The sequence below is a fragment of the Clostridioides mangenotii TR genome (assembly GCF_000498755.1).
GTDB lineage: Bacteria > Bacillota > Clostridia > Peptostreptococcales > Peptostreptococcaceae > Metaclostridioides > Metaclostridioides mangenotii_A.
This window is the reverse complement of sequence record NZ_AXUS01000002.1, coordinates 1-115,343: the sequence shown is the minus strand read 5'-3', so window position 1 is coordinate 115,343 and position 115,343 is coordinate 1. Positions and strand designations below refer to the sequence as shown.

General features: G+C 30.9%; 119 protein-coding genes, 3 pseudogenes and 1 riboswitch (1 of these 123 running past the window's edge). Of the genes and pseudogenes, 99 read left to right on the top strand and 23 right to left on the bottom strand.

Features of this window, described 5'->3' with window-relative positions; translation table 11 throughout:
* From T473_RS15920 to T473_RS0101460, 7 genes are all read left to right on the top strand, one after another.
* Nucleotides 1-67: the end of an AzlC family ABC transporter permease gene (locus T473_RS15920; protein ID WP_242825828.1), read on the top strand. 569 nt of this gene lie to the left of the window's left edge; the window shows 67 of its 636 coding nt (coding positions 570-636); its start codon lies beyond the left edge, outside the window; its stop codon occupies nt 65-67.
* 60 nt (nt 68-127) lie between these two features.
* A complete protein-coding gene (locus tag T473_RS0101490; protein ID WP_024620313.1) occupies nt 128-466 on the top strand; it encodes a branched-chain amino acid transporter permease in 339 nt (112 codons plus the stop codon).
* A gap of 171 nt (nt 467-637) precedes the next feature.
* Nucleotides 638-1,669, top strand: a complete 1,032-nt coding sequence (locus tag T473_RS0101485; RefSeq protein WP_024620312.1) for an XdhC family protein — start codon at nt 638-640, stop codon at nt 1,667-1,669.
* Nucleotides 1,670-1,969: 300 nt separating this feature from the next.
* The gene (locus T473_RS0101480; protein ID WP_024620311.1) at nt 1,970-2,278 is read left to right on the top strand and encodes a PadR family transcriptional regulator; all 309 of its coding nucleotides are present in this window, start codon (nt 1,970-1,972) and stop codon (nt 2,276-2,278) included.
* Between the two features lie 126 nt (nt 2,279-2,404).
* Nucleotides 2,405-2,845, top strand: coding sequence for a DUF2812 domain-containing protein (locus T473_RS15915; protein ID WP_200865868.1), 441 nt, complete (start codon nt 2,405-2,407; stop codon nt 2,843-2,845).
* Between the two features lie 585 nt (nt 2,846-3,430).
* The gene (gene ygiD, locus T473_RS0101465; protein WP_024620310.1) at nt 3,431-4,198 is read left to right on the top strand and encodes a 4,5-DOPA-extradiol-dioxygenase; all 768 of its coding nucleotides are present in this window, start codon (nt 3,431-3,433) and stop codon (nt 4,196-4,198) included.
* 115 nt (nt 4,199-4,313) lie between these two features.
* On the top strand, nt 4,314-5,174 hold the full coding sequence (locus T473_RS0101460; RefSeq protein WP_024620309.1) for an alpha/beta fold hydrolase: 861 nt from the start codon (nt 4,314-4,316) through the stop codon (nt 5,172-5,174).
* Between the two features lie 7 nt (nt 5,175-5,181).
* Here T473_RS0101460 and T473_RS19940 read toward each other — a convergent pair.
* Together T473_RS19940 and T473_RS0101455 are read right to left on the bottom strand one after the other, a co-directional pair.
* A pseudogene (locus tag T473_RS19940) lies at nt 5,182-5,307 on the bottom strand (Lrp/AsnC family transcriptional regulator); the annotation flags it as partial.
* A gap of 259 nt (nt 5,308-5,566) precedes the next feature.
* Nucleotides 5,567-5,785: a (2Fe-2S)-binding protein gene (locus T473_RS0101455; protein WP_024620308.1), complete on the bottom strand. Its 219-nt coding sequence runs from the start codon at nt 5,783-5,785 to the stop codon at nt 5,567-5,569.
* A 303-nt stretch (nt 5,786-6,088) separates the two neighbouring features.
* On the opposite strand from T473_RS0101455, the gene T473_RS0101450 reads away from it, so the two are divergent.
* The 6 genes from T473_RS0101450 (at nt 6,089) to T473_RS0101425 (ending at nt 13,403) form a co-directional block, all read left to right on the top strand.
* Nucleotides 6,089-8,329, top strand: coding sequence for an ATP-binding cassette domain-containing protein (locus T473_RS0101450; RefSeq protein ID WP_024620307.1), 2,241 nt, complete (start codon nt 6,089-6,091; stop codon nt 8,327-8,329).
* A gap of 162 nt (nt 8,330-8,491) precedes the next feature.
* On the top strand, nt 8,492-9,268 hold the full coding sequence (locus tag T473_RS0101445; RefSeq protein WP_024620306.1) for an SDR family NAD(P)-dependent oxidoreductase: 777 nt from the start codon (nt 8,492-8,494) through the stop codon (nt 9,266-9,268).
* 512 nt (nt 9,269-9,780) lie between these two features.
* A complete protein-coding gene (locus T473_RS0101440) occupies nt 9,781-10,683 on the top strand; it encodes a DUF2935 domain-containing protein (protein WP_024620305.1) in 903 nt (300 codons plus the stop codon).
* A 94-nt stretch (nt 10,684-10,777) separates the two neighbouring features.
* Nucleotides 10,778-11,143: a hypothetical protein gene (locus T473_RS0101435; protein ID WP_024620304.1), complete on the top strand. Its 366-nt coding sequence runs from the start codon at nt 10,778-10,780 to the stop codon at nt 11,141-11,143.
* Between the two features lie 177 nt (nt 11,144-11,320).
* A complete protein-coding gene (locus tag T473_RS0101430; protein ID WP_024620303.1) occupies nt 11,321-11,995 on the top strand; it encodes a response regulator transcription factor in 675 nt (224 codons plus the stop codon).
* Entirely contained in the window at nt 11,985-13,403 is a 1,419-nt protein-coding gene (locus T473_RS0101425) for a sensor histidine kinase (RefSeq protein ID WP_024620302.1), read from the top strand. The genes T473_RS0101430 and T473_RS0101425 overlap by 11 nt, the downstream gene beginning before the upstream one ends.
* Before the next feature lie 158 nt (nt 13,404-13,561).
* Here T473_RS0101425 and T473_RS0101420 read toward each other — a convergent pair whose 3' ends face one another.
* A complete protein-coding gene (locus T473_RS0101420) occupies nt 13,562-14,395 on the bottom strand; it encodes a DUF1129 family protein (protein WP_024620301.1) in 834 nt (277 codons plus the stop codon).
* Nucleotides 14,385-14,735 (bottom strand): PadR family transcriptional regulator, encoded by a 351-nt coding sequence (locus T473_RS0101415; RefSeq protein WP_242825827.1) that lies wholly within the window; start codon nt 14,733-14,735, stop codon nt 14,385-14,387. The genes T473_RS0101420 and T473_RS0101415 overlap by 11 nt, the downstream gene beginning before the upstream one ends.
* A gap of 563 nt (nt 14,736-15,298) precedes the next feature.
* Here T473_RS0101415 and T473_RS0101410 point away from each other — a divergent pair.
* From T473_RS0101410 to T473_RS0101370, 9 genes are all read left to right on the top strand, one after another.
* The gene (locus T473_RS0101410) at nt 15,299-15,745 is read left to right on the top strand and encodes a hypothetical protein (RefSeq protein ID WP_024620299.1); all 447 of its coding nucleotides are present in this window, start codon (nt 15,299-15,301) and stop codon (nt 15,743-15,745) included.
* A gap of 11 nt (nt 15,746-15,756) precedes the next feature.
* Nucleotides 15,757-16,758 (top strand): ABC transporter substrate-binding protein, encoded by a 1,002-nt coding sequence (locus T473_RS0101405; RefSeq protein WP_024620298.1) that lies wholly within the window; start codon nt 15,757-15,759, stop codon nt 16,756-16,758.
* A complete protein-coding gene (locus tag T473_RS0101400) occupies nt 16,733-17,488 on the top strand; it encodes an ABC transporter permease (protein WP_024620297.1) in 756 nt (251 codons plus the stop codon). The genes T473_RS0101405 and T473_RS0101400 overlap by 26 nt, the downstream gene beginning before the upstream one ends.
* Nucleotides 17,489-18,175 carry an ABC transporter ATP-binding protein gene (locus T473_RS0101395; RefSeq protein WP_024620296.1) on the top strand — a complete coding sequence of 229 codons (687 nt, stop codon included), beginning with the start codon at nt 17,489-17,491 and terminating at the stop codon, nt 18,173-18,175.
* Nucleotides 18,176-18,466: 291 nt separating this feature from the next.
* Entirely contained in the window at nt 18,467-18,904 is a 438-nt protein-coding gene (locus tag T473_RS0101390; RefSeq protein WP_024620295.1) for a LytTR family DNA-binding domain-containing protein, read from the top strand.
* A 25-nt stretch (nt 18,905-18,929) separates the two neighbouring features.
* Nucleotides 18,930-19,385 (top strand): hypothetical protein, encoded by a 456-nt coding sequence (locus T473_RS0101385; protein WP_024620294.1) that lies wholly within the window; start codon nt 18,930-18,932, stop codon nt 19,383-19,385.
* Nucleotides 19,386-19,431: 46 nt separating this feature from the next.
* On the top strand, nt 19,432-20,322 hold the full coding sequence (locus T473_RS0101380; protein WP_024620293.1) for an ABC transporter ATP-binding protein: 891 nt from the start codon (nt 19,432-19,434) through the stop codon (nt 20,320-20,322).
* Nucleotides 20,315-21,118 (top strand): ABC transporter permease, encoded by an 804-nt coding sequence (locus T473_RS0101375; RefSeq protein ID WP_024620292.1) that lies wholly within the window; start codon nt 20,315-20,317, stop codon nt 21,116-21,118. Before T473_RS0101380 ends, T473_RS0101375 begins: the two co-directional genes overlap by 8 nt.
* A 240-nt stretch (nt 21,119-21,358) precedes the next feature.
* The gene (locus T473_RS0101370) at nt 21,359-22,024 is read left to right on the top strand and encodes a Crp/Fnr family transcriptional regulator (RefSeq protein ID WP_024620291.1); all 666 of its coding nucleotides are present in this window, start codon (nt 21,359-21,361) and stop codon (nt 22,022-22,024) included.
* A gap of 99 nt (nt 22,025-22,123) precedes the next feature.
* Here the strand turns inward: T473_RS0101370 and T473_RS0101365 are convergent, their stop codons facing one another.
* The gene (locus T473_RS0101365) at nt 22,124-22,906 is read right to left on the bottom strand and encodes an SDR family NAD(P)-dependent oxidoreductase (RefSeq protein WP_024620290.1); all 783 of its coding nucleotides are present in this window, start codon (nt 22,904-22,906) and stop codon (nt 22,124-22,126) included.
* 266 nt (nt 22,907-23,172) lie between these two features.
* Here T473_RS0101365 and hcp point away from each other — a divergent pair, with 266 nt between their 5' ends.
* The 9 genes and pseudogenes from hcp (at nt 23,173) to T473_RS0101325 (ending at nt 32,364) form a co-directional block, all read left to right on the top strand.
* The gene (gene hcp / locus T473_RS0101360) at nt 23,173-25,038 is read left to right on the top strand and encodes a hydroxylamine reductase (protein ID WP_024620289.1); all 1,866 of its coding nucleotides are present in this window, start codon (nt 23,173-23,175) and stop codon (nt 25,036-25,038) included.
* Nucleotides 25,039-25,151: 113 nt separating this feature from the next.
* The gene (locus T473_RS0101355) at nt 25,152-25,772 is read left to right on the top strand and encodes a hypothetical protein (RefSeq protein ID WP_024620288.1); all 621 of its coding nucleotides are present in this window, start codon (nt 25,152-25,154) and stop codon (nt 25,770-25,772) included.
* A gap of 1 nt (nt 25,773) precedes the next feature.
* Nucleotides 25,774-26,325 carry a hemerythrin domain-containing protein gene (locus T473_RS0101350; protein ID WP_024620287.1) on the top strand — a complete coding sequence of 184 codons (552 nt, stop codon included), beginning with the start codon at nt 25,774-25,776 and terminating at the stop codon, nt 26,323-26,325.
* 290 nt (nt 26,326-26,615) lie between these two features.
* Nucleotides 26,616-28,504, top strand: a pseudogene (locus tag T473_RS15910) (glycyl radical protein); the annotation flags it as partial.
* A 30-nt stretch (nt 28,505-28,534) separates the two neighbouring features.
* Entirely contained in the window at nt 28,535-28,984 is a 450-nt protein-coding gene (locus T473_RS19510) for a glycine radical domain-containing protein (protein ID WP_416386988.1), read from the top strand.
* Nucleotides 28,985-29,014: 30 nt separating this feature from the next.
* Nucleotides 29,015-29,920, top strand: coding sequence for a glycyl-radical enzyme activating protein (locus T473_RS0101340; RefSeq protein ID WP_024620286.1), 906 nt, complete (start codon nt 29,015-29,017; stop codon nt 29,918-29,920).
* 256 nt (nt 29,921-30,176) lie between these two features.
* Nucleotides 30,177-30,539 (top strand): DUF134 domain-containing protein, encoded by a 363-nt coding sequence (locus T473_RS0101335; protein WP_024620285.1) that lies wholly within the window; start codon nt 30,177-30,179, stop codon nt 30,537-30,539.
* Nucleotides 30,540-30,589: 50 nt separating this feature from the next.
* Nucleotides 30,590-31,057 (top strand): NifB/NifX family molybdenum-iron cluster-binding protein, encoded by a 468-nt coding sequence (locus tag T473_RS0101330; protein WP_024620284.1) that lies wholly within the window; start codon nt 30,590-30,592, stop codon nt 31,055-31,057.
* Nucleotides 31,058-31,320: 263 nt separating this feature from the next.
* Nucleotides 31,321-32,364, top strand: coding sequence for a helix-turn-helix domain-containing protein (locus T473_RS0101325; RefSeq protein ID WP_024620283.1), 1,044 nt, complete (start codon nt 31,321-31,323; stop codon nt 32,362-32,364).
* A 28-nt stretch (nt 32,365-32,392) separates the two neighbouring features.
* On the opposite strand, the gene T473_RS0101320 is transcribed toward T473_RS0101325, so the two are convergent.
* Entirely contained in the window at nt 32,393-33,355 is a 963-nt protein-coding gene (locus T473_RS0101320) for a helix-turn-helix domain-containing protein (RefSeq protein ID WP_024620282.1), read from the bottom strand.
* A gap of 338 nt (nt 33,356-33,693) precedes the next feature.
* Here T473_RS0101320 and T473_RS0101315 point away from each other — a divergent pair, with 338 nt between their 5' ends.
* From T473_RS0101315 to T473_RS0101240, 17 genes are all read left to right on the top strand, one after another.
* Nucleotides 33,694-34,623, top strand: a complete 930-nt coding sequence (locus T473_RS0101315) for an ABC transporter substrate-binding protein (RefSeq protein WP_024620281.1) — start codon at nt 33,694-33,696, stop codon at nt 34,621-34,623.
* A 75-nt stretch (nt 34,624-34,698) separates the two neighbouring features.
* The gene (locus T473_RS0101310) at nt 34,699-35,619 is read left to right on the top strand and encodes an ABC transporter substrate-binding protein (protein WP_038300145.1); all 921 of its coding nucleotides are present in this window, start codon (nt 34,699-34,701) and stop codon (nt 35,617-35,619) included.
* A gap of 64 nt (nt 35,620-35,683) precedes the next feature.
* Complete coding sequence (locus T473_RS0101305; protein WP_242825826.1) at nt 35,684-36,616, top strand: ABC transporter substrate-binding protein; 933 nt, start codon at nt 35,684-35,686, stop codon at nt 36,614-36,616.
* A gap of 51 nt (nt 36,617-36,667) precedes the next feature.
* Nucleotides 36,668-37,696, top strand: coding sequence for a FecCD family ABC transporter permease (locus T473_RS0101300; RefSeq protein ID WP_024620278.1), 1,029 nt, complete (start codon nt 36,668-36,670; stop codon nt 37,694-37,696).
* Entirely contained in the window at nt 37,693-38,700 is a 1,008-nt protein-coding gene (locus tag T473_RS0101295) for a FecCD family ABC transporter permease (RefSeq protein ID WP_024620277.1), read from the top strand. The genes T473_RS0101300 and T473_RS0101295 overlap by 4 nt, the downstream gene beginning before the upstream one ends.
* 37 nt (nt 38,701-38,737) lie before the next feature.
* Nucleotides 38,738-39,559: an ABC transporter ATP-binding protein gene (locus T473_RS0101290; protein ID WP_024620276.1), complete on the top strand. Its 822-nt coding sequence runs from the start codon at nt 38,738-38,740 to the stop codon at nt 39,557-39,559.
* Nucleotides 39,556-41,283, top strand: coding sequence for an ABC transporter ATP-binding protein (locus T473_RS0101285; protein ID WP_200865867.1), 1,728 nt, complete (start codon nt 39,556-39,558; stop codon nt 41,281-41,283). Before T473_RS0101290 ends, T473_RS0101285 begins: the two co-directional genes overlap by 4 nt.
* A gap of 234 nt (nt 41,284-41,517) precedes the next feature.
* Nucleotides 41,518-42,555 carry an ABC transporter substrate-binding protein gene (locus T473_RS0101280; protein ID WP_024620274.1) on the top strand — a complete coding sequence of 346 codons (1,038 nt, stop codon included), beginning with the start codon at nt 41,518-41,520 and terminating at the stop codon, nt 42,553-42,555.
* A gap of 2 nt (nt 42,556-42,557) precedes the next feature.
* A complete protein-coding gene (locus T473_RS0101275; protein ID WP_024620273.1) occupies nt 42,558-43,670 on the top strand; it encodes a FecCD family ABC transporter permease in 1,113 nt (370 codons plus the stop codon).
* Nucleotide 43,671: 1 nt separating this feature from the next.
* Entirely contained in the window at nt 43,672-44,457 is a 786-nt protein-coding gene (locus T473_RS0101270) for an ABC transporter ATP-binding protein (RefSeq protein ID WP_024620272.1), read from the top strand.
* Between the two features lie 17 nt (nt 44,458-44,474).
* The gene (locus T473_RS0101265; RefSeq protein WP_024620271.1) at nt 44,475-45,803 is read left to right on the top strand and encodes an MATE family efflux transporter; all 1,329 of its coding nucleotides are present in this window, start codon (nt 44,475-44,477) and stop codon (nt 45,801-45,803) included.
* 121 nt (nt 45,804-45,924) lie between these two features.
* Nucleotides 45,925-46,857, top strand: a complete 933-nt coding sequence (locus T473_RS0101260; protein ID WP_024620270.1) for a helix-turn-helix domain-containing protein — start codon at nt 45,925-45,927, stop codon at nt 46,855-46,857.
* Between the two features lie 271 nt (nt 46,858-47,128).
* Nucleotides 47,129-48,187 carry an ABC transporter ATP-binding protein gene (locus T473_RS19505; protein ID WP_330369319.1) on the top strand — a complete coding sequence of 353 codons (1,059 nt, stop codon included), beginning with the start codon at nt 47,129-47,131 and terminating at the stop codon, nt 48,185-48,187.
* Entirely contained in the window at nt 48,181-48,885 is a 705-nt protein-coding gene (locus tag T473_RS19500) for an ABC transporter ATP-binding protein (RefSeq protein WP_330369326.1), read from the top strand. Before T473_RS19505 ends, T473_RS19500 begins: the two co-directional genes overlap by 7 nt.
* Before the next feature lies 1 nt (nt 48,886).
* Nucleotides 48,887-50,593 (top strand): ABC transporter ATP-binding protein, encoded by a 1,707-nt coding sequence (locus tag T473_RS0101250; protein WP_024620269.1) that lies wholly within the window; start codon nt 48,887-48,889, stop codon nt 50,591-50,593.
* Between the two features lie 372 nt (nt 50,594-50,965).
* Nucleotides 50,966-51,448, top strand: a complete 483-nt coding sequence (locus T473_RS0101245) for an amidase domain-containing protein (protein WP_029791423.1) — start codon at nt 50,966-50,968, stop codon at nt 51,446-51,448.
* A 117-nt stretch (nt 51,449-51,565) separates the two neighbouring features.
* Nucleotides 51,566-52,075, top strand: coding sequence for a GNAT family N-acetyltransferase (locus tag T473_RS0101240; protein WP_024620268.1), 510 nt, complete (start codon nt 51,566-51,568; stop codon nt 52,073-52,075).
* Between the two features lie 324 nt (nt 52,076-52,399).
* Here the strand turns inward: T473_RS0101240 and T473_RS0101235 are convergent, their stop codons facing one another.
* Nucleotides 52,400-52,732, bottom strand: a complete 333-nt coding sequence (locus tag T473_RS0101235) for a winged helix-turn-helix transcriptional regulator (RefSeq protein WP_024620267.1) — start codon at nt 52,730-52,732, stop codon at nt 52,400-52,402.
* A 448-nt stretch (nt 52,733-53,180) separates the two neighbouring features.
* On the opposite strand from T473_RS0101235, the gene T473_RS17110 reads away from it, so the two are divergent.
* The 17 genes from T473_RS17110 to T473_RS0101150 all read left to right on the top strand — a co-directional run bounded on the left by T473_RS17110 (nt 53,181) and on the right by T473_RS0101150 (nt 68,987).
* Nucleotides 53,181-53,450 (top strand): oxidoreductase, encoded by a 270-nt coding sequence (locus T473_RS17110; protein WP_278246339.1) that lies wholly within the window; start codon nt 53,181-53,183, stop codon nt 53,448-53,450.
* Nucleotides 53,425-54,189 carry an NAD-dependent epimerase/dehydratase family protein gene (locus T473_RS0101225; protein WP_024620265.1) on the top strand — a complete coding sequence of 255 codons (765 nt, stop codon included), beginning with the start codon at nt 53,425-53,427 and terminating at the stop codon, nt 54,187-54,189. Before T473_RS17110 ends, T473_RS0101225 begins: the two co-directional genes overlap by 26 nt.
* A gap of 1,052 nt (nt 54,190-55,241) precedes the next feature.
* A complete protein-coding gene (locus tag T473_RS0101215) occupies nt 55,242-55,766 on the top strand; it encodes a hypothetical protein (RefSeq protein ID WP_024620264.1) in 525 nt (174 codons plus the stop codon).
* A 102-nt stretch (nt 55,767-55,868) separates the two neighbouring features.
* Nucleotides 55,869-57,095, top strand: a complete 1,227-nt coding sequence (locus tag T473_RS0101210; protein WP_077065753.1) for an efflux RND transporter periplasmic adaptor subunit — start codon at nt 55,869-55,871, stop codon at nt 57,093-57,095.
* Nucleotides 57,088-57,768 (top strand): ABC transporter ATP-binding protein, encoded by a 681-nt coding sequence (locus tag T473_RS0101205; RefSeq protein ID WP_024620262.1) that lies wholly within the window; start codon nt 57,088-57,090, stop codon nt 57,766-57,768. The genes T473_RS0101210 and T473_RS0101205 overlap by 8 nt, the downstream gene beginning before the upstream one ends.
* A complete protein-coding gene (locus T473_RS0101200; protein ID WP_024620261.1) occupies nt 57,765-58,964 on the top strand; it encodes an ABC transporter permease in 1,200 nt (399 codons plus the stop codon). Before T473_RS0101205 ends, T473_RS0101200 begins: the two co-directional genes overlap by 4 nt.
* Before the next feature lie 369 nt (nt 58,965-59,333).
* Nucleotides 59,334-59,519: a hypothetical protein gene (locus T473_RS0101195; protein WP_024620260.1), complete on the top strand. Its 186-nt coding sequence runs from the start codon at nt 59,334-59,336 to the stop codon at nt 59,517-59,519.
* Between the two features lie 529 nt (nt 59,520-60,048).
* The gene (locus T473_RS0101190; protein ID WP_024620259.1) at nt 60,049-62,709 is read left to right on the top strand and encodes a cation-translocating P-type ATPase; all 2,661 of its coding nucleotides are present in this window, start codon (nt 60,049-60,051) and stop codon (nt 62,707-62,709) included.
* Nucleotides 62,710-63,060: 351 nt separating this feature from the next.
* Complete coding sequence (locus T473_RS0101185) at nt 63,061-64,044, top strand: SPFH domain-containing protein (protein WP_024620258.1); 984 nt, start codon at nt 63,061-63,063, stop codon at nt 64,042-64,044.
* 28 nt (nt 64,045-64,072) lie between these two features.
* Entirely contained in the window at nt 64,073-64,246 is a 174-nt protein-coding gene (locus T473_RS18220; protein WP_152522252.1) for a type II toxin-antitoxin system antitoxin, read from the top strand.
* Nucleotides 64,247-64,353: 107 nt separating this feature from the next.
* Entirely contained in the window at nt 64,354-64,635 is a 282-nt protein-coding gene (locus tag T473_RS0101175) for a hypothetical protein (RefSeq protein ID WP_024620257.1), read from the top strand.
* A 36-nt stretch (nt 64,636-64,671) separates the two neighbouring features.
* Nucleotides 64,672-64,890, top strand: a complete 219-nt coding sequence (locus T473_RS0101170) for a hypothetical protein (protein ID WP_024620256.1) — start codon at nt 64,672-64,674, stop codon at nt 64,888-64,890.
* Nucleotides 64,891-64,899: 9 nt separating this feature from the next.
* Entirely contained in the window at nt 64,900-65,049 is a 150-nt protein-coding gene (locus tag T473_RS20030; protein ID WP_152522251.1) for an aminoglycoside 6-adenylyltransferase, read from the top strand.
* Between the two features lie 139 nt (nt 65,050-65,188).
* Nucleotides 65,189-65,962, top strand: a complete 774-nt coding sequence (locus T473_RS0101165; RefSeq protein ID WP_029791420.1) for a TraX family protein — start codon at nt 65,189-65,191, stop codon at nt 65,960-65,962.
* Between the two features lie 291 nt (nt 65,963-66,253).
* On the top strand, nt 66,254-67,396 hold the full coding sequence (locus T473_RS0101160) for an aldo/keto reductase (protein WP_024620254.1): 1,143 nt from the start codon (nt 66,254-66,256) through the stop codon (nt 67,394-67,396).
* 337 nt (nt 67,397-67,733) lie between these two features.
* Nucleotides 67,734-68,360 (top strand): hypothetical protein, encoded by a 627-nt coding sequence (locus T473_RS0101155; protein ID WP_024620253.1) that lies wholly within the window; start codon nt 67,734-67,736, stop codon nt 68,358-68,360.
* A 129-nt stretch (nt 68,361-68,489) separates the two neighbouring features.
* Nucleotides 68,490-68,987 (top strand): flavodoxin family protein, encoded by a 498-nt coding sequence (locus T473_RS0101150; protein ID WP_024620252.1) that lies wholly within the window; start codon nt 68,490-68,492, stop codon nt 68,985-68,987.
* Between the two features lie 158 nt (nt 68,988-69,145).
* Here the strand turns inward: T473_RS0101150 and T473_RS0101145 are convergent, their stop codons facing one another.
* The 4 genes from T473_RS0101145 to T473_RS0101130 all read right to left on the bottom strand — a co-directional run bounded on the left by T473_RS0101145 (nt 69,146) and on the right by T473_RS0101130 (nt 72,908).
* Nucleotides 69,146-70,102, bottom strand: coding sequence for a siderophore ABC transporter substrate-binding protein (locus T473_RS0101145; protein WP_024620251.1), 957 nt, complete (start codon nt 70,100-70,102; stop codon nt 69,146-69,148).
* 93 nt (nt 70,103-70,195) lie between these two features.
* On the bottom strand, nt 70,196-70,954 hold the full coding sequence (locus tag T473_RS0101140; RefSeq protein WP_024620250.1) for an iron ABC transporter ATP-binding protein: 759 nt from the start codon (nt 70,952-70,954) through the stop codon (nt 70,196-70,198).
* Nucleotides 70,951-71,931: an iron chelate uptake ABC transporter family permease subunit gene (locus tag T473_RS0101135; RefSeq protein ID WP_029791419.1), complete on the bottom strand. Its 981-nt coding sequence runs from the start codon at nt 71,929-71,931 to the stop codon at nt 70,951-70,953. The genes T473_RS0101140 and T473_RS0101135 overlap by 4 nt, the downstream gene beginning before the upstream one ends.
* Entirely contained in the window at nt 71,931-72,908 is a 978-nt protein-coding gene (locus tag T473_RS0101130) for an ABC transporter permease (RefSeq protein WP_024620248.1), read from the bottom strand. The genes T473_RS0101135 and T473_RS0101130 overlap by 1 nt, the downstream gene beginning before the upstream one ends.
* A gap of 461 nt (nt 72,909-73,369) precedes the next feature.
* Between T473_RS0101130 and zupT the strand changes: the two genes are divergently transcribed.
* The 5 genes from zupT (at nt 73,370) to T473_RS0101105 (ending at nt 78,325) form a co-directional block, all read left to right on the top strand.
* Complete coding sequence (zupT, locus tag T473_RS0101125; protein ID WP_024620247.1) at nt 73,370-74,290, top strand: zinc transporter ZupT; 921 nt, start codon at nt 73,370-73,372, stop codon at nt 74,288-74,290.
* 513 nt (nt 74,291-74,803) lie between these two features.
* Complete coding sequence (locus tag T473_RS0101120) at nt 74,804-76,729, top strand: OPT family oligopeptide transporter (protein ID WP_024620246.1); 1,926 nt, start codon at nt 74,804-74,806, stop codon at nt 76,727-76,729.
* The gene (locus T473_RS0101115; RefSeq protein ID WP_024620245.1) at nt 76,719-77,120 is read left to right on the top strand and encodes a PqqD family protein; all 402 of its coding nucleotides are present in this window, start codon (nt 76,719-76,721) and stop codon (nt 77,118-77,120) included. The genes T473_RS0101120 and T473_RS0101115 overlap by 11 nt, the downstream gene beginning before the upstream one ends.
* 181 nt (nt 77,121-77,301) lie before the next feature.
* The gene (locus T473_RS0101110) at nt 77,302-77,769 is read left to right on the top strand and encodes a MarR family transcriptional regulator (RefSeq protein ID WP_029791416.1); all 468 of its coding nucleotides are present in this window, start codon (nt 77,302-77,304) and stop codon (nt 77,767-77,769) included.
* Nucleotides 77,759-78,325, top strand: coding sequence for a cyclase family protein (locus tag T473_RS0101105; RefSeq protein WP_024620243.1), 567 nt, complete (start codon nt 77,759-77,761; stop codon nt 78,323-78,325). Before T473_RS0101110 ends, T473_RS0101105 begins: the two co-directional genes overlap by 11 nt.
* A 76-nt stretch (nt 78,326-78,401) precedes the next feature.
* Here T473_RS0101105 and T473_RS0101100 read toward each other — a convergent pair whose 3' ends face one another.
* The 3 genes from T473_RS0101100 to T473_RS0101090 all read right to left on the bottom strand — a co-directional run bounded on the left by T473_RS0101100 (nt 78,402) and on the right by T473_RS0101090 (nt 80,434).
* Complete coding sequence (locus tag T473_RS0101100; protein WP_024620242.1) at nt 78,402-78,851, bottom strand: GNAT family N-acetyltransferase; 450 nt, start codon at nt 78,849-78,851, stop codon at nt 78,402-78,404.
* Nucleotides 78,852-78,926: 75 nt separating this feature from the next.
* The gene (locus T473_RS0101095) at nt 78,927-79,160 is read right to left on the bottom strand and encodes a hypothetical protein (protein ID WP_024620241.1); all 234 of its coding nucleotides are present in this window, start codon (nt 79,158-79,160) and stop codon (nt 78,927-78,929) included.
* Between the two features lie 38 nt (nt 79,161-79,198).
* The gene (locus T473_RS0101090) at nt 79,199-80,434 is read right to left on the bottom strand and encodes a DNA polymerase Y family protein (RefSeq protein WP_024620240.1); all 1,236 of its coding nucleotides are present in this window, start codon (nt 80,432-80,434) and stop codon (nt 79,199-79,201) included.
* Between the two features lie 247 nt (nt 80,435-80,681).
* Between T473_RS0101090 and T473_RS0101085 the strand changes: the two genes are divergently transcribed.
* Nucleotides 80,682-81,146: a methylated-DNA--[protein]-cysteine S-methyltransferase gene (locus T473_RS0101085; protein ID WP_024620239.1), complete on the top strand. Its 465-nt coding sequence runs from the start codon at nt 80,682-80,684 to the stop codon at nt 81,144-81,146.
* A 158-nt stretch (nt 81,147-81,304) separates the two neighbouring features.
* Here the strand turns inward: T473_RS0101085 and T473_RS0101080 are convergent, their stop codons facing one another.
* Nucleotides 81,305-82,147 (bottom strand): MBL fold metallo-hydrolase, encoded by an 843-nt coding sequence (locus T473_RS0101080; protein WP_024620238.1) that lies wholly within the window; start codon nt 82,145-82,147, stop codon nt 81,305-81,307.
* Nucleotides 82,148-82,642: 495 nt separating this feature from the next.
* Nucleotides 82,643-82,802, top strand: a riboswitch (M-box (ykoK) riboswitch).
* Nucleotides 82,803-82,938: 136 nt separating this feature from the next.
* Between T473_RS0101080 and T473_RS19350 the strand changes: the two genes are divergently transcribed.
* Together T473_RS19350 and mgtA are read left to right on the top strand one after the other, a co-directional pair.
* Complete coding sequence (locus T473_RS19350; RefSeq protein WP_278246337.1) at nt 82,939-83,061, top strand: hypothetical protein; 123 nt, start codon at nt 82,939-82,941, stop codon at nt 83,059-83,061.
* 80 nt (nt 83,062-83,141) lie between these two features.
* Nucleotides 83,142-85,814, top strand: a complete 2,673-nt coding sequence (mgtA, locus tag T473_RS0101065) for a magnesium-translocating P-type ATPase (RefSeq protein ID WP_024620237.1) — start codon at nt 83,142-83,144, stop codon at nt 85,812-85,814.
* Between the two features lie 140 nt (nt 85,815-85,954).
* Here the strand turns inward: mgtA and T473_RS0101060 are convergent, their stop codons facing one another.
* Nucleotides 85,955-86,428: a GNAT family N-acetyltransferase gene (locus T473_RS0101060; protein ID WP_024620236.1), complete on the bottom strand. Its 474-nt coding sequence runs from the start codon at nt 86,426-86,428 to the stop codon at nt 85,955-85,957.
* Nucleotides 86,429-86,549: 121 nt separating this feature from the next.
* The gene (locus T473_RS0101055) at nt 86,550-87,533 is read right to left on the bottom strand and encodes a D-alanyl-D-alanine carboxypeptidase family protein (RefSeq protein WP_024620235.1); all 984 of its coding nucleotides are present in this window, start codon (nt 87,531-87,533) and stop codon (nt 86,550-86,552) included.
* Nucleotides 87,534-87,702: 169 nt separating this feature from the next.
* Between T473_RS0101055 and T473_RS18400 the strand changes: the two genes are divergently transcribed.
* Complete coding sequence (locus T473_RS18400; protein WP_161627522.1) at nt 87,703-87,852, top strand: hypothetical protein; 150 nt, start codon at nt 87,703-87,705, stop codon at nt 87,850-87,852.
* A 125-nt stretch (nt 87,853-87,977) separates the two neighbouring features.
* Here the strand turns inward: T473_RS18400 and T473_RS0101050 are convergent, their stop codons facing one another.
* Both T473_RS0101050 and vanR read right to left on the bottom strand, forming a co-directional pair.
* Complete coding sequence (locus tag T473_RS0101050) at nt 87,978-89,090, bottom strand: sensor histidine kinase (RefSeq protein ID WP_024620234.1); 1,113 nt, start codon at nt 89,088-89,090, stop codon at nt 87,978-87,980.
* On the bottom strand, nt 89,080-89,775 hold the full coding sequence (vanR, locus tag T473_RS0101045) for a VanR-ABDEGLN family response regulator transcription factor (protein WP_024620233.1): 696 nt from the start codon (nt 89,773-89,775) through the stop codon (nt 89,080-89,082). The genes T473_RS0101050 and vanR overlap by 11 nt, the downstream gene beginning before the upstream one ends.
* Before the next feature lie 313 nt (nt 89,776-90,088).
* On the opposite strand from vanR, the gene T473_RS0101040 reads away from it, so the two are divergent.
* On the top strand, nt 90,089-90,442 hold the full coding sequence (locus T473_RS0101040) for a hypothetical protein (protein WP_024620232.1): 354 nt from the start codon (nt 90,089-90,091) through the stop codon (nt 90,440-90,442).
* A gap of 18 nt (nt 90,443-90,460) precedes the next feature.
* The gene (locus tag T473_RS0101035) at nt 90,461-90,733 is read left to right on the top strand and encodes a DUF1905 domain-containing protein (protein WP_024620231.1); all 273 of its coding nucleotides are present in this window, start codon (nt 90,461-90,463) and stop codon (nt 90,731-90,733) included.
* A gap of 167 nt (nt 90,734-90,900) precedes the next feature.
* On the opposite strand, the gene T473_RS0101030 is transcribed toward T473_RS0101035, so the two are convergent.
* Entirely contained in the window at nt 90,901-91,806 is a 906-nt protein-coding gene (locus T473_RS0101030) for a helix-turn-helix transcriptional regulator (protein WP_024620230.1), read from the bottom strand.
* Nucleotides 91,807-91,931: 125 nt separating this feature from the next.
* Here T473_RS0101030 and T473_RS0101025 point away from each other — a divergent pair, with 125 nt between their 5' ends.
* The 5 genes from T473_RS0101025 (at nt 91,932) to T473_RS0101005 (ending at nt 96,137) form a co-directional block, all read left to right on the top strand.
* The gene (locus tag T473_RS0101025) at nt 91,932-92,723 is read left to right on the top strand and encodes an NAD(P)-dependent oxidoreductase (RefSeq protein ID WP_024620229.1); all 792 of its coding nucleotides are present in this window, start codon (nt 91,932-91,934) and stop codon (nt 92,721-92,723) included.
* The gene (locus T473_RS0101020) at nt 92,702-93,292 is read left to right on the top strand and encodes a dipicolinate synthase subunit B (RefSeq protein WP_024620228.1); all 591 of its coding nucleotides are present in this window, start codon (nt 92,702-92,704) and stop codon (nt 93,290-93,292) included. The genes T473_RS0101025 and T473_RS0101020 overlap by 22 nt, the downstream gene beginning before the upstream one ends.
* A 185-nt stretch (nt 93,293-93,477) precedes the next feature.
* Nucleotides 93,478-94,689 (top strand): deoxyguanosinetriphosphate triphosphohydrolase family protein, encoded by a 1,212-nt coding sequence (locus tag T473_RS0101015; RefSeq protein ID WP_024620227.1) that lies wholly within the window; start codon nt 93,478-93,480, stop codon nt 94,687-94,689.
* A 35-nt stretch (nt 94,690-94,724) separates the two neighbouring features.
* The gene (gene manA, locus T473_RS0101010) at nt 94,725-95,687 is read left to right on the top strand and encodes a mannose-6-phosphate isomerase, class I (RefSeq protein ID WP_024620226.1); all 963 of its coding nucleotides are present in this window, start codon (nt 94,725-94,727) and stop codon (nt 95,685-95,687) included.
* Nucleotides 95,688-95,774: 87 nt separating this feature from the next.
* Nucleotides 95,775-96,137, top strand: coding sequence for a phage holin family protein (locus tag T473_RS0101005; RefSeq protein WP_024620225.1), 363 nt, complete (start codon nt 95,775-95,777; stop codon nt 96,135-96,137).
* Nucleotides 96,138-96,232: 95 nt separating this feature from the next.
* Here the strand turns inward: T473_RS0101005 and T473_RS15895 are convergent.
* Nucleotides 96,233-97,041: pseudogene (locus T473_RS15895) on the bottom strand (carbon-nitrogen hydrolase family protein).
* A 349-nt stretch (nt 97,042-97,390) separates the two neighbouring features.
* Between T473_RS15895 and T473_RS0100995 the strand changes: the two are divergent.
* Nucleotides 97,391-98,188 (top strand): DUF3298 and DUF4163 domain-containing protein, encoded by a 798-nt coding sequence (locus T473_RS0100995; RefSeq protein WP_077065752.1) that lies wholly within the window; start codon nt 97,391-97,393, stop codon nt 98,186-98,188.
* A gap of 43 nt (nt 98,189-98,231) precedes the next feature.
* Here the strand turns inward: T473_RS0100995 and sleC are convergent, their stop codons facing one another.
* Entirely contained in the window at nt 98,232-99,509 is a 1,278-nt protein-coding gene (gene sleC / locus T473_RS0100990) for a spore cortex-lytic germination protein SleC (protein ID WP_024620223.1), read from the bottom strand.
* A 162-nt stretch (nt 99,510-99,671) separates the two neighbouring features.
* Here sleC and T473_RS0100985 point away from each other — a divergent pair, with 162 nt between their 5' ends.
* The 8 genes from T473_RS0100985 (at nt 99,672) to T473_RS0100950 (ending at nt 107,404) form a co-directional block, all read left to right on the top strand.
* Complete coding sequence (locus T473_RS0100985) at nt 99,672-100,469, top strand: PrsW family intramembrane metalloprotease (protein WP_024620222.1); 798 nt, start codon at nt 99,672-99,674, stop codon at nt 100,467-100,469.
* A gap of 118 nt (nt 100,470-100,587) precedes the next feature.
* Nucleotides 100,588-101,127, top strand: a complete 540-nt coding sequence (gene lepB / locus T473_RS0100980) for a signal peptidase I (protein WP_024620221.1) — start codon at nt 100,588-100,590, stop codon at nt 101,125-101,127.
* A 70-nt stretch (nt 101,128-101,197) separates the two neighbouring features.
* Nucleotides 101,198-101,737: a signal peptidase I gene (gene lepB / locus T473_RS0100975; protein WP_024620220.1), complete on the top strand. Its 540-nt coding sequence runs from the start codon at nt 101,198-101,200 to the stop codon at nt 101,735-101,737.
* Between the two features lie 2 nt (nt 101,738-101,739).
* Nucleotides 101,740-102,486 (top strand): sugar phosphate isomerase/epimerase family protein, encoded by a 747-nt coding sequence (locus T473_RS0100970; protein ID WP_024620219.1) that lies wholly within the window; start codon nt 101,740-101,742, stop codon nt 102,484-102,486.
* A 67-nt stretch (nt 102,487-102,553) separates the two neighbouring features.
* Nucleotides 102,554-104,224, top strand: coding sequence for a nucleoside kinase (locus tag T473_RS0100965; RefSeq protein WP_024620218.1), 1,671 nt, complete (start codon nt 102,554-102,556; stop codon nt 104,222-104,224).
* A 215-nt stretch (nt 104,225-104,439) separates the two neighbouring features.
* Nucleotides 104,440-105,360 (top strand): glutaminase A, encoded by a 921-nt coding sequence (gene glsA, locus T473_RS0100960; RefSeq protein WP_024620217.1) that lies wholly within the window; start codon nt 104,440-104,442, stop codon nt 105,358-105,360.
* A gap of 96 nt (nt 105,361-105,456) precedes the next feature.
* On the top strand, nt 105,457-106,293 hold the full coding sequence (locus T473_RS0100955) for a deoxyribonuclease IV (RefSeq protein ID WP_024620216.1): 837 nt from the start codon (nt 105,457-105,459) through the stop codon (nt 106,291-106,293).
* Nucleotides 106,294-106,405: 112 nt separating this feature from the next.
* On the top strand, nt 106,406-107,404 hold the full coding sequence (locus T473_RS0100950; protein WP_024620215.1) for an aldo/keto reductase: 999 nt from the start codon (nt 106,406-106,408) through the stop codon (nt 107,402-107,404).
* A 30-nt stretch (nt 107,405-107,434) separates the two neighbouring features.
* Here the strand turns inward: T473_RS0100950 and T473_RS0100945 are convergent, their stop codons facing one another.
* Nucleotides 107,435-107,839, bottom strand: coding sequence for a RusA family crossover junction endodeoxyribonuclease (locus tag T473_RS0100945; RefSeq protein WP_024620214.1), 405 nt, complete (start codon nt 107,837-107,839; stop codon nt 107,435-107,437).
* A 75-nt stretch (nt 107,840-107,914) separates the two neighbouring features.
* Here T473_RS0100945 and queG point away from each other — a divergent pair, with 75 nt between their 5' ends.
* The 9 genes from queG (at nt 107,915) to T473_RS0100905 (ending at nt 115,282) form a co-directional block, all read left to right on the top strand.
* Nucleotides 107,915-108,811, top strand: coding sequence for a tRNA epoxyqueuosine(34) reductase QueG (gene queG, locus T473_RS0100940; protein WP_024620213.1), 897 nt, complete (start codon nt 107,915-107,917; stop codon nt 108,809-108,811).
* A gap of 90 nt (nt 108,812-108,901) precedes the next feature.
* A complete protein-coding gene (locus tag T473_RS15890; protein WP_242825825.1) occupies nt 108,902-110,593 on the top strand; it encodes an AAA family ATPase in 1,692 nt (563 codons plus the stop codon).
* Nucleotides 110,594-110,616: 23 nt separating this feature from the next.
* Nucleotides 110,617-111,153 carry a S16 family serine protease gene (locus T473_RS18960; RefSeq protein WP_242825824.1) on the top strand — a complete coding sequence of 179 codons (537 nt, stop codon included), beginning with the start codon at nt 110,617-110,619 and terminating at the stop codon, nt 111,151-111,153.
* Between the two features lie 149 nt (nt 111,154-111,302).
* Nucleotides 111,303-111,953 (top strand): endonuclease III, encoded by a 651-nt coding sequence (gene nth / locus T473_RS0100930; protein WP_024620212.1) that lies wholly within the window; start codon nt 111,303-111,305, stop codon nt 111,951-111,953.
* A 196-nt stretch (nt 111,954-112,149) separates the two neighbouring features.
* Nucleotides 112,150-112,620, top strand: a complete 471-nt coding sequence (gene trmL / locus T473_RS0100925) for a tRNA (uridine(34)/cytosine(34)/5-carboxymethylaminomethyluridine(34)-2'-O)-methyltransferase TrmL (protein WP_024620211.1) — start codon at nt 112,150-112,152, stop codon at nt 112,618-112,620.
* Between the two features lie 36 nt (nt 112,621-112,656).
* Nucleotides 112,657-113,505 carry a DegV family protein gene (locus T473_RS0100920; protein ID WP_024620210.1) on the top strand — a complete coding sequence of 283 codons (849 nt, stop codon included), beginning with the start codon at nt 112,657-112,659 and terminating at the stop codon, nt 113,503-113,505.
* Nucleotides 113,506-113,638: 133 nt separating this feature from the next.
* Nucleotides 113,639-114,394 carry a DUF6873 family GME fold protein gene (locus tag T473_RS0100915; RefSeq protein WP_024620209.1) on the top strand — a complete coding sequence of 252 codons (756 nt, stop codon included), beginning with the start codon at nt 113,639-113,641 and terminating at the stop codon, nt 114,392-114,394.
* Nucleotides 114,395-114,587: 193 nt separating this feature from the next.
* The gene (locus T473_RS0100910; protein WP_024620208.1) at nt 114,588-115,031 is read left to right on the top strand and encodes a DUF2975 domain-containing protein; all 444 of its coding nucleotides are present in this window, start codon (nt 114,588-114,590) and stop codon (nt 115,029-115,031) included.
* 11 nt (nt 115,032-115,042) lie between these two features.
* The gene (locus T473_RS0100905) at nt 115,043-115,282 is read left to right on the top strand and encodes a helix-turn-helix domain-containing protein (protein WP_024620207.1); all 240 of its coding nucleotides are present in this window, start codon (nt 115,043-115,045) and stop codon (nt 115,280-115,282) included.
* Nucleotides 115,283-115,343: the final 61 nt, after the last annotated feature.

Below are 115,343 nucleotides of genomic sequence, written 5' to 3'. Positions count from 1 at the left end.
TGCGATAGTATTTCTAATTTTATTTGGTCCAGATAACTTTATTCTACCAGCCTATCTGTTAGCTTGATAGTGTTAGTCGTTATGAAAGATAGAATAAGCATAATGATGAAGATGGGAGGAGTAGAACATGGAAATTAAATTCTTTTCTGCTGTGGCAACGCTTATTGTAGTTTCATTGGTAACTGGTCTTACTCGAGCTATGCCATATCTTATATTTGGTGGAAAAAAAGAAATACCGTCTACCGTTCGCTATCTTGGCACAGTACTGCCTGCATCGATTATGATTATTTTAGTAGTCTACTGTTTGAGAAATATTGATATAACCTCTTTTCCTTTTGGTCTCGCTGAACTAATTTCTGTAGCACTTGTGGTTGTATTACAAGTGACTAAAAAGAACACAATTCTAAGTATATTGTTTGGAACGGCGTGTTATATGATCCTGATTCGAACAGTATTTCCATTATAGTATGTTAAATTTTTTTTAATCAAAACTAAAATCACATTATTTTTAAAATAATGTGTTAAAATGATTGTCATATTTAAGCGATAGTGTTATCTTAAAAGTATTGTAATTGTACTTAATTGTATTAATCATAAGGAAAGATGACTAATATATAAGATAGGGGTGTCGAAAACAATGATAGAGTATTATAGACAGGTTAAAGAAATAGATAAAAATAAAGCTGTAATTAACGCTGTAATTTTAGACGGAGAATTTGAGGGAGAAAAGGCATTATGGAGCGACGAAGAATATAAGTATAAAAGTAAGGATTTAGAAATATGGGAAAAGTTAGAGTCTGATATAAAAGACTTAAAAAAAGCACAGAGTTTTGATATAGATGGTTGTAGAGTATTTTGTGAAGTTACAAATGGGCAAAATCATCTTATAATTTGCGGTGCAGGTCATATATCTATACCTCTTATAAAAATTGGTAAAATGATAGGATTCTACGTAACTGTAATAGATGATAGATCTAAATTTACAAATAATGTACTTAAGACTACAGACGCAGACAGAGTTATATGTGATAACTTTATGTCAGCACTTGACAGTGTTGAAGACAATATAAACAACTACTACGTAATAGTAACAAGAGGTCATAAGTACGACCAGGATTGCCTGACAAAAGTACTAAGAAGACCTAATTCATATATTGGGATGATAGGGAGTAAGTTGAGAGTTAAAAAGGTGAAAAGATTAGTTATCGAGCAGGGTTTTGAGCCTGGGGAACTAGATAATATATACTCTCCGATTGGTCTGAGAATAGGTGCAGAGACTCCAGAGGAGATTTCTATTTCTATAATGTCTGAAATAATACAGGTTAAAAGCAAGGGAAATAGCAACAGCGGTATAAATAAAGAGTTACTGAATGCAATTTTATCCGAAGATGATTTAAAAATGAAAATGGCAATGGTAACTATAATAAGTAGAAGAGGTTCGGCACCTAGAAATGTGGGATCGAAGATGCTTGTATTCGAAGATGGATCTTTCCTTGGCAGTATCGGTGGAGGTTGTGCGGAGTCAGAAGTATTCCATGATGCTCTAAACTGTATTAGAAAACAGCAGTGTTTAGTAAAAGAAGTTGACATGACAGGAAATTCTTATGAAGATGAAGGAATGGTTTGTGGTGGATTTATTAAAGTGTTTATCGATCCTATAAAGATGTAATATAGATAAATTATAGGTAGATTTATTCGATAAACCATGATTATATAAAGTTAGATCAGAAAAGTATTTAAATTTCTGATCTAACTTTTTTTATATGAAAAATAAATACTCATAAAAATATTAAAACTACTTTGACAAGAAAAAGTAAAAATAATAACAAAATATATTGACATATACAGTAAGACTTTATATAATCTAATTATAAAGTTAAACGATATAGTTTTACGATATAGCCAAACGATATAGTCTGGCTATACAATTTAACTAGGTTAAGATAACTTAATACAGGAGGTGGATATAATGAAAAGGGATAAAAATTTACCATTAACTGAAACGATATACTACATTCTTTTGGCACTGCTAGAGCCAGCACATGGATATTTAATTATGCAAAAGATAGAAGATCTTAGTGATGGAGATGTTAGGATGGCAGCAGGAACACTATATGGTGCAATTGAAAATTTACTAAAATTAAAATATATTGAACCTGTTCCAAGTGAAGACAAACGTAGAAAGGTTTATGTGATTACAGAAAAGGGTAAAGCAATTTTAAAACTTGATCTCAAGAGAATAAAACATATGGTTGATGTATCAGAGGAGTTAATATAATCTGAGATTTATATAGATAGAGATAAAAAATTAAAGAATCTGTGATAAATAAAATAGTTACTAAGAGGGGGTAGATATTAAAATGAAAAAGTTCAAATGTTTTTTTGACATAGATAACGAAGAAAATTGGCTAAAAGCGGATACTTATTTACTGGTAAAAAAATCGCATATTATTTTGAGAAATCTGAGCCTTCAAATACAAATATAAAAATTGACTGTAGAACTTTTAAGAAGAGAGGAGATTTTGAGAGCTATTGTACTATGTTTGAAGATTTTGGTTGGAAATTTATATCAGGTGGGAAATATTCCAATATACAATATTTCAAAAAGATAGATGGAGATATTGACGATGATATATTTTCAGATACTACATCAAAATCTTTAAGGTATAAGAGATTATCGGAGTTTTGGGGATTATTGGCTATATGCTATTCACCTTTATTTGTTTCATTAGTTTTGACTGGTGCTTTAGATTCTAGTATTTTTACAAATCCTAAGAGCTTATACCTTACCCCTGAATTGTGGGAAAGAGTAGGAGATGAATTTTGGAGTGCATTTTGGTTTTAGACACCGTGGGCAATTATGAGGGGAGTATTTGACTTATTTTATCCAGTCGCAATTATACTTTTCTTAGTATTACATATTAAAGCAAAAAGAGAATACAAAAAGACTAGTGACAGGTAATTATAAATTAGGAGGATTCAATAAAGATTAATTGGGATTAAAAAATTGCTGATGAGACGATTGTGTTGGGTGACTTATTAAATAAGAGTATATTAAATAAAGAGTACTTTTCAAAAGTTGAATCAGAAAAACCAAAAAATCGCTTAAATGAGATTTAATCTAGTGAGGCATCTAAGTTGGTTAAGGAAATGCTAGAAGATATTGAAGCAATCCTTGTTGTCGTTGATTCTAAGTCACTAATTAGCGGAATAGATAATAATTAAATTTACCCAAGTCAAGTTGTTTTGATACAACTAGATTGGGGTAATTTTAATTATAAGAACAATTAGGATTCCTAAGTCGTTTTTATGATGCAAATTATGATTAAATTAAAACAATAAAATATGAATGAAAAAGATAAAATAAAAAATGTATAATTGAACAACTAATAATAGAAATTAAAGGATTTTAAAAGAAGGGATGATATAAATGAGTCAAGATAGAATGCCAATGATATTTGTTGGACATGGATCACCAATGAACGCAATTGAAGACAACAAGTATACCAGAGGGTGGAGGGAAATTGCTAAAAAACTGCCGAAACCAAAGGCTATACTTGCTATTTCTGCGCATTGGTATACTAAGGGTACAAGAATTCAAGATGAGGAATACCCAAAGATGATATACGATATGTATGGGTTTCCAAAAGAATTATATGAAGTAGTTTACCCAGCTAGAGGTTGTGTAGATTGTGCGGAGAATACTATAAGACTGCTAAAAAATTCAGTAGAAGTAGATAACTCTTGGGGGCTCGATCATGGAACTTGGTCTGTACTTACTAGAATGTATCCTGGAGCAAATATCCCAGTATATCAAATGAGTGTAGATGGATATGCAAGTAGTAGGGAGCATTATGAAATAGGCAAAAACTTAAAAGATTTACGAAATCAAGGAGTACTTATATTTGCAAGTGGAGATGTAGTACATAATTTAAGTAAATTGAGTTATATTGATGAAGGTTTTACATGGGCAGAAGATTTTGATCTATATATAAAGGATTCAATTCTAAACCGAAATTTCGAAAATGTAGTTGAGTTTGAAAAACATGAATTGTCTAAGTTAGCAGTGCCTACACCTGAGCATTTTTATCCACTTCTTTACACTTTAGGAGCCTACGATGATAACGATGACATAGAAGTATTTAATGAAGGATGTTTGTCGGGAAGTTTGTCTATGACTAGCTATTTATTTAAATAATGATATCTTTGTCTTCAAATAAAAATATGTTTCATAAGCAATTTTATGAAGAAAAAAACGATACTTGGTAAAATGTTTAGTAAATTATATTTGATAATGTAGAGGAGGTATAAATATGAGCGTAAAACAAGAACTTGAAAAATTTAATATTAAATATCCATTACAAACACAAAAAGTTAATGGAGAAGATTTTACATTTCGTTATCATGAAAATGGAGATACAACACTTGTTTTGTTAACTGGAGGAATTGGAAAATCGGATTTGTTTTATAGTCATTTTGAAGCATTTTCAAAATATTATTCAGTAGTGACATTTGATTATCACAACGAATTTTCTACAAATAATGAACTTGCCGATGCAATTGTGATATTACTAAAACAAATAGGAGTAAGTAATGTATATTTAGTGGGACAATCTTATGGTGGGTTATTGGCACAAATAATTGTTAAAAGACACCCGAAAATGATTCAAGGCTTAGTATTATCCAATACAGGATCGCTATCTAAAAATATGAATCAAGAGGGAAGAGATTGCATGCTCAATATGGTAAATAGTATGAAAAAAACTGTAAATTTGCTGAAATTTCTTCCTATGGGATTATTAAAACCGGTCATGTGCAAAAATATAGCTAAGAAAGTTGCCGCTGGTAGTGAAAAAGAGAAAGAATACATGAACGGAATTACAGAGTGTATGCTTTCTCTGTTAACAAAAAAACATGAGGTATATATGTGTAATTTAATGTGCGACTTAACTGACAATTGGGATATGACTTCTGAGGATTTCCAATATTTAAAAGGAAGAGTGTTGCTAATATTGTCTGAAGATGATATTACTTTTAATGATGGGGTGAAGGAGTCGCTTATAGATATTATGCCAGATCCTACAGTACATACAGATATCAGTGGAGGGCATCTAGCGCTTTTTCTAAAGATAGAGGATTATGTAGAGATAGTAAAAGATTTTATGGGAAATTAATGGTGATTTAGCTGTCAATTTGTACAGTATATTTTTTTATAATCCCAGCTTGCTCAATCTTTTTTACTCTTTCAGATACAGCAGGAACAGATAGATTAACCTGTTTACTTAACTCAGACGCTGAGGGTCGGCTATTTCTTTTAAGGGTTTAGATTATTTTAAAATCAATCTCATCCATATATATACCTCCTTAAATGGTTTTAAGTTATTTTAACTAAAACATTAAAAAAAGTAAATGATTTTATAAAAAAACGTAAAATTTAATGTAATATATATGATAAACAATAAAATTTAATTTAAAACAGACTTGTTTGTATAGTAAGCTAAAGAATTTAAAGAAATATAGGAATGAAAAAATAATAATATAACAAGGATGTTAAAAGATAATTCTTTTAAACATCCCTTGTTAGTTCATTAAAAACCCTTACAATGTCTTTATAGCAGCAAGTCTTTTTTGGGTTGTTCACAGCACAGTTGCTGTTAAGCATAGCACCAGTCATTTTTATTACAGAATTTACTGAATCAGCTCCATTTTGAATGGCGTTGTATATATCTTCTCTAGTTACATTATTACAGTAACAAATTTTTTCATGTCTATTATTTATACCCAACTTATTCACTTCCCTATAATTTAAATTCTAGCTGTATTTATATTTACTTATGATTTAATAATAGAAATTATATATAAGTATGTCAATGCTCTTATCGATTTTTGTATGGTAATATATAGAAAGTTATGGAAAATAAATACAACAAAGTTTATTTAAAAGGATAAAAATCTAAGTAATTCGACTTTCTTTGCGATAATATCAATAATGTATTGATTTATTTTTCTGTTCTGATAAAATTTAATTCCTGGTACTGTTGTATATCTAATATCTAACGTAATAGCTAAAAAATAATTGGAGGTTTTTATGCAGGATGAATTTATAGTTTTAAAAGGATGTAGGGAGAATAATTTAAAGAATGTATCACTTAAAGTCCCAAAGAGAAAAATAACTATTTTTACAGGAGTTTCTGGTTCTGGAAAATCTTCAATCGTATTTGAAACAATAGGAAAAGAAGCTGGACGTCAATTAAATGAAACATTCAGTGCTTTTGTGCGAAAATTCTTGACCAATTATGGAGAGGTCAAAGCTGATTCAATAGAAAACTTATCGACACCGATTATTATCGATCAAAAAAGGCTCGGTGGAAATTCAAGATCTACACTAGGAACTATCTCAGATATAAATCCACTTTTAAGAACTTTGTTTTCTAGGGTTGGGGAGCCTCACATCAAACAACCTCATAGATTTTCATTCAATGATCTAAGCGGTATGTGCCCTGAGTGTGAAGGTTTGGGGAGAAAAAAGGAAGTAAAGTTGGAAGCTATACTTGATAAAAATAAATCTTTAAATGAAGGAGCAATTTTACTTCAAAATTTCAATGTTGGATCTTGGTATTGGAAGATATTTGCAGACTCTGGATTTTTTGATAGCGACAAGAAGATTAATGATTACTCAGAAGAAGAATTAGAAAAATTCCTTTATGGAGTACCAGAAAAACTTAAAAAAAGTAAGGATATGGGAGTTGCTTTCACTTATGAAGGATTGATCTTAAAGTTCAACAGACTGTACTTAAAAAGAGATGATGAACAGAGTGAAAAGGCGAAAAAAAAATTAAGCAGTTTAATGACAGAGAGTGAGTGCTCATTATGTCAGGGAGCTAGACTAAACCAAGTGTCTCTAAATTGTAAAATTCAAGGTAGAAATATAGCAGATATGACAGCTTTACAAATAGACGAACTTTTAGACGTCTTAGATAAGGTTAAAGATGAAGGTATTAAACCAATTTTAGATAGTCTTAAAGAGAAGTTAAGTAATATAGTTGATATAGGTCTAGGATATTTATCGCTGGATAGACAGAGTTCTACTTTATCTGGAGGAGAAGCTCAGAGAATAAAAATGGTTCGCCATTTAAATAGTAGTCTGACTGACCTTATGTATATATTTGATGAGCCTAGCATAGGCCTTCATCCAAGAGATGTGTACAGATTAAATAATTTACTTATCAAACTAAGAGATAAAGGAAACACAGTTATAATTGTAGAGCATGATCCAGATGTCATCAAAATAGCAGACCATGTTGTAGATGTAGGACCCCATGCCGGAAGAAATGGTGGAGAGATAATGTTTGAAGGAAGTTATAAAGAGCTTCTTAAATCAGACACACTAACAGGAAGAGCTTTAAATAAAGCACTTTCTATAAAAAAAGAAGTAAGAAAGCAAAATGGATGGTTGGTAGTCAAAAATGCAAATTTAAATAATCTTAAAAATGTATCTGTAAGTATCCCAAAAGGAGTTTTAACAGTAGTTACGGGAGTAGCTGGATCAGGAAAGAGCAGTTTGATAAAAGGGGAACTTATCAAACAGAACCCAGATATTGTACTGGTAGATCAAAGTGCAGTATTTGCTACATCGAGATCGAATTTAGCGACTTATAGTGGGATGATGGACGAAATAAGGAAAGTTTTTGCAAAAGAAAACAATGTTTCAGCATCGCTATTTAGCTACAATTCAGAAGGCGCTTGTGAAAGCTGTAAAGGAACTGGAGTTATTGAAACAGAGATTTCATTTATGGAGAACACAAAAGTTGTATGTGATGACTGTGAAGGAAAGAGATTTAAAGGTGAAGTTCTTGAATATAAATTAAATAGAAAATCCATTATAGAAGTCTTAGAGATGACGGTAAGTGAAGCTATTTCGTTCTTTAGAGAAAAGAAAATAGATAAAATATTAGCAGGTCTTGAAGAGATGGGAATAGGATATTTAACGCTTGGGCAGCCTCTAGATACATTATCTGGTGGTGAGTGCCAAAGATTGAAGCTTGCTAATGAACTCCATAAGAAGAGCAACGTATACGTTATGGACGAGCCTTCAACAGGACTTCATATGTCTGATATAGAAAATTTTGTTGGGATTGTGGAAAATATAATTGATAATGGAAATACAGTTATTATAATTGAGCACAATATAGATATTATAAAGCAGGCTGATTGGATTATTGATATAGGTCCAGAAGGTGGAAGTAAGGGTGGAGAAGTTCTTTTTGAAGGAGCTCCACAAGATTTAATTGAGAGTGAGAAATCTCTTACGTCAAAGTATATTAAATAATAATTTATAGCTTTTCTGGGAAGATGATTTAAACAAATATTTTTTTTAGATTATCTTCTAAGAAGGCTTTTTTATTGTTTATTATTATAAAAAATCTTTTGAAACTATAAAATAAGGGTATATATCAGAATAACAAATAATATTTTGAAGGGTGGTTTTCGAATGAGTTTATTCGATTTTAATAATAGAGTAGTAGTAATAGCAGGAGCATCAAGTGGATTAGGAGCAGACGCAGCAAGAGCATTTGCAGAGCATGGCGCGAGCGTGGCAATACTGGCTAGAAGAAAAGATAGATTAGATGAATTAGCAGAGGAAATAAACGCTAAAGACGGAGGAAGAGTATTTGCAGTTAAAGCTGACGTAACAGATGAAGAAAGCGTGAAAAAAGCCGTTGATACAATAGTTGAACACTATGGAAAGATCGACATATTGTTCAATAATGCTGGAGTAGCAGTTGGTGGTAGCGTTGAAACTCTTAGTGATGATGATTGGGATAAAGCGATAAACGTAAATCTTAAAGGAATTATACACATGAGTAAACATGTTCTACCAGTAATGAAAAATAATAAGTACGGAAGAATTATAAATACAGCATCAATAAATGCTATATTAGCGGATAAACCAGAAGCATTGTGGAGACATTCATACAATACTACTAAAGCGGGAGTAATTGGCCTAACAAAAGGTATGGCGGCATCGTATACACAATATGGAATTACAGTGAATGCTGTTTGCCCTGGACTATTTGAATCAGAAATGACAAAAGATACACTATTTAAGGCTCAAGATTTCTTGAATATGTACAATGCCTTAACACCTGCAGGTAGACCAGCAGCTAGAGGAGAATTAAATGGACCATTGTTATTCTTTGCTTCAGAAGGTGCTTCATATGTAAGTGGACAGTATCTACTAGTTGATGGTGGATTTTCAATAGTATAAAAGCTTATATTAAATATTAAATTAATAGAAAACCAGAAGCATTGTAAATGCCTTTGGTTTTTTTTATAGACTTATACACCATGATAAACGATTTATAAAAAAGTTAATGTTTATATATTATAAAGGAGCGATACTTAAGGCTATGCTGCACTACAGATGCGGTATAGCTTTATTGTATTTAATAGAGAATCTATCCTTTCTATAGTCATAGATCAATATATTTAATCATATATAATCTTATGAGAAAGAAAGGATATTTTTATGATCAGTGAAGAAAGGTACACTGCATTGTCCCTATGATTACATTTATTTTTTCCACTCTTATAAGATATTATCTGAAAAAGTAAGATTTAGAGACTTTGAAGAAGCTGGAGTAAAGGGAATCAATGAATGTAAAACACGTTCTATAATTCAATTCTACCTGCAGATCATGTATTGCGTGAAGCAAATCACTATATAAGATCATTAAAATAATTAATTAATATAAATTTAAAACAAAAAGGAGATTAACCATGATTAGTGATCAAAAATATGCAATTTTATCTTTAGAACTTCATTTATACTTTGGACGAATAATGAAAGAACACTCACTTTTTTTAGAAGCAGGATTTACACCCAAAAATGCTGAATACTCCAAAATAGCAGAGAATTATAAACAGCAATTTGAAGCGTTGTTACTACATGCTGTCCAGCTAAGCAATGGCATTGTAAGTAGAGAATCTCTTTCTTCAGGAGAGTTGTTTACAAACTATACACTTGGAAGTGAAGAAAAAACAGAAAATTTCACAGGAATACCAATAAATACAAATATTACTATTATGGAAGTAAAATTGCAAGGTGGAACTAATCCACAAGTAACACCACAGTTATTGCAAAATATAATGCAGCTCAATTTAAATGCAAGAATGTTGATAGATGGTTTAATTAATTTTAAAATTATGGTGTTAAATGATGTACTATCTTGCAATATCTTTACAGTAAACTATCCTTTGCTAATCGATCATATCTTACGTGAAGCTCAAATGTACAGTACTCTTTTAATGAAATTAGAAAATAGAGAAGATATAAACACAGATACAAAGGAGATGGAGCTTTTCTGGGATCAGATAATGATGGAGCATGCTTTGTTTATAAGAGGATTACTCGATCCAACAGAAAATGATTTAATCAATACTGCTAATGATTATGCAATGCAATTTAATGACTTAATAAATGAGGCGAGGGAGGCTAGTGATGCAACTTTACCTAGCATTACAGATGAGACGTTAGAAGAGACTATGAAGTATAGAGATTTTAAGGAAGCGGGCACAAAGGGTATAGCGGAGTGCAAAATAAGATCGATTATACTACCATTATTAGCCGATCACGTATTACGTGAAGCGAATCATTATATTAGACTATTAAATGAAAAATAATATTAAAAATTGATATTGCAATACACCATTCATAATTTATTCATAAATATTGTTTAGTATAGACACAAGAATAAATATAAAGGGAGTGTATTGGATGAAAAAGATGTTAATAGGTACATTGGGATTAGGTTTAGTATTAGGCGCTCTTGGGATGAATGTTTTTGCAAATGACATAGCACCATTAGATGATCAGATATACAGAAACAATACAAGTTCAGCAATTAATACATCAAATCGAGGGACTGTGCAAGACAGTGCTAAATTTGAAACTTTGTATCAAAATACAAGTCAAGTCGAAACTTTAGATAATAATAGTAACAATAATCTAGAAACAAATAGCCCAGATAGAAACTATCAAAATAACTACAACGACCAAGATAGTAATAACCAAGGCTACGATAACAATAATGGAAATAACAATAGGCAAAATTGTAACGGACCAGGAAGTTGCCGTCGTTAGTAAAAAGTTATTAATTTAAGGATATAAATTTCAAAAACATCTACACTAAATAATATTGTGTAGGTGTTTTTATTGATTTCAAATAGAACTTAACTTAAAAATTCATAAAGTATCTACAATTGTATGATATATTTGATTTAAGGATTCCTATATAGAAATAGTTGAGGGAGGATTAAAATGTTTAACATACTTATAGTAGATGATGAAGTTAAGATAACAGAGGTCGTAAAGGCCTATTTAGATAAAGAAGGATATAACTGTACAGTAGCAAATAACGGAACTCAGGCAATCGAGTATTTTTATGAAAATGAGTTTGATTTAGTTATTTTGGATAGAATGCTTCCAGATATAAGTGGAGAAGAAATTTGTGAGAAGATAAGGGAAACATCAAAGGTTCATATAATTATGTTGACCGCTAAAATAGAAGATGAAGATAAAATAGAAGGTTTTAACACTGGTTGTGACGATTATGTATGTAAGCCATTTAATGTAAAAGAGCTTGTGCTTAGAGCAAAGGCTGTTTTCAGAAAGTTGGATACTGAAGATAGAGATATACTAAAGTTTGGAGATGAATTAGAAATAAACACAGCTTCACATGAGGTAGCAGTCAGAGGTGAAATAGTCATTCTTACAAATACAGAGTATAAAATTTTATTGCTTTTAGCTAAAAACCCCAAAAGAATATTTAATCGAGAGCAATTACTAGAATTTACTATCGATGAACACTACGAAAAACTTGATAGAATCATAGATGCCCATATAAAAAACTTACGACAAAAAATAGAAAAGGATACAAAAAAGTCGAAAATTGTTCTAACTGTATATGGAGTAGGTTATAAATTTGGATTATAAAAAAAAGAAGCAAAGTTTAAATAAAAGGCTAATTTTAACTCTAGTCTCGGTAATATTATTAGTTGTAGTAACTATTGGGATATCTATAAATAAAGTTTTTGAAAAGAAGTTTAATGATTATATAAGTAAAAACTATGATAAAGAAGTTTCAGGGATATTAAATTCTATAGAATCAGACTATGAAGAAGATAAGTGGGATGTTCTTAGTATCAAAAAGCTTGGAAATAATGCTATTTCTAAAGGAATATTCGTAGAAGTATACGATCAAAATAAAAATTTAGTTTGGGGTGCAATGCAGAGCGATAGAAGCAGGTGTCATGAGGTTATGGGTAGTATAAGAAATAATATGAACAACATGCACAATGATTGGAATGGTGATTACACTGTTGAGTTGCATGAACTTTTTAATAAAAACAATCAGCCTATTGGAATTGCAAGTGTAGGATCGTATGGTTCACTTTATTATATGGATGACGATGTGGATTTTCTAAAGGAAATAAATAAAGTAATAATATTATTGGGACTCATTATGACATTTTTCACTGTTATGATAGCAATAGTTATGTCTAATAAAATTTCTAAACCGATAGAAGTTGTTTCAGATATGGCAAATAATATGGGTAAAGGCGGATATAAACAGAAGTTAGAGTATGAAAGCAATATAACGGAGATAGACAATTTAATCTCCTCAATAAATGGACTTGCGCATAAATTAGACGAGCAAGAAAATCTGAGGAAGAGACTAACTACAGATGTTGCACATGAACTAAGAACACCTCTTACAAACGTACAGACACATGTAGAAGCCATGATTGATGGAATATGGGAACCTAGTAAAGAGAGGTTAAATAGCGTAAATGAAGAAGTCATAAGGCTTACACATTTAGTAAATGAGCTTAAAAATTTAGCTAAGTTTGACAGTGAAAAAAGTAAACTAGAGCTTATTGAAGTAGATCTATCTGGTGTTATAACAAATGCAATTTACAACAATCAGGGTCGTGCGCTCGAGAAGAATATAAATATAACCTCTCATATAGAAGATATAAGCCTGTATTTAGATAAAGAAAAAATAACGCAGGTTGTAGTAAACTTACTATCAAACGCTATTAGATATACAAATAAAAATGGCAATATAAATATAAGAGCGTATAGAGAGAATAACAACATAAAAATCCACTTTAAGGATGATGGAATAGGAATACCTAAAGAGAAATTAAACGATATCTTTGAGAGATTTTACAGAGTAGATGAATCTAGAAGTAAGGGGACTGGTGGAATTGGTGTTGGCCTTACCATTGTAAAGTCGATTGTAGATTTACACGGAGGAAGTATTTATGTAGACAGTGTCGAAGGTAAGGGTAGTGAGTTTGTGGTAATTCTACCTACGATTAATGATAATATATCTTAAACTAATTTAATAATTAAAAGGATCTAGGGAGTATATTTGTATTCATTTAGCTATAGTGATAGGGGAGCTATATGCAATTTATTTTTTAGTACATATTTATGAAAAAACCTTTTAATGTCTCATATCAGATTAAAAGGTTTTTTATATTAATTTTACATTTACTTATTATTTTTAATTAGTTTATGTGTAAAGAAATAAAAAATAAATAAACTTATAAGCAAAGATGCAACTACAATTGTTTTTCCACTTCTAGACTGTAGATAAGTTGAGACTTCTGGAATTCTATAGCCAATTGATATCAATGTACTAGTGTATATAATAGATAAAAATGGTTTAAATAGCTCATTTCCTTTTTTTAAACAATACCAAGATGCCACAATAATTAACACTACAATAAATGCTATTCCAAATAAACCATCAATTGTAATAGGAAGGATATCTGGTAAAAGTGATTTTGATAGAATAAGTAAAAGTAAACCTATAAATGACACTATAAATAGCTTTGCCTTGCTAAAAAATTTCCCTTTGCTTTTATCTTCTACGTAAATAGATTGTTTCACACTATTTAAAATAAATATTACAAATACCGATGTTATTATAAAACCAATGAATATTTTTCCGATGTCAAGGCTTTTATCTGGAGAAACTAAACTTGGAAAAATCGTCATTAAAAAATAAATACCAAATACAACCACTATATATTTGAATTTTGATAATAATGAAGATGGAGTTATTTCCTTCATCATTGCGTCCGCTACTTCTTTTGGATTTTTACCGAAATAATCATATGCTGATATACCATCTTTTTGGGCTTCTATAATATCATCAAGTATTACTAAAAGTATATCTTCAATTTGATCGTTATCATAAAAAAGCCCACCTTTTAAACGCATGTATACTAACAAATCGTCATAGTACTCTTCATTTTCAATATTCAACTGTTCTCTTAGTTGATTGTTTTTTTCAATTTTATACTCAACTTTATTTTTCACTATTTTCATCTCCTTTTAATAGATTATTTACGCAGTTATCAAGTATCTGCCATTGTTGTGTAAAAATATCGCATTCAATTTCGCCGAGTTCTGTAAGTTTGTAGTATTTTCTCTTTGGTCCGTCCGGAGAAGGTTTTGACTCTCCTAGGATTAATTTTTTGTTTTGGAGCTTTAAAAGCAAAGGATATATAGTTCCTTCTGAAACCGCAGAAAATCCAAATTGCTGTAATTTTTCATTCATTTCATACCCATAAACGGAATCTCTTTTTATAATGACCAAAATACAGCCCTCAAGAATACCTTTAAGCATTTGAGATGATATTTTATAATCGCTTTCCAAGTCACTTACCTCCTTCGTGATGCACTATATTGTTTAACAAAGTAGCTAGATTAATTTTAATTATACATACTTGGCACTATCTTGTAAAGCAAAATAGTGAAAAAATAAAAAATGGCCTAACCAAAATTTAAGCTGTAATTGCATGGCAGGCTTATTAATAATCTTGGTTTTAGCCATTTTTATATTGTAAAGATTTTAATTTATATATAAGAATAGTTATTTGTAGTTACAATCATCTATGATCTTAGTAGATTAATTAATACAATTTTATATCTTAAAATCGTTGTTCAATGGTTTTATATAATCAAAATTTTTCAGCAAAGCTATATCTCGGTACAAACTTGCTCTACTAAGGGTACAGCCTATGAAAAAGTACAGAATTAATTGGAATAATATATGCATACTTAGTAAATATGAAGAAACTATATGAGTTAAAAAATAGAGGATATTAAAAGCAAGCATGGAATAGAACTTGAAATAACGTATTTTGGTTTGGTAAAGAAAAAAAGTTGTCAAAAAAATGAACAGAGATTTCGGCTGGTACAAGTGTAATACAAGGTATATTGTATAAATATGGAGAAACAAAGGTACACAGATTTATTGATAGTAGTATAATTAAAGAGATGCCAATACAAGCTTTTGATTCTATAAAAAAAAGGATATACGATGTAGGATTAGTACCTTCTGTATTTGCTAAAATTGGAAGGATAAATAAAGATTTAGATATAATTTGGCCAAAAGATGGTGCAATAAGTATTCAATTATACATAGCGATAAATAAATCTGTTAGTCTAGAAGTAGTGGAAATTCTCAGGGATGAGGTATTTAATAGCGGTTTTGGAGACTTTTTTGTAAATAGAGGATATATTGTCAGCTGTTTGCTTGAAAGTGAAGAAACTGTAGATTCTGTAGAAAATAAATTCAATTTTACATATCTAAATGATGAGTGGTTTGCTCAATTAGATTATAAGGAATTTATTGATAAATATAATAAAATTACAAGGGTGTAGGAGGAATAAGAATGAAAAAGTTATCAACGTTATTATTAAGTCTTGTATTAAGTGCAGGTGTACTAGCTGGATGCTCTAATAGTGACAATAATGAAAGCGCTAAAGATCAACCAAAGCCAGAAACAAAAACTGTAACAGTTGCGTCTCCAGATGGTCTACCTACGATGTCTATAGCTAAGCTTATAAAAGAGAAACCAGAAATAAAAGAAAACTATAAAGTCGATTACAGTATAAAAGCAACTCCAGACGAATTGTCTACCACAGTAATGAAAGGTGAAGCAGACATTGCCATAGTACCTTCAAACATGGCTGCAATAGCATATAACAAGACGAAGGACTATTCTATAGCCGGGACAACAGGCTTTGGATCTTTATATTTGGTGTCGACAGAGGACATAAATAGTTATGAAGATTTAAAAGGAAAAACTATCTTAAATATTGGTAAAGGTATGACTCCAGATATAACTACACAGACAATTTTAAAAGATAGAGATTTAGATGTAAATAGCGATGTTACCTTAGATTATGTAAATGCAGTTAGTGAATTGGTTCCTATGGTTATTTCAGGTAAAACAAACACAGCTGTTGTTCCAGAACCAGCACTTAGCGCTTTGATGACTAAAAAGGAAGATGTAAAAATATTTAAAAATTTAAATGATGAATACAAAGAGTTGAATGATTCAAAGTACGGGTTCCCTCAGGCTACAGTAATAGTAAAGACAAGCTTTTTAAAGGATAATAAAGAATTTGTAGAATCGTTTTTAACACAAGTAAATGACAGTGTAGAGTGGGCAAACTCAAATAAAAGTGAACTTGCAAGTTATTGTGCAGAGATAGGAGTTTCTACAGAAAAACCTATGATAGAAAAATCAATAGATAGAGCTAACTTAAAATATGTACCTGTTAAAGATACAAAAAAAGAGTACACTACTTATTACAACTACTTGTTTGAAAGCAATCCGAAATCATTAGGAGGAAGTGTACCAGATGAAGGAATCTTCATGGAAAAATAGATCTCAAGTATTTATAGCAACTATTTTGCTTATTGCAATTTGGGAGATCGCGGCAAAGATAATCAACAATAGCATTTATCTGCCAACTGTTGAGACAGTCGTATCCAACTTAGGAGTGATTGTAAGACAAGACGATTTTTTTCTAAATATTTATTATTCTATGTATAGAACAGTAGTTAGTTTTTTTATAGCTCTGATTTTAGCTTTGATAACAGGTGTTTTATCTTCATTTAATTCACTTATAAAAAATATGTTAAAACCAATAAACGCTTTGGCAACATCTATACCTACTATGATATTAGTGGTGCTATCCCTTATTTGGTTTGATAAAAATAATGCTCCATACATAGTTGGAATTTTTATCGTATTTCCACTTTTGTACGATGCAGTAACTAGCTCAATAGATGGAGTTGATAAGAATATAGTAGAGATGGCTAAAGTATATAAGGTAAACAAACTAGAGATAATAAGAAAAATATATTTTCCCGCAATTAAATTTCAGATTTTAGGCATGTTTATATCGTCTTTTTCATTAGCATTTAAAGTAGTTATAGCGGGAGAAGTGCATGGACAGCCCGAGTATGGTATAGGTACAGTTATTCAGTATGAAAAAATGAATTTTAATACAGAAGCTATATTTGCTTGGATTGTAATAATTGCTTTAATTTCATTTGCACTAGAAAGGCTACAGGCTTTTAGTAGAAAATCATTGTTTAGGTGGATGGCGTAGATGGATATCGTTATAAAAAATTTAAATAAAAGTTATGGTGAAAAAATAATATTTAAAAATTTCGAAATAACTTTTAAAGAAAATGAAGTAAACACAATAGTAGGTAAATCAGGTTGTGGAAAAACTACACTTCTTAGAATTATTTCAGGTATGGAGAATAAAAATGGCGGAGAGATTGAAGGAGCTGATTTGGGCTCTATAAGTTATATATTTCAAGAAGATAGGTTAATAGACTGGCTTACTGTGGAAGAAAATATAGAATTTGTATTAAAAAACGATTACGAAAAACAAGAAGTTAAAAAAATCTCTGATAAGTACCTAAAAATGGTTGGGATAGAGGAGTATAGAAATTTTTATCCTCAGAAACTGAGTGGAGGTCTGAGACAAAGAGTTAATATAGCAAGGGCTCTTTCAAAGCCTTCAAAACTAATAATTATGGATGAACCGTTTAAATCTATAGATATTATTAATAAAATGGATATAATGAGCTCTTTTAAAAACATAATATCTAGAGAAAAGAGAACTGTGCTATTTGTTACACATGATATTGAAGAGGCTGTATACTTTGATGGATTTATCTATGTTCTAGGGGAAAGCCCTGTTACAATTAAAAAGAATTACAAAAATTTTGAGGATAATCTAGATATAAGAGAAGAGATAAAGGAAGATATTATAAGAACTATATAGATTTGTAAAGATTTAAAACAATTTATAAAGATTAAGAAGAACCAATAGAACATACGAAATATTTTATGTTATTTTGGTTTTTTTTAATTATTAATTTTCTACTTAGAGCTATTTTAAAAACTGCATAAGTTTTGAACTGGCAACTTAGAATCAGTATATGGCACCTTACAGTACTGCTAGTTGTAATAAATAAATTTGAAATGTATACTCAATTTATCATATAAATACTTTTAATTATAAATTGCTCACAATACAGTTAAAATCTAAGAGATTATTATACGAGGAGGATCTATGAAAATTATAGTTGAACATACTTCTTGTGAAGAGAATAAAATCATATTACAATGTGCTCATTTAGATAATGAAATGCTCGAGATATTATCATTTTTAAAAGAGCGGACTACAAAGTTAGTAGCACATAGAGATGGTGAAGTTTTTATGTTAATGCCAGATGAAATTTTATATGCAGAAACTCTAGATGGAAAGACTATACTTTATACAGAATATGATATTTTTAATTCACAGGATTCACTAGCTAATTTAGAAAATAAGTATACAAATATGGGATATATACGAATTGGGAAATCACAGCTAGTCAACTTGAAATATATTAAAAAATTAAGAAGTATGTCTAATAGGCGGATAGAAGTAACTCTTAAAACAGATGAAAAATTAATTGTCTCTAGACACTACGTACAAGAATTTAAAAGTAAATTAGGAATCGTATAACATAAAGTAATAAGGAGGATTTTGAATGGAAGGTAAAAAAGCTTTTGATTTTATGCAAAGGTACTATCTATTTATTTATGAAGCAAAAACAACTTCGGGAGTTTTCTTTTTGGCATTTGTAGTCTTATATTTGTTTCTGGGTCTGGCAGCTCCAGAAAAAATAACTATAGATTTATTTACAGCTATACAAATGATGATTGCATGTTTCTTAATAGGTTTTAGCCAACATATTATTATTCCCTATGAGAAAGTCACAGTTAAACGTGCATTTATATGGATGGCATTTTCAATTATTGTTACATTTGGATTTTCTTTAGGATTTGCTTGGTTTTCAGCTTTACCTAAGTGGTGTGCAGTAGCGTTTTATTCATTTATGATATGGGGATTTGCAATGATGTGGCTTGCTGTTAAATGGTATTCAGAAAGAGAAAATAAAAAATTAAATGAAAATCTTAAAGCTTATCAGAAAAGATTACTGTAAAATAAATATATAAATAAAAATTATAATAATTTGAGGGGGAAATCATATGGATGTATTAGTAGTCGACAATATAACTGTTGATTATGGAGGAGGAAAAGGAGTTTTTGACTTATCGTTTTCTGTAGGAGAAGGAGAAGTTTTAGGATTTTTAGGACCAAATGGTGCAGGAAAGACTACTACGATTAGACAACTTATGGGATTTGCTCATCCAGACAGTGGAAGTTGTAGAATACTCGGTCTCGATTGTAAAACTAAGTCAGCTGAAATTCAAAATAGTGTAGGCTACCTTCCAGGTGAAATTGCTTTTATGGATGATATGACTGGAATGCAGTTTATAAAATTTATTGCCGAGATGAAGGGGATTAAGGATTTAAGACGTGCAGATGAACTAATTTCATACTTTGATTTGAATACGAGTGGTAAAATCAAAAAGATGTCCAAAGGGATGAAACAGAAGATAGGCATTGTATGTGCATTTATGAAAAATCCTAAGATTTTAATTTTAGATGAACCAACAAGTGGTTTAGACCCCCTGATGCAAAATAAATTTGTGGAACTTATAAGAACTGAAAAAGAAAGAGGAGCTACAATACTGATGTCTTCGCATATGTTTGAAGAGATTGAAAAAACTTGTGATAAAGCTGTAATAATAAAGTCAGGTAGACTTGTAGCTAATGAAGATATGAATACCCTTAAAGAAACTAAAAGAAAAGGATTTGTGGTTACTATCAATACTGTTGATATGGCAGAAAAATTTGCAAATGAGGTAACAGGAGTCGAATCTATAAAGGACAATAAAGTTACAGTCGGAATACAAGGAGATATAATGCCATTTATAAAGATTCTTGCAAAATATCAAGTTACAAATCTAGAACCAGTTACTCAAAACTTGGAGAATCTTTTTATGCACTATTATGGAGGTGGATATAATGATTAGTATACCTTTATTTAAAAAAGAACTGAAATCTATATGGAAGATATTTATTATATTTTTAGCAGTACTTACAATGTATACGACTATTATAATATCAATGTTTGACCCCGATCTTGGCAACCTTTTAGCTGATTTTGAAAAAGCTATGCCTGGAATTATGGCTGCTGTTGGTATGAAAGGTGCTGGCGCCACAAGTTTAGTTGGTTATACAGCATCGTATTTATTTGGTTTTATAATGATTATTTTTCCGATGATATTTTCTATAATTCTATCTAACAAGCTAGTGGCAAAGTATGTAGACAATGGTTCGATGGCTTACCTTCTTGCCACTCCAAATACTAGAGGTAAAATAGTTGTTACGCAAGCTGTATTCTCAATATTTTGTATGGCATTGCTTATAACATTTGTAACTATTATAGGAATTGTATTTAGTGAATCAAGTTTCTCAGGTGATTTAGATATAGAAAAATATGTACTTCTAAATGTCGGTGCATTTGCACTTCAGGTGGCGATAGGCGGATTTGGATTTTTGGTATCTTGTTTGAGCAATGAAACGAGAATATCTTACTCTATAAGTATAGGTGTTCCTATAGCCGCTTATATTATTCAGATGATCGCAAATCAAGGCGATAAATTTGAAAATCTTAAGTATGTGACATTCTTTACACTGTTTTCGCCAGATAAGATTGTTGCGGGTGATGAGAGTTCTCTTTGGATGGTAGGGGGCTTGCTTGTGGCAGGGCTTCTAATGTATATTGTTGGATGCATAAGCTTTAAAAAACGTAATTTACCGATTTAATTGGATTTAGATATAATCTAGCAAAGTGTTATTAGATTACTAATATTTTGCTAGATTTTTTTATTATAATAATGACAAATAATCTTATTGATCGCACTACTACATATATCTAAAAACTTGTTTATATTAAAGCTAATAATGTATACTATAAGTTACTGGATATAAGTCAATTATTTTTAAAAAGATAGTAATGCTGTAGAATATTAGAGTAGAAGTTTTATTATATAGGAGTGATAATAGATGAATTTAGAGAATTGTATACTTTTTAAAGATATAAATTCTGAGGATATCAATAGGACATTAGAATCTTCAGATTCCAAGTATTTTACATATAAAAAGGACTCATGTATATTCGAAAGGGACGATGTACCTAAATATATGTACGTGCTTACAAGTGGAGCTGTACAAATAGAAAAAGTGGACTTAAACGGAAAGAGAATAATAATGAATGTATTCAGAGAACCAGGGACTATATTTGGTGAAGTGTACTTGTATTTAAATCAACACTCTTATGATTATTCCTGTATAACTATAGAGGATTCTAAAGTATTAGCAATACCAAAATCATTTTTTGATGTAGATAATGGGGATAATGAAGTTCAGAGAAAGATAACTTACAATATGCTAGAAATACTTTCGGAAAAAGCATATCATTTAAATCAAAAGGTGTTGATACTTGGAAGTTTTTCGTTGCGTCAGAAGTTATCAAATTTTTTAATTCAAAAATCAAGAGATTCTGGTACAGTTCATTTAGAGTTCAATAGAGAAGAGCTAGCGGACTATATTGGAACAACTAGACCATCGCTTTCTAGGGAACTCGCAAATATGGAAAATGATGGCCTTATAAAGGTAAAAAAAGATGAGATAATTATAATAGATATGGATCGTTTATCAGAAATATCTTAGAGTTATTTCATAAGAAAATAAATTTTAAGCATAGATATAAATGAATTGGAGGACAGTGATATTAATAGTCAATGTTCTCCGATTTTTATTTATATATATTTATATTTTCTCCAATCCTTGCTGTTTTAACCATATTTTCATCATTAATTTTTGTGGCAATAATTTAGCAACAATATGAGAAAGTTTTGTATACCATCCATAAATAGAAATATCTTTTCTTTTTTTAGAGTCATAAATTGCCTTATCTGCCACCTTATCAGGTGTTACCATAAAGGGGAAATTATTAGTTGCTTTTTTTGCGCCAATTATTGCTCTATCAAATAAATTTGTATCCATCCATCCGGGGCATACTGTAGTTACAGAAATTCCTTGATCCTTAAGTTCTATATTTAAAGCTCTAGAATAATTTCGAACAAAGGCTTTTGTAGAGCTATATAAATTTTGATATGGAAGTGGTTGAAAAGATGCTTGTGATGAAATATTTAAAATTTGAGCGCCTTTTTCCATATATGGAATACTTATTAGTCCCATAGAAACGACCCCGCTAACATTAAGATCGATCATGTTGATTGAATCTTTAATATTCAAATCTTTATAGGAACAGAATTTTGCGAAGCCAGCATTATTTATAAGATATAAAATGTTAGGGTTATTACATTCTAGATTATACGAAAAATCTATAATCTCTTTATTGTTTGATAAATCTACAGAAAAAGTTTGAACCTTTGTACCACAATCTTTTTTTAAAAGATCTAATTTTTTTTGGTTTCTTGCAATTGCCCATATCTCATCAACACTCTTATTTTTTACGAGTATTTTAACAAATTCCTTTCCAAAACCGCTACTTGCACCAGTGATTATTGCTATATTTTTCCTTATCATAAATTTATCTCCTATAAAGTCTATATTTTTAAACTTAAATTTAAAAGTAGAGCGACGCTTATTAAGTTTTTGGCTCAAAACATTTCTTCTTATATATGTTCTGATATTTATATGCATTATATTCATAATGGACTTCAAAACCAATGATAATAAAAATTTTAATAAATATAAATTATATGTATTTGTAACATATGTTACAGAACTATCTGTTGAATTTCTTTATACTTGTAATTACAGAAAGCGAAAAAAATTAGGAGGTTTTTAATATGAGTAAAATGTTTTGTTATCAATGTCAAGAGACAGCAGGAAATAAAGGATGTACGATGGGTGGAGTTTGTGGAAAGAAACCAGAAGTTGCAAACGCACAGGACTTCTTAATATGGATTACAAAAGGTACATCAGAAATCACTACAAGACTTAGAAAAGAAGGAAAATCAGTTAGCAAACAGGTAAATCATTTAATAACTTTAAATCTTTTTACTACAATTACAAATGCTAACTTTGATATAGACTCAATAAATGCAAGAGTAGAAAAGACATTATTAGTTAAAGAAGAATTATTAAAAGAACTTTCAAATAAAGATAATTTATCAGAAGCAGCACTTTGGAGCGATAAAAACTCTAATGTTTGGGCTGAAAAATCTACATCAGTAGGAGTACTTTCTACAGAAAATGAAGATGTTAGAAGTTTAAGAGAATTAATAACTTACGGATTAAAAGGACTTTCAGCTTATTCTAAGCATGCGAATGTACTTTTAGAAGACGATAAAGAGTTAGATGCCTTTTTACAAAGAGCATTAGCTTCAACACTAGATGACAGTTTGTCGGCAGATGATCTAGTAGCATTAACATTAGAAACAGGAAAATTTGGTGTAGCAGGTATGAGTTTATTAGATAAAGCAAATACTACTACTTACGGAAACCCTGAAATGACCAAAGTAAATATAGGAGTTGGAAACAAACCAGGTATATTAATTTCTGGGCATGATTTAAGAGACATGGAAATGTTATTAAAACAAACAGAAGGAACAGGTGTAGATGTTTATACACACTCTGAGATGCTTCCTGCTCACTACTATCCAGCATTTAAAAAATACGATCACTTTGTTGGAAACTATGGAAATGCATGGTGGAAACAACAAGATGAGTTCGAATCATTCAATGGTCCGATACTAATGACTACAAATTGTATAGTTCCACCAAGAGATAGCTACAAAGATAGAATTTACACTACAGGTGCTTCTGGTTTCCCAGGATGTAAACACATTAATGGTGATATAGGTGAAGAAAAAGACTTCAGCGAAATAATTGAAAATGCTAAGAAATGCCAAGCGCCAAAAGAAATCGAAACTGGTGAGATAATAGGTGGATTTGCACACAATCAAGTATTTGCACTTGCAGATACAGTAGTTGAAGCAGTTAAGAGCGGTGCTATAGAAAAATTCGTAGTAATGGCAGGATGTGATGGTAGACAAAAAGGTAGAAATTACTACACTGAATTTGCAGAGACACTTCCAGAAAAAACTGTAATACTTACAGCAGGATGTGCTAAGTACAGATACAATAAATTAAATTTAGGTGATATAGGTGGAATACCAAGAGTACTTGACGCAGGTCAATGTAATGACTCGTATTCACTAGCTGTAATAGCACTTAAACTTAAAGAAATATTTGGGCTTAACGATATAAATGATCTTCCTATAATCTACAATATAGCTTGGTATGAGCAAAAAGCTGTTATAGTTCTGTTATCTTTACTATATTTAGGGGTAAAAGATATACATCTTGGACCAACTCTACCAGCATTCTTATCACCAAATGTTGCGAATGTATTGGTAAAAGAGTTCGGAATAGCAGGAATACAATCAGTAGAGGAAGATATGGATCTTTTCTTCCCAGAAAACAAGGAAGGTGAAGAAGTGGAAGGTAATAAGGGAACAATAACTGGAAATATGATAATGGGTGATGTACTTCGTAATTATCCAGAGTTAGCAGCTGTTTTCATGGATATGGGAATGCACTGTTTAGGATGCCCATCATCTCAAATGGAGAGTATATCAGACGCAAGTGCAGTACACGGATTAAAAGAACAAGAAGTATTAGAGAAATTAAACAGTTATTTAAATAAATAATTGGCAAATAAATAATTAGTAAATAATTGGTAGACAATTACTATATTAATGAGATCTGTACGGATGCAAAATGCATTGTATTTGTACAGATCTTATAATAAGAAGGTGAATATATGAGTGAATTTTTAGGACCAATTCATTTTTTAGTATACGGTAAAGTTCAAAAAGAAGAAGATATGGTTGAACAAATTCTAGATTTAGCAAAAAAAAATGGATGGAATTTGGGATTAAAGGAAGAAGTAAACAAGCAAGTAGGGGTTATAGAAAGAGCACCTCTTGATACAGTTATAGATACTGACAATATTCATGCTTGGCTTCAAGTACAAGTATCGCTTGTAGAAAGTCGTTTTGCATATGTAGTTAGTAAGTTGCTTTTAGATGATAAGGATAGAAAAGATCTGTTGTTAAAAGTTATGACAGAATTAGGGCGTGAAAATGCTAAAGAAATTGACAATATAGAATCTATCAATCCAGAAGATGTATACTTAACAATAAACAAGATATTTTTAGATGGAATGCCATGTGATAGAGCAAACGAGATAATCGAAAAAGAAGAAGAAAATATCGTTTGGAGACTTAGAATAGATGTTCACGAAGAGTACTGGAATCACGGAGTATCTGTTGAAATTTATCACGAACTAAGAAAAGCTTGGCTCGATGGATATGTTGAAAATTCACCTGTTGAATTAAAACAGCTAAATGCCAATACTTATCAATTGATGAGGAGAAGATAATATGTATGCTATAGAGATATTAGTTAAAGAACATGAAAATATAAAGAAGTTTACTGATCAGATGGAGAGAATCTGTATAAACATTATGGATGGAGCAGAACTTAATACACAATTATTTAGAAAAGCCATAGTTTTTATAAGAGAATACGCAGATGGTCATCACCATGGAAAAGAAGAAAAGATTTTGTTTCAGTATATGATAGATAACTTAGGTTCAGTTGCAAATACCCTTGTAAGAAATGGAATGCTTGTTGAACACGATTTAGCTAGACTTAATGTACTTGAAATGGAAAATGCAATAAATAGATATGAGGAATCTCACAGTACAAAAGATAAACTAGATATAATTTCAAATATGATGGGATATGTATATTTACTTAGACGTCATATAGATAAAGAAGACGGAGTAGTTTATCCTTATGCTGAAAATAATTTAAGTCAAGAGCTTCTAAATGAAGTTAATGCAAAATCTAAAGAGATTGAAGATGGTGTTCTTGAAAGAGATGATTATGCAGAGCATTTGAGATTTTTAGAAAGTTTAATTGAAATGTAATAACTCCCCTTAAAGTAGACTAAAAGATTAGTTAAACTACTTTAAGGGTTTTTTTGTTTTGAAAACTAAATCTGTATTGACATTTAATATGTGTGATGATATTCTTTATACAAAGTGCATTATATTATACATTTATATAATATAATGCACAAAAGAGTAATACAGTAATCGTAAAACGTGAAGTTTTTCAAAGAATATAGTTAAATACAGTAGATATTATAAATGCTATAAACGTACGATATATCGTACAAAATATAATAAAAATATATTACGTTTGAAAGGGGATAATTATGATCACAGAAAGAATTGAGTCAACAAGACAGAATTACATCAACTCTAAACCAGCTATTTCCTATGAGAGAGCTAGAATATGGACAGAATCTCATAAAAAGACAGAAGGCCAATCAATAGCAATAAGAAGAGCAAAGGCATTTAGAGATACTTGTGAGCAACTCAATATAAATATTTTTGATGGAGAGCTTATCGTAGGTGCTATTGGTGAATTTAGAAAGTGTGGAATCCTAACGCCTGAATTTTCTTGGACGTGGGTAGATAGAGAAATGGATAACTTTGATAAAAGAGTTCAAGATCCATATATAATGACTGATGAACAAAGAGCTTATGTAAGAAAAAATATATTCCCATACTGGGAAGGAAAATCTCTAGAAGAAGCATTTTTATCTCGTTTACCTGAGGATACTGCGAAGGTAGCAGTAGATACAGGTTTTGTAGATAACGACTCAAAGTGGAGACAAGCCGTTGGTGAAATTACTCCAGATTACCAAGACGTGCTTTTTAAAAAAGGTTTTGGAGGCATCATAAAAGAAGCTGAAGAGAATATAGATAATCTATCTATAACTTCAGCGGAAGATATGGAAAAGAAAGAGTTTTATGAGTCTATTATAATAACTTCTGAAGGGATTATAACATTTGCTAATAGGTATGCGGCTAAAGCAAGAGAGATGGCTGATGTAGAAACCGACAGTGCTAGAAGAAATGAATTGTTAATAATCGGTGAGATCTGTGATGTAGTGCCTAAAAATCCACCGGGGACTTTTTACGAAGCTATTCAATTCATGTGGTTTACACAGGTTGGTGGTATAATTTCAGAAAATCCACTTGCACTTAATCCAGGCAGATTTGACCAATATATGTATCCTTATTACAAAGCTGATCTAGAAAAAGGGTTTATAACTAAAGAGAAAGCACAAGAACTTGTGGACTCTCTTTGGTTAAAGTTGTCGGAGTGGGTTTGGACTATATCGGCAAACACTGCTGACTTCTTCGCTGGATACAACCAATTCCAAAACCTGACAGTTGGTGGGAAAACAAGAGAAGGAAAAGATGCAACTAATGATGTGACTTATTTTTGCTTAAATGCTACGGAAAGAGTAAAAGCTCATCAACCTGGTTTGAGTGTAAGAGTTCATCAGGATTGTCCTAGTGAATTTTTAGATTCAGTTACACATTTAGTTAGTAAAGGAACTGGATTCCCTGCTATTCATAGTGACAGTGCAGGATATCAAATGCTTATAAATGCAGGATACGATCCAGAAGATGCAAGGGATTGGAACAATTGCGGATGTGTAGTTCCCCATTTTAGAAAAACAGGTGAGTGGACATCAGCTGTAAATATAAACTTCACAGCAGCCCTGGAATTTGCGTTAAACAAAGGTAAAAGTAGGATCTCTGGTGATAAAATAGGCCTAGATGAAAAAAATCCAGAGAGTTTTGTATCTTATGAAGAAGTTGAAGAAGCTTTTTATAAGCAATTCGACAATTTAATAGAGCATTCAATAATAGCGACATTAGTAGCACAAAGACTTCATAAAGAGATGGTACCGAGACCGTTTTTATCATCATGTATAGAAGACTGCATGACAAAAGGAAAAGATCTAGTGGATGCAGGTGCAAAATACAACCTCGGGCCAGTTTTAACAGGTATAGGCCTTGCTGTTACTACAAATTCACTAGCTGTTATTAAAAAGCTCGTATTTGATGATGGAGTTACTACAATGGAGACTATTGTAAAAGCACTGGATGCCAACTGGGAAGGGTATGATGAGTTGAGACAACTTGCGTTAAACGTACCGAATACGGAAATGATATAGATTATGTAGATGATATTGCAATAAAAATGGCGAATCATTACTATAGAGAAGGTCACAAGTATACAGATATAAACGGTAATAATTTCAATACTGCATTTATGGGAATTTCAAATTATCTCCCAGCTGGTAAGGTTGTAGGAGCTACACCTTGTGGAAGAAGATCTAAAGAGCCCTTATCTGAAGGGGTATCCCCATTTGCAGGATCAGATACATCTACACCTCTAGCTGCGATGAGATCAGCTGCAAAACTTAATCAAGATGTTCACTCTGGAGGAACTCTACTGAACCTTAGATTAAATGAGGATTTGGTTAAGACGAAGAGGGGACAAAGTAATTTAGGGGCGATGATACAGTCGTTCTTTTCATTAGGAGCTTTCCACGTTCAGTTCAATACTATTTCTACTGAAGTACTTCGTAAAGCTCAAGAGAAGCCTGAAGATTATAAAGACTTACTAGTTAGAGTTGCTGGATACAGTACTCAATTTGTAAACTTATCAAAATCTATGCAGGACGCGATAATAGCGAGAACAGCTCATGAAAACTACTAAAATAAAAGTAAGTTTATAGGAGAAAGTAGTATGAAAAATATTAGTGGATATATTATGGAACCACAGAATCTTTCTGTTAATGATGGCGATGGAATAAGGACAAATATATTTTTCGCTGGTTGTCCTCTAAGATGCAGTTGGTGTTCAAATCCAGAGAGTCATACTTACTCTAACAAGATTGCATATTACGAAAAGACATGTGTAAACTGCGGTAGGTGTACTGACTCATGTGTATACGGCGTAGGAATAAATTTAAACGAGCAAATTAATAGAGATAAGTGCAAGGCATGTGGCAATTGTTCAGAGGTTTGCCCAACAAAGAGCAGAAAAAATTTAATTTATAAATACACTGTTAAAGATATAATTATAGCTATAGAAAAGCAAAAAATATTTTACAGCTATTCAAATGGCGGAGTAACTTTTTCAGGAGGAGAAGCCACATTACAAGAAGATTTACTCAGAGAGCTAGTAAATGAACTCTATGATAAAGCAATTCAAATGGCGATAGAGACATGTGGATACTTTGAATTTGAGAAAGTGAAAGATATACTGACAAAATTAGATTTGATATTTATAGATATTAAGCATATGGATGAAGTTAAGCACAGAAATTTCACAGGCGTAGGAAACAGTAAAATTTTAAAAAACATAGCAAAAATAAATGAGTTGGAAGTACCTATAGTAGTAAGAATTCCAGTGATTGACGGAGTAAATTCAGACTTTCAAAATATCAAAAAAACAGCTAAGTATGTCAAAGAAAACATTACAGGACCAAAAATAGAATTACTACCATACCATTCCTTTGGAGACGGAAAATATGAAGCGCTCGGATTAGATAAGCCAACAGAAGAATTTAAAAGGCCGTCTCAAGAATATCTTGAAGAGCTAATCAAGATTATTGAAGGAGAAGGAGTAGAAATAGTAAGCTATAAATAATTGAATAAAGAAATATCAACATTATAAAAAGGCCGCTAAACTAACCGATTAATAAGGCATGTACAATTATTAATAAAGTCTAGTGGTCTTTTTTATGAAATTATATTATTACAATATTATAGTGCTGTAATAATATAATTTACACAAATATATTTTAATATATTTAATAAAGTTATTGACATATGTCATCAATAGAGATAGAATTAATTATGACATATGTCAATAACTTATTTTTGTGATGAAAAGGGAGGATAGTATGCCTAGACCGAGAAAGTGGAGAAAAGTATGTTGTCTCCCAAATTACATAAAATTTGGACCATTAGACAAGACAATAAATGATGAACACTTTATTAAGATGACAGTAGATGAATACGAGACGATAAGACTTATTGATCTTGAGGGTTTAAACCAAGAAGAATCTTCTAAACAGATGGGCATTGCGAGAACTACTGTTCAGGGAATATATATTGAAGCCAGAAAAAAATTAGCAGATTCATTAGTAAATGGAAAAGTGCTTTGGATTGAAGGTGGAGAGTATACGCTCTGTGATACTGACGATGGGTGTGGAAAAGGTTGTTGCAGAAGAAGATGCAGGCATGACAAAGAGTGTGGCAAATAACAAATGAAGTTGATTTATTAAAATAATAAAAAAATATTGGAGGAATTAAAATGAAAAAGATAGCTATTGCAAGTAAAGAATCAGTGATTGATAATCACTTTGGTCATTGTGAAGAATTTATGGTATTTGATACAGATGCAAATGAAATAGTTAAGGAAGAGACTATAAAAAATCCTGGACATAAAAAAGGATTTATACCTGAATTTTTAGGAAATATGGGTGTAAATGTTGTTATAGCTTCTCATATAGGAGAAGGAGCTACAAGATTATTAAACGAAAAGGGAATCGAAATGATTGTTGGAGCAAGCGGGAGTGTTAAGACTGCTGTTAAAGAGTATCTAGCGGGAAATCTTAAATCACAAGAGAAATCTTGTTGCGGTCACGGTGATCATGATAAATGTGGAGGACACGGAGAAGGAAGTAAACACGAAAAGCACGGAAAGTGTGGGGGACATGGAGAACACGGAAAATGTGGTGGTAATAAAGATCATGGACAATGTGGCGGGCACCACGAATAGTATTAAGATCCGATAATTTAATTGCGCATATAAAACATTTTGTTTTGTATGCGCTTTTTAATTTTTACTATTATGTTAGTTTTAGATTCTTATTTATTTCCTTTAATTTTTTTCCCTACTTAAAAAGATTGAACTAACATAAAAGGATAAAAAGAGATTGATAATATAAATGAAAAGAAATATAATTAAGTAAATGACAATGAATTACATTATCAATAATTTCATCTAAATGATAAAAACAATATAGGAAAGGGGGTTTAGCAATGACACATAAATTTAAAATAAATACAAAAGATGAATGTTCATCAATGCTCATGCAATATTCATCAATGCGTTCACAATTTTCTACAATACGAGATTCTAAATTTATCGATAATGAAAAAGAAGTAATATATGATATAAAGCAGGAGTATGGAAAAGGATCAATCAAATTTTATAACTTGATGGACAATGTAATGCTTGTAATATACGATACAATATTCAATCACGATATGATTACTGAGTTTGACTTGTCTGATGAATATTTTGAAATAGAATACTGTGTTGATGGATGTCTAAAATTTAGTGAAGATAAAGTAGGAGATACATGTTTATATTCAAATGATATCTCTATCTCAACTTCACGTGAAACTTGTGGAAAGGTAATTAATTTTGCTGGTCAGAAATACCAAGGGATTTCTATAACTACTGACAAATCAGCTATTTCATCGTATTTTGGAAGTAGTGGAATAAAATTATGGGAAGATACCATAGAAAAATTGGAAAATGATCTAAGAAACAAATACTATCGAGGTATCAAAGTTTCACCAGAACTTTCTAATATATTTTTACAGATATTTAATTGTAAGTTACCTCATAGATCTAAAGTTTTATTTTTAGAGAGCAAAGTTATGGAATTATTGTCAAAAATAGCATCTTATGAAATTTTGGATACTTATGAAACAGACCAAGTGCAGTTGGATGAATTTGAAATTAGTCAGATAAAAAAGATTCCAGCGATTTTAATGGAAAATTTATATGAGCTACCAACGATAGATATAATTTCAAAGCAACTAGCAATTAATAAAAACAAGATTGTTAAAGGTTTTAAAGCTATATATGGTGAAACAATTTTTAGATATCATAGGAAAATGAGCTTACAACGCGCATCTATATTATTGTTGGATACAGATAAAACTATTAGCGAAATAGCTTTGGATATAGGTTATTCAAATCCTAGTAATTTCTGCTACGCTTTTAAAAAGGAATTTAATATAACACCTCTCCAATACAAAACGGATTCAATTAAGTTAACCAGAGATATTTAGAAAATACTTGTTGTGTTTATATAATTAATTATAAATCAAAGGATTTTCTAAATGAGCTAGGTGTAATACCATAAACTTTTTTAAATGCTGCAGAAAACTTGCTTGCACTTTCATATCCTAAAGTTGTCGAGATATTGTGTATACTCATATCGTCGTGAGATAAAAATCTAAGAGCTTGTTCCATTTTTTTATGTCTAATATACTCATGAATTGTTTTGTCATAAGTTGCTTTAAAGCATCTTCTTAGTTTTGACTCGCTCATTTCAGTAAGACTTTTCATTTCTTCTAATGTAGGTGGATTTAAAATATTTTTATCTATCTCATCTTTTAATAGCCATATAAACTGCATATTTTGATAGCTTAAGTGGTTGTGACGGGATATATTTAAGAAATTTTCATTTTTTAAATTTCGTGCAATTATTGAGAATATTTCATACATCTTACCTAAATAGTAAACAAATGGAAGATCAGATCTTCTAATGGCGTATTTTAACTGTTCAAAGATCATTAGCAATTCAGGTGTGTTGTAATGATTTGGATTTATAACTAAATTGTCGGATAAATAATGCGAAAAGTCGTTCATATTTTTCAACATAAAATCTTCTTTTAACAGGGAAAATGTATACCATACAGGTTTATCTGCACCGATAATTATTTTAAGCTCTTTACCTCTATTAATCAAAAGATGTATGCCTTGGTATAAATGTCTTGTTTTTTTTCCATTTTCAATAATAGTTATATTTCCGCTATATAAAGAGCACATCAATATATGATTTTCTGGGACATTGTAAATATAAGTAAATGGCTTAAGTAGTGTAAAATAAGCATCGCTAAATATTAACCCATCATATGGATTTACTTCTACAAACCAACTATCTCCATTTTCTTTAGGAAATCTATAGACACTTCCATTACCGTATTCAGATTTCTTGCAATTTAATTGTAATGCAAAGTCCTCGATCAATTCAGCTGTTTTTTTATCTATACTCATAAATTTAACCCTTTCATAAACTATTGTGTAAGAAATCATATAATTATATCCACATGTTAACATATTAATATTTTTTAAACAATATCTCTAATGATCCAAAACGGTATAATTATGTACCAATACTACACTATAATCAAAGTTGAAATACTCGTTAAGCATTGAAAATACTTGAATTCGATTGGGATTATCAGATTTATAACCTTATGAAATGCAAATGATAATTATTGACAGTTGAAAAAGTATATTGATATAATACTCATGAATAGATTATAGCTAGCTAATGTAATTCAAAGATTAATTATGAATTTATTTTATATTATATAAAAACGGAGGAAAAAATGAATATCAAAAAATTTAAAGTACTAATTGTTGCGTGTATGGTTTTTGTATTTTCAATAATGGCAATTGGTTGTTCGAAGAGTAGTAATATAGATGAAAAATCGGAGGATACTTCTAAAACCAGAATTGTAAAAACAGTTAAGGGAGATATAGAAGTACCTGCAAATCCTAAAAGAATAATTATAAATTATTTTCAAGGAGACCTACTTGCATTGGGCATAAAACCTATGGCAAGTTCCTTTATGGAGGGTGAAACAGCTTTTGAAGAAGAACTTAAAGATGTTACTAAAATTGAAAAATGGGAGCCAGAAGAATTAATGGCACTTGATCCAGATTTAATAATAGTAATTAGCGAAGAGGATTATGAAAAATTCCATAAAATAGCACCTACAATCTTTATTCCATTCACTGAGATTACTGCGGAAGAGAGATTGACTCTTATAGGTGAGGTAGTTGGAAAGCAGGATGAGGCTAAGAAAGTACTCAAAGATTTTGACAAGAAAATAGAAGATAGCAAAAAGAAGTTAGAAAAAGCAGATGTAATGGATAAAACTTTTACTTTGTTAGAGAACAATTCCGGAAAAGTATGGGTGTTCGGTAATAGATGGGGTAGAGGCGGAGAGATATTCTACGATTATCTGGATTTAAAAGCTCCAGATTTGATAGAAAAAAATATAATAGACGGAGATCAATATATAGAGCTATCATTAGAAGCTTTACCTGAATATTGTGGTGATTACATAATTAAGTCGGCTTGGGCTAAAGAAGATAATTTAAAAGATAATGGTCTTTGGAATAATATAAAAGCTGTAAAAGAAGGTAGAGTTATAACAACTAGCGCAGAATTATACTACTATATGGATATTTATTCTATGAGTGCACAGCTTGATATTTTTGTAAACGATATTTTAAAATTAACAAACAAATAAAATAAATTTGGATGAAATGAATAAAAAAATATATTTATACAAAACTTTATAAAAATGAGGAGTTAGAAAATGACTATGAAAAAATTAAAATTTATTCCTATAGCTTGTACTATTTTTATGATTACTATGTTGGCAATTGGGTGTTCTAATAGTAGTAACGACAAAGAGTCAGCAGGTGAAGCTAAAACTAGAACAGTGAAAACTATTAAAGGTGAGATTGAAGTTCCTGCTAATCCAAAAAGAATAGCCGTTAATTTCTACCAAGGTGATTTACTTGCATTAGGTGTAAAACCTATAGCAACAGAGAAAGCTGAAGGAGAAACAGCATTTAAAGATGAGTTAAAGGGTGTCAAAGAAATTGAAAAATGGGAACCGGAAGAAGTGATGGCGCTTGACCCAGACTTGTTAATAGTTACAACAGATGAAGACTATGAAAAATTAAATAAAATTGCGCCGACAGTACTTATTCCTTTTGGAGAATTTACTACAGAAGAGAGAGTAACTCTTTTAGGTGAAGTTGTTGGAAAGCAAGATGAGGCTAAGAAAGTACTAGAGAATTTCAAACAAAAAGTAGAGGATAGCAAAGACAAGTTAAATAAAGCGGGATTAATGGATAAGAAATTTACTTTGCTAGAAAGTCATTCTGGTAAGACATGGATATACGGTAATAAATACGGTAGAGGCGGAGAAATATTTTATGACTACCTAGATCTTAAAGCACCAGATGTAATAGAAAAAGAGATAATAGACGCTGACCAGTATAGAGAGATATCTTTAGAAGCTTTACCTGAGTACTGTGAGGATTATGTAATTAACTCAACATGGGGCGGAAAGGATACTTTAACAGAAAGCGAGATATGGAATAATATGTCAGCAGTAAAAGAAGGAAAAGTTATAAAAACTAGCGCAGAATTATACTTTTATGTAGATATATATTCTATGGATGTGCAACTCGATAAATTCGTAGATGATATTCTAGCTACTACTAATAAGTAGATCTAATCTTGAGAAAAAAATGTAGGTCATACATATAATACTCATAAAGGTGAGGAGATAAAAAGTGATTGGAGAAAAAATAAAACTAACTATTATAGTTTGTATGATTTTTATGATTTCGATGTTGGCAATTGGTTGCTCCAATAGTGGTAATATTAATAAAAAAACAGAGGTTGAGCCTAAGACAAGAAAAGTAACAACTGTTAAAGGTGATATTGAAGTTCCATCAAACCCAAAGAGAGTAGCTGTAAGTTGTTACCAAGGGGACTTACTAGCATTGGGAGTAAAACCTATAGCAACAGAAAAACCTAAGGAAGAATCGGCATTTAAAAATGAACTAGCAGGTGTGGCAACAATTGAAAAATGGGAGCCGGAAGAAGTAATGAAAGTTGATCCAGATTTATTGATAGTTGTAAAAGAGGAAGATTATGAAAAATTAAATAAAATAGCACCAACTATACTTATTCCTTTTGGAGAACTAACTACGGAAGAGAGAGTAACTCTTATAGGTGAGGCTGTTGGTAAGCAGAAAGAAGCTAAAGAGGTAATTGATAATTTTAAACAAAAAGTGATAGATAGCAAAGAAAAGTTAAATAAAGCAGGAGTAATGGATAAGACTTTTACATTAATAGAAAGTGATTCTGGTAAGACATTGATGTTATTCGGTAATAAATATGGTAGAGGAGGAGAGATATTTTATGACTACCTTGACCTTAAAGCGCCAGATATAATAGAAAAAGAAATTATAGATGCAGACCAATATAGAGAGCTATCACTAGAAGCCTTACCTGAATACTGTGGAGATTATGTAATTAACTCAACTTGGGGAGGTCCAAATTTCTTAACTGACAACGATATATGGAATAATATTAAAGCAGTAAAAGAAGGAAGAGTTATAAATACTAGCGGAGAATTATACTTCTATGCGGATATATATTCTATGAATGTACAACTTGATAAATTCGTTAATGCTATTCTAGACACTACTAATAGTTAGATCTTTTATAATTTAAAGTTTTATAAAATAATTATGTAAGAAGGAATTGAAATGCAAACACAAAATTTAGAATCAAAAAAAAGAGATAAAGTAGATTTTGTTTTATATATGATTATAGGATTAGTACTTCTAATTATCTTTTTAGCTGGATCTATTTCATTTGGTGCAGCAAATATGGATATAGCAACAGCTTGGGAAGCGATAATAAAATTTAATCCAAGTATAACAGAACATCAAATTATTAGAACACTTCGTGTGCCTCGTACTTTTGGAGATATTATTGTTGGAGCAAGTTTGGCGGTTGCAGGAGCAATAATGCAGGGAAGTACTAGAAACCCATTAGCCGACTCGGGGCTGATGGGAGTAAATTCAGGGGCAGCATTTGCAATAGCAATATGTTTAGCCTTTTTCCCAGGTGGTTCGTACTCTAATCTTAGCCTATTTTCATTTGCAGGAGCAGGGCTAGGGGTAGGGATAACTTACTTCATAGCATCATTAAGCAAGAGGGGAATGACGCCACAAAGGCTTGTACTATCAGGGATATCAATATCTATGCTTTTCAGTGCGATGAGTACTTTTATTGCAATTAAGTATAATATCGGTCAACAACTCAGCTACTGGTCGTCAGGAGGAGTAGCAAGTGTCTCTTTTGGAGAGCTTCTGGTAGTATTACCGTGGTTTGTAATTGGTATGATATTGTCGATCGTGCTTTCCCCATCAATCACTGTATTAAGTTTAGGTGAAGATGTAGCAAAGGGATTAGGCCAGAAAACTGTATTTGTAAAATCTGTTGCATCTATAGTAGTGCTTATACTAGCAGGAATATCTGTTTCTATAGCAGGTCCTATAGGATTTGTAGGTCTAATTATACCTCATATGATGCGCTACCTAGTAGGTGTTGATTATAGATATATAATACCTGCATCAGCTTTATATGGAGCGGCCTTTATGGTAGGTGCTGATTTATTTGGAAGATTAATCAATAAGCCTTATGAAACTCCATTAGGAATAATGTTTTCGATTATTGGAGTGCCTTTCTTTCTTTATATTTCAAGAAAGGAAAGGAGGTCATTTGAATGAGAATAAATCCAGTCACGAAAAAAAATATATTGATTTTTATACTGTTTTTAGCTTTACTTTTAGCAGTTATAGTTAGTATGAATGTTGGAAAGATGAACCTTAATCCTAGTGAAGTACTTAATGTAGTACTTGGTAATGGTACATCAAAACAAAACTTAATTGTTTACGAATTTCGTCTACCACGTATTGTTTTATCAATACTTGTAGGTATTGGTATGGCAACATCAGGTTGCATTTTACAAGCTTTGTTTAAAAATGATCTGGCAGATCCGGGAATATTAGGAATTAGTTCTGGTTCAGGATTATTCATGCTTGTTTATATATCAGTATTTGCAGTTAATGGGGTTTCATCAGCCATTGCCTTACCGGTGCTGTCATTTATTGGTGGAATGATAGCCGCAGTACTAATTTATGCGCTATCTTATAAACGAAATTCGGATATTTCCCCAACAAGGCTTGTTCTTACAGGTGTTGCGATGAATACTGGATTTGGAGCTCTGTCTCTATTTATTACACTAAAATTAAACCGTAATCAATTCGACTTTGCACAAAAGTGGTTAGTGGGAAGTCTTTGGGGAGATGATTGGAGATATATAGTTATTTTACTACCTTGGATATTTGTATTTTGTCTATATGCTTTTTATAAAGCGAGAACTTTAAATATTCTTAATTTAGGCAATCAATTAGCTACAGGAGTTGGAGTTCCAGTAAAAAAAGAATTTTTAGGATTATCTATAGCAGCAGTAGCTTTAGCTTCTGGAAGTGTAGCATTAGGTGGATCTATGTTCTTTGTAGGACTTATTTCACCGCATATAGCCAGAAAGATTGTAGGCCCCAATCACAAGGTACTTCTTCCAAGTTGTGCTCTAATAGGGGCATTGATTATGATCTTAGCTGATACAATAACGCGTACTGTAAGTTTTGGTGCAGATATACCTACTGGTATAATCATAACAATTCTTAGTACTCCTTATTTTATATATCTTCTAGCTCGTTCAGAATAATAATTATTCATATATATAGAAAGTAGGTAATAAAAAAATGATTAGTATAGAAACAAAAAATCTATCTATAGCTTATGATGAGAGTATAATAGTAGAAAATCTAAATGCAAGTATTCCTGAAGGTAAAATAACCACTATCATTGGTCCTAATGGCTGTGGTAAATCTACGATACTAAAGTCTTTAGGTCGTATTATGAAGCCAAACAACGGAATGATTTATATAAATGGCGATGACATTAGAAAGCTATCTACAAAAGAGATTGCAAAGAGAATGGCAGTTTTACCACAGTCTCCTCAATCCCCAAACGGACTTACTGTAGGTGAGCTAGTAGCTTATGGAAGATATCCACATCAAAAAGGATTGGGAAGTCTTACACCTGAAGATAAAAAAATTATCTCTTGGGCATTAGACGCTACAAAAATTTCGGAATTTGCTGACAGGTCTGTGGACACTCTTTCTGGAGGGCAGAGACAAAGAGTTTGGATAGCTATGGCTCTTGCACAACAGACAGGTATAATTTTATTAGATGAGCCTACTACATATTTAGACTTATCTCACCAATTAGAAGTATTGGAATTACTGTACGATTTAAACAAAAAGCAAGGCAGTACTATTGTTATGGTAATACATGATTTAAATCTCGCAGCTCGTTTTGCTGACTATATGATTGCAATCCGAGGTGGAGAAATTATTTCTAGCGGAACTCCTGATGAGGTTATGAATAGGTCGGTACTTAAGAAAACTTTTAATATAGATGCTGAAATAGTAAAAGACCCTCGAACTCTTCGCCCCGTTTGTATTACTTATGACTTAATAAAAAATGAATACACAGAAATAAGGAGAGTGAATTCTAATTGAATATTTTGAGGAAGTTTTTCTCCTATTACAAGCCATATAAAAAACTATTTATTGTAGACTTCTCATGTGCTACTTTGTCAGCTTTATTAGAACTTGTTTTCCCATTAGCAATAAGTATAGTGTTAGACGATCTATTGCCAAAAGGAAATTGGACATATATCCTTTATGGATGTATAATTTTGTTCGGCATATATTTTGTGAGCTCGATTTTACATTATATTGTTACCTATTGGGGGCACAAGCTAGGTATAAGTATTGAAGCAGATATGAGAAAAGGGCTTTTTGAGCATGTTCAGAGATTGTCTTTTAGATTTTTTGATAATAATAAAACTGGACATTTAGTTTCTAGGATGACAAACGATTTAATGGATATGGGGGAATTAGCCCACCATGGTCCAGAAGATATGTTTATTTCGGCGATGACTCTTATAGGGGCATTATCTATTATGCTTTCAATAAACTTAAAGTTGACGGTTATAACTTTTATTACTGTTCCATTTATGATATACCTTTCTTTATACTTTAGTAAGAAAATGGCGATTGCATTTGATCATATGTATGAAGAAATAGCTAATTACAATGCACGTGTAGAAAACAATGTAAGTGGAATGCGTGTTGTTCAAGCTTTTACTAACGAAGATTACGAAATTAAGAAATTTCAAAAAAATAACCATAGTTTCTTTTTAACAAAGTGTGTTACATATAAAATTATGGCGTGGAACTCATCTATAAGTTTTATACTTATGAAATTAGTATCTATATTTGTATTACTGTGTGGAACTTGGTTTGTACTAAAGGGAGAAATGAGTAATGGTGAATTTGTTTCTTTCGTAATGTTGTCAAATGTATTTTTATCTCCGATCGCAAAGATTGCATCTATTATTGAGACCTACCCAAAAGGCGTAGCAGGATTTAAAAGATTCCTTAATCTTTTAGAAACTAATCCAGATGTAAAAGATAAACCAGGTGCAAAGGATATCGATAAAGTTAAAGGCGATATTTTATATAAAGATGTTACATTTAACTATGAGAATACAGATAGCAATGTTTTAAGTAATATAGATTTAAAAATCAATGCCGGCGAAACTGTTGCATTAGTCGGACCATCTGGGTCGGGTAAATCATCTTTATGCAGTCTTCTACCTAGATTTTACGATTTGGAAGAAGGCAATATATATGTTGATGGAATTGATACTAAAGATATGACGGTTAATTCATTAAGAAATCATATAGGTATTGTACAACAGGATGTATTTCTATTCGACGGGACAATACGTGAAAATATAGCTTATGGTAAGTTAGATGCAACAGAAGATGAGATTTGGAAATCGATAAGGCAAGCCCAACTCGAAGAGGTTATACTAGCTATGCCTGATGGTTTGAATACTTTTATTGGCGAAAGAGGAGTTAAATTATCAGGAGGCCAAAAACAAAGACTATCAATAGCCAGAATGTTCCTAAAGAATCCTTCTATATTGATATTAGATGAGGCTACTTCTGCACTTGATTCGGAAACAGAAGCGGCTATACAATTGGCATTAGAAGTATTAGCAGAAGGACGTACTACATTAATTATAGCTCATAGATTGTCTACTGTTAAAAATGCGGATAAGATAGTAGTCTTAAATAATGGAGTGATTGATGAGGTGGGTACACATAAAGAACTTGTAAATAATAAAGGGATTTATTCAAGATTGTACGATAGACAAAGCGTTTTAGCTTAGTTTTTATTAATATAAATGTTTAAGAAGTCAGGAAGCAGATGTTTCCTGACTTCTTTGTTTTACACATTAAAAAATAAAATGAATATAATTCAAAATTCAATTTTAGTTCAAAAAGATTTTTTCTCAATATAAACGGTGACTGCATCAACATAGATCATACATGTTACTTTGATATTATAGTTCTTGAGAAGATAATGAAAATTATTATCAATTAAGGATTACAAGGAGGTAAAAATGTTTAAAAAGTACATGACACTATTTATAGGGGCTGTTTTCATTTTAATGTTGCCGGGTTGCTCCAAATCTACACAAAATGATAACAAAGAAAATCATAATATAAGTGTACATCAACAAGAAGACGATAGTAAGAAAAGTAAAAATAATTATCCTTTAAAGCTCAATGTTTATACAAATGAAGGAAAAGAGATAGTGCAAACTATAAATAAAGAGCCAAAGAAAGTTGTAGTAATCGGACAAGCAATGGCTGAATTGATGATTGAATTTGGGCTTCAAGATAGAGTTGTTGGTATAGGATATCTAGATCAATCTTTCTCGAAGTATAAAGATGAAATATCTAAAATGCCAGTTATGTCTAAATCATGGCCATCTGTAGAGTCTATTATCGCTTTACAGCCTGATATTATTTTTGCAATGTCTTCATCTTTTAAAGAAGATAGAGTAGGGGGTATTTCATTTTGGAATGAGAGGGGTATACCAACTCTTCCTGCGGTTAATTTTACTATCGGACGAAGTATTGATGAATACATTAAAGATATCGAGAACTTTGGAAAGACTTTTAATATTGAAAGCGAGATAAACAAGTACTTAGAAGAACAAAATGAAAGGATAGATAAAGTTAAAGAAGTTACAAAAAGGGCAAATAGTAAACCTAGTGTTTTACTTGTAGCAAGCGCTGGCCGTGAAAATTATGATTATTATCCGCGTTCAGGGTGTGTTATCGATGAAGTTATTGAGGATACAGGTGGAAAGTATGTAGAACTATCAAAGGATTCATATATGGAAATGTCCACTGAGTCAATTATTGCTGCAAATCCAGAAAAAATAATTATTACAGAATTTCAAGGTTCTAACAGCGAGGCAATAAAAAACAAGCTTATTTCTAATAAAAAACTTCAAAATGTTACTGCAATAAAAACAGGAAATGTGATGGTAGCAGATTATACAAATGCAATACGTGGAAGTCTTGAACTCTCTGATTTATATAAAGATGTTGCTGAGTTTATTCATCCAGAGATGTTTGGAGGAAATTAGATATGTCATCGACACAAAAAATAGGTACAGAGAAAGACAATACAATTAATTATGATAGTATCTTAAAAAAGCGTTCTACATTTACAATAGTCGTTATTGCATTAGTTATTACACTAGTACTTTCTATAATTATTTCAGTATCAATTGGTCAAGTATCTATTCCGATTGCAGAATCTTATCAAATATTAATTAAGAAATTTACTGACTTACTAACTGGCAATTCAACTCAGTTGGGAATGTTTGGAGATATTATCTGGCAAATCCGTTTACCTAGAGTTTTACTTGCAATGATTGCTGGAATCGGCCTTACATTATGTGGAGTAGTTATGCAGGCTTCAGTACAAAACCCATTAGCAGATCCTTATATACTGGGAATATCATCTGGAGCTTCACTAGGAGCAACATTTTCTATTATGATTGGTTTCGGGTCTGCAGGAATTTTTAGCCAATTTGGAGTTGCATTTTGGGCATTTATTGGTGCATTTATAGCTGCTATTTTAGTAATGGGGCTTGCAGGTATAGGCGGAAAGATGTCCTCTATAAAATTAGTTCTTACTGGAACTGTGATCAATGCGCTATGTAATGCAATCTCAAGTTTTATTGTTTATTTTGCCAACGATGCAGAAGGTATTCGTTCTGTGACATTTTGGACTATGGGAAGCTTAAGTTCTGCACAATGGGAAAAACTGCCTATAGTTGCAATTGTCGTAACATTGGCCGTAATTATACTTTTATTTCAATCAAGAATAATGAATACTATGATGATTGGAGAAGAAGCTGCGATAACTCTGGGTGTAAATTTAAATGCGTACAGAAGAGTTTATATGGTGATATCTGTCGCGGTGACAGGAGTAATAGTTGGTAGCTGTGGGATTATAGGATTTGTAGGATTAATAGTACCGCATATAATCAGAAGCATCGTAGGATCTGACAACAAAAGATTATTGCCCATAAGTATTCTATGTGGGGCTGTATTCTTGATTTGGGCAGATATATTTGCAAGGACTATAATTCCAAATGGGGAACTTCCAATCGGTATTATAACATCTCTGCTTGGAGCTCCTGTATTTATGTATATGTTGGTAAAGAAAAGTTATGGGTTTGGAGGGAAGTAATTTGAATTTGAAAGTAGAGAACCTATTTGTGACTTTATCAGGATCAAAAATTGTAAAAGATATTTCATTACATGTTGATGATGGAAAGTTTGTGGGGATTATTGGACCAAATGGATGTGGAAAGTCAACTTTGTTAAAAAGTATATATAAAGTAATTAAACCTGAAACGGGATCTGTATTTCTCGGAGAAAGGGATATTTTAAGATCGAAATCAAAGTCAGTTTCTAAGCAGTTAGGAGTTGTTGGGCAGTTTAACGATTTGAGCTTCGACTTTTCTGTTTACGATATGGTTATGATGGGAAGAACACCACATAAAGACATCATGGAGGCAGATAGCAAAGAAGATCATGAGATTGTGTGTGATGCCTTAGAAAAAGTGGATTTAGCCGCATATTCAGATAGAAGTTATTTAACACTTTCGGGTGGAGAAAAACAAAGGGTAATACTAGCTAGGGCTATAGCTCAGCAACCAAATTTTCTAATTTTAGATGAGCCAACAAATCATCTAGATATAAAATATCAACTACAGATATTTTCAACTGTTAAGTCATTAAACGTAGGAGTGCTAGCTGCCCTCCATGACTTATCAATGGCGGCAACATACTGCGATATTCTATATGTGGTAAAAAATGGTGAAATAGTAGCTCATGGAAAGCCAGATAAAATATTAACTAAAGAGCTTGTAAAGTCAGTATATGAAATTGATTGTGACATATATACAAATCCTATAACTGGAGAAATGGCTATTGCATATAAATTGCCAGAAGTGAAGGAGTGTATCTCTTAATAAGGGAGGTTTATATTATGGAGACAGATATGACAAAAGGAAAACCAATGGGAATAATTGTACGTTTCTTTATTCCTATGTTTATTGGAAATTTATTTCAACAAATATACAATGTTGTAGACTCTATAGTTGTAGGTCGATTCGTTGGAAAAGAGGCCTTTGCAGCAGTAGGTTCATGTTTCTTAATTATGAGCTTTGTGACATCTATTTTAATTGGATTAGCCATGGGAGCATCTGCATTTTTTTCTCAACTCTACGGAGCAAAAAAATATGATCAAATGAAAAAAGCTATATCTACTTCATTTATTTTTATACTATCTATAAGTATTGTATTGAGCATTGTAACAAACGTATTTATGTATAAAATAATCGACTTATTTCAGATGCCAATAGATACTATTACGTATTCTGTAGAGTATCTAAGATTTATACTATCTGGGCTTGTATTTACAGGAATCTATAATGTGTGTGCTTATTTGTTACGATCTATTGGGGATTCAAAATCACCATTGTATTTTTTAATTGTCTCTTGTATTTTAAATATTATATTAGATTTAGTTTTTGTTATAGTATTTCATATGGGAGTTGTAGGTGTTGGATTAGCCACATTTATTGCTCAGGGATTTGCAGCAATATGGTGTGCTATCTTCACAGCAAAACATATGAAATTTCTAAATTTCGAGAGAAAGGATATTGTATTTAGTAGAGATCTATTTAAAACAATTTTAAGTTACTCTGTTTTAACAGCAGTTCAACAATCTGTATCTAGCTTTGGTATGTTAATGATTCAGGGATTGATTAATACATTTGGAACTACTGTTATGGCAGCATTTGCGGCTTGTTCAAAAATTGATGAGTTTGCAAACAGACCTTTACAAGATCTAAGCAACGCGTTCTCAACCTATGTAGCACAAAATAAAGGTGCAGGGAATACAAAAAGAATTCGAGAAGGGTTCTATGTTATTTTAAAACTAATAGCAATAATTTCTTTTATAATATCTATAGTTGTATTTATATTTGCACCAGATTTGATTTCAATATTTGTAAAGAAAGAGTCAGTAGATATTATATCAGTTGGAGTAGGTTATCTTCGTATTGTTTGTATTTTTTATGTACTGCTCGGATGCATAGTAATGTTCTATGGATTTTTCCGAGGAATAGGGGCAGTAAATGTTTCGATTATATTAACTTTTGTATCACAAGGGATAAGAGTGTTATTAGCATTTGTATTAGCTAAAACATCAATGGGATTTACAGGGATAAGTTGGTCAATTGTAATCGGTTGGTTTTTATCAAATTTATTAGGGACATTTATGTATAGAAAAGTAATGATAGCGCAGGTATAGTTTGTTTATTTTTATAAACCAAAGAAATTAGATAACATAAGACTGTTTGTGATATAATACACATAAAAAAATTATGTTAGGCGGTGAATATCAAATAAGAAAATTTGACCAGGATATGAATATGTTTAGACATATTATCGATTCAAAACAACACATGGGAGATCATGTTGTATATAATATTTCGGATAAATTCGGAAGTGGAACTATAAAAAGTTATAGCGTAATGAGCGGTGTTGAGCTTACTTATAATGACTTTGAAATATATAAACCACTTAGCGAAAAGTTTAAGATAAGTGTAGATTCCTTAGAAATTAACTACTGCTTAGAGGGTTGTTTGGAAAGTGAACTCCCAAATAGCAAAATTGTGTATATGGGAGGTGGAGATATCTCCATTTTTGGATACAGTACAGGAGTTGTTCTAGCAGATTTTACAACTAAACATTATAAGGGATTAACAATAATGCTTTATTTGAATGAAGCAACAAAGAGTATCGGAAATATGCTTGGTGTTTCAGAAGAAGAGATTAAAAATATGATAAATTCTTTATTTAATTCTGATACTTGTATAGTAAACCACGGAAATCAAAGTCTAGAACATATTTTCAAAGAACTGTATGTGATTCCAGATAAGTTTAAGGATAAGTTTCTTAAAATAAAAGTAGTTGAATTATTACTTTATATTTTAAGCAATTCGGATTATAAAACTAAAGAAAAAACGTACTTTCCTAAATCATTTGTAGATAAGATAAAAGAAGCAAGGAGAATTTTAATAACAAATATGGATTCCCATATAACTATAAAAGAGCTATCTGATATGGTTGGCGTTAATGCTACAGATTTACAAAAAGGCTTTAAAGAGATATACCAAAACTCAATTTATGCTTATGTAAAAAGTTATAGAATGAAAAAATCAAAGGAATTGCTTGTTAAAGAGGATTTAAGTATTTCTGACGTCGCCAATTTAGTAGGCTATATAAATAACAGCAAATTTTCTAATGCTTTTAAATCTGAATTCGGTATGACTCCATCAGAATATAGAGTATCTAGTAGGTAGGAAAATTAAAATAGTAAAGTATTATAAGTGATTTAAGGAAAAGATGTAAAAGTATGGAAATATAAGTTAAGTATGAGAATATTATAAAAGTCACAAAAGTCGGGAAGCGAGTATTTCCTGACTTTTTTGTTTAAAGAATAATATTTAAAGCGTGATACAAATTATCAAATGAAATTGTATTTCAAAATGGAGCATTTGCGGTTTAACGGAGTAGATAATGAATTGTCCATAAAGTATCCTATATTTACGAAAGAATATTGGAGGGAGAATTATGGATAAGAAAAAGAAAAATCCTATTTTAGTTTTATTTAAATGGGCTGGAAAAGAAAGATACAAGTTATATTTTTCTATATTTTGTGGCCTTGTAAGCGGACTTATGGTAGTAATTCCTTATATCACTATATATAAAATCATTGAAATTGTGTTTTATAAACATGTTTCGATGAATATGGTATTTCAGTATAGTGTTGTACTAGCGATTTCTATTATCGTAAGATATGTATTTATGGCAGTAGGAATAGTGGCTTCACATAAAGGAGCGTATAATGCTCTTTACAAAGTGAGATGTATGATCATTAATCATATGGCTAAGATACCTTTGGGATATTTAAGTGATAGAGATTCTGGAGAAATTAAAAAAGTAATTAGCGAAGATATAGAGAAGTTGGAGTTATTTTTAGCACACCATCTTTCTGAAATTTTTATGTATTTAAGTGGACCGATAGCTATATTTATTTATCTGTGTACTGTAAATCCAAAACTAGCTCTAATCTCGTTGATACCAGTGCCTATTGGGATTTTAATCCAACTTAAAATGTTTAAGGGTGAAAATAAAAGAATGAGTGAACTCAATAGGGTTATCGGAAATTTAAATTCAGTAATGATTGAATATATAAATGGTATGAAGTTAATAAAAGCTTACAATATGGGTTCTGATTCTTTTAAAAAGTATAAAGGTGCAATAGACGAGCAGCAGAGTTTGTGGAAAAAAGTAGCACATAAAATGGGACCTTTATATGCGATTTTCGTTATAATTTTGCAGTGTGGTGTAGCAGTTATAATTCCAGCAGGAGGGATAATGTACAATCATGGACAAATAGGTGCGGGAGGATTGATGTTATTTGCCTTTGTAGGTAGCCTTTATCTTTCAGAGCTTCGTCCTTTGATGGAATTAGGTTCAAGTTTTTCAAAAGTGCTAAATGGAGTAAATAATGCAAGTAAGATTCTTGAAATACCCGCATATAAAAAGGGTAGTTCAGAATTTCCAAAGAATACAGAGATCAAATTTGAAGATGTAAGTTTTTCTTATGATAAAAAACAAATATATTAGATAGTGTAAATCTAACAATTAATGAGGGTGAGAAAATAGCACTAGTCGGAAAATCTGGAGCTGGTAAAAGTACAATAATACAACTTATTGCAAGATTTTTCGATATAGACAAAGGAAGAGTATTGATCGGCGATAAGGATATAAAAGATTTGGACTATGAAACTTTATTAGATAATATATCAATCGTATTTCAAAATACTTTTCTTACAAAAGAATCAATTTTCGATAATATTAAAATGGGTACAGGTGCATCTATTGAAGAAGTAATAGAAGCAGCTAAAAAGGCGCAGATCCATGATGTTATTGAAAGTTTACCAGAAGGCTATAGTACAAAAGTGGGAGCGTATGGTTCGCGTTTTAGTGGCGGCGAGAAACAAAGAATTGCAATTGCAAGAGCTATATTAAAAAATGCCCCTATACTTATATTAGATGAGGCTACTTCAGCGGCCGACCCAGAGAATCAACGAGACATAGACACAGCTATAGATAATTTATGTAAAGGTAAGACGGTAATTATAGTTGCGCACAGGTTAAACATAGTAAAGAAATGTGATAGGGTAGCGGTTGTTGAAAATAATACTGTCACAGATATAGGATCACATGATGAGCTTCTAAAAGTTAATGACTATTATCGCAGAATTTTTGAAATATACGATAAAACAAGGCTGATAGAGTACGCAGTAAAGGCAGGTGTGTAATATGGAGAAATCTGTATGGATAAAAAGAGATAAAAAGCTAACATTTTCGATCATACTAAATGTAATTGAAGGTCTACTTACCGGTTCGGTTCTTGGAATTGTATTTTTAACTATAGATTCACTGTTTAAAGATACTTTTGAAATAGGTAAACTGATAAATTTATGTATTCTATTAGTAGGTATATTTGTAGTACGTTTACTTTTATATTCAATAGGTTATACATTAGGACATACTGGTGGGTCATCAACTGCAAGGAATATAAGGATTTTTTTGGGAAATAAGATAAAAAATCTTCCACTAATAAATTTTTCTAAATATAAAACAGGTCAATTTATCAACATAATAACGAACGATGTGAATAACTATGAAGATATTTTAGGCCATAAGATCGGGGAAATCGCTAAAAATATAACTTTAGTAGTAGTTACACTGTTATTTTTATCAACTATAAATCCAGTTATCGGTTCGATAAATATAGTTTTAGCATTGCTTATAATTCCTTTTATGGTACTATCTGCAAAGCTTGTAACAAAATACGGAGGAATGAAGAAGGATATACTCGATGACAATGTAAGTGATCTAGTTGAATATATCAATGGGATACAAACATTTAGAAGTTATGGGCTAGGTGGCGTAAAAAATGATAAGATTAATAAATCATTAAAAGATATAAGTGATATAAGTTTTAAATTTGAATCTAAAGTTGTACCGATTGGGAATCTTTATAGAATTATAATGGATTTAAGTATGCCGCTAACGATTGTAATTGGAGGAGCTAAATGGCTAACAAATGATCTCGGTTCACCAGAGTATATAATTTGTGTAATATTATCATTTTTTATATCCCAACTAATGGGAACACTTTTTATAGACTTAACAACATATAAAAACCTTATGATATCAAAAAAATCTATGGATAGTTTGGCACAACAAGAAGAGGATAATTACTCTGAAAATAACTTTGAGCCTCAAAACTACGATATTGAATTTAAGAATATTTCGTTTAGCTATGTTGATAATAATCCAGTATTAAACAATGTTAGTTTTAAAGCTAAACACGGTGAATTAACTGCTATTGTAGGTGATTCTGGATCAGGAAAGTCTACTATACTCAATCTGATTTCAAAATATTATGAAGCGGATAGCGGAAATATAATAATAGGTGGATTAAGAACTAAAGATGTAAACTCTGAGAAAGTACTAGAGAATGTTTCAATGGTATATCAAGATGTTTTCTTATTTAATGATAGTATAAAAAATAATATAAAATTTGCGAAACCTGCAGCCTCAGATTTTGAAATAATTGAAGCTTGTAAAGCATCCAACTGCAACAATTTTATAACAGATCTAGAAAAAGGCTACAATACATTTGTAGGGGAAAATGGAAATAGATTGTCTGGTGGGGAGAAACAACGTATTTCAATAGCCAGAGCAATATTAAAAGATAGCCCAATTCTTCTTCTAGACGAAGCTACAGCATCTTTAGATATTGAAAATGAACTTTATGTAAAAGATGCGATATCTAAATTAGTTAAGGAAAATAAAACTATAATCATGATTGCTCACAATCTTTCAGTAATAAAAAATGCTGATAATATTTTAGTAGTAGGCAATGGCAAAATACTTGAGCAGGGAAGTCACGAAAAACTTATGAAGAATAAAGGAAAGTATTATTCTATGTGGATGAGTGAAGTAACTGCAGGGTAATCTTAAAAAGGATATTGGATATAACAAGATACCAAAAATTTAGATAGTATATCTAAAACCTGGTATTTTGTTAATCCAACATCCTTTTTTATTATATTAATAGATCATTTTTATCCAATATAAGCAACTATTAATGAGGTTCCTATATTAGAGAGACTATAAAAATTGTTGTAACAAGTTGAGTTAGTATAAAGAGTTACTTCCATACAAAATTTTATTAGCTCTATATGATATACTTATGAAAATGTAATTTAAAGGCAATGAATTGGCATAACGATTTATGGAACTGCATAACCACATACTGACAAACTGTTACTTTTTAATAAGCGTTTCATATCCTAATAATATATAGATAAAATTAGGAGGTAAAAGATGGCTTATAATAGAGAAAAAGCAGTAGCGTACGCACATAGATGGGCTTTCAAAAGGAATCCAGCATACTTAAATTTCGCCGGTATAGGTGGCGATTGTACAAATTTTGTTTCACAATGTTTATATGCAGGTGGAGCTAAAATGAATTTTACAAAAGATTATGGATGGTACTATATAAATGCAAATAATAGAGCACCAGCTTGGACTGGTGTAGAGTTTTTATATAGGTTCTTAATGACAAATAAAGGTGTAGGTCCATTTGGGAAGCTAGTTTCAATGTCGGAATTAGAGCCTGGAGATGTAATTCAATTGTCTAATTCGGGGATTATATTCACTCATACACTTTTAGTTGTTGAGACTGGATTTTTTAATACAGCAGATGATATACTGATTGCAGCTCATAGTGATGATAGTGATTACAGGCCTTTATCAACGTATGCAGTAGCAGATATAAGATTTATAAAAATAGATGCTAGGGGTTAGTTGATATATAAAACATACCGATTGTTGGATATTGTTCAGTGTGAAATTATATGCGATTTGGAAGTGTGTAGTATCTAACAATCGGTATAAAAATTAATGTGTAAAGGGGTGGTTTGTGTGGAGTTTAGTCTTAAGAAATGGAGTTTAGACTTCGTTCCATCGATAGCTAGATATGCAAATAATAAAATGATTTCTAATAATCTGAGAGATGGATTTCCCTATCCATATTCTGAAGATGATGCAAAAAATTTCATCACTGATTGTATAGATAAAGGGGGTGAAAATCAACTTTTTTATGCAATTGTTGTAGATGGTCAAGCTGTTGGAAGTATAAGTGTGTTGGTACAAGATGATGTATTTAGAAAGAGCGCTGAACTTGGGTATTTTATAGGAGTACCATTTTGGGGAAAAGGTATTATGACAAGGGCTGTGACGCAAATTTGCGATGAAGCATTTAAAACCTTTGATATAGTGAGGATTTTTGCAGAAGTTTATGAATACAATGCTGGATCTCGAAGAGTTCTTGAAAAAGCAGGGTTCAACTTGGAGGGAATAGAGGAAAAAAGTATATCTAGAAATGGAGAAATATATAATTCATTTATATACACTATTATTAAAGTTGAATAATTGAGAATAAAATATATAAAAAACAACAAGTTAGAAAATGAAATTTTATTAACTAAAAAACATTAGTGAAATCTAATATGCATACAAATAGTTTGTTTACATATTAGATTTTGAAGGTAATAATGCAAATAAATAATATTGCTAGGTTACTTACTGAATACGAGTGTTTGTTGAAAATAACCAAAGATCTTATATTAGTGATTTTTAAAGGTTATTTATAGTAATGATTATTTTTATTTTAAATAAATGTTGATTTGCACTACCTTGTTCATTGCGTAATTTGGCTTAGTTATGACAATGATTGGGTATTCAGTTAAAGTTAACTTATATTTTCAATTCTGGAGAGTTTTCTTCTCCCCATTTACACATTTCATCAAGAATTGGAAGCAATGACAGTCCTTTTACGGATAAAGAATACTCTACCTTTGGAGGAATTTGCGGATATTCTTTACGAATGATAAGCCCGTCATTTTCTAACTCTTTAAGCTGAGTACTTAGCATTTTATGTGTGATATAGGGAATATTGCGCTTAAGTCCTCCATATCTTAATATGGATTCACAGCCTAACGCGTATATAATTCTCATTTTCCACTTGCCGCCTATTATAGAGATTGTATATTCAAAAGGTGTCTGTTTATTCCGATTTAATGTATCCATTCAATAACACTCTCCTTTTAGTAAGTATACTACTAAAAAGTGCATACTTTTTTTTATTTTAATTATAATTATAATTAAAATAAGAGGGGAATACAAGTTTATGCATATTGCTTAATTGGTAGATTCAATTAAGATAAAAAATGTTGACTTTAAGAACCGGATAGTAATGTCTCCAAAGGTTCCTTTTGGTTTGTAACCATGCATAGATGGTGTTATGAGGGATGAATTGTAACATCATAATTTACAAAGGTAATCCAATGGAATGAGGATTATAATTTGCCAATCCCTTTCTGTCACTCACTTCTAAGAAAAATGGTGGTGCAGGAGTCTATTCAGATGCCCATAGTCTTTCTAAAAAGATTAGTAGAAACATGCCACAGAAATGGAACCAAGTTTTTTGCACAACTTGCTTACCACAGTATAGGTTAGCCAGCATAATGGGGATTCAATCGATCAATTAACGGAAGATGATATGGAAGAAATCAAAAATGAGTTTGTTAGTGCAGCAGAACTATATAAAAAGGCCGGTTGTGACGGAATAGAATTACATGGTGCTCATGGCTTTTTTCTTAATATGGTAGCATCCCCTCTATCAAATAAACTAGGAGATCAATACGGTGGTGATATCAATGGAAGACTGCTACTAGTAAAAAAGATAATTAAAACGAAAAAATTTATGGAGGAAATAAAAAATGAAGATATTGATAACTGGATCTGAAGGTAATATTGGTAAATACTTGACTAAACATTTGTATCTAAAACATGATATCATTGCAACAGTTAAAAGTAAAGAGTCCTCGAATATCTATGATTCTCTCGAAAGTGTTACAACAACTGTACTAGATATAGAGGATTTTTCAGCTTGTCAAAACATTATTAAAAATATTGATATGGTAATACATCTTGCTGGAATACCAAGCCCTGATTCAACTTTCGAAGATGTACTAAATATTAATATGATAGGAACTAGAAATGTTTTAGAGTCAGCTTATATAAATGGTATAAAAAGAATAATTTTTGCTTCTAGTGCACAAACAATTGAAAGTTATTCTATTGATAGACAAATTGAAACAACAGATCCTATTAGACCTAAAAATCTTTATGGGGTTTCAAAATGTTTTTGTGAAGCTCTTTGTTCCTATTATTCTTATCAAAAAGAACTAGAATGTATTTCAATAAGGATAGCTGCTTTTGATGAAGTTAAAAATCAAAATAAAAATCTTGGGGTTAGAGATCTTAGTGCATATCTTAGTCCAAAAGATTTTTGTAAGCTTATTGATAAATGTATAGAAGTAAATATGAAAGAACCTTATTATATATTAAATGCAGTATCAAACAATACTTATAAAAGACTTTCTCTTGAAAACACAAAATCATTGGTTGGTTATGACCCTTCTGATAATGCATTTATTGAATGTGGAATAATTCAGAAAACTACTGACAATCCTTACACTTAAGATAATTTTATCGGCCTTGCCAATATGCTGGTTTTGGAATGGCATTTTGTATTATAATACCAATTCATATTCTTATAAATAACTGGTTTGTAGATAAAAAAGGTATTATCACACAGGTATAATATTTGCTGGAAGCGGAGTAGGTGGATTTGTATGGGTACAGTAGCAATAGCCTATGTAACATGTGATTTATTTGGCAAAAAAGATTATGGTTCTAGCTATAATAGGAGCATAGATAGGAACTCCATTATCTGGTTTGATATACGATAAATTTGGAAGTTACAATAACGCTTGGATTCTTTACATTGTTATAATAGTTTTAATGTGGTTCCTTGTACTGTCAGCTTATAGATCAGTTAAAATATGGAGCCATCCAATTTAAGTAATCTTAATTTAGAAGAACATTGTTTCGATTAAGATACTTGAGAAATAAGCAATAACAGCCCCATTGAGGGGCTTTTTTTATTTGTAATTTTTTATAATAGTGTATTTCCATGAACTCGTAATATTAAACCAGGTTGCATATAACAGAAATTAGAAAGTATTGTCGCTAAGGACAAAAACAGTATATATAGGTATGGTAAAAAGAGTAGAGACTAGATTAAGATAAAATATTTTTGTATTCAATAAAAGTATTGTAACAAATAGCTGATTATTAAAAATTATTTTATAAGTCAGTGCCTTAATGTTAATAATGACACTATATTATTAACTAAAGTAAAATCAATATATACAGAAGTGTCATTATTATAGAAAAAAAGCGTGATTTTTGAATGATTTATGAATATATGGGAGTAAGTACTGTAAAACAATCTATTGAAGGAAATGGTCTAGAAAAGAACCTACCTTTGAAAAATTATATATATATATTGTCAAGTTCGCTTCACTTACAAATCTAAAAATTTTGTATAAAATTAATATATAAAAGAATTGATCATTACAAAAATTGAATTTAATCGACTGAATAATTGAAATCTAGATTCTGGTGTGTTAATATTTTAATCGATAGGTGTCAAAATTTACCTATTAATTTAAATAAGGGGTGGATTAGAATGGATAATTTAGAAAAATTAAATGAAGTCAGTGAAGAAAATAAATTACATCTTAAAAAAGCAAAAACTTGGAATAAAGTTTTACTAGTCTTGAAATCAATAGGAGTTGTCTTTGGAGTTATTGGAATTCCGGGTTTATTGAACCCAAATAAAGCTACATATGATCAAATGGGTGATGCTGGTATAGAATTATATAAACAAATTACAAGTATAGGATATAAAGCTACCATTATAGCTACATTATTAATCAGTATAGCCTTGTTGGTTATGTATTTCAGGGCAAATAAAAATCTAAAAAATGAAGAAACAACTCCAAAATATCCTTATTATATTGCAATTATTTATACTGTTTTCAATATAATTTATGGGTTATTTACTGGGAGTAATTCATCCAGTGTACCTAATGTGGAGGGGATGGAAAATGCAATATTGTTTATGCAAATATTCAGTATAGTTACACCTATTATACTTACTATACCAGCTGTACTTGTATTAGTACATTTATTCAAAGCTGACGTTGAATAATTAATGGTTATAATTAGTTTTAATTTATTGCGATATAGTTATTAAGTAAAGACACAGAAAAATAATCTTTAGGAAAGTGAATAAATAATGAAGCTTAAAAATATGAAACGAATGACGAAGAAAAAAAAGATTTATTTAAGTATAGTAGCTGGTGTAGTTGCTTTACTAGCGATAATTATTTCAGCTGTTTATGTTAACTTGAAAAAAGGCAATAATGATAACGCTTACACATCGTATAAAATTGAAAAACCCGAACCGTTATTATTTAAAGGTTTTGTCACTGCTGAGAAAGTGAACAGTGTATTTTATGATCAATCTTTAGGTAAAGTAACAGAGATACTTGTAAAAGATGGTCAAGAAATTAAATCAGGAGATGTAATTTTAAGTTATAAGAATGAAGAAATCCAATCTGAAGCTGATGCTCAAGAGAACTCTTTGAAGAAATTATCAATATCTGTAGATAGCGCTAAAAATGAGTTAAGTAACGCTAGAGCAAAGGTTAAAGATTATAAAAATAAGTTATCTCATTCAAAAAATGAGTTAGGTAATACCGATACTAGTACATTAGAAGGCCAACAGAAGAAACAAGAGCTAAAAGCAACGATTAATCAGTATGAAGAACAGTTGGATGCTCAGAATTCAGTAGTTACTCAATCTGAAAATACACTTAGTTCAGCGAAATTAGATTATAAAGATGCAAGTAAATCTGTTGATTCAATACGAAAGAAAGCAAATAAAAATGTTACAGCTGAGATTAGTGGAATAGTTTCTGTTAATGAGAATGGAAAGACTGATCCAACTGTTCCAGTTATAAAAATTATAAGTAAAAATGTGGTAGTTGAAGGGATTATATCCGAATACGATTATGATAGTATAAAACTACGCCAAAGGGTTAAAGTTCGCCCAGTTAGTCAAAAAGGAGAAATCGGAGGTCAAATTAAACAAATTAATCAATTGCCGGATACAGAAATTAATGTAGGTGATAATCAAGCTAATTCTACAGGAAGTCTAAGTAATTATAAATTTCTTGTGGAGCTGGATAGTCCAGTACAGTATGGATACAGTGTTCAGATTAAACTTCCAATAGATGAGCTGCGTATACCTAAAAAAGCTCTGATAAAAGAAGGTAATAAAGAATACGTATATTTATATATATCAGGAAAAGTGATTAAAAAGCCTATAAACACGGAGACAAAAAATGAAGTTATAGTTGTCTTAGATGGACTAAAAGAAGGAGATGTTATAATTTCAAATCCTAATGAAAAATTAAAAGATGGAGATAAGATTGAGTTGAAGTCTGATAATTCGGCGGTGAAGTCCAATGATTGATTTAGTAAATATTAATAAATACTATCATACTGGGAAAGAGGAACTACATGTATTAAAAGATGTCAATCTTCATATCGATTCTGGCGAGATGGTTGCTATTATAGGGCCATCTGGTTCTGGTAAGTCAACTCTAATAAATCTACTTGGATTTATCGATAAGAAATTTAAGGGGACATATCTTTTTGAAGATGAATCCCTAGTTTCAAGTGATGATGATAGGTTATCGAAAATTAGAAATAAAACAGTTGGTTTTGTATTTCAAAACTTTAGTTTGATAGAGAATAATACAGTATATGAAAACTTAGAGCTACCACTTCTTTATAATGGATATGGACTTCATCAGACTCAGGATAAAATTTATAGCATATTAGAAAAGGTCGGATTAGATGGAAAGGAAAAAAATTATCCAAAACAGCTTTCGGGTGGTCAACAACAACGTGTGGCAATAGCGAGAGCACTTATAAACTCACCCAAATTTATAATAGCAGATGAACCGACTGGAGCACTTGATACTGTTACATCCGAAGAAATCATGAAATTATTTGTAGAACTAAATAAAGAAGGCGTTACTGTAATATTAGTAACTCACAACCCTGAGCTAATTTCATATTGTTCTAGAGTTATAACTATTCGTGATGGTGAAATAATTGAGGATAGGGAGCTGATTGGATGAGATTTTATGTAATCTGGCGATCCTCCCTAAAATCTATTAAAAATAACAAGAAGAGAAGTTTCTTAACTACTTTTGGAATAATTATTGGCATTGCTTCTGTAATTGCTATTATGGCAATAGGTAGAGGATTTGAAAAAGATACAGTAAAAAATTTTACTAATAACGAAACCGATGAAGTAGAAGTAAATATACAATTTATTCCAGACAGTGAGTCTCTATACGAGAGCAATGCTGTATTTTTTCAAGATATGGATCTAAATATTCTAAAAAGTCTAGAAGGTGTCAAAGAAGTGTCATATCCTGATAATGATAATAATTCGGTTTATAAAGATATACTTGTGAAAGAAAAAATAGAAAAAAAGCAAATAGATTTAGTAGATGAAACTAATAGAGATATTATTATAGGTAGAAATCTTATGAAAGTGGATAATGAAACACATAATAAGGTAGCTATTCTAGATAGTGTGACAGCTAAAGATATGTTTGAATCACCTGAGAATTCGTTAGAGAAGGGTGTGGAAGTGGATGGACAGCTGTTTACTATTGTAGGCGTTTATAAAGGACAAGAGGCTGAGAGTATGTTTTCAATGCCTGAGTCAAATATATTGATACCTAAAAATGTATATTTTGATTATTTTGAAAAAGAAAATACAACATCTATGATAGTTTTAACTCTAGAAAATGGTTATGCTCCAAATGAAGTTACAGAAGATGCTATAAATCTACTTAAAGAGTCTGGGAGCATGAGAAATATGGGTGACTATCAACCATTTGATATGTCGCTGCTTACGGATAGTGTAGGTAAAATACTTAGAACAATTACATACTTTATATCAGCAGTAGCTGGGATATCTCTTTTTATTGCTGGTGTTGGAGTTATGAATATGATGTATATATCGGTTGCAGAGAGAACAAAGGAAATTGGTGTAAGGAGGGCTCTTGGGGCAACAGAGAAAACTATAAGAATGCAATTTCTTTTAGAAGGTCTTACTTTAACTTTGATAGGTGGGGTAATAGGATATATACTTGGAATCTGTTTTGCATATATAGTAGGCGCGATATTAGATATATCAGTTAGTGTTGATTTATTTACAATATCATTAGCCATAGGTGTATCTGCATTTATAGGATTAGTATTTAGTGTAGTACCAGCTTCTGTTGCAGCTAAAAAGGATCTTATAGATATATTGAGATAGCTTTAAAAAAAGAAAAGCAAGCTTTAAAAATTTCTGTAAAGCTTGCTTTTAATTATTTAGTAAGACTTTTAACTTCCTGTTACCGTTTTAAATCTGTATAAAGTTCAGATCTCAGGAATGTATCACATTATTTTTATACTTTTTAAAAATAGAGGAATCATGAGATTAGATTTAGTTATAAAACATTATATGTTAGAGCTATATGTTTAGGAATTTGTGTATTTACCTTTATAGTATCAGTTCTTGTCTTAATGAGAATGCGAAAAATTTCAGCATACAAATTAATTAGCGATTAAATGATTTAATATTAATGAATAATAATTCCATACAGTGAGATAATATTAAAAAAATGTTATATGAGGTGATTGTATGGAAATGAACACACAAGATTATCTGAAAAAGGCATTATTAGATACTCAAGAAAAGGTTAGAGATTTTATGCTGTATGCCGATAAGATAGAAGACAAAGATTTAAGTAGTTGCTTTAAAGCATACGCAGAAGTAGAAGGACTACAAGCTCAAAAATTACAAGAATATATAGAGAAGTTAAAATAACTAATTTAAAATACCTAGCCATTTGATAGAATTTATCACGGCTAGGTATTTTAAATTTTCAGAAGCCTAAGGTCTGTAGTAAAGGATAATATAATATCAAATGAGCACTATTTAAAGAAAATCGGGATTTTAGATGTTAATGATTTAAAAACAGTTATATTACTAATTAAAAATGAAGGTCTATGTAAGATACTCGAAAATACAAAAATAATTAAATAGCTACTTTTACAAACAAATGTAAAGGATTCGTTAAATTATAGTATATCTAATTGTACTCTATATACAATTGAGATATAATATTTATATAGTTTTAGATTATTTTATGAGGAGAGTATATTTACAAATTATGGATGATTCCGATGAAAGCGACTCTGAAAGGAGTCTCAACATAAATACATTAAAACTTAATAAGAATCAAGAATATACAAGGCATATATGTGTAGTTTTTTAAACTAAAACACTATGTCTTTTTTGTGTGTCTTGACTTATATAAATTAAACTAAAAAAAGAAAGGAGTGATCTTCCAATTATGGAAAGTCACGGACGGATGCCTTGGCATTCAAAAAATATTGATGAGGTTTATAAATCTCTTCAAACTTCAAAAGAAGGATTAAGCGATGCCGAGGCGGCTAAAAGGCTAGAAAAAAATGGACCAAATGAACTACGTCAGAAGCCTTCAAAAAAAATCTGGCAAATGTTGTGGTCGCAAATTACAGATCCAATGGTTTTAATACTTATAGGTGCAGCAGCATTTTCTTTTATTTTAAAGGAATGGACAGAAGCTTTTGTAATCTTGACTATAGTAGTGTTAAATGCAGTGATCGGTATTGTACAGGAGAAAAAAGCAGAGTCGTCAATACAGGCTCTTAGAAGTATTAGTGCTCCAAATGCACAAGTACTTCGCCAAGGTGAGGAGAGCATTATACCTGCAAACGAAATAGTTGTAGGTGATATTGTGTTTTTAGAGGATGGATCAATGATTCCTGCTGATATGAGGTTGATTGAATCAGTTAATTTAAAGGTTCAGGAAGCATCGTTGACAGGTGAATCTGTTCCATCTGAAAAGGAGTCAGACGAGATACTAGAAGAAAATAGTGCCCTTGGTGACCGTAACAACATGGTGTATACGACATCAATAGTTACATATGGTCGTGGGATTGGTGTTGTTACTGAAACTGGTATGGATACAGAAGTTGGAAATATAGCTGGATTGTTAGAAAATCAAGATGATTTTGATACACCTTTAAAGAGAAAACTAAACTCTGTAGGTAAAACACTTACAATAGTTGGGATTATAGTGTGTATACTGATTTTCGGCATAGGTGCATTTTATCAAAGACCTCTTGGACCACAATTTTTAGTTGCGATATCTCTTGCTATATCTATAATACCTGAGGGGTTACCAGCAACTGCAACAATAGTAATGGCTCTTGGAGTTCAACGTATGGCGAAGAAAAATGCACTTATTCGTAAATTGCCAGCAGTTGAAACTCTTGGTAGTACGACAGTTATATGTAGTGATAAAACAGGAACACTTACTTTAAATAAAATGACAGTAACTCATATTGCAGTAAATGGAGATTTTGAAGATAGTAAAACTACTTTAATTTCAGATGCGAAGGATAAACATCCAGATGTATATAGAGAACTTGTATACGCAGGAGCTTTGTGTAACAATGCAAGTTTTGACCCAGATAGAAAAGGTGAGATTATTGGAGATCCGACAGAAGGTGCTCTAATCTATATGTCTCAGGAATTTGGTATTGACCATGAAACTCTAGAAGATAAATATCCTAGATTATTTGAGCAGCCATTTGACTCCGAGCGTAAGCGTATGTCCACAATTAATAATATAGATGATAAATTTACACTGTACACAAAGGGTGCTGTAGATGAAATATTGCCTTTATGTACACATATACTGACTTCAAGCGGTATACGTGAGATAACAGACAAGGATAAAAATAACATACAGAAGTTGTGTTTAGATATGTCTAAAGACGCACTTCGTGTTCTGGGATTTGCTAGAAAGGATATAGCATCTGTTCCAGAAGAAGATGATGAAAATATAGAGTTTGATTTAACATTTGTAGGTGCAGTTGGAATGATAGATCCACCTAGAAAAGAAGTTGCACAATCAGTTGAAATATGTAGAAAAGCTGGTATTCGTACTATTATGATTACTGGTGATCATAAGGATACTGCTATAGCAATAGCGAAAGAGCTTGAGATATTAAATGAGGGAGATACTGTTATATCTGGAGAAGAACTAGATAGTATGACAGATGATGAGCTAGATAAAGCAGTTAAAACTACTACAGTTTTTGCTCGTGTATCACCAGCAGATAAATTAAATATTATACAGTCATTAAAGCGTACAGGTGAAGTTGCTGCAATGACCGGCGATGGTGTAAACGACTCTCCTGCATTAAAATCAGCAGATATAGGAGTATCTATGGGTATAACAGGTACAGATGTTGCAAAAGACGCATCGGATATGATACTGCTTAACGACAGCTTTACAACTATCGCATATGCGATAAAAGAAGGTCGTAGAGTTTATAGAAATATACAAAAGGTAATACAGTTCTTGCTTGCCGGGAACATTGCTGAGATTACGACTTTATTTGTAGCAACTATACTTAATTGGGATGCACCGCTTTTAGCAGTTCATATATTATGGGTTAATCTTGCAACTGCCACATTGCCAGCTTTAGCACTCGGTGTAGATCCAGCAAGTAAAAATATAATGAAACATAAACCAGTAAAGTCAGGGACATTGTTTGAAAAAGATTTGATATCGAGAGTTATAACACAAGGTGTATTTGTGGCAATACTTACAATAGTAGCATTCTGGATAGGTGTTGAATTTGGAAATTACTCTACAGGTCAAACAATGGCGTTTAGTGTACTTGCGTTTTCACAGATGCTTCGTTCATTGAATCAAAGATCTAATACGGAACCGATATGGGTTCGTGCAGAGGGAAGCAATCCATGGCTTTCTGTTTCTTTTGTAGTATCGGGAGCGCTAATGCTTTGCATACTTTTAATTCCAGCATTACAATCAGCCTTTAAACTTACTTTTTTAAGTGGAGCAGAGTGGGCTATTGTTTTAGGGTTGTCAGTGTTATCAATAGTCCAAATGGAAATTGTTAAATGGATAAAGAGTGTAAAAGCTGGAGTTAACTAATAGATACTAAAGTATTTAATAATTGAAAAAGCGGGATTTTGTATGATAGCAGGTTTTTACCAGCCTATCAGCAAAATCCTGCTTTTTTGTAAACTTCGATTATGAGAATAGTAAAAGAGGCTGAAGGTCGTAAAATTGAGATACTTGATGTTGACGAGGAGCTTTTTTTTCTGTAGGGATTTGACAGTACAAGTACAAATGATATTATTCTTGAAAAGGTTGGAAACTTTTTTTAAAATAGTTACAAAATTTGGGTATTTTGTAATTGACATTGGATAAAATAAGAAATATAATAATGATATCAAAACAATATCAAAAATATATAAAAACAATCAAAAAGGGGTGTTATTTATGAATGATTTATCCAATGTAGAAAAAAGAGAATTTAAAGAATTTAAAGCAAAATCAAAAAATGGTATGTCTATTCTGTTACTAAATATCGTACTTATGGTTTTGGATATAGTTGGGATTGTAATTATGCTTTCAGGAGAGCCAAGTGCATTTAAGATAGGTGTAGCAATATTGCTTTTCATATATCTATTTGTAGTTGCTCCGATAATCTTTTTCGGATTAAAAGTAGTAAAGCCAAATGAGGCATTAGTGCTTTCGTTATTTGGTAAGTATTATGGAAGTATACGTGAAGATGGTTTCTACTTTGTAAATCCTTTCGCTACAGCGATATCACCACCATCAGATACAGAAGAAGGCGGCAGAAATGTGAGCAAGGGAGTATATATTCCAAGTAAGAGAATATCTTTAAAGGCAATGACTCTAAACAATGATAAACAAAAGATCAATGATCAATTAGGAAATCCAATAATCATAGGAATAGTAGTTATATGGAGAGTTGTAAATACAGCTAACTCAGTATTTAATGTTGATAACTACAAAGAGTTTTTAACTACACAATGTGATTCAGCTTTAAGAAATATAGTTCGTCTGTATCCATATGATACAGCTGACGTAAATGATAACGAAAAATCACTTCGTGGAAGTAGTCAAGAAATTGCGCAAAAATTAAAAGAAGAGATACAATCAAAGGTTGATATAGCAGGTCTTGAAATTATGGAAGCTAGGATAACACACCTTTCATATTCTCAAGAAATCGCAGCAGCAATGCTTCAGAGACAACAAGCAGCAGCTATAATAGATGCTAGACAGATGATTGTAGAAGGTGCAGTTGGAATGGTAGAAATAGCTCTTGAAAAACTAAATGAAAATAATGTTGTAGATTTAGATGAAGAGCGTAAAGCTGCAATGGTAAGTAATTTATTGGTAGTGCTTTGTGGAAGTAAGGATGCGCAACCAATTGTAAATAGTGGATCTATATATTAACTATAGAATAATAGATAGGGTGACCTAGATGGCTAACAAAGATAAAGATAAAAAACAGGTACTTCTTCGACTATCTCCAAAGCTATGGGAAGAGCTGGCAGTTTGGGCTGAAGATGATTTTAGATCAATCAATGGCCAGATTGAATACCTTCTATCGGAGAGTGTTAAAAGAAGAAAGAAATCAAATAAAAACTTAGAATAAAAATTATGTGTGCTCATAAGTTTGGTCTAAGATTTTATAATTAGAGGCCAGACTGAATATTCAGTTTGGTCTTTTTATTAAAAATTTAAATCTAAGGGGATATTTGTATGGAAAGTATGATTATTGGAACTGTTGGAATATTATTTATAGCTTTAGGTATAATTTTTTTTATAATAGAACTCAAGTTGGATTTACCGCTTTCTTATGGTTTTTGTGCGAATAGTGTACAGAAAAATGGATTACCGATAATACTTACAGGAATTGCACTTGTATTCTTTAGAAATGGAATAGATCAAATTAATTCTATAGTTACATTTGGAATATTTATAACAATAGAATTGATCGTGATAGTATTGTATTTTATTATAAGGAGCAGAAGAGAAATATAAGTTTAAGGCTATAAATTAAAATAAGGAGTGGCTACTATGAATGGAAATGAAGTGTTAAAATATGTATCAAGAATTCGATTTATATTGTTGAATATTGTTGTATTATCAGCTGCAGCGGCAGGAGTTGGATATAAAGGTTCTATGTACTCTGTTTACCCACCGTTTTTCATTCTTACTCTAAAAGTTTCAGCTGTTTTATTTTTAATATCATGTGTAGTGGTATTTACTATTAGAAGAATGCTTAAAAATAATTAAAATGATATCATGGAACATTGGAGTATACACAGACTTAATGTCAATTTAGGAAAGTCGTATAAATACCTGAATAAATATTTTGAAGATGAAATTTTTAATGAAATTAAGAAGACATATAGAACAGATACCATGGAAGATAAATGGGCGCTTTATATATAGCTCATATCTTACATTATTGTTATATAAATGTAATATCAATATGAGGCACGTTTTCTGTAAATTCTATATTATATATTTATAATAAGTTAGTAGGAGGTCAGGAAATGGAAGACATAAAAAAAGGAATCACGAGTTTCAGCTGAAATTATTCGGTATTATTTTAATGGTATTTGATCATATGGGGGAATTCTTTGCATTTTTAGGTGCACCAGTATGGTTTCATTGGTTGGGACGATTAGTTGCGCCAATCTTCTTGTTTACAAGTTCAGAAGGATATATTCATACAAGAAATAAAAAGAAATACATGTTTAGATTGCTTTTGGGATTTTGGATCATGAATGTTGGGAACTATATAGTTAATCAATATTTTCCTATAGGTAATACGATGGTCATAAATAATATATTTGGTACTTTATTTTTAGGAGTATTTTATATGTATTCTATCGATATGTTTAGCGAAGGATGGAATGAAAAGAAAAAATCTAAAATATTTGGATCTATTGTTTTAATGCTGATACCAATATTGATGTGTGTAATAGTATTAATAGCATTATCTTCAGCTGGTTCAAATTCTATATATCTTAAGCTATTTACAACTTTAATGAATATTGTTCCGATACCAATTATAGTTGAGGGTGGTCCGCTATTTATAATTCTTGCAGTGCTTTTTTACAAATTCCATGGTAAAAAGGGAATGCAAGTAGTTGCATTAGTTACTGTAGCATTAATAGCATACTTTACAGGATCAGGAAATCCATTTACAGAGAATTATCAATGGTTGATGTGCTTAGCGTCAATACCAATTGTACTTTACAAAGGTGAAAAGGGAAGAGGAATGCGTAATTTCTTCTACTTCTTCTATCCAGCTCATATTTATATACTATTTTTCATATCGTACTTTATGCAAAAATAAATCTAGAAATAATCTAGAAATATTAAGAGGATTTAAAAATTTTTAATATGCCCATTGCTGATAACGTATTTGATGTTGTCAGCAATGGGCATTTCTACTATTAAATAAACAAATTTTATAATACGATGTTTTCTGTTTTTAATCAGCTCGCATCTATATACTGATTTTATTTTATATTTTATACAGAAATAATGAACTTATGGAATGATTCCAAAACTGTCAAATATACTATATTGATGTTATATTAGCTGTTCTAATTTATTTTATAGTTTCAATAAAAGGAGGGGTTGTATGTTATACAGAAAGTTTGGAAAAACCAATGAAAAGGTATCTGTTTTAGGTTTTGGATGTATGAGACTTCCGCTTATGCCAGGAGGGGATCCAAGCCAAATTGATGAGGGTGAGGCAACTAAGTTAATTCATCGCGCAATTGATGAAGGAGTTAACTATATTGATACTGCGTATCCCTATCATGGTAATGGGATGGAAGACAGTGGTCAAAGTGAACCTTTCTTGGCAAAGGTATTAAAAAATGGTTACAGAAAAAAGGTGAACATAGCGACGAAACTCCCAAGCTGGTTGATAAAGACTAGAGAAGATATGGATAAATATTTAAACGATCAGTTAAAGAGGTTGGAGGTAGATCAAATAGACTTCTATTTAGTGCATGCTGTTGATAGTCAGGTATGGCCGATACTAAAAGAAGCACGTGTTGATGAATTTTTAGATCAAGCAATAAGAGATGGAAGAATAAAATATGCAGGGTTCTCTTTTCATGACAAGTTAGATTTATTTAAAGAGATTGTGGATTATTATGATTGGTCATTCTGTCAAATACAGTACAATTATTTGGATGAAGAGTTTCAAGCTGGCAAAGACGGACTGGAATATGCAGCTAAAAAGGGATTAGGGGTTACTATCATGGAACCTCTTCGAGGGGGAAAACTTGCTGTGAATCTTCCAGAGGATGTACAAGATATTTTTGATAGAGCTAAAGACAAAAAAACTCCAGCAGATTGGGCTTTAAGATGGATTTGGAATCATCCTGAAGTATCGGTAGTATTGAGTGGTATGAACACTATGGATCAAGTTGCAGAAAATCTTGTAACAGCATGCAATTCAAAAGAAAAATCCATGACTGACGACGAAGTAAACATTATAAACAAGGCTAAGGCTATTTTTAAAGAAAAGATAAAAGTAAACTGCACAGGTTGTGGTTACTGTATGCCATGTCCTTCAGGTGTAGAAATACCTTTTTGCTTTACTATGTACAATAACCATCATATGTTTGGTGAAGAAAATTTATATAATGAATTGCTTGATCCGAAACAAAAAGCATCAAATTGTGTGGAATGTGGAAAATGTGAAAAGCACTGTCCTCAAGGAATTAAAATTCGTGAAGAATTGAAAAAAGTAAAATCAATATTTGAATAATGAATAGTGAATAAGAAATACAATAAATATGTTTTTCATGAATAAGACTGGAAACTTGAGGTAAATTTGAATTAAAAATACAATATAAAAATTTTATATAAGCACTTACTGCCATCAATATTTGATATAAAATACTTCAAATATTGATGGCAGTTTTCTTAGTTATTTATTGACAAATTCGTCACTTAGGGTATATTGTAACTTAAGGTTACTTTGGTTAATATTAAAATATAAAGTTTTTTGAATTTTTTACAGAATAATGCTGATAATAATCTAGTAGTATTTCATTATCTGTATTATTAAACACAACAATACATAGAGTAGGTGAATAATCAAAATGAACAAAGATATATTAAATATTAAAACGAAAGATGGAAAAATAGAGTACGGAGCAAATCAAAACTGGTATAAAAGTGAATGGCAACGCAAGAGCGGTTGTGGTCCATCATCAGCTGCAAATTTATTTGCTTATATATCTAGCCAAAATCCAAAAGCAAAAGATCTATGTGATCTAAGACCACCATATAAGCAAGTATCATTTTTAGATCATATGGAAAATTTATGGAATTGTGTTACTCCAACAGCAAAGGGAACAAATTCAACAGCTCTTTTTATCGAAGGATCTAAAAAATATGCAACTTCACGTGGAGTTAAGATTAAGGGACATTCCCTAAATGTACGAAGTAGATTGGATTGTAAAAGACCTACAGCTGTAGAATTTATTGATTTTATAAGAGAAGGTCTAGAAAATGATTGTCCAGTAGCTTTTTTAAATCTATCAAATGGAAGAGTTGATAATTTGTACAATTGGCACTGGGTAACATTAGTTGGACTTTGGGAAGATGAAAATGGGACAGTTTATGCCACAGCATCTGATGAAGGTGTGAAGAGAGACTTTAATATAAAACTTTGGGTAGAGACGACTTTGCTTGGGGGCGGATTAGTATATTTTACTATAGAATAGAAATTGGAATAGAAACCAAAATTCAAATAAGTACTTTTGAATTTTAATAAATTAAGGAATATAATGTAATAACTGATAATATAAAGAGAACAACTATATTATCTATAAAAATTTTGGGGGTAAATTAAAATGAAATCATTGGTCGTATATTATTCATTAGGAGGAAATACACAGTTGATCGCAAGCATTGTATCGCAAAAGATAGATGTCGATATACTTGAGATAAGACCGGAGAAAGAAATACCTAAAAAGGGATTTATGAAATTTTTTTTAGGTGGAAAAAGTGTAATGCTAAACGAGAATCCAAAACTATTGAATGAAAAAATAGATTTAGATGAGTACGACACTATATTTATTGGGACACCTGTTTGGGCAGGTAGCTATTCATCTCCAATTGCGTCGTTTATTTCTAAAAATCATTTAGAAGGGAAGAAGATCGCACTATTTGCATGCCATTCAGGAGGTGGATCAGATAAGTGCTTTGAGAAACTCGAAAGTGTATTACTAGGCAATGAATTCATTGGTAACTCCAGTTATAATTCACCCCTTAAGGTTGGCTTTGACGATATTGTAATGCAAGTACATTCTTGGATTGATAGTGTGGTTTATTTATATAAAACGAAATAAAATATTAATAAAAAAAGAGTGAAAAAATACCTATGAAAATTTTATGATATAAAACTTTATACTTCTAAAATTCTATAACAAAAATTTTGCTGACGATATTCTTTCACTCTTAATATTAAGCGAAAATAATTTTTATAGTTTTTTGATTATTTAATGAATTACTTTAAAGCTGATTCAACTTCGCTTATCATACCATCAACTGAAAGTAAACCACCGCCTGATAAGTACCAGAATTCGGGATCTAAGTTTATAATCTTATCATTTTTACCTGCATTAGTGTTTTTAACTAGATCGTTGTTTAGAGTATCAGAACTCTTGATTTGTCCACCGGTTACAACAGCACGGTCAACTACGAATAGTAGATCAGGATTTATTTTAGATACGTACTCGAAGTTTACTTCTTGCCCATGTGTAGAAGCTTCTATTTTTTCGTCAGCAGTTTTTAAGTTAAGAACGTCATGGATTATCCCAAAACGAGATCCTTTACCATAAGCACTTATACTTCCATCGTTAGTTAATATTATTAAAGATTTCTTGTCTGATTTTTCAGCCATTCCGCTTACTTTTTCGATCTTTTTATCTATTTTATCTAAGTGGTTTTTAGCATCATCTTCTTTTCCAAATAATTCAGCTACTTCTGTAGTATTTTTCTTGAAGTCATCCATATAAGTTTCTGCTTCTAAGTCTATGTATACAGTAGGAGCTATTTCAGATAATTTATCGTAGTATTCTTCTTGTCTTCCTGATATAAAAATTACATCAGGTTCGAATGCAAAGATTGCTTCCATATCTGGCTCTTTTATACCGCCAGCATTTGTTGCTTTTTCAAAGCTTGAAAGATATTTTGGTAGACTATCTAATGGTACCGCAGTATCTGCATTAACATCAAGTGCCTGCATTGTATCTAATATACCCATATCGAAAACAACGACTTTTTTAGGATTCTTGGGAACTTTTGTTTCTCCTTTTGAGTGCTTAAATACTACTTCACCAGCGCTTTCTGATGATTCCGTTGCGTTTTTGCTTTCTTCTTTTTTATCCGATTTTGGACTACAACCTGCTACTATGACTACAGTCATTGTTAATACTAAAAGCATCGAGAATAGTTTTTTCATTGTTATTTCCTCCAATTATTTTAAAATTTATTTTAAATTAGCAATATGCTATTAATTATCATTATCAATGGATTTGCAAAACTCAGCTAATTATTAGCTGTAGTATAGGCATATATTTTTGCCATCAATATTTTGAATGTCTATATCCATTCCATAAATCTCTTTAAGTACTGGGGAATTCATAATATCTTTTGTATCCCCATCTTGAACTATTTGTCCATTTTTCATTGCAATTACATAATCCGCATAACAAGATACGAAATTTATATCGTGTATAACGATCATTACAGTCTTATTTAATTCATTTACAAGTCTTTTAAGGACTTTCATAATTTGGACAGAGTGTAGCATATCTAAGTTGTTTAGCGGTTCATCAAGGAATATGTAGTCTGTATCTTGAGCAATAACCATAGCTATATATGCCATCTGTCTTTGGCCACCACTTAGTTCATCTAAGAATCTATCTTGTAAATCTGTAAGTCCTATATAGCTTAGAGAATCATCAATAAATTTTTCGTCTTCTTCTGTTAATTTACCTTGAGAGTGTGGGTAGCGTCCAAAGCTAACTAAATCTCTAACAGTTAGTCTGATATTTAAATGATTTGATTGTCTCAGTATCGATAGTCTTTTAGATAATTCACTGTTGTTCCAATCTTTAAGTTCTTTGTCATCTATAAACACTTCTCCAGCATCTTTAGCGAGAGTTCGGCTTATTATAGATATCAATGTACTTTTACCAGCTCCATTACTACCAATAAATGCTATCAATTTATTTTGAGGAAGTTCAAGATTCACGTTATTTATAACTTCTTTTTTTCCGTAATGCTTAGCTATATTTTTTAGTTTTATCATTTTTTACTCTCCTTTAATAAAAGATATATGAAGCATATTCCTCCGAAGAAGTTTATTATTACACTTATCGGAATTGAAAATTGAAACACTTTTTCAACGATTAATGTACCAACAGAAAGCGACAAGCATCCAATCAATACTGCAGCAATTACCTGTAAGCTGTGATGGTAGGATTTCACAATTCTACGCGATAAACTTACAACCAATATTCCTAAAAATGTTATCGGACCAACTAGAGCAGTAGATACTGAAATCAAAATAGATGTTATTATAAGTGATTTTAGTACTGCTTTATTGTACGATATACCTAAATTTATAGCATGATCGGCTCCAAGTTCGATTACATCGTATTCTTTAAGATCCCTTAGGGTAATTATAATGATAATTATTATCAGTAATAAACTAATACCTAATAAGTCCTGATTTATATTGTTAAAGGTTGCAAACATCTTTCCTTGAAGAACTGAAAACTCGTTTGGATCGAGAAGTACTTGCATAAATGTAGACATACCTCTAAACAAAGTTCCAACTATCATACCTGCTAAAACTAAAAAGTATAGATTTTTATTTTCACCTCTAAACAAGAAGTAAAATAGTAAACACGAACTTCCTATCATAAATACTATCGACAGAATAAAATTTGGATATCCAGTCATCATGGATAGTTGCTTTGATCCGAAAGAAAAAACGATAACAGTTTGTATAAATAAATATAATGAATCAAGTCCTATAATACTAGGTGTTAGTATCCTGTTACCTGTTATAGTCTGGAATGTTACTGTTGAATATCCTACGCAGTAACTTACAACTATTATTGCCAACATTTTCAAACTTCTTCTTGGAAGATAATAACCTATATTTTTTTCAGTTAGGCCCCAGAAAGTATAAAAAGACATTACGCATAACGTTGCTAAAAAGAGAAGTAAAATTATTTTTATATCTCTACTGTGTTTTTTGAAAAATTGTCTTTTAATCATCATAGCGCCTCCTTCTTTTTAAATAAGACACCCAAGAATATGATACTTCCGAGAATACTAATTACTACGCTTATTGAGATTTCATATGGCGATATAAGTGTACGACCTATGATGTCACATATAAGAATAAATAATGTACCGATAAGAACTGTATCGAGTAGAGTATTCTTTAGATTATCTCCTTTATAAAGCCTTACAATATTAGGTACTATCAAACCTACAAATGGAATGCTTCCAACTGTTATAACAACTAATGAAGTTATAAATGCAACAATAATAAGACCAATCATTACAACCCATTTATGATTTAGTCCAAGATTTGTTGAAAAACTTTCACCCATACCAGCGATGGTAAATTTACCAGCATATGCGTAAGCAATTATTAACACTGGTATACCTATAAAAAGTAGTTCATATCGACCCTTTATGATCAGCGAAAAACTTCCTTGAAGCCATGAAGACATATTTTGAATTACATCGTATCTATAGGCAAGAAACTCAGTTATCGCACTCACAACACTCCCTAACATAATACCGATAAGTGGCACCATGATAGCATTTTTATATGTAATACGTTGCAAAAGGTTCATAAAGAGCATAGTTCCTAGCAGAGAAACAGCAAAAGCGATTAACATCTTAGATATCTTAGCTTCATTTCCTGCTACTATAATTGAAATCAGTATACCGAGACGACACCATTCCATTGTTCCTGCGGTAGATGGTGATACAAAGTGATTATTAGTTATAGTCTGCATTATTAGTCCAGCTATACTAAGCGTTGCCCCTGTTATGATTATACTGATTAATCTTGGTAGTCTACTGATCATAAGCAGATACAAATCATTTTCATTGTATTTGATTAAGCCGTGAAAACTAAAATTTTCGACTCCAATTCCTATAGATACCACTGATAGAATTAGAAGCAAAATTATTAATGTGGTTCTATTTGAAATCAATCGCAGTATATTTTTTTTCATTATAGTTCCTCCTATGTCAGTACTCATTTTAACAAAATAGAAAATGAAAGTCAATATCAATTACGAAGTAAAATTATGTAGAATTAAAAAATTACTTTATATAAATAAGTTTTTTAAAATAATATAAATTAATTTTCTATATAAATATATTGTTTGTGATTGAAGAACCTTAGTTTTGGGTAAACGGTAAGTGCATGGTTTTTTTACTCTCATTTAAAAAATTTTATTTACGTAAAGCATTCATTGGTATAGTATTTAGATATGTAGTATAAAAAATTATAGAATACTTGTTAATCGATGCAGTTTTATAAGTGTATAATACGGAATACAATTAAGTTATTATAATTTTAAATATGGTATATAGAAAATGAAATGGACTTTATAATAGTCTTGGATTAGATTTTATCTAAAAAATACAACTAAGAGATTTAGACAATAGTATAACGAGGTAGGTGAAGTTTATGGATCAAAATATTTTATTTGCGTTTATGATGACGTTGATAGCTGGTTTATCGACGGGAATAGGGAGTGCAATAGCATTCTTTGCTAAAAAGACAAATACAAAATTCCTCGCAGTAAGTCTTGGATTTTCTGCTGGAGTCATGATATATGTTTCTATGATCGAGATATTTACAGAAGCAAAAAATACATTGATAGTTCCTTTAGGATTAAAAAATGGTACTATTGTAACTGTATTAGCATTCTTTGGAGGTATGATTTTGATAGCTTTAATTGATAAATTGATACCATCAGAAGAAAACCCGCACGAAGTAGAACGAGTAGAAACCTTAATTAAAATAGAAGCGGAAGAACATTTCGGGAATTTAAAAACTGAAGAAATTGTGCAAGAGAAGAGGAGTGAAGAGGGCCGAGAAGTAATTGATGGATCAAAAGATCAAAAAGATGAAGGGCAATCTGATTTAAACAACAGACGACTTATGAGAACTGGGTTATTTACAGCTATAGCAATCGCGATTCACAACTTCCCAGAGGGACTTGCAACATTTGTTTCGGCACTACAAGAGCCATCTCTTGCAATACCAATAGTAGTGGCTATAGCGATACATAATATACCTGAGGGTATTGCAGTATCTGTGCCAATATACTATGCAACTGGTAGTAAGAAGAAGGCATTTATATATTCTTTTTTATCGGGATTATCAGAGCCGGTTGGGGCTATAATCGGGTTTATGATATTGCTTCCAATTATGAACGATGTTTTATTTGGAGTGATATTTGCAGGAGTAGCAGGAATAATGGTTTTTATTTCTATAGATGAGCTTCTGCCTTCTGCGAGGGAGTACGGTGAACATCATCTTTCTATATATGGAATGGTTGTAGGGATGGCTGTTATGGCAGCTAGTTTGATAATGTTTATGTAAAGTTAAAATTTTTTAACATTTGTAGAGTGATTAAATAATTTTAGTACATAAAGTAATTTTTTATGACAATTATTTGACCACTCTATTCTTTTTGCTAACAGTGTTAGGGCAACTTTTAAGAATAATTAATTAGCAATTAATTATAAATATATTTAAATTAAAATTTTTAACGTATAGTTGAAATGATCCTTATTTTTTTATAGATAAAAAATAAACACTGTTTTAAATAATTTATTAGTGGCATAATAATATATATGGAAGATTGTTTGGCAAATCCTAATTAAATTTTCCATGTCTATGTCTATTATTATGCTTTTTTGTACATTTTGGAAAATTTATGAAATGGATTATAATGTTTTTTCAATTAAAAATATTATGTAAATTTTCTTAAGTAGCTCAAACAAGCTTATACCAAGCTATTAGACTGAAAATTTAAAAAAGGGTACTCCAATTTTTCATAAAATTATGGTATTATTTAATTGGATATTAATTAGCCTAAAAGGAGTGAAAAAAATGAAGAAAAAATTGCCTACGGGAGCATATGGTGGCGTTTCTGGTAAAGATTATGTACCTTATGTTACCGACAAATCGAGAACAGGCGGAAATATAGCAGTTCTCTTAATAGGTATACTCTTATCTGCAGTTTTCGCTGCGTCAACTACATACTCAGGTATGAAAGCCGGATTAACAGTTGCAGCGGGTATTCCAGGAGCTATTCTTGGTGCTGGATTAGTTGGAGTATTTGCAAAAGAAAAAGGAATTTTAGGTAAGAACTTAATTCAAGGGATGTCAAGTGCTGGAGAATCAGTTGCCAGTGGTGCGATATTCGTGTTGCCTGCAGTTTTACTAATTGGTGGCAGGATTACATTTTTTGAAGGTCTAGCAGTAGGAGTTGGTGGTGTACTATTTGGTATAGGTATAGCAGCACTAGTTCACAACTACCTTATCATTGAAGAGCATGGAAACTTAATGTATCCAGAATCAATGGCAATTTCAGAAACTTTAGTTGCATCTGACACAGGTGGAGAATCACTTAAGTACATGGGAATTGGTTTTGGTATAGGTGGTGTACTTACTGTGTTAACTGGATCTGTATTAGGTCTCGTAAACAACATGGCTAGTTTTGTCGGAACAAAAGCTTACAAATGGAAATTGGATATAGAAGTGAATCCGCTATTACTTGGTATAGGGTTTATAGTTGGATTAGAGATATCACTTACTATGTTTGCAGGTTCAATGTTAGCTAACTTTGGAATTACACCATTAATTGGTTATTTCGCTGATATGGCTGCTCCAGGTGCTATGGTATGGAATGCTCCAGATGTTGCTATAAACAGCATGGAAGTTGGTACTATAGCAGGTTCATATGTTAAGTACATAGGCGCAGGAATGATGCTTTTTGGTGGAATTATAGGTGCTATAAAGCTAATACCTGTTATAGTTGCTTCAATAAAAGAAACAATGAAAGCTACAGGTGGTGAAGGTGACTCTAAAGGTTCTTTACAAATAATAATACTACTTGCTGGTATTGTTATATCATTTGTTGCTGGATTTATGATTACTGGTGGAAACATTGGTATGGCGATTATAGGAACTATAGCTTCACTAGTTCTAATGTTACTATTCATAATAGTTGCAGGACGTTTAACTGGTACTATAGGTACTTCTAACCTTCCTGTTTCTGGTATGACAATAGCTTCATTAGTTATAGTAACTATGATATTCGTTGTAATGAAGTGGACTGGTATAGAAGACAATAAATCGTTATTATTATTTGGTACATTAATAGTTATTGCCATTGCCATTGCAGGTGGATATTCTCAATCACAAAAAGTTACTTATATAATCGGTGGCGATAAAAGCGAAATGCAAAAATATTTTGCTATCGCTGCAATAGTTGGTGTTATAGTTGTTATAGGAACAATGATAATACTATCAGATCAATTAGCTGTAACTGGAGCAGATGCGCAATTCGGTCTTCCACAAGCTAACTTAATGGCTACACTTACTTCTGGTATAATGTCTGGGGATCTTCCTTGGGTTATGATATTTATAGGTATATTCATGGCGGTAGTTTTATATTTCTTAAACTTACCAATAATGACAGTTGCTATTGGATTCTACTTACCAATATCAACAACATCTATAATATTAATAGGTGCTTTAATAAGAGTTCTAGTTGAAAAAATGTCTAAATCAGATGCTGAAAAAGAAGCAAAAGTTTCTAACGGAGTAAGTTTATCTTCTGGATTAGTTGCTGGTGGATCTATAATAGGTCTTATAGGTATAATCCTACAAGTTACAGGAGTTATAACTCTTGGAGAAGTAACAGGATTTGCAGCTGGAAACGGAATGGCGCTTATATTACTTGCTGCCCTTGTTATATTGACAGCGATACCTATCATGAATTCTAAGCCTGCCAAGAGCGATGAAGAGTAATGAAGAGGTTTTAAATCTTGTATATCAAATTAGAGATGATTTAGAATACGAGGTTGATGAAAAAAATATCGTCACAATAATAAAAAGACAAGAGCATTGGGTACAGAGATTTTTTAGAAAATTGCGATTTAAAATTCCTGAGATTACTTATATTAAGCTAGACTCTTATTCCAGTTTTATATTTTTAAATATAGATGGCAATAGGACAGTAAAAGAGATTGGGGAAATCATGGATGAAAAGTACGGTGAGGAAGCCAAACCACTGTATGAGAGATTGTTGCTTTTTCTAAATCATATCGAAGTAAATGCCAAATACATTGTTCGTATGGAAAAGGATTTTGTTGAAATCAATCGTGATAAAGACGGATCTTTAGAAAATATAGATGAATAAGAAATACTACCTTAACATAAAGTTGAGGTAGTATTTTTTATATAGATTTTTAATTTTTTAATTAATATTTAACCATTGATAAGGTAAGCATTGTGTCAATGTCTAAATTTGTATTTGACAAATAGATATGCAAGTAATATAATAACATTGTGTCCTGGGAAACTATAAAGAGGTGTCAGTTATGAGTGTAGATAAAAAAATAATCAAGGTATTAAAAGAAGTATATGAAAAAGAAGATGTCCTTAGTAAGATAAGGAACAAAGGAATAATAGAGGGATATACATTATCAGAAATTCACACTATAGATGAAATAGGCAGAGCATCTGAACCAGTAAATGTAACTATAATATCCGAAAATTTAAATATGACAAAAAGTGCAGTAAGTAAGATAATAAAAAAACTTGTAAATAAAGATACTATTAGAGTATTTCAAATTCCTGAAAATAAGAAAGAAAGGTATTTTTTTCTGACTGAGGTAGGAAAAGATATATACTTACAGCATGAAAAAATTCACAGTATTTGGGAAAAAACTGACGAAAGATTTTTTAAGGAAATAGAGGATAAATACAAAAATATAACTTTAGAAGTTCTAGAAAAATTTAATGAATATCTAAGAACAGAAATAGAGGAGGGTAATTATGATAATTGATTTGACAACAAAGATAGAAAAAGATAGTGATGCTATGAAGTGGATTGAAACTCAGGAAAATAAATTAAGGGCAGCAGGTCACGTTGGAACTCATTTAGATACTTATTGTAAGAGTGATATTCCGATAGAATATTTTAAGAGTAGTGGAGTTTTAATAGATGTGTCGGAGATCTGCTATGATAGAGAGGTTGAGCCGAAAGATCTTGAAGGAACAAATATTTTAGAAAATTCTTTTGTGGTTTTTAGAACATCTCACATCGAGAAATTTGAATATGGAACTAAGGAGTATTTCAACAATCACCCTCAACTTTCTCATAAATTAATAGATTTCCTACTTGATAAAAAAATTAATTTTATCGGTATAGATTGTTCGGGGATACGTAGAGGTCAGGAGCACCAACCAGCTGATAGATTGTGTGAAAGTAAAGGGGTATATGTTATTGAAAATTTAAGCAATTTACAAAAAATAGGATCTGATCCTTTTACAGTATATACTATGTGGCTGGATGATAGTGACCTTACAGGATTAAGATGTAGAGTCATAGCAGAGCAGTAGTCAAAATAACACTACAAATATTCATATACATTAGCATTAAAAATAAGGTGAAGTAGTACTAACTACGAAATAATATTTATTTTGCGCTATTATAGAACATTTCTATGTGAGGTATTTCGTCCTCTAAATACATGTCAGAAGATATTTCAAATCCAAGGCTACTATAGAATTCTTTTAAATACTCTTGCGCAGAAATTCTAATCTCACATTCATTGAGAGTATTTTCTATGAATTCTATAGCCTTTATCAACAGTTCCTTGGCAATACCTTTACCTCGCTGATCTTTAGCGACTAAGACTCTACCGATAGATATTTCATCATAAGATATACCTCTTTTTAATACTCGTAGATAAGATACTATTCTAACATTGTCAGTAGTAAAAATATGGTATGAGTTTTGATCATCGTTGTCACAGTCCTGAAAAGCACAATTTTGCTCTACTACAAAAACTTCGCTTCTTATTCTTAAAATTTCATATATTTGATTAGCAGTTAAATCCTCAAATTTTTTTATTTGGAAGTTCAATGTAATCGCTCCTTTACTTTAAAAATAGATAAATCTTAATTCTACATAAATATTACACAGATACAATTATAACTCTTATGACTCAATAAACCAATGATCTTCATCTAAATACAAGTATCTCTGTTTATTTTTCACAGATATTGTGTACCTTATTCCTACACCTCCAGATTTTAAAGATGCGGCTCTACATACATCTGTGATCTTATCTATTTTGAATACTCGTCCATCATCCCAGAGGATCGCTAATGGATGAATTGAACCTTCATAAGTATACTTTGCTACTATTTCAACAAAAACTTTTTCTTTCATAAAGCACTCCTATATATATTGATATTTGCCAACTTAATTTATTTTGTCCAAGCTATTGGATGGATTTTATGGTAGTCTTTTGGATTAAGACTCGAAAGTTCTGTGTCTACAAGTGAAACTCCTCGTTGTACAGCAAAGTGGCCAAATCTATATCTTATGGTATCCATAGTTTTGTCAAGATCTTCATTCTTTTGAACATCTACAAATTGATCATCAAACGAAAGCTGTGTAATATTTGAACTTGATAAATTACATGCTCTAACGCCAAGTTTTCTTACAGGTATAAAAGGATTATGGTGCCTCTTAAACAACTCAAAAGCCTTATTAAAAATCTCATTTGTGCATGAACATGGTATGTCTAAAGTTGCCTGTCTTTCGTAAGATGTGAGTGTATTATCCCTTACAGTTATTTGAATCGTACTGCACACAAATTCGTGTCTTCGAAGTCTTTCGGTTACACTTTCTACTAGCTTGTAAAAAATTATCTTCACATCTTCATAAGTCTCTAAATTTTTTTTAGTAGTTGTAGAGTTTCCTATACTTTTAATCAGAGACTTAGAGTCTAGTTCAGCAACTGGTGACGAATCATATCCATTTGCAAAGCTCCAAATTTCTTCACCTCTTTTACCCAACACTCTCTTTATAAACTGAGGAGAGGTATTTGCGAGATCTCCTATGGAAAAAATATTGTATTTTTTTAATGTATTCTGTGTTGATTTACCTACACATAAGAGTTCCTTAACATTGAGTTCCCAGATTTCACTTTTAAAATTATCTTTATGTATAACAGTTGTGGCATCTGGTTTTTTAAGGTCGCTACCAAGCTTTGCAAAAATCTTATTAAAACTTACACCGATTGATACTGTCACACCGAGTTCTTTTTTTATTCTATCCCGAATAGTATTTGCAATTGTTTCTCCATCTCCAAATGGGCTGTTAGTAACATCCAACCAACATTCATCAAGTCCAAAAGACTCTATTTGATTGGTATATTCATTGTAAATCTCAATAGCCATTTTAGAAAATCTAAGATATCTGTCAAAGTTAGCAGGTACAATTACAAGCTCAGAGCATTTTCGCTTTGCCTCCCATAGAGATTCGCCAGTTTTAATTTGAAACTTTTTAGCTAAATAGTTTTTTGCTAGAACAACTCCGTAAGTCGCATCTGAATTATTTCCAACAGCTACTGGCTTATTGCGTATAGAGGGGTTGTATAAACACTCGACGCTAGCATAAAAGTTATTTATATCAGAATGTAATATAGTTCTATCCATACAAAATCACCTCACATATTATTTTACCATAATTAACAGAACTTATGTTCTATTATATTCAATAATGTAAAAAATATTCTACAGGTAATAGATGGTAAATTTACTTTTATGTATAGCAAACATATGTACTTACTGATATAATTTTAAATAAAGAAATAAAGAAATAAAGAAATAAAGAAATAAAGAAATAAAGAAATAAAGAAATAAAGAAATAAAGTTTAAGTAAGACTCATTTTAGGAGGATTTTATGAAAAATATATTTGTATACGAAACCGAGATTGGCGAGTTAGCTATTGCGGATAATGGTAAAGCTATTACAGAACTATACTTCAAGAATAAAATAGATGTAGAAGGCAAAAATATCGAGGAAACAGAACTAATAAAAAAAGCTTTTAATGAGTTTAAGGAGTATCTATCTGGTGATAGAAAAAACTTTGACATACCTCTAGAGCCAGAAGGGACAGAATTTCAACTAAAAGTATGGGAGGCTTTAAAAAGTATCCCATATGGAGAGACTTGTAGCTATAAAGATATAGCAAAAAAAGTAGGCAGCCCAAAGGCATACAGAGCTGTAGGTCTGGCGAACAACAAAAATCCTATATCTATATTTATTCCATGCCATCGTGTGATTGGATCAAATGGGAAATTAGTAGGATACGGTGGGGGCCTTGATGTAAAAGAATTCTTATTAAAATTAGAAAAGGAAAATTAAAGATAAATTTATGGGCTGTCTCAAAAGTATGAACTATTATTTGATTAGATATTGTAATTAGGAATATCAGTATTGAAAACTACTTTTGAGCCAGGCCTATCTATTTCTATTTTAAAAAACATATCATTAACCTTATAATATTAAAATAACATAAGAAATTAATTGATTATGATACTTTGTCCAGTAGAAAGATATGATATTTTATCTCCGAGTTGCTCTTTCATTATTTTATAGGCTTTTTTTCCTGTGCAATGACAAGTTAGAATTTTTTCAGTACAGGATTTATCAAGTATGTCTGCAACTTCGTGTATATATTCTTTATCGCAGTTTAGTTGTTTGATTCCATATCCCATCATATGAAACCCGCCTACAACATGGGAGATTTCTTTATTAGGGTACAAAAGCTGTGTAGTGTTTACTATATTAACTATTCCGCTATGACTACAAGCGCTTATTATAATTACTCTATTGCCATCCTCGATAGTCAAAAATAGCTCATGATTAAATTCGTCGGGTACAAGTTTTCCTTTCTTCCTCTCCATAAGAGATTTATCTTTGCAAACAAAGTAAGGATTTTTTATAGAATTAGATCTTAAGTAAAAGTTATCTGAAATTTTACAGTCTTTTGTAAAAAATAGAATCCTATCCTTATGCTTTTCAAATATATTTCTATCTATTCCGATGTATTTATTAATAAAAAGTTTTTTAAAATGGAAAGCACCTTTAGCATCATTTTTTATGATTACATTAACATTTTTATTGTATTCAAGAAGTGATTCAAGACCTCCTATATGATCTATATGATTGTGTGTAATTATAACCCAGCTTAAATCTGTCAAATCTATACCGAGCTCTTTAGCATTTTCTAGAAATTTATCAGAACCGCCAGTGTCCATTAGGCACTTTAAATTATCTTTTTCTATGTATAGGGATAAACCATGTTCTGATTTCAAATTATCAAAATTGCTAACGTTTTCTAGCAAGGATATTATTTTAATCAATATTTTTTACCTCCAAATTATTTTATAATTATGATTAGAATATCATATTGGGATGTAAGTTTACAGTTTTAATTTCAACTGTATAATTAAATTTAGTACAATAATATTTTTAGATTTGAGGGGGTTAATTTTATGTATTTTGACAAAGTTTCAATAGAGGAACACGTTAAAATAAAAGCAGATAAAAATTACACATATATTTTTCCTCACCCTATTCTATAAAAGTACATAGCTCGGAAAACTCTGAGAGTATGGTAATTTAATAACTTCTTATAATAGTATATTTATTGAAACGATAGAAAAGAACAGTAAATCAAGTTCGGTTATTGAGTCTTCTTTGATTACAGTGCATTTGAAAAGGCTACTTTTACTGTTAACCTTAAAAGGTATAAATAAGATAATTTAAGACAAAATATTACAAAATGTAGTGGGAAATAAACTATATGTTGGGTTGACAAATTTTAAAAAGATACATATACTAAATAATAGAGAACTAAATAAACTCGGTAGGTGAGGTTACCGCAGGGATACGGGTTGCTGCCGCAAAATAGTGGAGACACTATGAGATGGTTAGCAGATTATGTCGATAAACAAGGCATAGTCTAATGCAATTACATTGCCCTGCGAAGCTAAAGCTTGAACGGTGATATGACTGTGATTTTTCAGTCTTATATTTAATGCGGACTTTTATCCCTTGTCACTGCTTTTGCTTTGGCGAGGGATTTTTTAGTTGTCTTAATTTATCCCCTTAGGGGTTTATATAGATATTTTAATTTATGGAGGTGAACAAAATGGACCCTGAAAGTAGCAAAGGCATAAAATTTGATGGTCGAAGTAAAGGGATTGATGAAAATGATGTTATTCCACGGTTCATTTTTCCGCCTAATGTTTTTTATATAAAATTAAATAATTAATAGGAATTACTTCTTTCTTATTTTGTGTCGTTATACATCCAGGTGGTTTTGGAAAGATTATAACGAGGAGGTATAAAATAATGACTAGAAGAAATTTAAAAAAAGAAGAGAAATTAATATCAACAGATAGATTATTAGATATAGCAAGAAAAGATGTAGATACAATCTTAAACGAGTTTAACACTTCATTTGATGGATTAGATGAGACTTTAGTAGAAGATATACGCGAAAATTATGGTGAAAATACGATCGATCACGATGAAAAAGAATCTATTTTTAAAAGATTACTAGAGGCATTTATAAATCCATTCACAATAGTACTATTAGTACTTTCAGTTATTTCATTTATTACAGATGTTTTGATCGCTGCGCCAGGTGATAAAGATTATACAGCAGTGATTATTGTGTTAACTATGGTTACGATAAGCGGTGTTTTGAGATTCATACAAGAGATGCGTTCGGGAAATGAAGCCGAAAAGCTAAAGGCAATGGTAAAGATAACTGCCAATATTGAACGTAAAGGTATGGGAGCAAAGGAGATTCCGCTAAGTGAAGTAGTCGTAGGCGATATAGTACATTTATCAGCAGGCGACATGATACCAGCTGATGTTCGTATAATACAAGCAAAAGATTTATTTATAAGTCAATCAGCTTTAACAGGTGAGAGTGAGGCACTAGAAAAATTACCTAATGCAGTAGATGAAACTATTTTAAATCACCTTGAAAGCAATAATTTAGCTTTTATGGGGAGTAATGTAATAAGTGGTTCAGCAAGTGCAGTTGTAGTTTCTGTAGGAAATGGCACTTTATTTGGATCTATGGCTAAGTCTATAGTTGGAGTAAAAACTGAAACAAGCTTTGAAAAAGGTGTAAACTCAGTTTCATGGCTTCTAATTAGATTTATGTCGTGTATGGTTCCAATAGTTTTCTTTGTAAATGGATTTACAAAGGGAGATTGGATGGAGGCATTTTTATTTGCGTTATCAATTGCTGTAGGTCTGACTCCAGAGATGTTACCTATGATCGTGACTACAAACCTTGCAAAAGGTGCAGTAAAAATGTCTAAGAAGAAGACTGTTATCAAAAATTTAAATTCAATTCAAAATTTCGGCGCCATGGATGTACTTTGTACTGATAAAACGGGAACTCTTACTCAAGATAAGGTGGTCCTTGAGTACCATTTAGATATACACGGAAATAGCGATGACAGAATACTGCGTCATGGATTTTTAAATAGTTATTATCAGACTGGTTTAAAAAATCTTATGGATATAGCTATATTAAATCATACAGAAGATATCGGATTCCCTGACTTAACTAGGGACTATGAAAAAGTGGATGAGATTCCATTCGATTTCGATAGAAGACGTATGAGCGTAGTTATTAAAGACAAAAACGACAAAACTCAAATGATTACAAAAGGCGCTGTTGAAGAAATGCTTAGTATTAGTGAGTGGGCAGAGTATAAAGGCGAAGTAGTTGAGTTATCTAAAGAAATAAAAAACGAAATTTTAAATACTGTAGAAGAATTAAATAGCAATGGAATGAGAGTTATAGCTATAGCTCAAAAGACAAATCCGTCTACAGAAGGTCTGTTTTCTGTAAGTGATGAATCAAACATGGTATTAATGGGGTATTTAGCATTCTTAGATCCGCCAAAAGAAACTACTAAAGATGCTATAATTGCACTTAATGATTATGGAGTGGGCGTTAAAGTTCTTACTGGTGATAATGATGCAGTTACTAGATCTATATGTAAGCAAGTAGGCCTTGAAGTAGATAATTTATTATTAGGTTCTGATATTGACAACATGAATGATGGTGAATTATCTAAAGTAGTAGAAAAAACAACTGTATTTGCAAAACTTTCTCCTATGCAAAAAGTACGTATAGTCAATATTCTTAGAAAAAATGGTCATACAGTAGGGTTTATGGGCGATGGTATCAATGATGCTGCTGCGATGAAAGAATCAGACGTAGGGATTTCAGTAGATACAGCAGTTGATATAGCAAAAGAGTCTGCAGATGTTATACTTCTAGAAAAGGATCTAATGGTGCTTGAAGAGGGAGTTAAAGAAGGAAGAAAGACTTTTGCAAATATAATAAAATATATTAAAATGACTGCTAGTTCAAACTTTGGTAATATGTTTTCAGTTTTGGTAGCAAGTGCTTTTTTACCATTTTTACCAATGCTTCCTATTCAACTTTTAGTATTAAATCTAATTTATGATATTTCATGTGTTTCGATGCCATGGGATAATGTAGATGAAGATTATATCAAAGAACCTAGAAAATGGGATGCTTCTTCAATAGGCAGGTTTATGGTTTGGATAGGACCTACAAGTTCAGTGTTTGATATCGTAACTTATATTGTTATGTTCTTTGTAGTGTGCCCAATTGCACTTGGAGGCTTTTATGGTGATGCTGGAGTAGACAAAACAATATTTATGGCATTGTTCCATGCAGGATGGTTTGTTGAATCTCTATGGAGTCAAACGTTAGTAATTCATATGATTAGAACTCCAAAATTACCATTTGTACAAAGCAGGGCATCGTTAGCTGTCACTGTATTCACTTCTATAGGAATAGCGGTTGGAACAATTTTACCGTATACTAGCCTAGGTGCAAGTTTAGGTATGGCAGCACTTCCTATTTACTACTTCTCTTGGCTTGGGTTAATAATAGCTTCTTATATGATTTTAGTAACTATATTAAAGAAAGTTTATATAAGAAGATACGGTGAGTTTTTATAGGTTAAATATAAAGTTAATGAATTAAATGGAATTTTAAGGATTTAATATAAAATAATAAGTATGTAAAATAGAAACTCTAGAGATAAATAAGTTGCTTATTATTCTCTAGAGTTAATTTTTTGTCCAATAATATAAGGAAATCAATTGATAAAATATTCCATTGGAGTAAATATCATTCCATTTGAATTTGTTTCATTATCAAGATCCAAAAAACCTAATTTATGATAAAAGTTTATTGCATATGGTGAAGCATTTACAGTAATCCTATTTACTAAAGCAAAGTCTTTTAGGTATATCGTAAGTTTAGAAAATAAATCAGCAGCAATGGACTGATTATGATAGCTTTTATTCACAAATAGAAGAGCAATATGATTTGTATTTCTAGTTGCCATCACGCCGACAATCTCATCTCCGTCAAAGCACCCCCAAAAATCCATAGTTTTATTCTTGTAAAGTTCTAACATAGAATTGTAATCGATAAACTGTTTAAAGTTATCGACCCCTTCATATGTATAGTCAGGAGCTACAAATTCTAGAAAAACATTCCAAGCTAAATTTAACCCGTATTTTAAATCCTCTTCTTTAAATGTTCTGATTTGATAGTTATTTCTCATTAAAAACTCCTTTCTCAAAACATATTTGTTTTTGATCTAATAATTGATAGGCAATACTTAACATAAATAATATAGTTTTATATAGTTATTGTATATATAAATATCTAAATTTGTTCTAGAATTAGTGAAAATAAGTATCGTATATATTAAAAGCATCGATTATATTAGAAGAAGATTCATTGTTAGTTTTTTCTGCACCTGTAGTTATTAAAATGTACTCTTCACCATTTTTTTCAAGTAGACTTGCTAAGCAAAGACCCGCCTTATCTGTAAAACCAGTTTTACCCCCAATGACTTTTCCCCTACCAAAATTTTCGCTATCTATTTTATCAAAGGTTGTGCTTCTAAATGTTATTCCAGCGGAATTTAAATTTGTAGGGGATGTGGAATATCTATCTGTTGTAAATATAGATTTAAAAGTATCATTTTCAAGCGCGTAATCCAGCAATATAGATAAGTCGTTGGAAGTTGTGTAGTGATTGGAGTTATGTAAACCGATTGTATTTGTATAGTGAGTATTTTTCATTCCAAGTTCTCTAGCTTTTTTGTTCATAAGGTCTACAAATTTATCCTCAGAACCTGATATATACTCTGCAACTCCTAATGATGATTCGGCTCCTGAAGGAAGCATTATTCCATAAAGTGCATCTTTTGCTTTAACCTTTTCATCAGGTAAAAAACCAGCCATAGAGGCATTTGAATTTTTCAGAGATTCAAATACGCTGCTTTTAATTGGGATTTCCACATCTAAATCATTTAAGTTTTCTATAGCTACAATAGTTGTCATTATCTTAGTTAGAGATGCGGGGTAGCATTTAGCATCTTTATTTTTTTGAGCAATAATTTTACCACTACTATTTTCTACTAAAATAGCATTTTTACTGTTTATGTTTCTAATTATAGGGATTTCAGAGTTGTTTTTATCGCTTGATTTATTAAATCTAAGTATGCTAGTTTGCGAAGTATTACTATTGTTCCAGTTTTGATATTTACCTGTATTGTACACGGTGAATAAAGTAATGCAGAGTAAAATTGTAGGAAAAATTATAGTTGGTATAAATATATTCATTGGTTTTAATCTTTTATTATTTCTTTTTTTAAACATAATTGCACTCTCCTCGGTTATGTAATTCTTTATAACTCTATTTAACTACATTAAGGGGAGCAATATTTTAATTCAAACTTAGCAAATTATTAATGTAAACTTATTTAAATCTTAAGATAACCTTAAATTAATTAAAAGCTAAACTTTATTTAGTTTTTTACATGGAGCAATGTTTATTGGAAGTGTTCGTGCAGTAAGATCGCCAGTCATTATTTTAATGACAGGAGCTATAGCATACTTTATAGCATGGATGAACGATAAGTTGACAGGAGGATCAATAGTATCGAGTAGGATTGTTCATGGTTTGCGAATACAATAACTTCTATAATAGCTATGTTTAATATAATTTAATTTGCAATAAAACTTATGATATTGAATTAATCTACGCAACAAAATCGTATCGATAATTAATACCTTTTCGATACGATTTTGTTGTGTGTTGATTTATGATATAGGAAGTTGAATAGTAAAACTAGTAAATTCATCATTGCTGTTGGCAAATATTTTTCCGCCGTGTAGTTCTACTATTTCTTTAGCAATAGCAAGTCCCAACCCTGAGCCACCAGTATTTGTAGAGCGGGCTGAGTCCAATCTATAAAATTTTTCGAAGATTGTGTTTAACTGATGTTCAGGTATCTTTTTTCCTTTGTTTTGGAATGTGATATCAATGTAGTCTCCAAAGTTTTTTTCTGTTATTTTGATTTCGCTGTTGCTGTAACTATAAGAAAGTGCATTTTTTAGTATATTGTTAAATACTCTTGCAAGTTTATCGGCATCGCACTTTAAATATATATCTCCATCGCTTAAAACTGTGCATGAAATCCCTTTAGATTCAAATGTTGGGTAGAACTCATCTGATAATTGCTTTATCATAAATGATAAGTTAACTTCTTCTTTTTCGAGATCTATATTCTGAAGGTTAAATCTAGTGATCTCAAAGAATTCATTTATTAGATCTTCTAATTTAAAGGATTTGTTCAGTGCTATATCGGTGTATTTACGCCTCTGTTCAAGTGGCATATCATAGGCTTCGCTTAGAAGTGTTAGATATCCTATAACAGAAGTTAGGGGTGTTTTTATGTCGTGTGCTAAATAAACAACAAGATCGTTTTTTCTCTGCTCGCTTTCTTGAGCTTGTTCATTTCTCTCTCGAAGTGTCTTTTTAACAGCATTTAGTTTGTTCTCCATAAATTCTAACTCAGGTAATAGCTTGATCGATTCATGAGATTCATCAAGAAGTTTATCTACGCCTTCAATTGTTTGATTGAAGTAGGTTGTTAATTTAGAAAGTGCAAAATAAAATCCTATAAGTAGAATAATTATAAATGTGGAAACAAGAAGAAAACTTTTGTTGTCTCTAATAACATCGGTATAAAAGTAATACGAATTTATAGAGTCCATTCCAAAGATATTTTCTAAGACTGACATAATGAAGTTTGCAAAAACTCCATTCATCATTGATAGTATAATAAAAAGTCCTATAATACTGATTACGATTGTTACAAATAAAATATGTGAAAATATCTTATTCTTTAATTTTGATATATCACTTTTCAATTTTATAACCAACCCCCCAAACTGTCTTAATAAATTTATGTTCACTCACGGTGTCGTTCATTTTTTCACGTAAATGCCTAATGTGAACCATAACTGTATTATTGTTATTGCTGAAATATTTCTCTCCCCATACTTTTTCAAATAAATCTTCAGAGCTAACTACATTGCCTATATTTTCAGAGAGTATCCACAAGATTGAAAATTCAGTAGGGGTAAGGGATAATTCTTTTTCGTTTAGACTGCATTTATATGTATTTTTATTCATAACGAGTCCAGCAAAATCTATAACATCTTTTTGTACCTGTGATCCTTCGTTGTATCTAGTAAATCTCCTAAGTTGAGCTTTAACACGTGCAACTACTTCTAATGGATTAAACGGCTTGGTTATATAATCGTCTGCACCAAGTGTAAGACCCGTTATTTTATCTATATCCTCTACCTTTGCAGTAAGCATTATCACAGGAAAGTTATGTGTTTGCCTGATTTTTTGGCAGAGTTCAAACCCATCTATTTCTGGCATCATGACATCGATTACTGCCAAATCTAAGTTGACAGTGTGGATGCAGTTTAGGGCTTCTTTTGCACTATAAAATTTATATATATTGTAGTTTTCATTTTTTAAGTACAATTCAATTAAATCGGCTATTTCTTTTTCATCGTCTACTACTAAAATATTAACGCTCATGAGTCCTCCTAATATTAATTTCTTTTAACTCAGAAATTTTATAAGTTAATCATATCAAAACTTTTGATTTAGAGTTTTAATTAAAGTTTATAAAAATCTTAATTATTTCTTAATACACCAATACATTATACTATATATCTACATTCAATCAAATTGATGTAATTATATAGATTGTGTTGATTAAGAGAAATTTCTATAGTATAATTAGAAAAATTCCTAAAAATATACAATTTTTTGCAAATAACGTAAATTGGTGTATATTAATTTAGGATAGACTTAAAATAAGAGTATTACTCTAAAAGGAGTGTAAAAATTGAATAAAGCAAAAAATAATATAACAATATATGCAATAATATTTGCAGTGTTGTTTTATGTGTTGCCGCTGATAACAAAATTTAACTATTCAAAAGAGCTACTTTTTACGTTTTTAGTGCTTGTGAATCCAATTGTATGTATTATAATAAGCATGGTTTTTGGATATAGAAATGGTTTTAGCTTGATATATCTACTAGTTTTAGCAATACTATTTTTTCCGACAATATTTATATACTACAATAGTTCAGCTGCGTACTATGGGGTACTTTACTTTATATTTAACTTTTTAGGTATTATGTCGGGGAGTTTTATTAAAAGGACGAAAGATAGAATAAAGGAAAATAAACTATAATTAAATCGTGGAGTCAAAATGGATAAAATATATAAATTTGAAGCAGTTATAAAAAAGGTTCCAGATATAAATGGTGCCTATATAGAAATACCTTTCGATGTAAAAAAAGAATTTGGAAAGGGAAGAGTCCCTGTTCACGCGACTTTTGACGGAGAACCTTATGATGGTAGTTTAGTCAGAATGAAAACGCCATGCCATATAATCGGCATCAGAAAAGATATAAGGGAGAAGATAGGTAAGCAACCCGGAGATACAATTAAAGTTACATTAAAAGAAAGAATTAAAAAATAGAATTAATAAGTAGAATAAAAAAAGACTTAAAAATGGGATTAAAAAATAAAATATTTAAGAGGCGCTCAAACTGTGATCATTATAACTGTAGAGCGTCTTTTAAATTTGTTTGAAAAAGTATGATTTTGAATCAGAGCTATTGATAATAAATCATATTATCTATTACATTAATTATATATATTCGACATTTTAGATATCTTATCTGAAATAATACCTCTCAACCCTTGTGGCTCAATGACCTCTACATAAAAACCAAAGGACAGTATATATCCATAAAGCCATTCATCTTCTGGGTATGATAGTGATACTATAAGATTTCCATCAGCATCTTTTTCTATGTTATTTATATTAAACTCATCGTAGACCCTGTAAGATATGTGATTTGAGAATTTTAGTACTATATTTGAGGCTTTATAGCCCACAGATTTTTCTTTGATTAGATCTAAGTCATCTGGTAAATCCCTATCAAAGAATATTTCTGTATAATTTAAATTTGATATCCTAGAAATTTTAAATATTCTAAACTGATTTTTTAGTAGGCAAAATCCACACACATACCAGTACTTGTTCTTAAATATAAGCTTTAAAGGTTCTATTTGACGAATAGTTTGATCTCCGTTTGCGTTGGAGTAGCTAAACTCTACAGTGTTTTTGTTTAACACTGAGTTCTTTAATATTTGAAATTTATCTTTTTCATCATTTCCGCCTCCCCAATAAGAAAAATCTATCTCAATCCAGCTTTGTTTATTTTTACTAAACAAGGCCCAAAGTTTTTTATCAAGTGTTTTTATATCTGGATAGTTAGTAGCTTTAAGGCTCTGTAGTCCTATCAAGATTTCTTTTTGCTCATCATCTGAGAGTAGAGATTTATTGAGTACATAGTCGTCTAAAATGCTAATTCCTCCACCTCTACCTTGGCTAGTATATATAGGAATACCAGCAGTACCGAGAGTATTTATATCTCTATATATAGTTCTAACAGACACTTCAAAACGATCAGCTAGTTCTTTTGCAGTGATGGTCTTTCTGTCTAATAGTATGTACACAATTTGAAACAATCGGCTTATTTGCATCTTATCACCTCGAAAATATAATAAACACATTATAGCATACATATTATTTTATTAATTCACAATTTTGTTTAATCACACAAAGGTCTAAGAAGCATAAAATAAAATTATACTTAAGAAAGTGGGAGGTGTTCAATCTGAGAGGGCTGATTATTAAAGATGATGATAGATATGATTATGTGAGTTCATTTTTAAAAGAACACGAAGTAATAATTGATGCTGGTGCTGAGAATATTCAAGATCTAGATTTCATATTATTTCCATTTAAAGAAGATATTAATAGTGAAAAGTACAACAACAGATTCTTTGAATCACTGAGCAAAAATACACTGTTATTTTCAGGAGTTAGAAATAAATTTTTGGATAAAATGAGCGAGATTTACAATTTAGATTATTTGCCTTTGATGGAAGATAAGAGTGTATCCCTTATGAATGCGATTCCTACATCAGAAGGAGTAATCTCACATATTATTCAAAATACCAAGATGCCAGTATTTGACAGCAAAATACTGGTTATTGGCTATGGGGGATGTGGTCAAGACTTGTGTAAAAGATTAAGCGGATTGAATGCCAATGTATATGCTTTAGTTAGGAATGAGATTAAAGAAGCTAGGGCTATAGGAAATGGAGTAAAACCAGTATATATTGAAGATATCTACAATCATTCCTTTGATGTAATTGTAAATACTGTACCAAATAAGGTGTTAGAAAGAGATCATATAGAAAAGTTCAAAGAATCTCTAATAATAGATATATCTTCTAAGCCTCATGGATTTGATGTGGAGTTTGTAGAGAGTATAAATGAAAACTTTGTAATACTATCAAGTATTCCAAGTAAATGTGCAGTTAAGTTTGCGGGAGATATACTTGCTAAAAATATTTATAGGAAGGTGAAGTCATGCTTACAGGAAAAAAAATAGGGTTTGGTATAACAGGATCATTTTGTACAATAAAAGAAATTTTAGAACCTATGAGAACACTAGTAGAACTAAATGCGAAAGTATATCCAATAGTTACAGATATTGTTTACAATAGCAGTTCTAGATTTCACGATAGAGATGAATTTTTGGGAGAGTTGAAAAGTATAACAGGAAATGATGTTATATATTCTATAGATGAGGCTGAGATTTTTGGACCTATAATGCCTCTTGATATGATGGTAGTAGCTCCGATGACGGGTAACTCTATGGCAAAGCTTGCTTATGGAATAACGGACACAGCAGTTTTAATGGCGGCAAAAGCAACACTTAGAAATAAGAATTCTCTCGTTATAGCGCCATGTACTAACGATGCTCTTGGGATGAATGGGATAAATATAATGAAGCTTATAAATACAGAGCATATTTATTTTGTTCCGTTTGGTCAAGATAACCCAGTTTCGAAGCCTAGTAGTATGACTGCAAACTTAGATAAGCTTGTAGAGACTATAGAACTAGCATTTGACAAGACTCAGATACAGCCACTTATTATAGAAAACTTTAAAAAGTAGCTTAAAATAACACAATAAAATAAAATGATTTATTATTAATATAAAAGAGAGTGGATTTAAATTAGATTCGCTCTCTTTCATATGTTATAATAATATAATACAAAAAAATTTGCATAGAAAATAAGTAATTTTTATATTAATTAAATGAGAATAAGTTTATAATAAACACTGGGAGTTGTGATAATATGGAAAATTATTTTCAATTGGATCCATCTCAACAAGAATTACTTAAACAACAAATTGAAAAGAAAAATGAAAATTTAAATAAATTTGCAACAAAGGATAGTGAAGCATTTAGAATTGACAAGATGAGAAGCAAGTCTGATTTAATCAGATCGAGTTTTGTAATTGACACTGATAAGATACTTCATAATTTATTTTATAATAGATACTCTGATAAAACACAAGTATTTTCATTTTATTTAAATGACGACATAACTCGAAGAAGTCTACATGTCCAGCTTGTGTCTAGAATTGCGAGAACAATTGGTCAAGCGCTCAATTTAAATATAGATTTGATAGAAGCTATATCACTTGGTCACGATATAGGCCACACGCCTTTTGGACATAAAGGAGAAGAGTTTTTAAATGAAAAATTCTTTAAAAATACTGGCAGATACTTTACGCATAATGTGCATAGTGTTAGAGTATTACAGCATATAACAAATAGCAATTTGACACTTCAGACACTTGATGGAATCTTATGTCACAATGGAGATAAAGATTTTTCACATTTCGAACCATCAATGGTATATAATTTTGAAGAATTAGATAGAAGAATAGAGATGTGTTATTTAGATAAAAATGCTGTAAACAAAATGAGACCTGCTACACTTGAAGGTTGTGTGGTTAGGATCAGCGATATGGTAGCTTATGTAGGTAGAGATAGACAGGATGCCATAAGAGCAAAGCTTAGAACAGATGAGGACTTTGATCACAGCGGAATACTCGGCAAAGATAATAGAGAGATTATAAAAAAGATGGTATCTAATATAGTGAAAAATAGCTTTGGAAAAAATTATTTAAAGATTGATGATAAAGTATACAGTGATTTTTTAGCTTTAAGAAATGAGAATAATAAAGTAATATATAGAAACCCTAAAATTGATGACGTTTATAATGAAACTATAAGGCATATGTTGTTTGACTTGTATGATAGATTTATAGAAGATATAGTAAGTAAGGATTACAATTCTTATTTATACAGACATCATGTAAACCATCCTAAGTTAAAAGGTTTTTATAAAGACAGTTTAACAGGTGACTTAAAAATAAAACCTGATGAAGTAGTTGTAGATTATATTGCGAGTATGACTGATGATTATTTCATAAATCTATACGAAACTTTATTTCCAAAGAGCGAGCTTAAAATACAGTATAGATCTTATTTTAGATAAACAAGTTAGTAAACAGATGTGGAGGACATTTTATAATGGAGATAGTAAAGTTAAAACCTGCCTTTCAGAACTATCTATGGGGAGGAACTAAACTTAAAGAATTATACAATAAAAAAGTGAATTTAGATAAAGTCGCTGAGAGTTGGGAGTTATCAAATCACAAAGATGGGCAGAGTATAGTGGCAAGTGGGACTTACGAAGGACTTAAGTTTGGTGACTATTTGTATAAAATAGGTAGAGAAAGCTTAGGTACAAATTGTGATCAATTTGACGACTTTCCTGTTTTAATCAAATTTATAGATGCAAAGACTTCTCTATCTGTACAAGTTCATCCCGATGATGAATATGCACTGAGAGTAGAGAAAGAGCACGGTAAAACTGAACTATGGTATGTTATGGATTGTGAAGAGGATTCATTTTTATACTATGGGGTAAACAGAGATATATCTAAAGACGAATTTAAGCAGAGAATAGAAAACAATACTGTTTTGGAAGTCTTAAATAAGATATCTGTAAAAAAGGGCGATGTATTCTTTATTGAAGCGGGTACTATACACGCTATAGGTTCAGGAATCGTAATCTGTGAGATACAACAAAATTCAAACAAAACTTATAGAATATACGATTTTGGAAGAGTAGACAGAAATGGAAATACCAGAGAGCTACATATAGATAAGGCTATTGATGTAGTAAAGTTAGAAGAAACTGATGAACATATTAATATTGTAGATAAATTTGAGAAGTTTGAAAACTATACAAAGAGGAGATTATCTTCATGTAAATACTTTACAGTGTTCAAGTATGACGTTTTAACAGAGTGTCTGATAAATGTAGACAAAGATAGTTTTAATTCTGTTATTATACTTGAAGGCGGTGGAAGAGTTGTAAATGATAATATCTCAATAGATTTTACAAAAGGGGATAGCCTTTTTATACCTGCTAATACTGGTGATATAAATATAGAAGGAAACTGTCAATTTATACTTACGAAGATATAAAATAGATCTTAAATAAAGAACAAAGTCACTTCACTTTGAATAAAATATACTATGAATTCATGTGTATTTAAAGGAGGTGATTTTTTTATGCCTGATTTTATTGCATTAATAAATAAATATGTAAGAAGTGAATTACTTGTACTGCTACCGGTACTTTATATATTAGGGAAATTTTTAATAGCAGAAAAGCTGAACCCAAACAAAGTAAACATAATTTTATTGATTATATCAGTTCTGCTCAGTGGGTTATATCTATTTTCTACGCTTAGTATACCAAATTGGAAAGGAGTTTTATTTGCAATATTCACATCCTTTGTCCAAGGTATACTGTTGACTGGGGGTATAGTATTTTGCAATGGTATATTACAACTAACCCCAAAGAAAAATCGCGAGTCAAAGGATTCATACGTAGAGGATGAAAATAATAATAAAAAATTTAACAACAAATAAAAGATAAAAAAATAAAACATAAAAAAATAAAACATAAAATAGAAAGAAACTAGGCTAATATTGAAAATTACTTATAAGTCTAGTTTCTTTTAGTTTTAATAAAGATCTGTTCTTAGATGTTTAAGCAAAGGCAGTTGTTCACGAATACTGCCTATCATTGCTCTATCGATATCTGCGTATAAGATACATTCACTTTCATCAGCCGATGCTATAATATCTCCCCAAGGATCCGAGATTCTAGAGTTGCCATATGCAGTGTAAGAAGCCTCATTATTTCTAGCAGGAGCTGCACCTACAAAGAAAACTTGATTATCTATAGCTCTCATCCTTACTGATAACTCCCAATGGGCAGGGCCGGTAGTCATATTAAATGCAGCTGGCAAGATTATTATCTCAGCTCCCTCTAGGGCCATCATTCTTGAAAGTTCGGGGAATCTAATATCATAGCATATGGCTATACCTATTTTTCCAAGGTCGGTGTCAACAACTGTGACTTTATTTCCAGCTGAAAGGATATCGGATTCTTTAAAGTAGACTTTATCTTTTATATCAATATCAAATAAATGTATTTTTCGGTGTCTTCCTATTAATTCACCGTTTCTATTATAAATATAACAAGTATTGTATATTTTGCCTGAACATAATTCTGGTATACTTCCTGCGACTATGTATATATGGTTTTTTTCGCTACATCTGAAAGAGATTGAGTAGTTTCACCTGGATATTTTTCTGCAAAATTGGGAAAATACTTATTTTCATAAGGACAATTAAACATTTCTGGAAGAATTATTAATTCTGCTCCATTTTTTGAAGAAACATTTACCATGTCTATAGCATGTTCTATATTTTGTTTTTTATTGTCTGTGGTTTTCATCTGACAAACTGCAATTTTATATTTACTCATAATAACCTCTCCTCGAAATTTTATTATGAGGTTATTATAACACATATAATTTTATTTTGATTTTAAAGTAAGAGGGTTTGTAGAAAAAATAAAGAATTTAAAAGAACAAACTAAAATTAGATTAATATAGGATACAGTAATCCATGTAGAGAACATAGCACATTGAAATTTGAAATACATGAACCAGCATATACATTAGATGCACTTGTTTAGTTTTAGATACCGCCAATATCAAGAGAATTAGTTTTTTTTTATAAATATAATTCAAACATATAGTACATACTATCTGTATTTGGAGGTTTGATATGATTTATAAAAAAGTAAGAGAGGCAGAAAATTACATGAATTTATTTTTTTAATTGGATTTTTTATTGTTACAGTTACTGTAATTGTTTATACAAATAAACAACTAAAGTTAGAATCAAATAAAATAGAAGGAAATATAATTGAATCAAATTATGTTGTTAAAGGGAATAATAAAGGGCAAGATTCTGCTAACAAGAGTTCTAAGAGTATAGTAAACAATGAGAGAATAGATAAAACTGATAAATATATCAACAGTGTGTTAAATATACCAAATATTTTAAATGAAAATAAAAAAATTGAAAAAACTATAAATGATAAAATTAAGGGCGATGTAAATTTATTTTTTGAAAAAAATTATAAAGAAGCAAAAGATAATTTTGTAAATAATAATTTAGATGGTGTAAAATTTGAAGCGAATACGGATTATGAAGTAGAAAAAAATACAGATTCTATTTTGAGCTTAAAGATGAGGTATTATAATTACAGTGGAGGAGCTCATGGATTTTATGATGATATTGCATATAATATAGATATTAGAAGTGGGAAATTTTTAGAGCTGTCGGATTTATTTTTAGAGCAAAGTAATTATAAAGACATAATAAATAACGAAATAAAATCTCAAATAAAATCTTTAGAGAGTGAGAATAAAGAAAACGTAGGAATTTATCAGTTTAATACTATAAAAGATAATCAAAAATACTATTTTTATGATAATAACATAGTGCTGTATTTCGATTTATACGATATAGCTCCATACGCTGCAGGAATACCTGAGTTTACTATAAATAGCGATATATTAATGCCGATCGTAAAAAAAGAGTATGTAAATTTGTTTAAATAGTAAAAATGGTATGATACCCGAGAGTTTGGGTACCATACCATTTTTATATAGTAGGATTTAAAGAAGCTATTTTAGTTACAGCTACATATAGCCTTGAGATTTCATACCAAGTTTTGAAGTCTACAATACCATTTTGAGGCAGTCCGAAGATTCCTTGAAATACTTTTACAGCTTCAGCTGTGCTATCACCAAAAATACCATCTTCTTGAACTTTTGGTATAGCTGAATAGCTATTTGCGATTGCATTTATTTGGTTTTGTATAGTTCTGACATATCTACCTGAAGATCCAATTTGAAGAGTATAACCTGGAAAAGATACAGGAACGCCTGTTACAACTGGAGCTTGATCAAAGCTGAGTTCGTCTCCATAAAAATTCCTAAGTATGTTTTCCCAGCTGTAACCTTGATCTCCTAAAGACTTACTTCCCCATTGAGTCATCTGATTTGGGCATTGCGTTCTTTCTCCATCGCAGTACTGAGCAAGAAGCGGCTGTCTAGAAGTAGGTGGTCTTCTAATAAAAGTATTAAAGATATCGTCTACAACTACGCTAATTGTATCAAATATGTTTCTATTATAAACAAATTTATGATCAAAAGCAGTAGAGGTAGTAATTGTAAAAGTGTATCCCTTATTTCTATACCACTCTGTGAAGACTCTGTTTAAAGTAAATGAAATTATAGCTATTACATTTGCATAAATTGTCTGCTCAGGCCAAGTTGAATAAATCTCACAAGAAGCTACATTTTTTATATAATCTTTAAAAGGTATCCAGTAGTTTTCGGCAGTAGTATTTTCTGGAAGCCCATCATGTACTACTATAAACTCTGGAACTACTGGATTATCTAATACTACAAATCCAGTTGGAGGTGGAAGGGGCTTTAAACTGCTCTCAGGTATCTTAGGAGGAAATATTCCGTAAAGAGTATGTTCCTCTATTGGGAATATTAATTCATTTTGTCTTGAGTATGAAAGTTTACTTCTAGTTCTCGGAATCATAGTAATATTCTGTCTGGCTTCGATCGTAGCAAATAATTGGGCACCATCTATCACGACAGTTTCATATCCTTCTACTACTGCCTCTATAATATACTGGCTGTAAGGTCTTATGGTATTAGTAGGATCTAGTGAATATTCCTTATCAGGAGCTGGAAGTATCAAATCTAATACTTGACCTGACTCATTTGTCAATAAATTTTGATACATGGTAGTGCTTGCATTATTTACATCATCTGAAATAGAGTAGATATTAATTGACCCATTTTGTATGGGTCTGTTGTTTGTTGAGTCAATCAAACTGACTGTTAAGTAACTATCCTGCATGTAATCATCCTTTCATAAAAAGTCTTTATTACTATTTATATTCTAAAAAAATAAATATAAAGCTATTTTGTTAAGATATTTGGAGATAATAAATAAATAACAGTAATTTAGTTTGTTTGAGGTTAGAAAATTTAAATTTAAGACAAGATAGAAAGGAAGTTTATGGTATACTATTTGATTTTTTTATCTATTTTACCTATATTAATAGGGATAGTGTGGATATATTCAACGAAAAAATATTCGAAAGAATCTATAATTGCATCGTCAAAGTTTTTTCTAATGGGAGTATTTTTAAGTGTAATTGTAATTTTAGCCGAAGAATTTTTATTAAATGTAAATAATTTCACTGGGTATTCAAATATTATATATATATCTTTTGTAGTAGCTGGTTTAACTGAAGAGGGATTTAAGGCACTTGTATTGATACCTATACTCCTTAAGAAAAAAGAGTTTGCTAAAAGGGTTGATGGGATAACTTATTCAGTGTATTTATCATTAGGATTTGCAACTGTAGAGAATTTGATTTACTTACTTGCAGAAGACCATGATATTGTACTTCAAGTCGCTTTAAACAGAGCTTTTATATCAATACCCGCACATATAATGTTTGCGATAACAATGGGATACTATTTGTCAAAGTACAAGTTCTGTGACTCTAAAAAGAAGAAAAAAAAGTATTTAATTTTATCCGTTTTAGTGCCAATTCTTATGCACGGCACATTTGACTTTATTCTCATGATACAGTATAGATGGGCTATAGTATTATTTTTATTGTATGTTATTATACTTTTAAAGTTTAATTTAGAGAAGTTAGAAAAATATATTGAAAATTCTAAGAAGATATTTATAAGCAATATGAAGAAGCAAAGAAATATTCATATAAAAAAGAAAATGGATGAAAAAAGTGTTAACATTGAGAAGGAAAAATCAAAAATTTATGATGAAACTGAAAAGAAGTAACTAATTTATAGTACATTATTGTATCAATATTATATTATTGGTTTAATATTCTTTGAAAAAGAAGTATAATGTAAATAGTTTGAAACGACAAAAGTAATAGTTTTAGGGAGATGTGCTTATGAGTGAAAATGTAAAAAAAGAAATATTTGAATGGATTAAGGTAATTATAACTGCCTTAATATTGGCATTTGTAATAACTAGATTTATCATACCGTCAAGAGTACAGGGAGAATCGATGTTTCCAACTCTACACGAAAATGATTATCTGATAGTAAATAGAATGACATACAAATTTAGAGAGCCAGAGATGAAGGATATAATAGTATTTAAATCAGAGATACTTCAAGATAACGGCAAGAGTAAAAAAGATTTAGTTAAGAGAATTATTGGAGTTGAAGGAGATCGTATAAAGATACAAGACTCAAAAGTATATGTAAACGATAAATTATTGGATGAGAAAGTATATATTCACGATAATTACACTAGCGGAGATATAGACATTACTGTACCAGAAGGCAAAATATTTGCAATGGGAGATAATAGAGAGCGAAGTTTAGACAGTAGGGCTCAAGAAGTTGGTCTAGTAGATGAAGATTCTGTAATTGGTAAAGTTATGGTAAGACTTTATCCATTCGACCAAATAGGTGGAGTTGAGTAGTTAAGAAGTTAGTCTTATCTGTCGTATATAGTATGAAACGACAAAAGTAATAGTTTTGGGAGATTTGTTTATGAATGAAAATGTAAAAAAAGAGATCTTTGAGTGGGTTAAGGTAATTATAACCGCCTTAATATTGGCATTTGTAATAACTATATTTATTATACCGTCAAGAGTGTATGGAGTCTCAATGTTTCCAACTCTAAACGAAAATGATTATTTGATAGTAAATAGAATGACATACAAATTTAGAGAGCCAGAGATGAAAGATATAATAGTATTCAAATCAGAGATACTTCAAGATGATGGTAAGAGTAAAAAAGATTTAGTTAAGAGGATTATTGGGGTTGAAGGAGATCATATAAAGATACAAGATTCAAATGTATATGTAAACAATAAATTATTAGATGAGAAAGTATATATTCACAATAATTATACTAGTGGAGACATAGACATAACTGTACCAAAAGGTAAGATATTTGCAATGGGAGACAATAGAGAGAGAAGTAAAGATAGTAGGGCTCAAGAAGTTGGTCTAGTAGATGAAGACTCTGTTATCGGTAAAGTAATGATAAGACTTTATCCATTCGATAAAATAGGTGGTGTTGAATAGCTATGAAGTTGGGTATTTCGTCACTTGTACAAGATATTGACTTTGCACTAAATTTCTGTGAAAAATACGGTAAAATAGATCACTTAGAGGTTGGCATAGATAGTATTGAAGATTGTAAAAAATTATATACGTATATAGATAGAATATACAATTTAGGTTTATCCATAGGTATTCATTTGCCTATGGAATTAAACGCTTGTGAAGAAGTTGAGTATATAAGAAGATCGTGGATACATTTTTTACATAATATAGATAGAGAATTAAAAGATCTAGATGTAGAATACTACAACCTACATTTAGGATATGCAATTACAGGTAGGTTGGGAAAAAATAAAATTAAATATTTAGAGAACTGTATCGATTTTGTAGATAATTTAAATATAGACTCAAAAATAATATTAGAAAATACATATTCAAAAGGTGGAGATATGTCAAATATAGGTACTACTAGCAGTGATTTTGAATATATATTTAAAGGAATAAGAAAAGGTGGAGTATTTTTTTGCTTTGACACCGGACATAATTTAATAAATGAAAGCGATTATATTGAAAAATTAGCAAAAAATATTAAGCTTATCCATCTAAGTGACAATGATGGAGTAGAGGATCTGCATATAGGAATAGGTAAAGGTTTGCTGAGTGATAAGGATATAAAAAAATCAATGGAAGTTGATCCAGAATATTTGATCTTAGAAGTACGAAATGAAGATTTAATATATACTATGGAGAGAATATACTGTTTTATCTAGTTTAGAGTAGATTCTCTTTATGATGTGATTTATATGATATCCAATATTAATGAAAGGATTTGTTTTAATGAAATTAATAACACTTAATATTGATGGAAATAAAAAACAATACAACTTAGAAGAAAATAGTATGGGTATACCACTTAAAGAGATTGCAAAAGATTTTGAAGATAAACACAAAGGTAAGATATGTATTGCAAGTGTAGACAATAAACTTAGAGAGCTGAACTACAACGTGTTTGATGACTGCAAAATAAAGTTTATAGATACTACTGAAGAAGATGGAAAAAGAGTCTATTTCAGAGCGTTATCATTTATACTTGTTATGGCTTGCAAAGAATTATTTGGTGATGGAAAAGTAGTCATAGAGCATTCTCTATCAAAGGGGCTGTACTGTGAAGTTCACATTGGTAGGGATATAAATAAAGTTGATTTAGAAAATATAAAGAGAGTAATGCAAGAAAAAATAGATAAAAACTACGAGATAGAAAAAGTCGAGATGTCTAGAGATGAAGCAATAGAGATATTTAATGAAAATAAGCTCTACTCAAAAGCAGAACTTCTGAAATATAAGGATTACGATAGCACCACTGTGTACAAATGTGGGGATTATATAGATCATTACTATGGTTATATGTTGCCATCAACTGGTGATGTATCTGTATTTAATGTAGAGCTTCACAATAAAGGGCTTATATTATTTGGGCCTAATAAAAATGACAAGACTGTGCCAACAAAGTATGTTTCACAGCCGAAGCTAGCAAATATTTACTATGAAACAGAGCAGTGGTCAAAGCTCTTGGGAATAGATAAAGTAGTGTCATTAAATAGAATAGTTGAAAATAATGAGTACGGTGATGTAATTAGAACGGTTGAAGCACTCCATGAAAAGAAGCTCGCTCAAATAGCAGATGAGATAAGTAAATTTAACAAGAGAATAATACTTATAGCAGCTCCTTCGTCTTCTGGAAAGACTAGTTTTGCAAATAGACTCTCTATACATTTAAAGGTAAATTACCTAAATCCTATTTCTATATCACTGGATAACTATTTCGTAGATAGGGAATTTACACCTTTAGATGAATTTGGAAACTTTGATTTTGAATCTATATATGCAATTGACTTAGATAAGTTCAACTCAGATCTAAAGAAACTTTTAGATGGAGAGGAAATACAGGAGATAAAGTTCGATTTTAAGACAGGAAAAAGAGTAGAGACAAATAAAACTATACAAATAGATAAAAACCAACCAATAATTTTAGAAGGAATACACGGATTAAATCCGATGTTGACAGAGTCTATAGTTAACGATGAAAAATTTAAGATATATTTAAGTGCTCTAACGCAATTGAACTTAGACAACCACAACAGAATTCCTACTACGGACTTGAGACTGATAAGGAGAATAGTCAGAGACCATAATTTTAGAGGTTACAGCGCAGAAAAGACTATACTTCAATGGGAATCTGTGAGAAGGGGAGAGAAGAAGAATATTTTCCCTTATCAAGAGGAAGCAGATATTATTTTTAATTCAGCATGTGTTTATGAGCTGTCGATTTTAAAAGGTTTTGTAAAACCGTTATTAGAAGAAATAGAGACTTCGAGTGAAGCCTATATAGAATCTAATAGGTTACTTAATTTTTTACAGTATTTTGTTGAACTAGAGGATGTATCAGATATTCCTTCAACTTCAATACTTAGAGAGTTTATAGGCGGAAGTAAAATAGTAGAAGAATAGAGATATTATATAGATTTATAAAATTTTAGAGCGGTTGATTGTTTGTATTTGCATAGCAAATGTTAAGTGAGAAACTTAAACCTCACTACAGATGATCAATCGCTTTTGTTATTTTCTATATTTAGAGGGAAATATAAAGAGATATTTAGATAAAGGGTATTTATTTAAGTGAATTGATAAAAAATACTATAACTAAGACAAATCGAGGTGTATATATGGAAAAAATTTTAAGAGACATAATTGAGAAAAATAGAAAATATACAGAGTTTGGACATGTTGCAGACTATATACCTGAACTTAAAAAAGCATATAAAGGAGATTTAGGAGTCTGTATTATGGATAAAGATAACAATATCTACACAGCCGGAGATGTAAATAAAAAATTTACTATTCAGAGTATATCAAAGCCTATACTTCTGTCTATGGTTTTAATGGAAAATAACTATGAATATGTAAATACCAAAGTTGGATTTGAGCCAAGTGAAAATCCATTTAACTCAATAGTTAGCATTGGAAATGACATTAAAAAGCCATCTAATCCGATGATAAATTCAGGCGCTTTAGTCATAACCTCAATGATTAAAGGAAATAGCTATGAAGATAAAGAAAAAAGAATGCTAGACTACTTCAGAAAATTTGCTGGAAATGAAACTTTGGATATCAATCAAGATGTATATACATCTGAAAAGCTTACAGGAGATAGAAATAGAGCAATGGCATATCTACTTAAGAGCAGTGGATTTATAGATGGAGATATTGAAGAGATACTGGATCTTTATTTTAAACAATGTTCTATAGAAGCAGATATAAAGGATCTTGCTAGGATGGGTTTGAATTTGTCAACTGATGGGTACAAACATGGAGATGAGGAGTGTCTAATAAGTAAGGATGTAGCCAAAGCTGTTAAAACTGTTATGTTTACATGTGGTATGTACGATGGATCAGGGGAGTTTGCAATTAAAACTGGAATACCAGCAAAATCAGGTGTTGGCGGAGGTATTATGGCATCTGTTCCATGTAAAATAGGGATAGGCGTTTACGGTCCATCTCTTGATGACAAGGGGAATAGTGTAGCAGGGATAAAAGTATTAGAAGATTTATCTAAAGAATTAGATTTAGGGATATTTAAAAACTAGAAGTATTTACAAATAGATATATCTGTAAATTTTGAAAGTATATTAAATTTACAGACACTAAATTTCAAATAAAAAATAAGATAAGTAGGTGTAGTTATGCTTTATATAGGACCACATATTTCAATAGCAAAGGGATTTAAAAAGGCAGCTGAAACTGCAGTAGAGATTGATGCAAATACATTTCAATTTTTTAGTAGAAATCCAAGAGGAGGTAACGCTAAAAAGTTTGATGAAAAAGATATAAGTGAGTTTCAAAAGATTAGAAAGGAACGCGGCTTTGGACCTATTCTAGCTCATGCTCCTTATACTATGAATTTAGCAGGAGTCAAAGATGAAGTTTACGAATTTGCAAATATTGTAATTAAAGAAGATATAGAGAGAATGGATTCGTTAGAAATAGAGTATATGTGTTTTCATCCGGGAAGTCACGTGGGATCTGGTGTTGAGGCTGGGATAGAAAAGATAGTTAAAGCGCTTAATTTAGCTCTTACAGGAGAACAAAATATCACAATACTGCTTGAAACGATGGCTGGGAAAGGAACCGAAATAGGGACAAGCTTTGAGCAAATCAAAGAGATTATAGATCGAGTTGAACACGACGAAAAATTAGGTGTATGCTTAGATACTTGCCATATTTTCTCAGCGGGTTATGATATAGTAAATGATTTAGATGGTGTTATTGATGAATTCGATAGAGTTATAGGCTTAGATAGACTAAAGACTATACACTTTAACGATAGCATGATGCCTTTTGGTAGTAAAAAAGATAGACATGCCCCTATAGGAGAAGGAGAAATTGGAATAGATACTTTTATAAATATTTTAGAACATCCAAAACTAAAAGGTATACCTCTATTTTTAGAGACCCCTTTTGACGATGAAGGGCATAAAAGTGAGATAAAGATGATCAAGGGATTGATAGAAGCTAAGTAAAATAAATATTGTTTGGGCTATACTTAAAATCACTAAAATATTTGTAAATAAAGAATAGAGTTCTATTTTACTGTATAATATACATTAATAAAACTTTGTGGGGGTGTGTATCATGAGAAATTTAGGAAATACTGATATGAAGATTAAAAGAATAGGATTTGGGGGACTTCCAATACAAAGAATCAATCAGGAAGATACTAATAATATTATAAATGAAATAGAAGTATACGGTATAAATTTTATTGATAGCGCTAGAGGGTACACAATTAGTGAAGAGGCAATAGGAAATGCAATTGAAGGCAGAAGAGACAAGTTTTTCATAGCAACAAAGAGCATGGCTAGAGACTACGAAGGTTTGAAAAAAGATATAGAAATAAGTTTGAAAAACTTTAAAACTGATTTTATAGATTTATATCAATTACACAATGTAAAAGCAGAAGAATACGATAAGATTTTTGAAGACAATATGGCTTATAAAGCACTGGTAGAAGCAAAAGAAGAGGGCAAGATAAGATATATAGGCATAACTAGTCACAGCTTAGATACAATTGGAAAAGCAATAGATACGGATTATTTTGCTACAGTGCAATTTCCTTACAATATGGTAGAGATTCAAGCGGACGAAGTTCTTAAAAAAGCTCATGAGAAGGGTATAGGAACAATAGCAATGAAGCCATTGGCTGGTGGAAATTTGGATGATGTAGAACTGGCACTTAAGTACATAATATCTAGAGATCACATTGACATTGCAATACCAGGTATGGATAAAGTTGATCAAGTAGGTAAAAATGTTAAAGCGGCGGATAATCACAAATTAACAGACAAAGATATTAAAAAGATCGAAGAAATTAGAGCTACATTAGGAAATAAATTTTGTAGAAGATGTGAGTACTGTATGCCTTGTACAGTGGGAATCAATATTCCTACAAACTTCTTATTTGAAGGTTATTACACAAGATATAATTTAAAGGATTGGGCAACTGAGAGGTACGAAGGCCAAGAAGTTAAACCAACTGCTTGTATAGAGTGTGGAGTCTGTCAAAGCAGATGTCCTTATGACTTACCGATTATAGATATGTTAAAAAATGTTGTAGAAAAACTTGAAAAATAATCAGTTTAATAAAATAAAAGGACAAATGCCCTATTTCTTTGTTATGTTGTAACTTACATCATACTTAGAAATAGGGTAAAGTTCTATCTCTACACGCGGATTATCCTTATCTATAAAATCAAACATCAATACTGGTTTTAACTGTTTATCATTTTTTATAATACCACTTTTCTCAATTCCATCGCATATACTTTTCGGATAGTTGTGTAGATCTCCCATTCGTTTGTCAGGAAAATACAATTTCAATACAGTAATAATATTTTCTTCAATTGTTTCTCCTTGATATTCCTTGTTTATATACCCAGCAATCATATTTTCATAAGCTAAATATCTAGAATGTTTACCTTTGGAAGGCATCCATGCTTGTCCATTTACATTTTGTAATTTAAAGTTGGATTTACTTATAGGTCTTCCAGGAATAGTTATTTTTATCAAATTTATCACCTTCCTATGCTATATTTATTATAGTGGTGAAGTTAATAAAAATCAAATTTATATAGGGGTAATGTAATGAATAGTGAGAGACTTAAATCAATATGTAACACAATAGGTATCAAAACTGTTGGTGTTGCTGGAGTTGATAAAAGCGAAAACCTTAAAGAATTACTTGAATACAGAGCATTTAACAATTTAAATACAGGTCTTGAAGAATCAGATATTTTAAAGAGAATAGACCCAAAGCTTATAATGGATGATGCAAAATCTATTATAGTGTGCGCTTTTCCATATTATGTTGGGGAATTTGAGAATTCAAATATATCAAAGTACTGTTATGGTTTAGACTACCATATAGTAGTAAGAAATATGTTAAATAATCTGTGCAAAAGAATAAATGATGAAGTTGAGAATTTTGAATACAAGGTATTTGCTGATAATGGACCACTTGTTGATAGATATTTAGCCTATCTTTCAGGGATAGGTTATTATGGTATAAACAATAGTATTATAACTGATGAATTTGGGTCCTATGTGTTTATTGGATACATTGTAAATAATTTTGAATTTGCTGTAGATAAGCCTTTGCTGAAAACTTGTATTAATTGTGGAAAATGCGTAAAATATTGTCCGGGAAATGTTATATTAGGAAATTATAAGATAAATCCAACTAAGTGTTTATCTTATATTACACAAAAAAAAGGGAACTTGTCAGAAGAAGAACAGAATATATTAAAAAAGAGCGATAAAGTATTCGGTTGTGATATTTGCCAAGAAGTATGCCCACACAATAAAGATATAAAGAAGACAAATATCGATGAATTTAATAATAATTTAATAGTAAATTTAAATCGCGGTGATATAAGTGAACTTTCCAATAGGGAATTTAAAAGAAAGTATGGGGACAGAGCATTTAGCTGGAGAGGCAAAGGAATAATAATTAGAAATATGGATATTTTATCAGATGAATAACTTATAGAGAAACTTAATGCCTTCCATTTGCTTAACATTTATATGTTAAAAAACATAACATATTAGAGAAGCAAATAGGGAGGTTGGTTTATGTTAAAATATAATAACACATCCGAAATAAAACCATCTGATGACATTTTAAGTCAGAAAAGAGCAGAAAAAGCTATTGAGCTGGGTTTGAAAGTTGATAATCCTACTTATAATATATATGTTGCTGGCGAACCAGGTTTAGGTAAAAGTAGATATGTCTTGAAGATGATTGAAAAGCAGACACCAGTTGTAAATAAATTTAGAGACTGGTGTTATCTATATAATTTCAAAAATCCTAGAGAGCCTATGATTTCAAAATTTGATCCGGGCAAAGGCAAAGAGTTTAAGGATGATATTGAAGGTTTATTAGAGAATATTTTGGAAGAACTGAATAGTATATTCGACAGTGAAGGTTTTGAATTAGGTAAATCTGAGCTTTTGGAAGAGTACGAAAATAAAAAGGAACATTTGTTAAAAAAGATAAAAAAATATGGTGAGGATATGGGATTTATCCTAAAAAATACTAGCTCAGGAATAGTATTTCTACCAAAACATGAGGAAGAAGAAGAGAATAGTGAAGAGTTTAATGAAGTAGAATTTGAAAAGAATAAGAAAAAGCTTGAAAAGATGTCTTTACAAGTTGTATACAAATTAAAAGAACTAGAGGAATCTTCAGAGAAAGCAGTTTCAAAGCTTGAGAAACAGATTGCTGAATACATTATAAATCCCCTTATAGAATCTCTTAAAGAAAAATATAAAGGTGATAATAGCGTATGTATTTTCTTAGATAATTACAGTAAGGAAATTATAAAGGATATGGATTTAATATATGTAGATGTAGATGCTTCTAAGCCAAAATTAGAAAAAGATTTCTTTAAAAAGTATAAAGTTAATTTATTTATAGATAATTCTGAAATGAAAGATAGTAATTCTAGACCAGTAGTAACAGAATTAAATCCGACTCCATTAAATTTATTTGGTAGAGCTGAATATGATTATTCAAATGGAAATATGAAGACAGATTTTACAAAATTACTTCCAGGATCTATACAAAAGGCAAATGGAGGATATCTAATTTTACATTCAGATCATCTTTTTAGAAATGCAACTTCATGGGAGATGTTAAAGAGAACATTAAGATCACAGTCTATTGAATTAGAGACTCAGACATCGCTTAAACCACAGAGTATGCAACTAGATTTAAAGATAATTTTAATTGGGAATAAGCAGATATACAATACTTTATATAGACATGAACAAGATTTTAAAAGTTACTTTAAAGTTTTAGTAGACTTCGATGATAATATAGAAAATACTGAAGAAAGCGAAGATCTGATAGCTCAGTATATTGCATTAAAATGTAAAGAAAATGACCTAAAACATCTTGAGTATGATGCGGTTTCTGAGGTAATAAAACACTGTATAAAGCTCGTGGGTGATAATGGAAAGATTTCTACTAAACTTGATAAAATAGATGAAATATTAATTGAGTCAGATGCAATTGCAAAAAATTCTGAGTATAAATATATTAAAAAAGATGATATAAATAAAGCTATAAAAAATAAAAAAGATAGAATAAGCAGAATTGAACATAAGATGAATGAATCTGTATCAGAAGAGTTTACATTAATAGAAACTAGTGGATCAAGAGTTGGTGTAATCAATGGGCTATCTGTACTAAATACAGGTGAGTACTCATTTGGAAGACCTTCGAGAATAACAGTTACTACTAGCCAGGAAATAAGGGAATAGTAAATATTGAAAGAGAAGTAGACATGAGTGGATCTATCCACAATAAGGGAATATTGATTTTAGGAGGATATCTATCTGAAAACTTTGCTCAAGATTTTGTACTTTCGATAAATGCATATATATGTTTTGAGCAAAATTATGGAGGGGTTGACGGTGATAGTGCTTCATCTGCTGAGCTTTATGCACTCCTTTCGTCACTTAGCGATATACCTATAAAACAAAATTTAGCAGTAACAGGATCTATAAACCAAAAAGGAGATATACAAGTTGTCGGAGGAATAAGTGAAAAGGTGGAAGGTTTTTACACAATCTGTAAAATTAAGGGATTAGTAGAGGGCCAAGGAGTGATTATTCCAAAACAAAACTTTAAAAATCTTGTACTCTCAGATGAATTAAACGAAGAAATAAAATTAGGTAGATTTAAGATTCATACAGTAGAGAGGGTTGAAGAGGCATTTGAGATATTGACTGATACAAAGTTTGATAAAGTCAAAGAAAAAGTAAAGAATAAACTTCAAAGCTTTAGCAAAATTCAAACTAAGCCTAAGGAAAAAAATTAAATCTCATTTAAAATACTAATTAAACATAAATTATCTAGTATTTATTGTATAATAAAAAGCAAAGACTTATATAGTTTTTGCTTTTTATGTTTGATATATGTATTTTAAGGTATTTTATATGTGAATGGTAAAAATGGAGATGATTATATATGAAAAAAAGAACGAAAAATAAAAAAGATGTAAATACGATATTAGATAAATTAGAAGAGCTATACCCAGATGCTGAATGTGAGTTAAACTACACTACAGCATTTGAGCTTTTAATAGCAACAATACTTTCTGCTCAATGTACTGATGTTAGGGTAAACAAGGTGACAGCTGAAATGTTTAAAAAATATAATACGCCAGAAGCATTTGCAAAACTTAACTTAGAAGAGATTAGTGAAGAAATAAAGACTTGTGGTCTTTACAAAAGTAAATCACAGAAAATAAAAGATACTTCTATACAAATATGTGAAAACTACAGTGGTGAAGTTCCAGAAACTCTAGAAGAATTAATTAAACTTCCAGGGGTAGGGAGAAAGACTGCAGGAGTAGTTTTAAGCAATGCTTTTGGACAACCAGCTATAGCAGTCGATACTCATGTTTTTAGAGTCGCTAATAGAATTGGTATTGTAGATGAGCCGACTCCTGAGAAGACAGAGTTTGCACTTATGAAGGCTATTCCAAAAGAAAGATGGTCAAAGTCGCATCATACAATAATTTTTCACGGAAGAAGAATATGTAAAGCTAGAAAACCAGAATGTGAAGAATGCAATATAACTGAGTACTGTAATTTCTACAAAGAAATTAATAAGTAATAAAAATAGATGACGAAATTAAAGAAATAAATAGTTAATGGTGAACTTTAAATTAAGTTTTATTTTTAGTGGAGGATTTTTCTGTTATAATATTACTAGTTGAAATTTTTGATATAGGAATAAACACTATTAAAGATTTCCTACATGAACTTATATATTATATATTAATTAATTGTTTTATTATTTAGGAGGAAGAATGTCATTAAATATAGTTTTAGTTGAACCAGAAATACCACAAAATACAGGAAACATAATTAGAACTTGTGCTGCAACAGGTTCTACGCTTCATTTAATCAAACCACTTGGATTTTCTTTAGATGATAAACACTTAAAGCGCTCTGGACTTGACTATTGGGATATAGCTAATATACAATATTACAATAGCTTTGAAGAATTACAGGCTAAATTCCCAGAAGGAAAATTTTTCTTTTCGACAACAAAAGCTGATAAAAACCACTCAGAAGTTGATTATGAGGATGAGTGTTTTATAGTGTTTGGCAAAGAAACAAAAGGATTACCAGAGTCTTTGTTGAAAGAAAATAAAGAGGGATGTATAAGAGTTCCTATGCTAAATATAGAAAAAGCGAGATCTCTTAATTTATCAAATGCAGTTGCTATTGTAGCTTACGAAGCACTTAGACAATTAGGGTATCCAGATTTAAGATAATTTAAATTATAAATTCGTTTAGAAAGGAGATATCAAATGAGCAACATTAAAATAATATGTGATAGTTTATCCGATGTTCCAGATGATATACTTAAAAAATATGACATAGATCTTATGCCACTAACGGTTATCTTAGATGGACATGAGTATAGAGATCGAGTAGATATAACAGGTGATGAATTTTACAAAAAACTTAGGGAAAAAGACACTTATGCGAAGACTTCTCAAATTACCTATGCACAATTTAAAGAAGTCTTTGAAAAATATATAGAAGAAGGAAAAGACATTCTTTATATAGCTGGTTCGGCTGCAGCTACAGGTACATACCAAAGCGCAATAATGGCAAAAGGGGATTTAGAAGGCAATATATACGCATTTGATTCCAACTCTGTATCTTTTGGGGCAGGTATTTTAGTAAAAGAAGCAGGTAGACTTTTATCTGAAGGTAAAAGTATTGAAGAAATAATATCAGCACTAGAAATCTTACGTGATGAAACTTTTGTTATTTTCTCTGTAGATACATTAGATCATCTACAAAAGGGAGGAAGAATTTCTTCTACAAAAGCTTCAATAGGTAATATTTTAAGCATTAAACCAATACTTGAAGTTAAAGATGGACTTGTTTCTCAAGCATCTCAAGTTAGAGGAAAGAAAAACGTCATTTCTAAAATTTTAGAGATAATAGAAGAAAATTGTGGAAGCGATCTATCAGACCAAGTTGTTAATATAGGATACAGCGATGATATTAAGGAAAAAGAACAACTTACAAAAATGTTAACAGAGAAATTTAATCCAAAAGAAATAATGTTCTTCCAAATAGGATCTTGTATAGGGGCGCATTCAGGCCCAGGAGTTACTGGGGTTATATGTAAGAGAGCCAAATAATGAAAATTATATAATTAAAAGATGGATGATATACAGCTTTTAGGCATTTTATTTAGATGCGTTATTTGCAATGTATCATCTTTTTTATTTAAATTTTAGATAATACTTTTGAGATGGGGGGAAGGATTAGAAGATGAAGTTTACAAAAAAGCCTTTTGTAGTTGAGGGTACTTTGGCTTTAGCATTAGTCGATAAGAGATTGCCCAAAAGTATGGAAGAAGATTTATCGAGAAGAAATATTGAGTTAATAAAAACAATCGGATGTGATGGAGTAAATGAAAGTATTAACTGCCACCCAGATATTTGTATTTGCAATTTAGGCAATGGCGATATTGTTGTAGAGCCAAGTATGTATAATCGTTATGAAAGTTTACTTAAAAAATACAAATTCAATGTAATTAAAGGTGAAACTAGGCTAAAAGGTAAATATCCACACGATATAGCTTATAATGTAGCTATTGTGGGAGATTATGCTATACATAACTTTAAGCATACTGATAAAAAAATTATAGAGTTTATTGACAATAAGGGACTTAAAAAGATAAATGTAGAGCAGGGTTATACGAAATGCTCAATTTGTATAGTTGACGATAAATCTGTAATTACATCTGATAAGGGGATTTACAATAAGGTCAATGAGACTGAAATAGATTGTTTGTTAATTGAACCAGGCTATATTGAACTTTTTGATATGAATTATGGTTTTATCGGTGGATGTTCGGGACTTATATCAAATGACAAATTAGCTTTCTTTGGAGATGTTAGAAAACATCCTAGCTTCGATGATATTAAGTTATTTTTGGATGGGAAAAATAAAAAAATAGTTGTGCTTGGAAAAGAGGATCTGCTTGATTTAGGTTCGTTGGTACCTATTATGACAAAGGAATGATAATATTTAATTTATTTATTTCTAATCATTGTATTATATATGCATTGAATTTAATTATATACTAATGGTAATACAATGATTAAATATTAAAAAACAATATAAAATTATTGAAAAACAATAAAAAATCTGCTATTATTAACATAACGAATTATGTTGAGGAGATGATATTTGTGAAAACTAGTTTTTTAGAAATATGTTATCAGTAATATTAAACTTTTTCTTGCTATTTATACCAATTGTAGGAGCATTATTATTAATATTCAACCTATACCAACTTTTTACTACTGGATTAAGTATAAGTAAAATTGCTTCATTATTGATCGGTATAATATATTTTATAGGTTCGTTTGTTTTAGTATTGAATTTAGTAAAAATTCTTTATAATATTGACGAAGATCCTTTTGTTAAAGATAATGTGAGAAGACTCAAACTCGTGGGATATATATTAACTGCAAATGCAGTATTTATACTTTTACAGCCGATTAGACAGCAATCTATGATGATGATGTCATTTGGAAACTATGGGCTAACACCAGATAAACTTATATATTTTATTATTGCTTCAGTTTGTTTTGTAATAGCTGAAGTATTTAATAAAGCGATTAAGTTAAAAGAAGAAAATGATTTAACTGTTTAGGAGGAGATATTATGGCAATTTTAGTTAACTTAGATGTAATAATGGCAAAAAGAAAAATATCTCTAAAAGATTTAGCAGAAAAGGTTGATATTACCAATGCTAACTTATCTATACTGAAAACTAATAAAGCCAAAGCTATTAGGTTTTCAACATTGAATGAAATATGTAAGGCTTTAGACTGTCAGCCTGCTGATATACTTGAATATATAGAAGATGAAGAGATTGAGGAAGTTGAAGAAAATTATAAATAACAATTTAAATAGGCCAAACTAACTAAGTAAAAAATCGCTTTTTAGTTTGGCCTATTTTGTA

Coding starts and splice junctions, on each gene's coding strand:
- T473_RS0101490 (WP_024620313.1), top strand. CDS start 128: ATGGAAATTAAATTCTTTTCTGCTGTGGCAACGCTTATTGTAGTTTCA.
- T473_RS0101485 (WP_024620312.1), top strand. CDS start 638: ATGATAGAGTATTATAGACAGGTTAAAGAAATAGATAAAAATAAAGCT.
- T473_RS0101480 (WP_024620311.1), top strand. CDS start 1,970: ATGAAAAGGGATAAAAATTTACCATTAACTGAAACGATATACTACATT.
- ygiD (WP_024620310.1), top strand. CDS start 3,431: ATGAGTCAAGATAGAATGCCAATGATATTTGTTGGACATGGATCACCA.
- T473_RS0101460 (WP_024620309.1), top strand. CDS start 4,314: ATGAGCGTAAAACAAGAACTTGAAAAATTTAATATTAAATATCCATTA.
- T473_RS0101450 (WP_024620307.1), top strand. CDS start 6,089: ATGCAGGATGAATTTATAGTTTTAAAAGGATGTAGGGAGAATAATTTA.
- T473_RS0101445 (WP_024620306.1), top strand. CDS start 8,492: ATGAGTTTATTCGATTTTAATAATAGAGTAGTAGTAATAGCAGGAGCA.
- T473_RS0101440 (WP_024620305.1), top strand. CDS start 9,781: ATGATTAGTGATCAAAAATATGCAATTTTATCTTTAGAACTTCATTTA.
- T473_RS0101435 (WP_024620304.1), top strand. CDS start 10,778: ATGAAAAAGATGTTAATAGGTACATTGGGATTAGGTTTAGTATTAGGC.
- T473_RS0101430 (WP_024620303.1), top strand. CDS start 11,321: ATGTTTAACATACTTATAGTAGATGATGAAGTTAAGATAACAGAGGTC.
- T473_RS0101405 (WP_024620298.1), top strand. CDS start 15,757: ATGAAAAAGTTATCAACGTTATTATTAAGTCTTGTATTAAGTGCAGGT.
- T473_RS0101400 (WP_024620297.1), top strand. CDS start 16,733: ATGAAGGAATCTTCATGGAAAAATAGATCTCAAGTATTTATAGCAACT.
- T473_RS0101395 (WP_024620296.1), top strand. CDS start 17,489: ATGGATATCGTTATAAAAAATTTAAATAAAAGTTATGGTGAAAAAATA.
- T473_RS0101390 (WP_024620295.1), top strand. CDS start 18,467: ATGAAAATTATAGTTGAACATACTTCTTGTGAAGAGAATAAAATCATA.
- T473_RS0101385 (WP_024620294.1), top strand. CDS start 18,930: ATGGAAGGTAAAAAAGCTTTTGATTTTATGCAAAGGTACTATCTATTT.
- T473_RS0101380 (WP_024620293.1), top strand. CDS start 19,432: ATGGATGTATTAGTAGTCGACAATATAACTGTTGATTATGGAGGAGGA.
- T473_RS0101375 (WP_024620292.1), top strand. CDS start 20,315: ATGATTAGTATACCTTTATTTAAAAAAGAACTGAAATCTATATGGAAG.
- T473_RS0101370 (WP_024620291.1), top strand. CDS start 21,359: ATGAATTTAGAGAATTGTATACTTTTTAAAGATATAAATTCTGAGGAT.
- T473_RS0101365 (WP_024620290.1), bottom strand. CDS start 22,906: ATGATAAGGAAAAATATAGCAATAATCACTGGTGCAAGTAGCGGTTTT.
- hcp (WP_024620289.1), top strand. CDS start 23,173: ATGAGTAAAATGTTTTGTTATCAATGTCAAGAGACAGCAGGAAATAAA.
- T473_RS0101355 (WP_024620288.1), top strand. CDS start 25,152: ATGAGTGAATTTTTAGGACCAATTCATTTTTTAGTATACGGTAAAGTT.
- T473_RS0101350 (WP_024620287.1), top strand. CDS start 25,774: ATGTATGCTATAGAGATATTAGTTAAAGAACATGAAAATATAAAGAAG.
- T473_RS19510 (WP_416386988.1), top strand. CDS start 28,535: ATGGGAATTTCAAATTATCTCCCAGCTGGTAAGGTTGTAGGAGCTACA.
- T473_RS0101340 (WP_024620286.1), top strand. CDS start 29,015: ATGAAAAATATTAGTGGATATATTATGGAACCACAGAATCTTTCTGTT.
- T473_RS0101335 (WP_024620285.1), top strand. CDS start 30,177: ATGCCTAGACCGAGAAAGTGGAGAAAAGTATGTTGTCTCCCAAATTAC.
- T473_RS0101330 (WP_024620284.1), top strand. CDS start 30,590: ATGAAAAAGATAGCTATTGCAAGTAAAGAATCAGTGATTGATAATCAC.
- T473_RS0101325 (WP_024620283.1), top strand. CDS start 31,321: ATGACACATAAATTTAAAATAAATACAAAAGATGAATGTTCATCAATG.
- T473_RS0101320 (WP_024620282.1), bottom strand. CDS start 33,355: ATGAGTATAGATAAAAAAACAGCTGAATTGATCGAGGACTTTGCATTA.
- T473_RS0101315 (WP_024620281.1), top strand. CDS start 33,694: ATGAATATCAAAAAATTTAAAGTACTAATTGTTGCGTGTATGGTTTTT.
- T473_RS0101310 (WP_038300145.1), top strand. CDS start 34,699: ATGAAAAAATTAAAATTTATTCCTATAGCTTGTACTATTTTTATGATT.
- T473_RS0101300 (WP_024620278.1), top strand. CDS start 36,668: ATGCAAACACAAAATTTAGAATCAAAAAAAAGAGATAAAGTAGATTTT.
- T473_RS0101295 (WP_024620277.1), top strand. CDS start 37,693: ATGAGAATAAATCCAGTCACGAAAAAAAATATATTGATTTTTATACTG.
- T473_RS0101290 (WP_024620276.1), top strand. CDS start 38,738: ATGATTAGTATAGAAACAAAAAATCTATCTATAGCTTATGATGAGAGT.
- T473_RS0101280 (WP_024620274.1), top strand. CDS start 41,518: ATGTTTAAAAAGTACATGACACTATTTATAGGGGCTGTTTTCATTTTA.
- T473_RS0101275 (WP_024620273.1), top strand. CDS start 42,558: ATGTCATCGACACAAAAAATAGGTACAGAGAAAGACAATACAATTAAT.
- T473_RS0101265 (WP_024620271.1), top strand. CDS start 44,475: ATGGAGACAGATATGACAAAAGGAAAACCAATGGGAATAATTGTACGT.
- T473_RS0101260 (WP_024620270.1), top strand. CDS start 45,925: ATGTTTAGACATATTATCGATTCAAAACAACACATGGGAGATCATGTT.
- T473_RS19505 (WP_330369319.1), top strand. CDS start 47,129: ATGGATAAGAAAAAGAAAAATCCTATTTTAGTTTTATTTAAATGGGCT.
- T473_RS0101250 (WP_024620269.1), top strand. CDS start 48,887: ATGGAGAAATCTGTATGGATAAAAAGAGATAAAAAGCTAACATTTTCG.
- T473_RS0101245 (WP_029791423.1), top strand. CDS start 50,966: ATGGCTTATAATAGAGAAAAAGCAGTAGCGTACGCACATAGATGGGCT.
- T473_RS0101235 (WP_024620267.1), bottom strand. CDS start 52,732: ATGGATACATTAAATCGGAATAAACAGACACCTTTTGAATATACAATC.
- T473_RS0101225 (WP_024620265.1), top strand. CDS start 53,425: ATGAAGATATTGATAACTGGATCTGAAGGTAATATTGGTAAATACTTG.
- T473_RS0101215 (WP_024620264.1), top strand. CDS start 55,242: ATGGATAATTTAGAAAAATTAAATGAAGTCAGTGAAGAAAATAAATTA.
- T473_RS0101210 (WP_077065753.1), top strand. CDS start 55,869: ATGAAACGAATGACGAAGAAAAAAAAGATTTATTTAAGTATAGTAGCT.
- T473_RS0101205 (WP_024620262.1), top strand. CDS start 57,088: ATGATTGATTTAGTAAATATTAATAAATACTATCATACTGGGAAAGAG.
- T473_RS0101200 (WP_024620261.1), top strand. CDS start 57,765: ATGAGATTTTATGTAATCTGGCGATCCTCCCTAAAATCTATTAAAAAT.
- T473_RS0101195 (WP_024620260.1), top strand. CDS start 59,334: ATGGAAATGAACACACAAGATTATCTGAAAAAGGCATTATTAGATACT.
- T473_RS0101190 (WP_024620259.1), top strand. CDS start 60,049: ATGGAAAGTCACGGACGGATGCCTTGGCATTCAAAAAATATTGATGAG.
- T473_RS0101185 (WP_024620258.1), top strand. CDS start 63,061: ATGAATGATTTATCCAATGTAGAAAAAAGAGAATTTAAAGAATTTAAA.
- T473_RS18220 (WP_152522252.1), top strand. CDS start 64,073: ATGGCTAACAAAGATAAAGATAAAAAACAGGTACTTCTTCGACTATCT.
- T473_RS0101175 (WP_024620257.1), top strand. CDS start 64,354: ATGGAAAGTATGATTATTGGAACTGTTGGAATATTATTTATAGCTTTA.
- T473_RS0101170 (WP_024620256.1), top strand. CDS start 64,672: ATGAATGGAAATGAAGTGTTAAAATATGTATCAAGAATTCGATTTATA.
- T473_RS20030 (WP_152522251.1), top strand. CDS start 64,900: ATGGAACATTGGAGTATACACAGACTTAATGTCAATTTAGGAAAGTCG.
- T473_RS0101160 (WP_024620254.1), top strand. CDS start 66,254: ATGTTATACAGAAAGTTTGGAAAAACCAATGAAAAGGTATCTGTTTTA.
- T473_RS0101155 (WP_024620253.1), top strand. CDS start 67,734: ATGAACAAAGATATATTAAATATTAAAACGAAAGATGGAAAAATAGAG.
- T473_RS0101150 (WP_024620252.1), top strand. CDS start 68,490: ATGAAATCATTGGTCGTATATTATTCATTAGGAGGAAATACACAGTTG.
- T473_RS0101145 (WP_024620251.1), bottom strand. CDS start 70,102: ATGAAAAAACTATTCTCGATGCTTTTAGTATTAACAATGACTGTAGTC.
- T473_RS0101140 (WP_024620250.1), bottom strand. CDS start 70,954: ATGATAAAACTAAAAAATATAGCTAAGCATTACGGAAAAAAAGAAGTT.
- T473_RS0101135 (WP_029791419.1), bottom strand. CDS start 71,931: ATGATTAAAAGACAATTTTTCAAAAAACACAGTAGAGATATAAAAATA.
- T473_RS0101130 (WP_024620248.1), bottom strand. CDS start 72,908: ATGAAAAAAAATATACTGCGATTGATTTCAAATAGAACCACATTAATA.
- zupT (WP_024620247.1), top strand. CDS start 73,370: ATGGATCAAAATATTTTATTTGCGTTTATGATGACGTTGATAGCTGGT.
- T473_RS0101120 (WP_024620246.1), top strand. CDS start 74,804: ATGAAGAAAAAATTGCCTACGGGAGCATATGGTGGCGTTTCTGGTAAA.
- T473_RS0101115 (WP_024620245.1), top strand. CDS start 76,719: ATGAAGAGTAATGAAGAGGTTTTAAATCTTGTATATCAAATTAGAGAT.
- T473_RS0101110 (WP_029791416.1), top strand. CDS start 77,302: ATGAGTGTAGATAAAAAAATAATCAAGGTATTAAAAGAAGTATATGAA.
- T473_RS0101105 (WP_024620243.1), top strand. CDS start 77,759: ATGATAATTGATTTGACAACAAAGATAGAAAAAGATAGTGATGCTATG.
- T473_RS0101095 (WP_024620241.1), bottom strand. CDS start 79,160: ATGAAAGAAAAAGTTTTTGTTGAAATAGTAGCAAAGTATACTTATGAA.
- T473_RS0101090 (WP_024620240.1), bottom strand. CDS start 80,434: ATGGATAGAACTATATTACATTCTGATATAAATAACTTTTATGCTAGC.
- T473_RS0101085 (WP_024620239.1), top strand. CDS start 80,682: ATGAAAAATATATTTGTATACGAAACCGAGATTGGCGAGTTAGCTATT.
- T473_RS19350 (WP_278246337.1), top strand. CDS start 82,939: ATGGACCCTGAAAGTAGCAAAGGCATAAAATTTGATGGTCGAAGTAAA.
- mgtA (WP_024620237.1), top strand. CDS start 83,142: ATGACTAGAAGAAATTTAAAAAAAGAAGAGAAATTAATATCAACAGAT.
- T473_RS0101060 (WP_024620236.1), bottom strand. CDS start 86,428: ATGAGAAATAACTATCAAATCAGAACATTTAAAGAAGAGGATTTAAAA.
- T473_RS0101055 (WP_024620235.1), bottom strand. CDS start 87,533: ATGTTTAAAAAAAGAAATAATAAAAGATTAAAACCAATGAATATATTT.
- T473_RS18400 (WP_161627522.1), top strand. CDS start 87,703: ATGTTTATTGGAAGTGTTCGTGCAGTAAGATCGCCAGTCATTATTTTA.
- vanR (WP_024620233.1), bottom strand. CDS start 89,775: ATGAGCGTTAATATTTTAGTAGTAGACGATGAAAAAGAAATAGCCGAT.
- T473_RS0101035 (WP_024620231.1), top strand. CDS start 90,461: ATGGATAAAATATATAAATTTGAAGCAGTTATAAAAAAGGTTCCAGAT.
- T473_RS0101030 (WP_024620230.1), bottom strand. CDS start 91,806: ATGCAAATAAGCCGATTGTTTCAAATTGTGTACATACTATTAGACAGA.
- T473_RS0101020 (WP_024620228.1), top strand. CDS start 92,702: ATGCTTACAGGAAAAAAAATAGGGTTTGGTATAACAGGATCATTTTGT.
- T473_RS0101015 (WP_024620227.1), top strand. CDS start 93,478: ATGGAAAATTATTTTCAATTGGATCCATCTCAACAAGAATTACTTAAA.
- manA (WP_024620226.1), top strand. CDS start 94,725: ATGGAGATAGTAAAGTTAAAACCTGCCTTTCAGAACTATCTATGGGGA.
- T473_RS0101005 (WP_024620225.1), top strand. CDS start 95,775: ATGCCTGATTTTATTGCATTAATAAATAAATATGTAAGAAGTGAATTA.
- sleC (WP_024620223.1), bottom strand. CDS start 99,509: ATGCAGGATAGTTACTTAACAGTCAGTTTGATTGACTCAACAAACAAC.
- T473_RS0100985 (WP_024620222.1), top strand. CDS start 99,672: ATGGTATACTATTTGATTTTTTTATCTATTTTACCTATATTAATAGGG.
- lepB (WP_024620221.1), top strand. CDS start 100,588: ATGAGTGAAAATGTAAAAAAAGAAATATTTGAATGGATTAAGGTAATT.
- lepB (WP_024620220.1), top strand. CDS start 101,198: ATGAATGAAAATGTAAAAAAAGAGATCTTTGAGTGGGTTAAGGTAATT.
- T473_RS0100970 (WP_024620219.1), top strand. CDS start 101,740: ATGAAGTTGGGTATTTCGTCACTTGTACAAGATATTGACTTTGCACTA.
- T473_RS0100965 (WP_024620218.1), top strand. CDS start 102,554: ATGAAATTAATAACACTTAATATTGATGGAAATAAAAAACAATACAAC.
- glsA (WP_024620217.1), top strand. CDS start 104,440: ATGGAAAAAATTTTAAGAGACATAATTGAGAAAAATAGAAAATATACA.
- T473_RS0100955 (WP_024620216.1), top strand. CDS start 105,457: ATGCTTTATATAGGACCACATATTTCAATAGCAAAGGGATTTAAAAAG.
- T473_RS0100950 (WP_024620215.1), top strand. CDS start 106,406: ATGAGAAATTTAGGAAATACTGATATGAAGATTAAAAGAATAGGATTT.
- queG (WP_024620213.1), top strand. CDS start 107,915: ATGAATAGTGAGAGACTTAAATCAATATGTAACACAATAGGTATCAAA.
- T473_RS15890 (WP_242825825.1), top strand. CDS start 108,902: ATGTTAAAATATAATAACACATCCGAAATAAAACCATCTGATGACATT.
- T473_RS18960 (WP_242825824.1), top strand. CDS start 110,617: ATGAGTGGATCTATCCACAATAAGGGAATATTGATTTTAGGAGGATAT.
- nth (WP_024620212.1), top strand. CDS start 111,303: ATGAAAAAAAGAACGAAAAATAAAAAAGATGTAAATACGATATTAGAT.
- trmL (WP_024620211.1), top strand. CDS start 112,150: ATGTCATTAAATATAGTTTTAGTTGAACCAGAAATACCACAAAATACA.
- T473_RS0100920 (WP_024620210.1), top strand. CDS start 112,657: ATGAGCAACATTAAAATAATATGTGATAGTTTATCCGATGTTCCAGAT.
- T473_RS0100915 (WP_024620209.1), top strand. CDS start 113,639: ATGAAGTTTACAAAAAAGCCTTTTGTAGTTGAGGGTACTTTGGCTTTA.
- T473_RS0100910 (WP_024620208.1), top strand. CDS start 114,588: ATGTTATCAGTAATATTAAACTTTTTCTTGCTATTTATACCAATTGTA.
- T473_RS0100905 (WP_024620207.1), top strand. CDS start 115,043: ATGGCAATTTTAGTTAACTTAGATGTAATAATGGCAAAAAGAAAAATA.